Here is a 113,985-nt window from a genome sequence, read left to right as displayed (position 1 = left end):
CGCCGCCGCCGGCGGCCGGGCCAGCGCCTGAGGTCAGATCATGCTGGAACTACGCAAGGACATCTTCGCCGACGAGCGCGACGACAATCTCAAGGAGATCGGCAAGGGCACGCAGCGCCAGGACATGCTCGGCCACATCACGGGGACGTCGAGCTATTTCAACGACCATAAGCTCCAGGGCATGCTGCACTTGAAGGTCGTTCGCTCGACTCAGGCCCATGCTAAGCTGCGCCGCATCGATACCACGGACGCAGAACGCTCAGCCGGCGTGCGCCGGATCATTCGCGGCACTGACGTGCCGGTCAATCTCAACACGCTGCTGAGCCTGATCAATTTCGGCAAGGACGACGAGCCATCACTGGCCGTCGACAAGGTCCGCTACAAGGGCGAGCCGATCCTCGCCATCGTCGCCGACAGCGAGCGTGAGGCGTTCGAGGCCATTGCAAAAGTGCGGATCGACTATGAGCCGCTACCGACCGTGTTCGACGTCGAGGATGCCCTCAAGCCGGGCGCGCCCGTGGTCAACGAGACCTATCCGAAGAACGCCTTCATCTATCACGACGTCTACGATCACCAGCGCCTGCGGTTCGGCGATGCCGATGCGGCACTCGCGAACGCCGACCACGTCCTCGAACAGCGCTACCAGATGTCGCCGATCGAGCACGCGCCGACCGAGACCAATGGCGCGATTGCCGCGCCCGACACCAACGGCCGCTACGTCGTCTACACCTCGACCCAGGCGCTGTTCTTCTCGGTCGATACCTGCGCCAAGATTTTGGACGTGCCTTCCAACACCTTCCACTTCATCGGTGGCACGGTCGGCGGCGGCTTTGGCGGCAAGGTGGATACCCTGACCGAGCCGCTCGCGATCCTCGGCGCCATGCTGACCGGACGGCCCGTGCGCTACGTGTTCGGTCGCGAGGAGGAGATGCAGTACGGCCCGCCGCGCGGCGCCGAGCGCATCTACATCAAGGACGGCGTGATGCGCGACGGCCGCATCGTCGCCCGAAAGATCCGTGCCTATTTCGACAGCGGCGCCTATACGCGGCTCTCTAGCTACGCCGCGGTGAAATGCGCCGCGCATTTGCCGGGCCCCTATACCATCCCGAACGTTTATGGCGACGTCTACTGCGTCTTCACCAATCGCACGCCGGCGACCGCCATGCGCGGCTTCGGCGTCACCGCGATGGACTTTGCCATCGAATGCCAGATGGACAAGCTCGCAAACCTCGTCGGCATGGACCCAATGGAGTTCCGGATTCTGAACGCCTATCGCGACGGTGACATGAAGGCGCATCGGCGCGAGGCCAAGAACACGGCGCTGATCGAATGCGTTCAGGTCGCCGCCGAAAAGGCCAAATGGCCGATCCGCGACGAGTTCAGGCGCGCCTCCTCGCGCAAGGATGGTGGCGGCAGCCGCGCCGCGATTCCGCCGACGCCGACGGATGTGCGCGCGCGGCCGGCCGCGCCCGCCCAGCAGCGCACGACCTATGACCGCGCACCCGTGACCGCGACAAGAGAGCCGCCGCGCGAACCGCCACCGCCGACACCGCCGCCTCCTCCGCCCCGCCCGGCGGCACCATCGCACGGCGCCACCCGCTTCTCTTCCGTGTTCGGGACCAGGAGGCGCTAGATGACCAGACATCGCGGACGCGGCATGGCGTCGATCAACTATCCCATCGGCATGAACCTCGGCGGCGATCCCAGCCAGGCGCTGGTTCACTCCAATCCCAGCGGCAAGTTCACAGTGGCGCTGTCGTCGATCGATCTCGGCCAGGGCATGAAATCGGTGACGCGGCAGATTTGCGCTGAGACGCTGGGCGTGCCGGTCGAGGACGTCTACGTCGACACCGCGGATTCCGACACCGGCCCGCATTGCATGGGTTCGTTCGCCTCGCGCGGCACTCACCGCGTCGGTAACGCCGTGATGGCTGCAGCCCGCGAAGCCCGCGGCGTGATGATGGAGGCTGCGGCCGAGGAGCTGGAGGTCAACGCCGCCGACCTCGAGACAGACGGGCGCGGCAACATCCATGTCAAAGGCGCGCCGCATCGCTCGATCTCGACCAAGGATGTCGCGATCGCCGCGCAATTCAAGCAGGGCAAGACCATCTCCGGCCGGGGAATATTCCTGGTACCGCTGTCCGATGTCGACCCCGAAACCGGAGAGATGTCGCCGGCAACCTGCTATGCCCATGCCTGCCTGGTCGCCGAGGTCGAGGTCGACGACGAGACCGGTGAGGTCGCGATGGTCCGGATGGACTCCGCCTATGAGCTCGGCCGCGCGCTCAACCCGCGGCTGGTCGAGCAGCAGCTCGTAGGCGGCGCCTGGATGGGCGTCAGCCACGCGCTCTACGAGACGCCCGAGCCTTACTATCCCGACCCCGCTCACGGCCCGCGCGACTTCGTCGAATATCTGATGCCCGGCCCCGGCGATATCTGCCCGCACGATATCGCGGTGCTGGAACGCCCTGCTCCCGATGGTCCCTTCGGCGCCAAGGGTCCCGGCGAGATGTGCGCCAACCCGGTGCTGCCGGCCGTGGCGAATGCGATCTTCAACGCGGTCGGCGTGCGCATCGACGATCTCCCGATTACGCCCGAGAAAGTGCTGCGCGCGATCAAGGCCCAGGGCGGCGCACGGCCGCAGGCGCGACGCTAGAGGATTGGCCGTGGCGGTTCGCAGCAACATCGTCGGAATCGACAGCCCACAAGCGCTGGAGAAGGCGCTGCGCGCAGCCTATTACCTCGCCGACGAGGGACTGGCCACCGCCGCCTATCTCGGGCTCGCGCTCGGCAAGCCGCTGCTGCTGGAAGGAGCGCCCGGCGTCGGCAAGACGGAGGCTGCAAAGGCGATCGCTGCCGTGCTCGGCCGCCGGCTCATCCGCCTGCAATGCTATGAGGGCATCGACGCGTCGGCCGCACTCTATGAGTGGAACTACCCGCGCCAGATGCTCGCGATCCGCCAGGCCGGCGACGAGAGCATCGACATCTATGGCGAGACGTTCCTGATCGAGCGGCCGATGCTGGCCGCGCTGCGCGCACCCGATTCCACCGTTCTGCTGATTGACGAAATCGATCGCGCCGATCAGGAGTTCGAGGCCTTCCTGCTCGAATTCCTCTCCGACTTCCAGATCTCGATCCCCGAGCGCGGCACGGTACGCGCGGCGGAGCGACCCGTGGTCGTGCTGACATCGAACCGGACACGCGACCTGCACGAAGCGCTGCGCCGCCGCTGCGTCTATCACTGGATCGACTATCCCACCGCCGAGCGCGAAGCCCGCATCATCATGATGCGCGCCTCGAGCGTCGCCGAGGCCACGGCACGCGCGGTCGTCGCGACCGTCGAACGGCTGCGGCGCGAGCCGCTCAGCAAGGCACCGGGCATCGCTGAGGCCGTCGATTGGGCCGAGGCCGCGACGCTCCTTCACGAGGGCGGCGCGCGCTGGCCCGATGCGTTCAAGCGCTCGATCGGCGTGGCGCTGAAGGACGAAGAAGACCTGCATTTCATTTCGCCGCGGCTCGACGCCATGCTCGCGGAGGCGACCGCATGAGCACCGAGCCGCAGCTCCCGCGCGCCGCGCGCGTGTTCGTCGCCTTCGTCCCGCTGCTGCGCGCGAATGGCTTTGCCGTGGCGCCGGAGCAGACCACGACGTTCCTGGCGGCCATCGAGCTGCTCGGCCCTGATAGCATCGAGGATATCAGACAAGCTGCACTGGCGACGCTAGCTCCGCCGCCCGATCGTCGTGCCACCTTCGACCGGCTGTTCGATCTCCACTTCCGCGGCAGCGAGACGATTGCGCGCGATGACGAGGGCGAGGACGACGAGACGGTTCGCCTCCAGGAAGAGGGCCGCGGCGACGAGGAGCCCCTGCTCTCCGACGAGGCGAGCGAGTCCGGCCTCACCGCGACCCGAAGCGAGGCGCTGGTCGAGCGCCGCTTTGGGGTGAGTTCGACAACGGACGCGCTACGCCGCCTGGCGCGCGAGGCGTCGCGACGTCTGCCGCGACGGCGTGGCCACCGGCGCATGCGCGCCCGCCGCGGACCATTTGCCGACCTCCGCCGCACCTTGCGCGACACCGTCCGCAGCGACGGCGAGATCTTGCGGCTCGGTCACCTCAAGCGGCGGCAGCGGTCACGCAAGATATTGCTGCTGATCGACGTGTCCGGCTCCATGAAGACTCGCACTGAGGAGAACATGAAGCTCGCGCATGCGCTGGTGCAGGCGGCACCCAATGTCGAGGTCTTCACCTTCGGTACGCGGCTGACGCGGGTCACCCGCCCCTTACGACTGAAGCGTCGCGAGCAGGCATTGAACGCAGCCGCTCATCTCGTCAGCGACTGGGATGGTGGCACCCGCATTGGCGATGCGCTGCAAGCCTTCCTCGCCGTGCCACGGTTCGGCGGCTATGCGCGTGGCGCCGCTGTGGTGATCGTCTCCGATGGACTCGAGCGCGGTGAAGGCGACGCACTTCGCGACGCCGTCGCGAAACTATCGCGGCGGTCCTGGCGCTTGAGCTGGCTGACGCCGCTCGCCACAAGCCCGGCCTTCCGCCCGCAGACCGAAGCGCTCATTGCCATCGAGCGCTTCGTCGATGATCTCGTGGATGGCGGCTCGAGCGCGTCGATCGTCGCGCACATTCTGGCGTTGGGACGAAGGAGAGCGGCGTGACCAATATTGTCGACGGCCATCATCACATCTGGCGGCAGGCCGACCTGCCCTGGCTGATCGGTCCGATGCAGCCGCGAATCTTCGGCCCCTACGAGTCGATACGGCGCGATTATCCGATCCAGGAATATCTCGACGACATCGAGGGCACCAGCGTCACCCGCTCGGTCTATGTGCAGACCAACTGGGCCAACGACCGCTTCGAGGACGAGGCCGCCTGGGTGCAGCAGGCCGCCGACGAACACGGCTGGCCGCACGCGATCATCGCCTACGCCAATTTCGCGGTCGAGGACGTTCGTCCCCAGCTCGATCGTCTCAAGCGCTATCCGCTCGTGCGCGGCGTACGCATGCAACTGCATTGGCACGAGAACCCGCGCTACCGCTTTGCAGCCCGCCCCGATCTCTGCGCAGATCCAATAATCCGCCGCAACGTCGCGCATCTCGCCGACTATGGCTGGAGCTTCGACCTGCAGGTGTTCACGCCGCAGATGCCGGAGGCAGCGGAGCTGGCCGACGCTTGTCCAAAGGTGACTTTCATCCTCCAGCATGCCGGCATGCTGGAGGACCTCTCGGCGGCAGGCCGCGCCGCCTGGCGCGCCGGCATGGCGCGGCTTGCGGCCTGCCCGAACGTAGTCTCAAAGCTCTCCGGGCTCGGCACCTTCATCCATCGCAACGATCCCGCGCACATCGCTGCCGTTCTCGCCGACACCGTTGCGATTTTCGGTGCCGAGCGCTGCCTGTTCGGCTCCAATTTCCCGATCGAGAAATTGTGGACCAGCTATCGCGAGCTCGTCGACGCGTTTTGCGCGGCAGCCGCACCGCTGAGCACCGAACAACAGGACGCGATCTTTCGGGCGACCGCTACGCGCGTCTATCGGCTTTGACAGACAAGAAGCAATACAAGGAGGGACGCGAATGGCGCTGGAGATCAAGATCCTGGACTACGGCGATATCGAGCTGGAATCGAGCTTCCTGGTGCTCGGCCGCGACTGCGGCCGCACGCGCCGCGTTCTCACCCTGGGCTTCCTGATCCTCGGCGGCAAATATCCGGTCGTGGTCGATACCGGCTATCGCTCCAACCAGATCATGGAGACGCTGGGCATGCGCGGGCTGCAATACCACGAGAACATGATCGAGAATCAGCTTGCGCGCCATGGTGTGCGCATGGGCGACGTCCGCTTCGTCTGCCACACTCATCTGCACATCGACCATGCCGGCAAGGACGATCTATTTCCGATGAACACGACAGTCGTCCTCAACCGCAGGGAGCTCGAATATTCCGTTTCCGGCCTGATGCATCCCCAATATCCAGCGCCCGACATCAAGCACCTGATCGACCGCTTGCACACCAAGAGCGCGCTGCGCTTTCTGGATCTCGAGGTCACCGGCCCGATCGAGTTGATGCCCGGCGTCTATTGCGATGCCGCCAACGCCCATACCGAGGGATCGATGAACATCATCGTTCACACCGCCGACGGCATTGCCACCATCTGCGGCGACGTGATCTACGACTTCAACGACCAGATCGTCACGCCCTTCAACGAGATCCACGATTGGGAGCCGCGCACCACCGGCAACCACGGCACCAGCAAGCGCGCGGAAAAGGCGGCGATCAAGAAGCTGCTCAGCAATTCGCGCTATCTCCTTCCCGTGCACGATCGCCCCGCCAAGATCGAAGGCGGCAATGTCGTCGGGCGGCTGCACGACCAGGTCCCAGGCCCGATCGTGCAGTCCTTGCCCGAGCGCAACTGGTTCCCGGCCTGAGACCCTTTCTGCGCATGATCTTGCCGGAAGTCCGCGCCGTACTTTCCGGACCATGGTCCTGGAGGATCGACCGATGACCCACGTTACCTTGCGTTCCGACTTCGAGACCCTGATCGACCCGTACGCGCCGGTCGCGCAAGTCGGCACCGGCTTCGAGTTCACGGAAGGACCGATCTGGCATCCGGTCGATCACTACCTCCTGTTCTCGGATATGCCGGGCGACGTGCGGCGGCGCTGGGACGCGCGGCGCGGCGTCGTGGAGGTCAAGCGTCCCTCGAACAAATGCAACGGCATGACCTATGATGCCGAGCTCAACCTCATCGTCTGCGAGCACGCGACGTCGTCGCTGGTCCGCGAGCGGCCGGATGGGCGGCGAGAGGTGCTGGCTTCACACTTCCAGGGCCAGGAACTCAACAGCCCGAACGATGTCTGCGTACACTCTTCCGGCGCGATTTATTTCTCTGATCCCTGGTATGGTCGGATGCCGGTCTATGGCGTCGAGCGGCCACGCCAGCTCGGCTTTCAGGGCGTCTATCGCCTCGTACCCGGCGGCGAACCGAAGCTCGTCGTCGACCGCAACCTGTTCGACCAGCCGAACGGGCTGTGCTTCTCGCCCGACGAAAAGCTGCTCTATGTCAACGACACCGTGCAGGCGCTGATCCGCGTCTTTGACGTCGATAGTGACGGTTCACTGTCGAACGCGCGCGTGTTTGCGAGCGGCATCCGCTCCGAGCTCGAGCCAGGTCTGCCCGACGGCATGAAGTGCGATCAGCAGGGCAATGTCTGGGTCACCGCGCCCGGCGGCGTCTGGGTCTATTCGCCGCGCGGTGAGCTGCTCGGCAAGGTTCGGGTGCCAGAGCTCGTCGCTAACCTCGCCTGGGGCGGTCCGGACTTCCGCATGCTGTATCTGACTGCGACGCATTCGGTGTACGCGATCCCGACCAAGGTCGGCCCGCGGCATGAGCCCTATATGAGCGGCCGGCGAAGCGGCGGCGGCACGGCGCCAAGCTCCGCGCCAACCTCGCCCATCCTCGCCGAGGGCGAGATGCGGCTCGATCCGCAGCGATGCGCGATGATCATCCAGGACCTTCAGAACGACGTCATCATGGAGGGCGGCGCCTTCACCGAGTCGGGCGCCCCCGGTCATGCGCGGCAGCAGCACGTGGTTGACAACGTCCGCCGTCTTGCCGAGACCGCGCGCGCCCGCGGCGTCGCCATCATCCATGTCTGGTTCATCGTCGAACCCGGCGCGCCCGGCGTCACGCTGAATGCGCCGCTGTTCGAAGGCCTCGTCGACAGCAAGGCGATGGTACGCGGAAGCTGGGGTGCGGCGCCCGTGTCCGGCCTCGAGCCGCGACCGGGCGACTTCGTCGTCGAGAAAATGCGCATGAGCGCGTGGGAAGGCACGCGGCTGGAGACGATCCTGAAAGCCACCGGCCGCGACATGATAATCAATACCGGTGCCTGGACCAATATGTCGGTCGAGCACACCGCGCGCACCGGCGCCGACAAGGGCTACTTCATGATCGTGCCCGAGGATTGCTGCTCGACCATGAATGCGGATTGGCACAACGCCTCGATCAACTTCGCCATGCAAAATGTCGCGGTGGTGACCAGGGCGGAGGCGGTCATTAGGGCGCTGGGATGACGCGCAGTGCCGAAGCTCCTGCATCTGTCCTGCTCGCCCCGCCCCGACTCGGAATCGAGTGCCGCCGCGCTGGTCTTCATTGACGGCTTTCGTCAGACCCATCCCGATTGGGACATCGACTTCATGGATCTCTGGCGCGAGCGGATGCCTGAGTTCGCTGGTCCCATCCTCGAGGCCAAATACGCCCGCATGAACGGCCAGCGCTTCAGCGATCCTCAACGCGACGGTTTTACCGAGGCCGAGCGCATCGCGCTGCGCTTTTCACTCGCCGATCGCGTGCTGATCTCGACGCCGATGTGGAACTTCGGCATCCCCTACAAGCTGAAGCAGTTCATCGACATCATCGTCCAGCCCGGGCTTACCTTTCGGTTCGATCCGTCCCAGGGATACGTTCCGCTGCTGAGGGACCGGCCAACGCTCGTGATCCTCGCCAGCGGCAGCGATTTCTCCACCGGCATGAACCGCGGCCGCATCGACATGGCAACGCCCTACGTGCGGGAAATCCTGCGCTTCATTGGCATCAACGATGTCCGTTTCGTGCCGATCGGGCCGACCACGGGACCCCCACAACCGATTGAGGCCGCCCGTGAACGGGCGTTCAAGCGCCTCGGCGCCCTGGCTGCGCATTTCTGATGCCGTTGCGAACACGTCGCCGCTTCAATGCGGCGGCGGGATCAAGGCGCGCAGGATGCCCGGCTTCCAGGCCTGACGCGCGCTGTCGAAGGCCGCGAAATCATGGTCGAACTGCCAGTAGGCCCATGACCAGCCAAGCCTGTCGGCGTTTCTCGCCACGAAGGAGAGGTATCGCAAGCGACTGTCGGACGGCGCACGCTCGTACACCCCGAACTCCCCGAGATAAAGGGGGCGCCTCTCACTCTCCGCCCAGAGACTCATTTTCCTGAAATCGGCGGCGGCTTTTGCTTCGTCATCCCGAGTACCCCAAGCCAGCGGACCGATCTTCGAGAAAGTTGCAGACCATGGTGCACCCTGGTGCGTGAACCGTATGGGGGCGTAGTAGTGAAAAGTGACAATGAGCTTCCTGTCCTCGGCCGGCAGAGCCAGCTCGTCGACAGGAATATCATCCGTGTTGAGAACGGCGGCAATGACCGGCCGCTCGGGGTTGGTGCGGCGGATGATCGCGAGACACTCGTTGAGCAGTGAATTCCAGCTGGCGGACGTCATGAGCCCGCCAGGTTCATTCAGGACCTCGAAGACGAGCGAGGGATACTGCCCCGCATAGCGCTCGGATATCTGCCTCCAGAACGACTTCAGCTTCTCAGTGCATCCGGCAACGTCGCTTTGACAAACGTGGGTATCGTGTTCGTCGAGCACAGGAATGAGGCCCCTCGCAAGGACTTCCTCGATGACGGTGTCGAGCCGCCTCAGGACGATCTCATCCAGGACATTCTCCGGACCCATGAACTTGAAGCCGAAGAAGTTGATCCTGACGTGCGAAAATCCGGCCTTCTTGATTGCCGTCAAATTCTCCAGGCGGAAGGGCGCGTTCTGACCGCCCTCCCAGATTCCATCGTAGCCGAGAATATTGATGCCGCGCCCGAGTTTCGGCACGTCGCGGGAATTGGCCCGCTCGGCTCCGCGAACGTCGGAGAAGAGCGATGCGACGAATATCACCGTCGCTGCCAGCATGGCGCTCCCCGCCCACCGAGCGCGCATGACGGTCATCTTGCGTCCATTTGCAAGGACTGCAAATCGGCCTGTGGCACAGGCCTGCAGGTCGCGAACAAGAACGCCACCAGCAACACCGACGTGAACATGGTCGAGCGGAGGAATGTCGTCTCCGTGAAATTGGTCTGGAAGCTCAGGACGACAAATCCGATGATGAGAGCACAGTGCGAACGATCGATGGATCTGGTCGAGATCAGATGGAGAATCTTGCTCGAGAACAGAAGGACACTCGCTGCGAAAAGCACGTATCCCAGAAATCCGGTTTCCATCAGGATCGCGATGTAGCCGCTGTGATAATTGTCGAGTACCCAGCCGTGGTTTTGTTCGAAATAATCGTAGATCGACGGCACCGTCCAAAAACCGTTGATCCCGAAGCCGAGCAGCGGCGCATCGTCGAAATGGCTGATGGCGTAGTGCCAGATGAAGGTTCGTTCAGTGAAATCGATCGTCGCATCGCCGACATGGATGGCGTCATAGCCTGTCAGGTAAAAATAAAGAAACAGAGTTCCGGCCAGGAGACACATGACGAACGGCAGCACCGCATAGACCCTCATGCAGCCGACCGACCACATCGAGGTCACGAGCAACGCACAGGCTGCCAGGGCAACAGCGCCGGCACCGCGCGATTCCGACGCGAGGACGCAGGTCGAGGCCAGCAGGAACACGAAGAGGAACGTCGGCCAACCCTGCCCCTTCATCTTACGATAACAGCCAAAAAACATCAGATACGCGCCGACGAATCCGAGCGTCTGCTTCGATTCATAGACGCCCTGCCATTGACCGCTATGCATCCAGGTCTGGTCTATCCCGATATCGGGGACAGCAAGCGCACAGAAAGCCGATGCGGCGACCAATATCACCAGCCCAAGGGCCGTGGCCCTCACAATCTCGTCGATCTCGATGCGCGTGATGAGACAGAACGCGCCGAAGGTCGTCATGGCAAGCGCCGCGCTTTTCATGAACGCCGCCGCGCTCAGGCTCGACCAGAACACGGAGGCCACCGCGAACGTGTAGAATGCGAGCAGCGCGATCAGATCGAGATTGAACTGCAGACGCAGGCGCGGGCGCACGAATGCACTTGCGTAGATGAGGACGCCCCACATCAGAAGCGCCGCGGTCTGCTGCACAAAGGTGAGCTCCGGCGGCAGGAGCGCGGCGTTGAAGATGCCCATCGATGCAATCACGTTGATAGTAATCGAACAACTGATCGCGGCTCTGGCAATCTTCTCAACGCCAACGCTGCGCGTCTCCCAGAACGCGCTCTCGAGTGTCCCGGAATCCACCTCGGTCTGCAGGCTGGCCATGAACCGACCTTCCCTAGGCACGGTTAATAATTTGCTAGCACGGTCGAGCTCCGCCACTCCCAGCGCACAGGAGGCCGAACTTTAAGGATTTAATAACGATAAGAGACCCGGCGCGGCGCATTAATGCAAATCGTACCCCGCTGGTGTCTCGCCCGTAACGACCCTGCTATAAAGCGCGGATCGAGCTCGATCGAATTTTCACGAATTGTCTGGTTTTCTTGGTTGCGCATGAACAGATCCAGCAGCACGTTCGATATCGCCATCGAGCAGGCGTTCGATTTTCTGTGTCCGGAATACGCAGAGTTGTTTGACAACTCCGCCGCCACCGCGTTCCAGCATCCACAGTGGCTACACAGCCTCTATGCTAGGCTGGCATCTCATGCAGGGGCAACGCGTCTCATCGTCGTGGTCCGCCATCGCACGACGCGCGCCCTTGCGATGGTGCTGCCTCTGCTGCGGATCCGGCGTGGTCCGATACGGACCGTCGAATTCGCCGACCTCCGCGTCTCCGACTATCTGGCGCCGGTTTGCAGCCCGGGAGCATTTTCTCAACTGCTCGCGGACGAGAGCGCATGCGCGGAGCTTCGGAGCCTCCTCCGCCCTTTCGACCTGCTCCGCATGACCAAGCTTCCCGACGGACGGCTTCCGATCGAGAACCTCCTGGCTGCACCCCGCCGCGTCTCGATGGACACCAATGCCTACGCGACCGTTCTCATCGCGCCGTTCGAGCAATGGCGGGCCAGCGCGATGGATCGCTCCTATCAGAAGGAACTCGCGAAGAAATATCGACAGCTCCAGAAGAAGGGCGCCTTGAGCTTCTCGTGCTGCAACGATAGCGCCTCCATGCTCGACGCGCTGGAGGTCATGAAGAAATTTCGCGGGCCGCGGTTTCAGTCACAAGGCGACGGAGATCTGCTCCAGCGCCCTGAGTATTTCGACTTCTATTCCGAGGTGGCCCTCCGCGGCCTCGGCTCCTTTGTGCGGCTCTATGCCATGAAGATGGACGGCGAGGTGATCGCCGCCGTGCTCGGATTGTGCCACCGCGACACCTTCCACGTCATCATGAGCGCCTTCGACATTGCGGGCTACAAGAGCCAGTCGCTGGGCGCGCTGATGTTCGAGCAGGTGGCCAGGGATTGCATCGAGCGCGGGGACCAGATGCTCGACTTCACCATAGGTGACGAGCCGTACAAAAAACTGTTCGGCGGGCAGCCATCGCCGATGTGGGCGGTCACAAAGGCCGGCAGCACCGCAGGCGCCGTCGCGTTGTTCGCGCTGAAGCAGGCTCCTTGGCTCAAACTGGCCGCCAAGCGGATGTCGGAGTTCAGGCTTCTGCCGACTCGCACCTCGACCCCGACACGCTGACGAGCGCGGGACGCCAACGGCCGGGGCGCTCAGGCGCGAAGCGCGCTGCGGACATGCGCGAGCCAGCCTGGCCGCATTTGATCGACCCGATGGGTGATACTGCGGCGCAGGAAGTGCAGCCGCCGCCGCACATCCCAGCCGATATCGTCGCGCGAGGTCAAGGCTTGGCGGAATCGTGCCATCTTCAGTGACTGCTGGTCTGCCGCGACCTTGTCGCGATCGGAATAGAATTCCGAGATCTTGTCCCTGTTCATGCCGGGAGTCATCAGCCACCGCGGCACATATTCGGTACAAAGACGCTCGACGTCCACCAGCAGGCGCGCGACGCCGGTTCCGGCGGCGGGACAGTTGGTCTGGAACGCATCACCAATGAGCACGACACCGGGCTGAAGGTGGCCCTCGACGACCGAGAGGTCCATCACCCAGTTCTGTATCCGGTCAATCACGCGGAAGTCGCCGAGATAGGTCTGCAATCCCGGCAGCAGGCGCAGAACGGTCGCTTCCGTTTCGCGACGTAGATCGCGCATGATCGGATCGGCCGGGTCGCGGAACATGAAGAGATTCGCCCTCATACCCGCGCGCACGGGAAACAGGCTGAGGTAGTCGACGCCGTCCCCTGTGCGCTCGCCGTAACAGGTCAGCGCGTTGAAATCGAACGGCGCGCCATCGCGTCGGGCGATCGTAAAGCCGAACGAGACCGAATGGCCCGCAGCCAGCACGCGCCGCCTGATGCCGAGCTTGTGGCCGAGAACTCCTGCCATGCCCGTGGCCAGAACGATGAGGCGCGCAGTGACGCGCCGCCCGGAAGCGAGCTCGAGATGCTGGAGCTCGTCGCTACAGCTGATCGCAGTGACCTCGTCGACGATCAGGCTGGATGGATCAGGTAACTGGCTGCGCGCCATCGCGACGAGATCGGCATAGGCAAGCCCGTAAGCCTGGCCGACGCTGACATCGACCACCTTGCCTTCCCGGATATTGAGCACGCGGTCGTATGGACAGGCGGCGCTCTCGAGACCACGGATGAAGCCCAGCCTGCGGAACGCCTCCAGCTGTCGCCCGCCGATCTTTTCGACCCGGAATTCGTTCGGATAGACCGCACGCTTGTCGACCAGGGCAACGCGATGCCCTGCCCGCGCAAGAACGGCTGCCGCCAGCGACCCCGCAAGGCCACCGCCGACGATCGCGATGTCCGTCGCGATCGACGCGCTTGCCGCAGCGGCGATCGGCTCAGTCACGGTTGTATCGGTCGTCATGGTCCGGGCTCTCACGGTTAACGTGGCTTCATTTGCAACTTTCTCGCCTGATGTCGCATCGCTGGGCCAAACGCGATGATTTCCGGCGATCGAGGTTAATGACGGGAGGAAGATCTGGACCTGCGATGTCCCGGCACGGACCTTGCTCAGGAGGCTCTGCAGAGTTCACGCCTTGATAGATCCGCGGCCATTCCGGCGAGCCATTCCGCATTCGAACGGCTGACCGTGCTGTCCTCGGCGGTCGATCTGGCCCTTTGCCGCCCCCCCGGTCGAGCCGGGCCTTGCACTATCTGGAGACAATGGAGACGGCGATGTACCACAGTGAAGCAACCGACTTGGCCGCGACGTCGTGTATGGCGAACTCCTGGAAGCCGCTCATTAACACTCGCGGTTTTTCGGCATGCTAGGCTGGCGCCGGTATCGGCACGTATCTCTTCAGGGGAGAGTTGCCCCTTAACGTCCATGATCGAATCCATCATCCAACTCATGCGGCGCGACGTGACGCGCGGTGTCGTCGGGACCATCCTCCTCAAGGTTGGAAGCGGCGCGCTTGCGTTTGCGGTATTCTCGCTCGCGGCACGAACGATGTCGCCCGACGGTTTCGGTATCTTTGCGACCTGGCTTTCGGTTGCCCAGGTCGCATCGGTCGTGGGCCTGGTCGGCCAGGAATCGCTCCTGGTGCGCTTTCTGAACGAATATCAGGTCGGAAATCGACCCGATCTCACCAAGGGAGTGCTGCTGTCCAGCCTGAAGATTTCCTCCCTCGCGATGCTGATTGTGGTCGCCGCAATGTCGATTGCGGCGAGCTTGAAGGGCGACTGGTGGCTGCTGATCCTCGCCGTGTCCGCCTACACCGCCGTTAATGCGGGGGTGATGCTCGGCAGCCAGGTTGCGCGCTCGTTGGTCAGCATCCTCATGGGCGAGGGAAACAGAGAGTTCTTCTGGCGGGTCGGTGTCGTCTTGTTTCTGCTCGCAATCATGTTCGACCATCGGCGGCTCGACCCCGCCGAATTGTTCGCCGTGATGACGATCGCGATGTCGGTTGGCCTGGTCGCGCAGGTCGTTTCGATTGTGCGAGCTCTGCCGGATCTTCGCGGTACGGCGGCACGGTCCGAGCCGTCTCGCTGGAGATCGAGCGCGCTTCATTTCTGGATCGCATCCGTCCTGGAAGCCGCCAATCAGTATTTCGACGTCATTCTGGTGTACTGGATGCTGGATCCGGCGACAGCCGGCATCTATTTCGCCGCCTCGCGCCTTGCCAACATCTTCGCCATGCTGTCGGCGGCGCTATACAGTTTCGGCGCGCGCCGGCTTCCCTCGCTGTACTTCAGCAAGAACCATCAGGAATTCGAGCGGACGTTGCAGCTGATGGCGGAGGTGACCGCGCTTTGTGTGGTCAGCGGGCTGTTCCTGATCTGGATCGGCGGCCCCCATCTTCTCAACCTGTTCGGACCTCACTTCGCCGCGCAGCACTGGGTCCTTATCGTGCTCGCGATCGGAACGGCGTTTCAGGCAGCGGGCGGTCCATCCGCGGCGATCTTGCAGCTCACCGGCCATGAGCGCATCTATGTCCCCGTCGTTGCGGCGAACGTGGCGTTGCGGGTGGTCGGATTTCTCGTGCTGATTCCCTGGCTTGGCGTGCTTGGCGCGGCGATCTCGGCCACGGTGTCGTTGGCGCTAGCGACCATCGCGCTCAACGTCCTCTGTCGCCGGCGAACGGGGGTCGATCCTTCAATTCTCGTGCTCTTGCGCCTCGGCGGATCGAAACGCGGCACGTACGCAGTCCGCGGCGCTGACGCGGGCGATTAGGCTTCGGTTCGATCGCGACAGGCAGCGCACACGCCGGACGACGATCAACCAGCCAGGCCGAGCGCTGCACCCCGACGTTGAGCCGACGACGAGTCTGCTGGCACACGATTGACGACGATCCCGGTCGGCACGCCGCCAAAGCGAGAGAGCGCGGCCGTGACCCTGCGCATTGCGGCTGAATCGATTGCGTCTTCGCGGACGACCAGAATGACGAGATCAGCGTGAGCGGCCAGCGCCGCCGCCTCCGGCTGCAAGGCCAGAGAGGTGGCATGGATCACGATCAGATCGAACTCCGAACGAATATCGTCCGCGGGCGACGATTCAGGTCCGTTGCCGACGTTCAAAAGCGCATCGATGCTGCGAACGTCAGCGGTGGTTGCGCCATCCACCGGCGCCTTGGCGAGGCTGGCCCCGGCACCACCGAGATCCGGCTCGACCCGGATCAGGACGCTCAGCTTTCCCCTGTTCAGCGCCCACCGATTGAGCGAGCGCGCGACGGTGTTGCCGCCGGCCCGCTTCCCTACCGACATCACGAGAGCAACCCTACCCCGGCTTCCAGGCAATTGCTCCAGCCTGTCAATGAGCGGACGCAGATGAGGACCGAGATCGAGCTCACTCGTCGCGGACACCGGACCTTGCCAGATGTTTCTTGGGACATCGCTGGGCAAGAGTTCGGGAACGCGGGCCCACACCGGCGGACGCGACCACGCGCCGGGCTGGCGCGGAGCCGGATCGGGGGCGCGAACGTCCGGAACGGGTTTGTTCGATCTGCGTCCCGTTGCCGCGACGACCGCCGTCGATGTCAGCAGCGATCCGATCGCCAGCGCGGCGAGCAGCAAAGACAGCGGCGGAAGGGTCGAGCGAAGCGGCGGAATGGCGGGCGAGGCGACCTTGGTCTGAGAACTCTGCAACAGGCGCTGTTCATTCGTCGTCTTGGACCGCGAGAGGAATTGCTCGTAGATGTTTCTGTTGGCCTCGGCGTCGCGCTGTAGCTCCTGGAGCCGGACCAGAGCCTGACCGTCGACCAGGAGCTGCGATTCAGCCGCCTTCATCTGGCTTTCCAGAGCCTTCTGCTGATCGCGCTGAGCCTCATATTCCGACTTCGCGGTATCGATGCCTTTCGTCCGCTCGACCTCGATCTGTCTGTTCAAATCGTTTAGCTGGCTGTACGACATCACGAGATCGGGATGGCGATCGCCGAGCACCGCCCGCTTCTGCGCAATCTGATCATTGAGGGCCGACCGCTGGGCGCGCAACGCGCTCAGGAGGTCCTGCTTGACGGGACCCTCGACATTCGCCTTCGCGTCACGCTGCGCCTGCTCGTAACGGGCTTTGGCCTCCTCGGTCCGCGCGCGGGCAGCGGCGACCTGCTGCGACAGCTCGGTCACCCGCAATTGCTGGGTCGTTGCGTCCTTGCCGGCGTTGACGATACGGTGCTCGAGCTTGAATGTGGCGACGGCGTCCTCCGACGCCTTCAGCCGGTCGCTCAACGTCTTGAGCCGGCCACCGAGCCAGTCGGCAGCCTCGTCGGTCGCCTCGGTGCGGATGCGGCTCTGTCTGGCGACGAACGCCTCGGCAATGGCGTTGGCATAATAGGCAGCCCGCTCCGCCCGATTCGAGGTGAAGCGGATGGCGATGACATAGGTCAGCCCGCGACGGGAAATGTCGAGACGGTTGCGGAAACGCTCGAGCAGGCGCGCGGGGGCCGTGTAGCCGCCGGAAATGTCTTCGTCATCGCGAATCTTGAGCTGCTCGATCAGCGGCTCGAGAAAGCCGTCGGACTTCGCCACTTCGACCAGGCTTTGCAGCGCGGCGCTATCTTGCCCTATGCCCGGCAGAACGTCCTGCTCCGTGGTCACGCGTTGCTCGCGGGGATCGACGACGACCAGTGCGGTCGCTGCGAACCGCACCGGAATCATCAGGAGAACGACGGCGCCAAGCGCGAAGATCGCAAGAGCGAGCGTCAATATCCGCCGAGCGTTTTCGCGAAGGAAGGCGAGCACACCGGCGGCAGTGAACATACCGCCAAAGCGTGCAGCGGCTCCGGCGGCCTCATCGACGCCCGACGAATTTTGGCTCCAAGACGCGGCAACGCCGGTCGATCCGGAACTTGTCGGGTCTGCGCGGCGACCGAACGTCATGGACTCTACTCGGATTCAACTGGCGAACACTGTTCAGTGGCCTGCTCCACCGTAAATATCTATGGTTAATCCGCGGTTACCTGCCCCTCGCGCGACCATCACCAATTGGTTAACGCGGTCGCTCACTTCGTTTGCAAACCACCAGAATTCTCTGGCAAACGATGCCGTTCCGGCAGGCAGCGCATTAACTCCGTTTGTTGCTAGCCGGTGTCCGCGCGATGCTCGCATGGTAGGTACGGGATCAAGAAGGGTGAAAATTTCGTTTCTTCAGCGGGTCGGGATCCGTGCTCCATTACCAGCCAAACAAGGAGTTGGGCGAGACGACTGCGACAGCACTCATGCCGTCCGACGGCAGCGGGCCGAAGCTTCATGTCCTTCTCGTACAGACTCAGGCCGAAAACGCCGGCGCGCAGGAGATCTCCAGGCTGCTCGGTGCGGGCCTTACCGCCCGTGGCTACCGAGTCACCAATCTGTTCTTCTTCCGCCAGTCGGATTCGTTCGACGAGCCGCCCAATACGTTCTATTGCGCCTCGAGCCGGCCGGGCAATCCCCTGGCCCTGCTGCGGATGCTGTGGACGCTCGGCCGCCATATCCGGACCAGCCGACCCGACGCCGTTCTGACCTTTCAGCATTTTGGCAACGTGATCGGCGCCGGCGTGTCGCGCCTCGTCTGCCGCGCGCCTGTCATCGCCAATCAGGTTTCTTCCGCGCTCTCGATGAGCTGGCCCGTCCGCGCTGCCGACGTCGTGATGGGCAGTCTCGGCTTCTTCGACCGCATCACGCTCAATTCGAAGGACATGCAGCGCGAATATTCGCGCTACCCCGCGGCCTATCGGTCACGCATGGTGCATGTCCCGCACGGCTTTGACGACAAGGCCCTTACCCTGCCGAAGGAAGCTGCGCGACAAAAATTCAGTCTGCCGCCGGATCGCATCTTACTTGGCTGCGCGGCGAGGCTGCACCCGCACAAGCGGCTTGATGCGGCGATACGCCTGTTGCCGGATCGACCATCCTGGCACCTTGCACTGGCCGGACAGGGAGCCGACGAGGCCCGGCTGAGACAGTTGGCGGATGAATTGAACGTATCGGACCGGCTGCATCTGCTCGGCGAAATCGCCCCGCGTCAGATGGCGGATTTTCTCGCCTGTCTGGACGTGTTCGTGTTCCCGACACAGGCCGAAACCTTCGGCCTGGCTGCGGTCGAAGCCGCAAACGCCGGTGTCCCCTCCGTCGTCACCGATCTTCCCGTGTTACGTGAGGTGTTGTCCTTCGAGGGAAAACCTACCGCGCTGTTCGTCGATGCCTCCGATCATGCGAAGCTGTCGACGGCCGTCTCCAGGCTGCTGACGGACCAGCAACTGAGCGAGGAACTGCGACAAAACGCCAAAGGCCTGCGGCTGCGCTATTCGGTAGATGCCATGGTGGAGGAATACGCTCGGATTCTCGGCCAGGTCATCTGACCGGAATGTGTGGGAACAGATTGGCTCGACATGATCATCGAGTTTCGCTGTGAACGAGAGCATGCGCGGCGGTGGATGGACCGCGACGCGCTGTCGATCGACGGCCGAGATGTCCCGCTTCAAATCGCCTGGACCGCAACGACGGAGGCACGGCCCACAGGCCTCGACGCGCTGTTCGAACTCGAACGCATGGTGTTGCACAGAGGCCGGCACAGCGGCGCCGGCAAGCTGAAGATCATCCCGGAACGGATGCAGGCTCGCACCGGGACGGCCGACGTGATCGTCGATTTTACGGGCGCCGCGCGCGATCCCGATTGTTCCGCCCGGCTGTATCTGCGCCCTCTCTTCAACGGTGTCGCCGGCGAAAACGCCGCCCTCGCCGCCATTCTGGCCGGCGACCTGCCGGTGATCGAGATCGTCAACGAGCTCGACGGTGCAGTGCTCGATCGCGGTCACCCCTCCGGAGAGATTGCGGCCGGCTTGAGTGGCGCACTCGAAACCGTCATGGCGCGAACCCTGACCATGGTGGCGGCAATCCTGTCGGGACGGCCGCGCATCGTGCCGCAGCTGGCGCGCCCCGCCGGAGACGGCACCGGCCGGCAGCCGGCGGCATACGTTGCGCGCGGCCTCGCCGTGTCGATCGCCAAGGAGATCTATCGGCTCTGCTGCTATGCCCCGCATTGGCAAATCGGATGGCGCTTCAATGACGGTGCAGGCGTCTGGCAGACCGGAAATCTGTCCGGACCAGGCTGGAATGTCCTCTGCGATCCCGGCCATCGCTTCTACGCCGATCCGTTTCCCATCATATGGCAGGGACGGACATTCGTCTTCTTCGAAGATCTCGATCACCGGATTGGAAAGGGGATCATTTCCGCGATCGAGTTCAACGACGCAGGTCCGGTCGGCGAAGTCGTACCGGTGCTGGAGGAGCCCTGGCACCTCTCCTATCCGTTCCTGATCGAGAACGATGGTGCGCTGTGGATGATCCCGGAGAGCTCGGTTCACGGCGACGTCGCGCTGTACAAATGCGTTCGTTTTCCGGACAAATGGGAGCGTCACGCGACGCTGCTTTCCGGCCTCGAACTCGCCGATGTCACGATCACGCAGCACAACGGCCTGCACTATCTGTTTGGAGCCTGGCGCGACGGCGCGGGCGGCTATTCGGATGCGCTGGCGATCTATTACGCCGATCGCCTCTCGGGTCCGTGGTTGCCCCATGCTAGCAATCCGGTCCTGATCGATCGTGCGAGCACACGACCGGCGGGGAATTTCGTCACTATCGATGATAAATTGTGGCGGCCCGTCCAGAATTGTACGGACGGTTACGGTGCAGCGCTCGCACTAGCGGAAATCGTCGAATTGTCGCCGACGACATTCGGGCAGATCGTCCGCCATTCCCTCAAGCCCGGACCGGCATGGCCCGGACGGAAGTTGCACACCCTGAACCGCTGCGGCCGGCTCGAGGTGATCGACGGATCGCGCGTTCAACCGAAGACCCGCGCCTTCACGAGCAGATCTCCATCGGCCGTCTTGTCTCCGCGAGCCAATCCACACACCGCTTACTGAATCGCTTAGCAGACGGCATCGCTCAAGACGCCGCCCGTCATCTCGTGTGTCGAGCGCACCGGCTAGGGGCGGCGTTCTACTGAGAACGATCCGACGTCCAGCCCTTGTACTCGGCAACATTGTCCCTGGTCACGAGCTTCGAAGGCAACAGCTCGACGGTCGAGGCCGGCTTCTGGCCATTGAGAATGCCGACACCAACCTGCACGGCCCGACGCGCCATGAAGAACGGATCCTGCGAAGCCGACGCCTGGATCTGCGGCGACTGCGGATCTTTCAGCGCGGCCTCGATATCAGGTGCGCCGTCGACCGCCGTGATGACAATCCCGCTGCGGTTTTGCTGGCGCGCTGCAAGGTCGGTGCCGATCGCCTGCGGATCATTGATGGCGAAGATGGCGTCGATCTTGGGGAAGCGGGTCAGATAACCCTGCGCGACGGTGAGCCCGCCCTCTCGCGAGCCTTTGCCGTCCTGGTCGCTGGACAACACCTTGATACCCGGGTTCTTCGCGAACACGTTCTTGCAGCCGACGACACGGTCGATCACCGCGGAGACCTGCGGCCCGTTCTCGATGATGACGTCGCCCTTGCCCTTCAGTTTGTCGACGATGTACTGGCAGGAGATCTCGCCGGCCTGCACGTTGTTCGTGGTCACGGTGGCGTCGGCGCCTTCGGCCGCAGTGTCGACCGCGACGACGACGATGCCAGCGGCCTGCGCCTTCTTGATCGCCGGCCCGATCGCCTTGGGATCACCGGGGTTCAACAGAATCAGGTCGACGCCGGCGGCGATGAAATTGTCGATCTGAGTGACCTGCTTGCCGAGGTCGTATTCGAAGCCGACGGTCGTGATCTTCACGTTGGGATTGGTCTTCTTCGCCTCGAACTCGGCGCCCTTCGACAGCGCGACGAAGAACGGGTTGCCCATCGATCCCAGCGAGACGCCGATCGACTTGAGCTCCTTGGCAAAGGATGGCGCGGTGCTTAGGGCAAGCGTCACCGCGGCGCCGGCGAGCGTGATCGTCTTCAACATTGGCTTCCTCCCTGGTCTGTCTTCATCTCCGGCACGGCAGACCAGTTGCCGCAACGGAATCTCTCATCAAGCCATGCGCACTCCAGGTGCGCGCCAAACCCATCAAGTTCTCGCGGAGCCTTCACGTTCTGGCAGAGCCCTGCAGCCGGTAGCGGTCCAGCGCCACGGCGCCGATGATCACCAGGCCCTTGATCACATATTGCCAGATGTCGGAGACACCGATGAGGATGAGGCCGTTCGACAGCACGGCGATGATCAGCGCGCCGACCAACGTACCCCAGATCGAGCCGATGCCGCCGACGAATGAGGTGCCGCCAAGGATCACGGCGGTAATTGCGTCGAGCTCGTAAGACTGGCCGAGTTGGAGGCCATTGGCCGCATAGAGCCGCGCCGCCTGCATGGCGCCCCCGAGCCCGGCGAAAAGGCCGGAGACGCCGTAGACGAAGATCAGCACGGCCCAGACCTTGATGCCGGCAAGCCGCGCCGCGCTTTCATTGCCGCCTACCGCATAGATGTGCACGCCGAGCACGGTCCGTCGCAGCACCAGCCACGAGGCGAGGATGACGAGCAAGGCGATCACCGAGAGCCAGGGGATCGAGGCGACGCCGGGGACGAGCGTCAGCGAGCCGTTGCCGATGAAGGCATAAGGAATGGACGGATTGAAGACGGTGGTGTCGGCCCCGAGTAATCGGGCCAGGCCGCGTACGGCGGTGAGAGAGCCGAGCGTGACGATGAAAGGCGGCAGGCGAAGCAGCGCAATCAACACGCCATTGACGACGCCAAAGCCAAGGCCCGTGAGCAGCGCGGCTGGCAGCCACAGCATGCCAAGCGGCAGCTTGGAGAGCGTCAATCCGGCCATCGCGGAGGCCGCCAGGATCGAGCCGACCGACAGGTCGATGCCGCCCGTGAGGATGACAAAAGTCATTCCCGCAGCGAGCACGGTATTCACTGCGGCCTGCTGCAATACGATGCCGAGATTCTGTCCGGTGAAGAAGCGGCCCTCGGACAACAGGTGGAAGCCGATGCAGAGAATCAGCAGGACTGGCAGCATGCCGAGCGCGCTGATCAGCATCCTTATGCGCTGACGCTTCGTCTCCTGCGCAGCCGCAAGGCCGGCAGCGGCAGCCGCTTCCGCTTTCGGCGAGCTGTCATGCATCGAGTTGCTCCGTCCCTGTCGCGAGCGCCATGATGTCTTCCTGATTGAGGGGAGCCGCAGCTTCGCGCCTGATCTCACCGGCGATGTGTCCGGCGCGCATCACGATGACGCGGTCGCAGATGCCGATGATCTCGGGCAAATCGGATGAGATGACGAGGATCGCGGTGCCGGCCTTGGCCAGATTGTCGACGATCGAATAGATCTCGGACTTGGCACCGACGTCGACGCCACGCGTCGGCTCGTCGAGGATCAGAACCTTCGGCGCAATAGCGAGAAGCCGCGACAGCAGCACCTTCTGTTGGTTACCGCCGGACAGGCCGCCGGCGGGGACGGCGACATTGGCGGCACGGATGCTGAGCCCCGCGAAGGCCCGCTCGGCGCGCTCGCGCGCCTTGTCGCGATCCAGAAACCAGCCGAGCTTCGCATCGCGCGCGAGCACGGCGAGATTGATGTTGTCCAGGCATGACATGTCGAGAAACAGGCCGAGCGCCTTCCTGTCTTCCGTAAGATAGGCGATGCCAGCCTCAAGGGCCTCGCCCGGCGTGCGGATCTCGATCGGATGTCCCTCCAGCTCGATACGGCCGGAGGACTTGCGTGCCGCGCCGACGATGAGATGCGCGAGCTCGGTGCGACCGGCGCCGATCAGGCCCGCGAGCCCGACGACCTCACCTGCGTGCACGGTCAGCGAGCATCCCTTGACGCGCTGGCCGTCCGCCATGTCGATCGCTCGGAGTACCGGATGTCCCCGCCCCGCCTCCGGATCGTGATCCTTCTTGTAGAACGAGGAGACGTCACGCCCGACCATCAACCGGACGATGGTGTCGGCGCGGATCTCAGGCTTGTCGAGCGAGCCGACCAGCCGGCCGTCGCGGAGCACGGTGACGCGATCGCCGAGTGCGTAAACCTCGTCCATGCGATGCGAGATGTAGATGATGGCAAGCCCCTCGGCGCGAAGCTGGCGGATCAGCGCGAACAGCCGCGCGCTCTCGCCGGCTGACAACGCGGTGGTCGGCTCGTCCATGATCAGGATCTTCGATCTGGCATGCAGCGCACGCGCGACCTCGACCAGTTGCCGCTGGCCCATGGAGAGATGCGCCACCAGCGTCGAGGGCAGGAAGTCCGCGCCCAGTCGTTTCAGGATCGGGCCGACGCCCTCGCGCATGGCGCCGCGCGCCAGCAATCCTGATCGCGATAGCTCCCGTCCCAAATAGATATTCTCGGCAACACTGAGATTGGGAGCGAGCGACAGCTCCTGATAGATGATCGAGATGCCCGCCGCGCGGCCGCCGAGCGGGCCTTCGATCCGCACCGGGCTGCCCTCGATGCGGATCTCGCCGCCGGGATCGGGCCTGTAGGCGCCGGACAGGATCTTCATCAGCGTCGACTTTCCGGCGCCGTTCTCTCCCATCAGGGCGTGAATTTCGCCGGCATAGACGGTGAGATCGACGGCCCGCAGCGCCTTGATGCCAAAGAAGGATTTCGAGACCCCGCGCATCTCGAGGATCGGATCGTTCATCGTGCCTCCCGGCGCACAATGCGTTTCCCACCCGCGTGTCTATCGGTTTGTCAGCGCGGTTCGCGCATTAAACAAAACGTCGCAGCACAGGGCAATACCGAACAGACGTGAATGCAACATCGAAGCGATGCTAGTGGCGCGGCCGATACAGTTCGCGCCATGCGGGAGGCCGCTCTGCATAAGCAGCGACCAGTTCAGCGTCGGGCTCGAACGTCTCGATGCGCTCTGGCCGCGTGCAGACGGCGGCGATTGCCTCACCGGTGACAGCAAGTCGCCCCAATCTCGCCGCACCGAACGCGGCGCCGGTCTCACCTCCGGCAAAGCGATGGAGCGGAACATTCAGCACGTTTGCCAGCACCGAGAGCCAGAACCGGGACCGTGAACCACCGCCAATGGCATCGGCTTCCGCAATCGCAATGCCGGCATCCGCGAGCGCGTCGCGACAATCGGCAAGCGCGAAGGCAACGCCTTCGAGCACCGCCTGCACGATCGTCCCGCGCTCGGTGCCGTGGCTCAGACCATCCAGCATGCCGCGCACGGCGGGATCGTCGTGCGGCGTCCGCTCGCCTGCGAGATAAGGCAGGAAGCTCACCGGCGATGGCGCCTGGGGGCGCACTCCGAGCGGCGCCAGCAACTCTGCCTCGCTGACGCCGAACAGGCGCGCGGTCCAGGCGAGGCAAGAGGCGGCCGAGAGGATCGCGCCGGCCTGAATCCACATGCCGGGAATGGCGTGGCAGAATGTATGCACCGCGCGGTCCGGATTGGCGGCGATGCTGCTGGTCGGAGCCATGAGAGCACCGGAGGTTCCCAGCGATATGAACGCGCTTCCCGGCCGGATCGCGCCGATGCCGACGGCGCCGGCCGGATTGTCGCCGGCTCCGCCCGCGATCACCGGCTGCCGGCTCATGCCCCAGCGCCGCGCGAGCTCGCCGCGCAGGCGCGTTGCGGGCGCGCATCCCTCGACCAGGCGTGGCATGTGATCGCGCGTCAGGCCGGTCGCTGACAGTGCTGCGTCCGACCAGTCCCGGCGCGCGGCGTCGAGCCACAGCGATCCCGACGCATCCGAAACGTCTTCGATGGCCTCGCCGCTCAGCACCAGGCGCAAATAGGCCTTCGGAAGCAGAACGAGCCTGGTCGCCGCAAAGATGTCAGGCTCGTGCGCCGCGACCCAGAGCAGCTTCGGCGCGGTGAATCCCGGCATCGCCTTGTTGCCCGTCGTCGCACGCAAGGCGGGCCAGCGCTGCTCCAGGATACGGCACTGAGCGCCCGAGCGCCCGTCGTTCCAGAGGATGCAGGGCCGCAAGGGCCTCAAGCTCGCATCGAGCAGCGTGGCACCATGCATCTGGCCGGACAGCCCAATGCCTTCGACCGCCGCCAGCGCGTCGGCATGCGATGCCTTCAGAGCATCCAGCGTGGCAAAGGTCGCATCGATCCACTGCGCGGGATCTTGCTCGTAATAGCCGGATTGCGGCGAGACGGTCGCGAGCGGCCGGCTCTCGCTTGCAATCACGTGCTGCGCAGCGTCGACGAGAACCGTCTTGACCGCCGAGGTGCCGAGATCGATGCCGAGATACATGAATGCGTCCCGCTCACTTCGCCGCGTCGATCCAGATTCCCGGCTCCGAATGCTCGCGGATGTAGCTGACGAGGAAGTCGGAAAACACCCGGATCTTGGCCGGCAGCCTGACGCGGTTTTGATAGGCGATGTTCATGGTGAGCAGTGGCAGCTCCCAGCCCGTCAAGACGGGCACCAGCCGGCCGGCCGCGATATCGCCCTGCACGATGTAAAGCGGCTGGATCAGGATTCCGAGTCCCGCACGCGCTGCGCCACAGATGATCTGGCCGTCATTGCTGTCGAGCGTCGGCGCGATTCGGACCGTCTGCGTCGTGCTGCCCTGGCTCAACCGGAGCGAATAGGGATCATTGGCGAGATTGTAGATCAGCATGTTGTGACGGGTGAGATCGGTTGGATGCTCGGGCCGGCCCTGCTTCTCCAGGTAGGATGGAGCGGCCGCGAGCACACGATGCATCTGGCCGATGCGGCGGACGATGATGTTGGAATCCGGCTCATGCTCCCGCGTGCGTATCGCGACGTCAATGCCGGCTTCGATGAAGTCGGGGTAGCGGTTTGCGCTGATGATCTGCACGCTGAGATTGGGATAGAGCGCGCGGAAGGCAGGCAGCATCGGAGCGAGGTAGATCATCGCGAAGGACAGCGAGCTCGTCACGCGCAGCATGCCCTTCGGCGACAGCGCGCGGTCCGAGACCGCGTCCTCGGCCTCGGCGAGCTCGTTCAACAGCGTGCTGCAACGCTGCAAGAGTTCCTGCCCCGCTTCGGTCAGCCATTGCCGGCGCGTGTTGCGCTCGATCAGCCGGACCGCAAGCCGCTCCTCCAGCGCACTGAGATGACGGCTCGCGGCCGCGTTCGACATCCGCAGGTTTTCGGCAGCTTTGGAAAGACTGCCGAGTTCAGCGGTTTTGGAGAAGACCTCGAGTTGGAGCAGCCGGTCCATTTTTGCAGAAAGAGGAAAAGAGACTTACAAATTTTGACCTTTATTTCCGATTCCTGCAAGGCAAAATGGCGCCAACAAAGCACAATCGCAGGCGAGGAAATCAGGAAATGTCGGGCCCGATCAGGCACATCGTGATGTGGCGGCTGCGCGGGGAGACGCCTGCGGAGCGCTCCGCCGCCCGGATCAAGGTCAAGTCCCTGTTCGAGGGCCTGCGCGGCCGGATCGACGGCCTCACTCACATCGAGGTCGGTCTCGACGTCAGCGATGTCGACTACGCCTGCGACGTCGTTCTGTTCTCCGAATTCACCGACCAGGCTGCGCTTGCCGCCTATGCCAGCCACCCCGAACATTTGCGCGTCCGCGAGGCGCTGGGCGACTTGCGGATCGGGCGCTTCCAGGTCGATTATCCCATTAAAGAGACCGGCGCATGATCGGGTCGTTCACCTTTGAAAACCTGCCCTGCCGCGTCGTGTTTGGCAGCGGAACGCTTGCTTCAGCCAAAGCCGAGGTCGAACGGCTCGGCGGCAAGCGCGCACTGGTGCTGACGACGCCGCAGCAGGAGGCGCAAAGCAAGAGTCTCGGTGCAGCGCTCGGATCAGTCTATGCCGGCCTGTTTTCCGGCGCCACTATGCACACGCCAGTCGAGGTCACCGAGCGGGCACTGGCGGCGATGAAGGCGTGCGAGGCCGACTGCGTCGTCTCGCTCGGCGGCGGATCAACCACCGGCCTTGGCAAGGCGCTGGCCTTGCGCACCGGCGTCAACCAGCTCTGCATTCCCACCACCTATGCCGGCTCGGAGATGACGCCGATCGTCGGCCAGACCGAGAACGGCCTGAAGACCACGGTCCGTGACGCCGCCGTGCTGCCGGAGACGGTGATCTACGACGTCGAGCTGACCCTGACGCTGCCGGCGAGCCTGGCTGCGACCTCAGGCATCAATGCGATCGCACATGCGGCGGAAGCGCTCTATGCGCGCGACGCCAATCCCGTGACATCGCTGATGGCGGAAGAAGGCATCCGCGCGCTGGCCCGCGCCCTCCCCGCCATCGCCGCGAGGAGCGACGACCGCGAGGCCCGGACCGAAGCGCTCTATGGCGCCTGGCTGTGCGGCGTCTGCCTCGGCACCGTCGGCATGGCGCTGCATCACAAACTTTGCCACACGCTCGGCGGCACCTTCGATCTGCCGCATGCCGAAACGCACACGATCGTGCTGCCGCATGCGCTGGCCTACAACGCACCGGCGGTGCCGGATGCGATGGCGCGCATCTCGCGCGCGATCGGCGCGGCCGATGCGTCGCAGGGGCTGTACGACCTTGCGAAGCGACTGGGTGCAAAGCTCGCGCTGCGCGACATCGGCATGCCCGAGAGCGGCATCGGCAAGGCGGCCGATCTCGCTGTCACCAATCCCTACTGGAATCCGCGGCCCCTCGAACGGGCCGCCATCCGCGACCTGATCGCGCGCGCCTGGGCCGGCGAGCGGCCGGCCGCCATCAAAGCGGTGACGTGACGCGATGCGGCGCACGCTGATCCAATCCGCCATCGTCATCAGCATGGATGACGCGATCGGCGATCTCAATACCGGCGACGTGCTGGTCGAGGGCAGCCGCATCGCCAGCGTGCGTCCGTCGATCGATATCGGCAGCGGCGAGGCAGAGATCATTGACGGCACCGGGCGGATCATCATTCCCGGTCTGATCAACGCGCATATGCACACTTGGCAGACGGCGCTCCGCGGTTATGCAGCGAACTGGACGCTGCTCGAATATTTCCGCCGCATGCATGCCGGGCTCGCCACCGTATTCCGGCCGGACGACATCTACATCGCCACCTTGATTGGCGCGCTGAACCAGATCAATTGCGGCACGACGACACTCGTCGACTGGTGCCACAACAATCCGACGCCTGACCATACCGACGCCGCGGTCAGCGGCCTGATCGAGAGTGGCATTCGCGCGGCCTTCTTCCATGGCTCGCCAAAGCCTGAGCCGAAGCCCGGCGAGCCGCATTTCTCTGAGATCGCGCATCCGCGCCGCGAAGTCGAGCGGCTGTTGGCAGGTCCCCTCGCCGACCGCGACGGGCTCGTCACGCTCGGGCTCGCCATTCTCGGCCCGCATTACTCAACGCTCGACGTTGCCATGCACGACTTCCGCTTGGCGCGGGAGCTCAAGCTGATCGCCTCCATGCATCAGGGCGGCGGTCCCGCCAAAACGCCCGGTGGCTGGGAGAAGCTGATCGAGGCCGGCCTCGTCGGCGCCGGCATCAACGTCGTCCATGGCAACGATTTGCCCGACGATCTCCTGGACCGGATGGTCGATCTTGGCGTGTCGTTCTCGGTAACGCCGGAGAACGAGATGATCCAGGGTCACGGCTTTCCGGTTACCGGACGGTTGCTGAAGCGCGGCGTGCGGCCGACGATCGGCATTGATCTCGAATCCGTGCTGGCCGGCGATCTCTTCTCCGCCGCTCGCGTCGCGCTCTCGATGCAGCGGGCGCTTGACAATGCGGAGACGCGCAAGGCCAGCGGCACCATCCCGGCGACGACCACGATCCCCGTGCGCGAGGCGCTGCGCTGGATCACCACGGAAGGCGCCCGCATGCTCGGCCGCGAGAACCAGATCGGTTCGCTGGCGCCGGGAAAGCTCGCCGACCTCGTCATCATCAACGCCTCCGATCTCAACCTCTTCCCGGTGCACGATGCGGTCGCAACCGTCGTGATGCAGACGAGCCTCGTCAACATCGAGGCGGTCATGATCGGCGGCGCCTGGAAGAAGCGAAATGGCCGGCTACTGATCGAAGGGCTAGAGAGCAAAAAAGAGCTGCTGGCGCAATCCGGCCGGCGGCTGGTGCAGGACATCGAACAACAGGGACGCGCCGCCTGAAGGCGCCAGTGGACAAGAACAATGACTGACGCTTCAAGGAATGTCGCTTTCATCGGGATCGGCAAGATGGGCCTGCCGATGTCGGTGCTCGTCACCAAGGCCGGTTACGCGGTCAGCGCGTTCGATCAGAGCGCGGCGCGAATCACCGAGGCACGCGCGCAAGGCATTGCGATTGCCGCTACGTCGGCCGAGGCCGTGAGCGGCAAGACGGCAGTGGTCACGTCCCTGCCCGACGACGCCGCCTTGCGCGGCGCGCTGCTCGATCCTGCCGGCCTCATGGCCGCGATGACGCCCGGAGCTGTTCTCATCGAGACCAGCACTGTGAGTGTGGAGGCCTCTACTGAGATTGCAGCCGCCGCGCAGGCGCACGGCATTGCCTATCTTCGCTCGCCGGTCTCCGGCAATGCCAGCATCGTCCACACCGGCGCACTGACCTGCTTCGTCTCGGGTCCAAAGGACGCCTTCGAAAGCGCAAAGCCGCTGTTCGCCGCCTTCACCCGTGCCCAGACCTATCTCGGGCCCGCCGAGGAAGCGCGCTATGCAAAACTCTCGGTCAATCTGATGATCGCGGTTTCGGCCGCGATGATGGCGGAGAGCCTGGCGCTGGCACGCAAGGGCGGCATTGCCTGGCAGGACATCTTGAAGGTGCTCGACGACAGTGCCGTGGCTTCGCCGATGGTGAAGTACAAGACAGCGCCGCTGCGCAACCGCGATTTCGAGTCCACTTTCTCCTGCAAGCAGATGGCCAAGGACCTCGACCTCATCCTCGGCGCCGGCCACGCCGTCGGCGTTCCGCTACAGCTAGCGGCGCAAGTGCGCGAGACCTATGGTTCGCTGGTCGCGCAGGGCGAGGGCGAGGCCGACTTCATTGCGACCGTCAAGCATCTCGAACGGCTGGCCGGCCTCGGCGAGCCGAAGCTGTGATCAACGGAGGCACACATGCGTAACTTCAACGAGAACACGATCACAGACGCGGTGCTGGAGCGGATCGCGCGCGCGACTGATCCGCGCATCAAGCAAATCAGCGAAGCGCTGGTCCGTCATCTTCATGCCTTCGTCCGCGAGGTGCGGCCGACCCAGAAGGAATGGGAATACGGCATCGACTTCCTGACCCGCACCGGGCACATGTGCGACGACAAGCGCCAGGAATTCATTCTGCTATCGGACACGCTCGGCGTCTCCATGCTGGTCGATGCCACCAATCACCCGGTGCCCGAAGGCGCGACCGAGACCACGGTGCTCGGCCCGTTTTTCGTCCAGGCTGCGCCGGAGAAGGATAGTGGCGCCGATATCTCGGGTCCGATGGAAGGCGATCCGATGCTGGTCACCGGCTCGGTCTCGAGCGTCGACGGAAAGCCGCTTGCGGGCGCCGTGGTCGACGTCTGGCATTCCGACGACGACGGTTATTACGACGTGCAGCAGCTCGACGCCATCGGCGATCTCGCGATGCGCGCGCGCTTTCACACCGATGCCAATGGCCGCTTCCATTTTTGGTCGATCAAGCCGGCGGCCTATCCGATCCCGCATGACGGCCCGGTCGGCGAGATGCTGGAAGCCCAGGGCCGCCACCCCTGGCGCCCCGCCCATGTGCATTTCATGATCTCAGCGCCGGGTTTCGAGCAGCTCGTGACGCACGTATTCGTCGCGGGCGACCAGTATCTCGACAGTGATGTGGTGTTCGGCGTCAAGGACAGCCTGATCCGCGAATTCGTCCGGCATCCCGCCGGCCGTGCGCCGGATGGTCGCATGGTGCAGCGCGAGTATTTTCACCTCAATTACGATTTCGGCCTGAAGCAGGTCGCGAGCAACGCAAAGGCCGCTTAAGCTGAAGCGGCAGCGGACCAACAAGAGTCCGGCAACAGGGGGCGGACGGAGAGCTGAGGATGGGACCGCGGGTCAGCACGAGCATATTGGCCGATCGCCTTACCGGCATGATCGGCCCGCGCGCGAGCGTTGCGCGCGGCGTGCTCGACCAGCACGGGCAGAGCGAGTCGCATTACCGCAACTTGCCGCCCGACATCGTCGTCTTCCCTGAAAGCACGCAGGAGGTCGCCGAGATCGTGAAACTCTGCGCGAGCGCGGGCATGCCGATCGTCCCGTTCGGCGCCGGCACTTCGCTCGAAGGCAATGCGGCCGCGGTCGCCGGCGGCGTCTGCTTCGACTTCGCGCGCATGAACAAGGTGCTTGCCGTCCACGACAGCGACATGGATGTCGTGGTGCAGCCCGGCATCACGCGAAAGCAGCTCAATGCGGAGCTACGGACGACCGGCCTGTTCTTCCCGATCGATCCCGGCGCGGACGCCTCGATCGGCGGCATGACGTCGACGCGCGCCTCAGGCACCATGGCGGTGCGCTACGGCACCATGAAAGACAACGTCATGGCGCTGGAGGTGGTGCTCGCGGACGGGCGGGTGATTCGGACGGCTAGGCGCGCGCGCAAATCGGCGGCCGGTTATGATTTGACGCGCATGTTCGTCGGCGCGGAGGGCACGCTTGGTGTCATCACGGAGATCACGCTGAAGGTCCATCCCGTGCCGCAGGCGATCTCGGCCGCAGTGTGCAGCTTCGATAGCCTGCACAATGCCGTCGATACCGCGATCTCCGTGATCCAGTCGGCGATCCCCGTTGCGCGCATCGAGTTGCTCGACGACGTCATGATGCACGGCATCAATGCCTATGCAAAGCTCGGCTATCGCGAGGCCCCGACCTTGTTCTTCGAATTCCATGGCTCCGCGGCTTCCGTCGCCGAGCAGGCCGAGGCCGCGCAGGCGATCGCCGCCGACCATGGCGGCCATGGCTTTGCCTGGGCCAAGGCGCCGGAAGACCGCAGCCGGCTCTGGCACGCTCGGGACAACACGCTCTATGCCGGCCTCGGCTTGCGGCCCGGTGCGCGGGCGGTGATCACCGATGTCTGCGTGCCGATCTCGCGGCTGGCGGAATGCTTGACCGAGACGCGGCGGGATGCGGACGCGCACGGCTTCACGGCACCGATTGTCGGCCATGTCGGAGACGGCAATTTCCACATGCTGATCCTGATCGACCCGGCAAAGCCCGACGAAGCCGAAGGCGCCAAGGCGCTTCAGGCGCGCATGGTCGCCCGGGCCATCGCCATGGACGGCACCTGCACTGGCGAGCACGGCATCGGGCTCGGCAAGATCGACTATCTCACCGACGAGCTCGGCGAGGCCGTCGACGTGATGCGGTCGATCAAGTCCGCGCTCGACCCTGATGGACTGATGAACCCCGGCAAGATCTTTGCGAGCGGAGCCATGGTATGAGCGACGCGCTTCCGATCGAGGTCACCTCGCCCACGCCGCTGCTCGAGCTGCGCGGCATCAGCAAGGAATTTCCCGGCGTCAAGGCGCTCGATGACGTTTCCTTCGCCATCTACCCCGGCGAGGTGCATATGCTGCTGGGCGAGAACGGCGCCGGCAAGTCGAGCCTGATGAAGGTGCTGTGCGGCGCCTACCGCGCAGACTCCGGCGAGTTTTACCACAAAGGCGAGAAGGTTGCAGTCAACTCGACTGCCGATGCGCAAAAGCTCGGCATTGCCGTGATCTTCCAGGAATTCTCCCTGGTCCCCTATCTCGACATCGCTCAGAACATCTTCCTCGGCCGCGAGCCGAAGGGCCGCATTCCCGGTACCATCGACCGCCGCCAGATCCTGGTTGACGCCAGGCGCGTGCTCGGCACCATCGGTTTCGACATCGATCCCTCCACCACCGTCGACAAGCTCGGCGTAGCGCAGCAGCAGATGGTCGAGATCGCGAAAGCAATCAGCCAGAACGCCCGCATCCTTGTGATGGACGAGCCGACCGCGGCGCTGTCGGACCGCGAGACCGAGCTGCTGTTCGCGCTGATTGCGCGGCTGAAGGCCGACGGGGTCTCGATCGTCTACATCTCCCACCGCATGGCCGAAGTGTTCGCACTCGGCGATCGCATCACCGTGCTGCGCGACGGCCGCCGCATCGACGGTGTCCGTCCCGCCGACGTCACGCCGGACCAGCTCGTCCGGATGATGGTCGGCCGCAATGTCGACATGACCTATCCGCGCCATTTTGCCGCCAAGCCCGGCGAGGTGCTGCTGGAGGTCAAGGGCCTGACCGCGCCGACCGGCATCTCCGACATCAACATCGAGGTGCGCCGGGGCGAGATCGTCGGCCTTTGCGGCCTGGTCGGCTCGGGCCGCAGCGAGGTTGCGCGCGCCATCTTCGGCGCCGATCCCGTAACGTCGGGCGAGATCGTCTTCGACGGCAAGACCATTTCCGGCGAGCCCGACCTCGCGACCCGTCGCGGCATCGCGCTGATCCCGGAGAGCCGCAAGAGCGAAGGCTTGGCCTTGCTGCGATCAGTGAGCGACAATCTGGTGGTGTCGGCGCTGCGAAAATTGTTTCCCAGCGGCCTGTTCGACCAGCGGCGTGCGCAGCGCACCTCCGACGGCCTGATCCGGCAATTGAGGATCGCGACACCGAGTGCGCGGCAGACCGTTGGCCTGCTCTCGGGCGGCAACCAGCAGAAGGTCGTGATCGGCAAATGGCTAGCGGCCGGCTCGAAGCTATTCATCTTTGACGAGCCGACGCGCGGCATCGATATCGGCGCCAAGTCGGAGATATTTGCCCTGATCGACCGCCTCGTGGCGGAGGGCGCGGCCGCCCTGATGATCTCGTCCGAACAGGTCGAGATCTGCCATGTCTGCGACCGCGCCTATGTGATGCGCGAGGGGCGTATCGCCGGTCATCTGACACGCAACGAACTGACCGAGGAGAACATCGTGCGACTGGGGATGCATCATGCGTGAAGCCGCGATCGTCTCAGAGCCCAATCCGCTGCAACGCATTCCCGGCGTCGCCATGGTGCTGGTGCTGCTGATCGCGCTGTTCAGCGTGATCGCGCCCGGCTTCCTGTCGGTCGCCAACCTCTCCAACGTGCTGGTGCAATCGACCATTCTCACCATGCTCGCGCTGCCGATGACGCTGATCATCATGACCGAGGGGCTGGACCTGTCGATGGGCGCGGTGCTGACGCTGACCTCGCTCTGCGTCGCGATCGTATCGCTCGCCACGAAATCGATGTTGCTGGGCTTAGGTGCCGGCCTGCTGGTCGGCACCGCCTTCGGTATCGCCAACGGCTGGCTGGTCGCCATCCTCGGCATTCCGCCCTTCGTCGCGACGCTCGGCACGCTCGGCATGGCGCAGGGCCTGTCGCTGATCGTCAGTGACGGCCAGAGCGTGGTCGGCATTCCCCACAGCGTGCGCGACATCTACTCGGCGACGCTTTTGGGCATCCCCGTGCCAATCGTGATGGCGCTCGTGACCTACGCGGCGTTTCACGGCCTGCTCTATCATACCCGCTTCGGCACCTACATCTTCGCCCTCGGTGGCAACCGCGAGGCGCTGCGCTATGCGGGTCTCTCGCCGAACCGGCTCTTGATCGCGGTCTATGCGATCGGCGGCGCCATGGCTGGCATCGCCGGCCTCTTGATGACCGCGCGGATGAATTCCGGCCACCCCACCGCCGGCCTCGGGCTTGAATTCGATGCCATCGCGGCCGTTGCCGTCGGGGGCACCTCGTTTGAGCGCGGCAATGGCTGGCTGCTCGGCACCTTGCTCGGCGTTCTTTCCGTCGGCGTGTTGCGCAACGGGCTGAACCTGATCTCGTTGCCGTCCTCGGTGCAGGTGGCAAGCGTCGGCGTGCTCGTCATCGTCGCCCTGTTCCTCGATGGCCTCAGGAGCCGCGCATGACCGACATCACCAAGGACGCCATCGCGCCGCCCCGCTCGTTCCTGTCGCAGGATGCGATCCAGCTGTTCTATCGCCTGCTCGCGGCGCTGCTGATCTGCGCCGTGCTCGCCGTGCTGAGCGATTCCTTCCTGAGCCTCGGCAACATCCTCAACGTGCTGAGGCAGGCGAGCCTGACCTTCTTTATCGCCTCCGGCCTGACTCTGGTGGTGCTGACCGCCGGCCTTGATCTCTCCGTCGGCGCCAATGTCGCACTGTCTGCCTGCATCGCCGGGACCGTGATCCACAAGACCGGCTCGCCGGCGCTTGGCATCCTCACCGGGCTTGCCTGCGGCGGCATCGTTGGCCTCCTCAACGGCATCATGGTCACCGCGCTGCGCATCCCCTCCTTCATCGCCACCTACGGCATGCTCTGGGTGCTGAACGGCCTCACCTATTGGTACATGGCGGGCGAGACCCTTCACGGCTTCCCCGCAGGCTTCCGCCAGATCGGCAGCGGCTACCTGTTCGGCCTGCCGATCCCGGTCTATCTGCTGCTGGTGTTCCTCGGGATCGGAACGCTGTTCGCGCAGCGCACGATCTGGGGCCAGGAGATCTATGCGATCGGCGCCAATCCGGTCGCCGCCCGCCTCTCCGGCATCCCGGTCGCGCGCCGCCTGCTGCTGGTCTACACCGTCTCCGGCACCATGGCGGGACTTGCCTCGATTATCTTCCTGTCGCGGCTGAACTCGGCCGAGGCCGACATTGGCGAGAGCCTGACCTTGCCCGCGATCGCGGCCGTGCTGATCGGCGGCACCTCGCTGTTCGGCGGCGTCGGCACGGTGTTCGGCACGTTCATCGGCGCACTGATCCTGACGCTGGTGCTGAACGGCATGAACCTGCTCTCGGTCAGCGCCAACTGGCAGCCGCTCGTGACCGGCATCATCGTCATTCTCGCGGTCTGGCTCGACATGAAGACCCGCCGCCGCACGCAATGAGCTTTTGAGGTTCAAACAAGCAAAATGAGGGATGGAGGCAATATGAAACAGAAACTGGGCTATCTGGCGCTACCGCTGCTGATGGCGGCCGCGTTCAGCACGCAAGCACGCGCCGACGGCGAGACCATCGCCATCTTCACCAAGAACCAGACCAATCCGTTCTTCCAGACGGTTCGGGTCGGTGCCGACAATATGGCGAAGACGCTGAACGCGAAGACGCTTCAGTACATCCCGACCAAGCCGGATTCGATCCCCGAGCAGCTCAGCCAGATCGAGGACGTCGTGGTGAAGAAGCCGAGCGCGATCGTCTTCACGCCGGTCGATTACAAGGCGATGGTGCCCGGTGTCGAGAAGATCAACGAGGCAAAGATCCCCGTCGTCAACATCACCGATCGTTCCGCGGGCGGCAAGTTCCTCTCCTTCGTCGGCGCCGACGATTACAGCCTCGGGCTCGAGACTGCGCGCTTCCTGCTCAAGACGCTCGGCGGCAAGGGCAATATCGTCATCATCGAAGGCGTCAAGGGCTCACTGACCAATGTCGACCGGGTCCGCGGCTTCAACGACGCGCTGAAGGAAAGCCCGGGGGCCAAGCTGCTGGCCTCGCAGCCGGGCAATTACCAGCGGCTCCAGGCGCTCCAGGTGATGGAGAATCTGATGCAGTCGAATTCACAGATCGACGGCGTGCTCGCCGCCAACGATGCCATGGCGGTCGGCGCGATCGAGGCGCTGGACGGCGCCAACCGCAAGGCTCAGGTGATCGGCATCAACGGCACCAAGGAGGCGATCGATGCGATCAAATCCGGCAAGCTCCTGGCAAGTGGGGATTACAACGGATTTGCCCAAGGCTGCCTCGGCACCATGATGGCGATCCGGTCGTTGCGCAATCAGCCGGTCATCAGCGAGATCGTGCTAAAGCCTACGGTGATCACCAAGGACAATTACCAGCCGTTCGACGTGCCGCTGGAGCAGCGGACCTGCCCGACCTTCGAGGAGGCGGGCAAGCTCAGCGCGAAGTAGACCAACCGCTCACGACAGGCCCGGACGGCCGCGTCCTCGCGGCCGTCCCAAGAAACGGATCTCCCCATGCTGTTCGCCATTCACGCCCTCGACCGCGCCGGCGCGCTGCCGACCCGGCTCGCCAATTACGACGCCCACAAGGCTTTCCTCAGCGACACCTCGCGCTTCGGCGTCAAGATCGTGATGTCGGGACCGCTCGTCTCCGACGACGGCGCGACCATGATCGGCAGCCTGTTCCTGATCGAGGCGGCAGGTCGCACCGAGGTCGAGGCCTTCAACCGCGCCGATCCTTTTGCCGCCGCCGGCATCTGGGAGAAGGTGACGATTACGGGCTTCCTGCGCCGCCAGGGTTGAGGCGTTAAGGCGCGTCTTCGAGGTGACAGGCCACCCACTGCTCGGCGCCCGTCGCGCGCAGCGTCGGCTCCTCGGTCCGGCAGCGGTCGAAGACGAAGGGACAGCGGGTGTGGAAACGGCATCCACGCGGCGGATTGATCGGGCTCGGCACGTCGCCCTTGAGGATGATGGGATTGCGCCGGGCGCCCGGCTCGGGCAACGGCACCGCCGAAAGCAGCGCCTTGGTATAGGGGTGCTTTGGCGCGGCAAATATCTCGCGGCGCGGCGCCACCTCGATGATCTTGCCGAGATACATCACTGCAACGCGGTGGGTCATGTGCTCGACGATCGCGAGATCGTGGCTGATGAACAAGAGCGCAAGGCCGAACTCGTGCTGGAGATCCTGAAGCAGATTGACGATCTGCGCCTTGACCGAGACGTCGAGCGCCGAGACTGCCTCGTCGCAGACGATCAACTCGGGCTCGGCCGCGAGCGCCCGCGCGATACCGATGCGCTGGCGCTGGCCGCCGGAGAACTCGTGGGGCCTGCGATTCAGCGCCTCGCGCGGCAGGCGGACCGTGTCCATCAGCGCGGTGACGCGCAGTTCGAGGTCTTCCGCGGATTTGGCGAGGCCGAAATTGCGGATCGGTTCGGCCAGGATGTCGCGCACGCGCATGCGCGGATTGAGACTCGAGAACGGATCCTGGAATACCACCTGCACGCGGCGGCGCATCTGACGCATCGTGCTCGGCGCGGCATCGTCGATCCTCTGGCCGTCGAGGATCACCTGCCCCGCGGTGATGTCGAACAGCCGCAGGATGGCGCGACCGACCGTCGACTTGCCGCAGCCGGACTCGCCGACCAGCGACAGCGTCTCGCCGCGCGCGATCTCGAACGACACGCCGTCCACCGCATAGACCCGTTCGGACTTGCGGCCGAACAAGCCGGTCTTGACCGGAAAATGCTTCTTGAGGTCGTTGACCTGGAGCAGCGGAGCACTCATGCCGCGACGGCTCCCTTGGCCGCATAGTGGCAGGCGGCGATATGACGGGGATCCTTCTCTTCGAGCCCCGGCGCATATTGCCGGCAGAGGTCGGTCGCAAGCGCACAGCGTCCGGCAAAGACGCAGCCGGTGATCCGCTTGCGCAGATCAGGCACCTGGCCGGGAATCTCGGCCAGTCGTCTCGCAGTGCCGGTCAGCGAGGAGCCGAGGCGCGGCACCGCGCCGAGCAGGCCTTGCGTATAGGGATGGCGCGGCGAACGGAACAGTTCGGCTACCGGTGCCTCCTCGACCTTGCAGCCGGCATACATAACCATGACGCGTTCGGCGATTTCGGCGACGACGCCGAGATCGTGCGTGATCAGGATGATGGCTGCGCCGACCCGGCGCTTCAGATCCAGCATCAGTTTCAGGATCTGTGCCTGGATGGTCACGTCTAGGGCGGTCGTGGGCTCATCCGCGATGAGAAGCTTCGGATTGCAGGCGAGCGCGATGGCGATCATGACGCGCTGGCGCATGCCGCCGGAGAGCTGGTGCGGATATTCGCGCACGCGGCGCTTCGGCTCGGGAATGCCGACCAGCGTCAGCATCTCGATGGCGTGCGTCTCGGCGGCCTGCTTGTCCAGGCCCTGATGGATCATCAAGGTCTCCCGGATCTGGCGGCCGACCGTGAGGACCGGGTTCAGGCTTGTCATCGGCTCCTGGAAGATCATCGAGATGTCGTTGCCGCGGATGGCGCGCATCTCGCGATCGGACAGTTGCAGCAGGTCCCTCCCCGCAAAGCGGATGGCGCCTGCGATCCGGCCCGGCGGTTCCGGGATCAGCCGCATCACCGACATCGACGTCACCGACTTGCCGCAGCCGGACTCGCCGACGATGGCAAGCGTCTCGCCCTCGTTGACGTGGAAGGACACGCCGTCCACCGCGCGGTTGATGCCGCTGGGGGTACGGAAATGGGTCTGGAGGTTCTCGACTTCGAGCAGTGGCATCGCGATCAGCCCCTCTTCAAAGGCTCTTGGCCATGCGCGGATCGAGCGCGTCGCGAAGACCGTCGCCAAGCAGGTTCACGGCGAGCACGGTCACGGACAGGAATGCAGCCGGAAAGAACACGATGTAGGGCTTGACCTGCCACAGCGCGCGGCCCTCGGCCATGATGTTGCCCCAGGACGGAATAGTCGGCGGCGTCCCTGCGCCGATGAAGGACAGGATCGCCTCCGTGATCATGGCGCTGGCGCAGATATAGGTCGCCTGCACCAGCATCGGCGCCACCGTGTTGGGCAGGATATGGCGCAAGATGATCATCGGCGTGCGCGTGCCGCAGGCGACGGCTGCGTCCACATAAGGCTGCTCGCGCAACGACAGCACCACGCTGCGGACGAGGCGCGAAACACGCGGGATTTCGGCGATGGTGATAGCCAGGATGACGTTGCCGACGCTGCCGCGGGTCAGCGCCATCAGCGCGATCGCGAGCAGGATCGGCGGGATCGACATCAGGCCGTCCATGAAGCGCATTAGGATGCCGTCGGCCCAGCGGATGAAGCCGGAAACCATGCCGATGGCAAGGCCGGCCGCGGATGCGAAGATCGCAACTGAAAGCCCGACCGTGAGCGAGACCCGCGCGCCAAACAGCACGCGCGAATAGATGTCGCGGCCGAGCACGTCGGTGCCGAACCAGAAATCGGCCGACGGCGCCCGCGTGCGCTTGGCCGGCGCGAGCGCGGTCGGGTCGACTGTTCCGAGATATGGCGCAAAGATCGCGATCAGGACCAGGGTCAGCAGCAGCGCGCCGCCGATCGCGACTGTCGGATGGCCGCGCAAGAACCCGATGAAACCGAGCCGGATCCTGACCGGTCGCAGGATCTCGGGTAGTTGTGGCGCGACGACGAAGCCAGCGGGAAGCGATTGCGGATTGACGGTGGTATCGGTCAATAGCGGATCCTCGGGTCAACGAGCGTGTAGATGACGTCGATCATCAGATTGACGAGGACGTAGACGAAGCTGAACAGCAGCACGATACCCTGGATGACGGGATAGTCGCGGCGCAAGATCGCGTCGATCGTGAGGCGGCCGAGACCGGGGATCGCGAACACACTCTCCGTGACCACCGCGCCGCCGATCAGGAGTGCGATGCCGATTCCGATCACGGTCACGATCGGAACCGCCGCGTTCTTCAGCGCGTGAACGAACAGGATGCCCCCCTGCCCGAGGCCCTTGGCGCGGGCGGTGCGAATATAATCCTGCTGCAAGACTTCGAGCATGGTGGCGCGGGTGATGCGCGCGATCAGCGCAATGTAGACGCAGCCGAGCGCGATCGCCGGCAGGATCAGGTTCTCGAGCCACGGCCAGAAGCCTTGCGCGAGCGGCGTATACCCCTGCACCGGCAGCCATTCCAACTCGAGCGCGAAGACGTAGGCGAGCATGTAGCCGACCACGAAGACGGGCAGCGAGAAGCCGAACACGGCAAAGCCCATGATCACGCGGTCGATCAGGCTGCCAGCCTTCCACGCCGCCACCACGCCGAGCGGCACCGCGACCACGATTGTGAGCAGCAGGGTGACCATCATCAGTGACAGCGTCGGTCCGAGGCGCTGGCCGATCAGCGCCGACACGGGCAGATTGGTGAAGATCGAGGTGCCGAGATCGCCGTGCAGGATACGCCAGACCCAGCTTCCGAACTGGACCAGGAAGGGCCGATCGAGGCCGAGGCTCTGGCGGATGCGCTCGACATCCTCCGGGCTCGCCTGATCGCCCGCGATCACCACGGCGGGATCACCGGGCGCGATGTAGAGCAGGCTGAACACGAACAGCGCGACGATCGCCATCACCGGAAGTGTTGCGACGATGCGACGGAGGATGTACGAGAGCATCTGGCCTCAACGCAGGATCATGCGGACTTCGACACGCCCCAGAAGAACGGCAGCGGCCCCTTGGTGATGCCGGAGACGTTCTTGCGCCACGCCGTGTAGCTCAGGAAGAATCCTGTCGGCGCATAGACGACGTCCTCGAGCGCCGCCTTGTTGAGGCGGGCGACCGCAGCCTTCTCCTCATCGATGTTCTTGGCGTCGAACCAGGCCGTGACCTCCTTTTCGGTGCCGGGGCTGCTCGGCCAGCCGAACCAGGCCTTGTCGCCATTGGCGCGAATGGCGGTGTAGGGGGCCGGATTGATGCAATCCGCACCCGCATGCCAGGTGTGGAACATGTTCCAGCCGCCCTGGCCGGGCGGCGTCTTCTGCGCACGGCGCGAGCCGACCGTGCCCCAATCGGTGGCAACGAAGTCGACATTCATGCCGAGCTTCTTCAGGAGGTCCGCCGTGACGTCTCCTTGCGCCTTCGTGATCGGCTGATCCTGCGCGACCAGGCAGGTCACCGGCTGGCCGGAATAGCCGCTCTCGGCGAGCAGCTTCTTGGCCGCATCGAAATCACGCTTGCCTTTCAGGATCTCGCCACCTGCTTCGCTGTAGAGCGGCGTATTCGGCGTGAAGAAGCCGGGGAGCGGCTTCCAGAGCGCAGTGTCGTCGCCGACGATCGCGCGCATATAATCTTCCTGGCTCAGCGCCATCAGCACGGCACGGCGCGCCCGCACATCGTTGAAGGGCGCAAAGAGGTGATTCATGCGGAACGAGCCGATATTGCCAAGGGGATCGCCGATGTCGACGCTGATATTCTTGTTTTTCTTCAGGACCGGAACGAGGTCGGCGATCGGGCTCTCCCACCAGTCGACCTCGCCGTTCTGCAACGCGGCGGCCGCGGTGGCCGGATCCGGCATCACCACCCACTCCACGCGATCGACCAGGATCTGCTTGCCGCCGGCAAGCCAGGATGCCTTCTCCTGCCGCGGCACGTAGTCGGCGAACTTCTCGAACACCGCTTTCGCGCCGGGCACCCACTCGCCCTTGGCGAACTTCATCGGACCGGAGCCGACGTAATCCGTGATCTGCTTGAACGGATCGGTCTGCGCGATGCGCTCCGGCATGATGAAGGAGCAAGGCGAATTGTTCTTTGCCAGCGCGTAAAGCATCTTCGGATAGGGCTGCTTCAGCACCCATTTGAAGGTGCGGTCGTCAACGGCGGTGAGTTCCTGCTGGAGCGCCTTGATCATGAGGCCCATCGGATCGCGGGCCGCCCAGCGGGAAAGGCTCGCGACGACGTCCTTGCTCAGCACCGGCTCGCCGTCGTGGAACTTGAGGCCAGGCCTTAAGCGAAACGTCCAGGTCGTACCGTCGTCCGTCACTTCCTCGGACTCGACCATTTGCCGCTGCGGCTGAAGCGAGGAATCGATGCCGTAGAGCGTGTCCCAGACCATCGCTGCAGCGTTGCGCACGACATATTGAGTGCCCCAGATCGGATCGAAATTGGCGAGGTTTGCCTGCGGCACGAAGCGCAGGGTGCGCGCCGCACCTTGCGACAGGGCGGGGGCCGAAAGGCCGCCCGTCAATGCCAGACCGCCCGCACCAGCCAGTCCCTTCAATACGGTCCTGCGATCCATGAAGTCCTCCCAGTATTGCCGTGATGCCGGCCATCATTGGCCACGGGCAGGTGAAACCAGAGCCCATTGGCGTGCAAATGGTATGCCACTAACCCCACCTTCGCCAGCGGGATTTGGATCGGACTTCGCGCGTCCTGGCAGGCGCCGCCGCGATCAGCACGGCGTATCGTGCGCCGCCCGCGTATCGCTGATCTGCTGATCCCTGCCGTATCGAGCCGCCCTTGCGCCTTAATTCAGGCTGCCAGCGAGGACCGCAAGCGCCGCCAGCCGATGACAATGCCGGTGATGGAGAACACCAGCCCGAGGGCACAGAGCCCGACGGTCACGACGTCGCGCAGCCGCGGATGCGAGAGCAGGACCGGGAAGTCGAGCGTGTGCAGTGCGCCGTAAAGCCAGCGGTAGGCGCGCCGCGACGGATCCAATCTTTGCAGCACGGCGCCGTCGGCGCCATCGACGTCGAACCAGTTCTCGCCGCACAACGAGCGGTAGACCGGTGCACCCGGCATCATGGATCGGGCGGGGTAGCCGTCGTTGTCAGGAAGGACGGATGGTGGAGCGCAGCCGTCTGCAAAGCGCCCGGTCAGCCCCTGAATCTCGTGCACGTCAAGGAATCCCCGCGGTCCATCGCGCGGCGCATCCCCTGTCCTGATCAACGTCTGACGGCCGAGCGCCACCCGATCGCGCCGATAGACATTGCCGTTGAAGGCGAACCATTCGACCTCGCGAGCCAAGGCAGATATTGGCCACCGATCGAGCGATGAAGCATCCCGCCAATCCGGCGCTGCGTTCACCAGGCCGGCCTCAGTGGTGGTCAACTGCCCGCGCGAGAACAGTCGGCCGTGATCCATCGAGAGCCAGCCGCTGAAGATCCAGGTCAGCACGAAGACTGTCGCTGCCAAGCCGATCAAGTGATGCAAGGCGTGCCAGCCACGGTAAGGCGACGAGATCTGCCTCTTGCCAATCCTGATCCGCACAATCCCGAGCACCGTACCAAGTACAGCCGCGATCAGAGCCAGCAGCGATAGCGACCACACCAGCCGATCCCATAGCGCCCAGTCGCTTCTCAGAACGGTCGGATAGATCCAGTGCAGCACACTGCCGACAAGATTCCAGCCTCGCTCGCGCCGCGTCGTATCCAGGACGATCTCACCGGTGAGCGACGAGACGTAGACTTCCGTCCCGGCGGCATCGCCGAGGGCCACGCGCAACAAGGGTCGATGGCGATCGAATCCGTTCGGTACGCTCCACTGATCGACATCCGCACGGCCGACAATCCTCGCATGCGAGGCATCGATCTCGCGCGGGCGCGCATGAGCCTGCGCAATAGCCAGTGCGAGATCGGCGGATTTCACCGACGCGTCGTTCCCGTCGGCCGCGCGGATTGCGCGCTGACGCGATGGACCCGAGACGATGTAAACCGCGCCGTCGCTTCGCTGGATCAGCCGAACGCGCGTGGCATCCGCGATCCCGCTCGCGGCAGCGGCGCCGGCAACCGGTATTCTCGTCTCTTCGCGATCCAGCGGCACGAGTCCGGCAAATCGCTCCGCCTCCGTCAACGACGGGAACGGAACGAAGTGCATCACGATCCCGGTCGCGAACCACATCGCGAACAGCAGGCAGAAGGCGATCCCGAGCCAGCGGTGCAGCAGGACGATCGCACTCATCATCCGTCTAACACCTCACCATTTGAACGCCGCGGAGATTTCGTAGGTCCGCGGCGCGCCGAGCAGGATTTGGTCGGGGTAGAACGGATCGCCCCAGATCGCATACCGCTTGTCGGTTATATTGCGCACACGGAAGGTCAGGCGAGCCTGGTCGACCGCATTGAACACCGTCTTGGGAATGTCGACGAAGGCATAGACGTCGGCCACAGTGTAGGCCTTCATCGTCACCACGTTGGCATCGGTGTTGTAACGGTCGCCGACGTGACGGCCGGTGATGCCGAGCTCCACCGGCCAGGGCGTGAAGAAGCGATACGAAGCGCCGGCGTTGGCCACGATGCGCGGCACGTTCGGCGGCGTGTTGCCGGAGAATGAGCCGCCGGCAAAATTGTAGTCGGCATAGCGCGCATCGACAAAGGCGATGTTGCCCCAGAGACGCAGGGGCTCGATCGGGCGCACGGACGCCGCGAGTTCCACGCCCTTCGACTCCTGCCGTCCGGCGATATTCAACTGCATGCCGCCGGCCGCGGCGTAGACGTTCTTGCGCACAATGTCGTAGGCGGAAAAAGACCACTCCGCCCTGTTGTCCCAGAACAGATGCTTGACGCCGGTCTCATAAGTGCGCGCGGTCGTCAGTTCGAGCGGCTGGGTCGGCCCGAGCAGAAAGATGTTGTTGGCGGAGATATCAGCGCCGGTGGCGTACTGGCTGAAGAAGGTCAGGCCGGGCACGGCCTCCCAGGTGTAGCCGATGCGACCGGTGACCGGCGCCCAGTCTTTCGTGAACGGAAAGCCAGCCTTCTCCAGGCCGTTCTTATCGGTCGAGTTGCGGTCGAGCCCGATATGCTCGACGCGCAGGCCGCCGACCAGTGCGAAGGTACGTGTCAGCTTCAGCCGGTCCTCGAACGACAGCGCCTCATTGTCGATGCGCGCGGTTTGCTGCTGGATCGTGAGCGGGCCGTAAAAGCCGCGGTCGGGATTGACCAGCGAAACGGAATCGCCTGGGAAGTTTGCCGCACCCGGCCTGACGAAGTCGAGATAGCTTGACGACAACGTCGTGACCAGCCGGTTGTCGAAGCCTGCAATGTTCGTGTCCCAGATCAGGTCGGTGATGTTGCCCACCAGCCGCTGGCTGTGCGCGACATAGAAGCGTTCACGATCGACCATGTTCGTCGTGGAATTGAACGCCTCGATCTCGTTGTTGAACCAGGTCCGTTCTGCACCGTAGCCATATGCCTGGCTCTTCAGCGTCAGGTCCGGCGCGAGCTTCAGCTCGAAGCCACCGCGCAGCCACACCTCCTGGGCGGCGTTGCGATTGTCGAGGACGTTGTAATTGGTGTTGAAGGTGCGGTCGTCAATGGTGACGGCGCCGAGATTGCTTCCGTTGTAGTTGGAGACGTAATTGCCGGAGACGATCCCCGTCGTCGCGTGCGAGCCGCTGAAGGCGATCGGCACCAGCGGCGCGCCCCAATAGGCTTTGGAGCGGTCCTCCCTGTATTCGATTGCGCCCCAGATCTTGAGACTGTCCGAGATGCGGTAATTGAGCTGGCCGGACGTGCCGAACGTCTTGACGTTGGTGTCGTCGGCAAAGCCGTTGAGGGTGGAACGGCTGATGTCGACGCGATAGTCCAGGCCCTGCACGTTGGTGCTGCCACCCGAGCCATAGTGGACGCGGAACGAGTTCAGGGAATCCCAAGAGAAATCAGCCTCGTTCCGGACCGGTCCTGTATGCGGCTGCTTGGTGACGAAGTTGATGGCGCCGCCGGCAGCGCCCTCGCCTGAAATCAGCGAGGCCGGACCTTTCAGGAATTCAACGGCCTCCAGATTGGCGGTGTCTACGATCCGCGAGGTCATGTTCTGCGGACCGATCTTGATGCCGTTGTAGAGCGTGTTGATCTGGCTGTTGGTGAAGCCGCGCATGGAGAAGGCTGAAGGTTCAGCCGGATTGTCGCCGGAGGTGACGCCGACCGCGCCCTGCGCCACTTCGGAGACAGTGCGATAGCTCTGCTCGCGCATCGTCTCGGCCGAGATGACTTCGGCGGTCGCCGGCGTTTCACGCACGGTGAGGCCGAGCCGCGAGGCGCTTTCAGCCACAGCATTGCTGTTGAGCGGCGTTGGTGCCGCGGCGGCCGGCACGACAGGCTTGGGCGCTGCGGATGCAGTCGCTGGCCTGCGCGCCGTTGCACGGCGTGTGCCCTGCGCCTCCCGGCCCGCCGGCTTGGCCTGCTTGCGGGATTGGGCGGGCGACACCTCGACCGGCGGCAGCGACTCGCGGACCTGCTGCGCCCGGGCGGCAGATACATCGACGGCGGCCAGTGACGTAAGCGCCGCGGAGGCAAGCAGGAAGCGGTGCGGTCGTACAAAAAGGAGACAAGACACGGTTTTCGAAACCTCGGTATGACGTCAGTGGCACGTCACAGCGAACGAGGTCTCACCTTTGGCCTGTCAGCCCTTCGATGAAGCCGAATGTCTGTACTCCCCGACCGACATCTTCGCGTGTGACCACGGCTGACGGCAGGTCTCCTGGCTCGCGGGTCGTGACCGCTTCGTCGCCTTCCCGGGACCGAGGACCCAGTGGCTTCTGACGAAGGATTCACCGCTTACAGTTGCGGGGGCAGCCGCGGCATTGGGGACGAATTCCCCGCACCGCATTCCCTTTTCATCCCCTCTCGGGGAAACCGTCGCCAGCATCTAGGATTACGATCAAGACGGAGTCAATGTGCAAGCTGCGGCGTTATTGCCACAGCAACCAACTTCCTTGGAGACGAGCATGGAAGGCGAGACCTTCCTCTGGCTGATACGGCATGCGCCGGTCGATGGCGTCACAGGGACGATCCATGCCGCCGATGCCCCGGCCGATCTTCGCGATCGCGCGCAGCTAGAGGCACTGCGGCAGTCTCTGCCGAGAGGCGCGGCGAGCCATGCGAGCCCAGCGCGGCGCACGATCGAGACCGCGCATGCGCTGGGACTCGCGCCCGAGCTGATCCCCGAATTCGGGGAACAGGATTTCGGCGCATGGACCGGCCGTCGGCATGACGAGATCGGCGCGGCCGGGGACGAGGCCTATGCGCAATTCTGGAGCGATCCGGCGCGCGGACGTCCGCCGGGCGGCGAGAGCTTTGCGGATCAGGTCGCGCGCGTCCGGCTTGGGCTCTCGCGGATCGGCGCGGGCTCCGCAACGCTCGTCGTGCATTCCGGCACGATCCGCGCCGCGCTGTGCATCGCGCTGGATCTGACGCCGCACGCCGCCTTGCGCTTCGTGATCGATCCGCTGTCGCTCACCCGGATCGACCGGCTCGCCACTGGGTGGCGCGTCGTCTCCGTCAATCAGCGGATGGCCTGAGCCCGATCAGGCCGGGCGATCCGGCACATTGGCTTGCGCAAAAGTCGCCATCCCGTTGTGGAGCGCGCAAGCCGACCGCACCAGCGGCAACGCGATCGCAGCGCCGGAGCCCTCACCGAGCCGGAGATCGAGGCTGATCAGCGGCTGCACGTTCAGCGCACGCAGCACCAGCCGATGCCCCTGCTCCGCCGATTGATGCGACGGCAGCAGGAACGGCCGGCACGATGGGTTGATCTGCACCGCCACCAGCGCCGCGACCGACACGATGAATCCGTCGATCAATACGGGAAGGCGGCGTTGCGCCGCCGCGATGATAGCGCCGCAGATCGCCGCGATCTCGAGACCGCCGACGGCACACAAGATGTGTTCGGGCGAAGCCCCCGCAATACCGTGGCGCGCAATCGCGGCATCGATCACCCGCGCCTTGTGCGCGCGGCCGGCCGCGTCGATTCCGGTGCCGCTGCCCGCGATTTCCTCGGCGCTGATGCCGAGCAGACTCGCCGCAATGGCCGCCGAGACCGTGGTGTTGCCAATGCCCATCTCGCCGAAGATCACCAGATCAGGCCGGCCGACTTCCGCGCGCGCAACCGCGCGCTGGCCGGCCGCGAAGGCGAATGCCAGTTCCGCCGGCTCAAGTGCAGCTTCCTCGCTGAAATCGCGCGTGCCGCTCCGCGGCTTGTCGGTGACGACGCCCGCCATCTGTTCCTGCGCCAGCGTGCCGGCGTCGACCACCTCCAGGCTGGAGCCAAGCTCACGCGCCAGCACTGAGATCGCGGCGCCACCGGACGCAAAATTCGCCATCATTGCGATGGTCACAGCTTGAGGATAGGCCGACACACCCTGCGCAACGATGCCGTGATCGCCGGCGAAGACGATGATCGGCACGCGCGCGGCGCGAGGAGATTCCGTCGCTTGCAGGCCCGCAAGCTCGATCGCCAGTTGCTCAAGCCGGCCGAGCGCGCCGGTCGGTTTTGTCAACTGCGTCTGCCGCGCGATCGCTGCCTCGCGGTGCATCGCGGAGATTTCGGGACACTCTTGGTAGACCCATTCGGGGAGCATGCAGCCTCGCTTAACGCGTGCGCTTGAGAATGTAGCTGTCCATGATCCAGCCATGCCGCTCGCGCGCTTCCTGCCGAAGTGCGACGATGCGCGGGCCGACTTCGGCCAACGCGCCGGACATGACGATCTGGTTGGGCATGCCGAGATAGGCACCCCACCAGATCTGCAGACTTTCCGGAGCGAGCGACTCGAACGCCGTGCCGCCGTCGAGCATCACCGCGATGGTATCGACTCCTTGTGGCCAGCCGCCTTCGCGCAAGCGCCGCCCCGTCGTGACCAGGAATGGCTCACCGATGTCGTTGAGCGGCAGCGCATGCGCGGCGCACAGCGCCTGGATCGAAGTAATGCCGGGCACGACCTCGATCGTCGGTAACGGATCGAGCCGCCGCGCAATGCGGAGCGAGGAATCGTACAGCGAAGGATCGCCCCAGATCAGCAGCGCGACCTTGCCCTCGCCGTCGAGATGATTTGCGATGGTTTGCGACCAGGTTGCCGCCACCGCATCGTGCCAATCGTCCACGCCCTTTTGGTAGTCCGCCTCAGTCGTGTCCCGCACTGGCAAGTCGAACTCGGCGATGCGCGTGCTCGCGCTGGTGAGCACGTCCGCGCAGATCGTCCGCCTGAGATCCGCCAGATCGGATTTCGCCGGCCCCTTGCGCGGGATCAGGACGATGTCGGCAGCGTTGATGGCACGGGCCGCGGCGCGCGTGAGCTGCCCGGGATCGCCGCAACCGATGCCTATCAGGGAAAGCGTGAGCATCGCGAGCGCGAAGGGCGGCCGCACCGGCCGCCCTTCGCTTGTCTCTCAAGCGCCGTTATGCAGGCGCGGCGTGACGAGGCCGGGCGCAGTGACACCGCGCAGCGACTTCGCCAGCGCCAGCACCGCGAGATCGGCGAGCGGTTCGATCACGATGACCAGCGCATAGGATGCCGCAAACGCCGCGATGTTGGCGAGGTTGGTCGCGCCGAAGCCGGAGCCATAGAGCGCCCAGAACGCCACCCAGGCGACGATGCCGGACTGATAGGCGGTCGAGAGCGCCAGCGCCTGACGGTATTGCAGATCGACGTAAGCCGTGTTGCGCGGAATGATCCGCGTGGCCAACGCCTGAATCGCGAACAGCGGCACCAGGAGCGTGGTGATGTTCATGCCGTATTGCGGCAGGTCGGTCGGCACGAAGAAGACGCCCTGGAGCAGCAGGCCGAACGCAAGGCCGAAGGCGGCGGGCGCAGCACCGAACAGCAGGAACAGCGTCGAGCCGAGGATGAAGTGCACCTCGGAGACGCCGACGGGGAAGTGCGGCAGCACCTGGAAGAAGCTGAAGACGAGGCCGGTGGTGGCGAGCGTGCGCGTCGCGAACGAGCCGATGCCCTGCTCGCGCACGGTGTCGACCGCGAGCTTCAAGGCAACGCCGCCTGCGGCGATGCCGGTTGCGTAACTCAACACGAGCTTGGCGCCCGTCACGATTCCGGGTTCGATATGCATGGCTCAGATCCTTCCTGCCGTCACACCCGACGGCCTTGGCCTCAAAACGTGCAGGGCCGGTCTCCTGGCTCGCGGTTCACTGGGGTTCTCCGGCCTTCCCGAGCCTTGCGGCCCAGTGGCTGATCGGAGCCCCTCACCGCTTACAGTCGCGGGGGCGGCTGGGGATTTGGGCGCCGCAACTGGGTCCGCCCGCCCCCATTCCCGATTATGCTCCGGCGCTTTGCGCCGCGTCGAGCACCATGCCTCTCCTGTGTGCCCCTTTCGCGAGCCGGGCGTCAAGGGGCGAACGGCGGCCGCGGCCATCATGACAGATCGTCTCCTGCCAGCGCCCCGAACAGGATGACGGCGGCGGTGGAAGCGGCGCCGCCGCGCGCAAGCTGCTCGGCAAGCTCGACAATGGTGGTGCGGACCAGCCGCTCGTCGGAACGGCCAAGAGATTCCGCAAACAGCGCCGGCGTATTTGCGGCCAGGCCATGCTCGATCAATTTTGCGGCAAGGGCCGGAAAGGTGCGCCGGCCCATATAAACCACGGTGGTTGCCTCCGGATCTGCCAGCGCCACCCAATTCAGGTTTTGCGGCAGTTCGCCGGTGACGTCAGCCCCGGTCACGAACTGCACCCGCCGCGAGGTGTGGCGCCGGGTCAGGGGGATGCCGGCTTGCGCGGCGGCGACGCAGGCGGATGTGACGCCGGGAATGATCTCGTAGCCGATGCCGGCCTCGCGCAGCGTCTCGAGCTCCTCCTCGAGCCGGCCGAAAATGCCGGCGTCGCCAGACTTCAGCCGCACCACGCGCGCGCCAGTTGCGGCGTAGTCAACCAAAAGGCGGTTGACGTGGTGCTGCTTGGTGGAGGGCCGCCCTGCCCGTTTGCCCACCGCGACGAGATTGGCGCCGGGACGGGCGAGATCGAGGATCGCGCCGGAGGCAAGATCATCATAGAGCACGACGTCGGCCTCGCGCAGCCGTGCAGTCCCCTTCACCGTGAGGAGTTCTGGGTCGCCGGGGCCGGCGGAGACGAAACTGACAAAACCGCTCACCGGTCCTCCGCAATCAGATGGAAGAACGTGCCGGTGGCTTGGCCCCGCCGCGAGCCGGTCTCGGCAATGACCGCGCCGGTTGCATCGTGGACCACGGCCAGCGGCGTGTCGGGCTGGGCGATGATCGTCGAATAATGGAACTCGTGGCCGCGCAGGCGTGCGCCTGCCCGGTGCCCCGGCATCGGCGTGTCCAGTTCGGCGAGACGATAGCCCAGATGCATGCGGCGCTTGGCAAAGCTGGTCTCCAGGCCGAGCAGCCCCGCCATCTCATGGCGCACGCCATCGGCATCGGTCAAAGCAGTTCCTAGCACCATATAGCCTCCGCATTCGCCGTGGACCGGCCGTGTCTCGGCGAAGGACCGCACGCCGCTGCGAAAGCGTGCGTTGGCCGCGATCTTGCCGGCATGAAGCTCGGGATAGCCGCCGGGCAGCCAGCAGACATCGGCGCTCGCGTCGGGCGATTCGTCGGCCAGCGGCGAGAACGGCACGATCTCGGCGCCGGCCGCGCGCCAGGCCTCCAGCATGTGCGGATAGACGAAGGAGAACGCCGCATCGCGGGCGAGCGCAATGCGCTGCCCGGGCGGCGTGACGTTCAAATCATTGCTCGCTGCCTGCGGCGACCAATTGGCGGCCGCCCGCAGCACCGCATCGAGATCGACATGCTCGGCAACGAAGCGCGCGGCCTCGTCGATCAGCTTGCCGATCCCGGTCTGCTCCTCGGCCTGCACCAGGCCGAGATGCCGCTTTGGCAGGCTAATCTCGGCATGGCGTGGCAATACGCCGAACACGGCGATGCCGGCGTCTCTCAGCGCGCGACGCACGAGATCTTCGTGGCGTGGGCTGGCGACACGATTGAGCACGACGCCGGCAAGGCGCACGCCAGGGCGGTAGTCGCGAAGGCCCGCGGCAATCGCTGCCGCGGTCTGCGCTTGGCCAGAGGGATCGATCACCAGCAGCACGGGCCAGCCCAGCATCTCGGCGATGTCTGCGGTGGCGCCGGTGCCGGAGACGCCGCGCGCGGCGACGCCGTCGAACAGGCCCATCGAGCCCTCCGCGAGCACGACGTCGGCATCCGCGCCGCGGCTGACGAGATGCGCGATCGCCCCGCGATCCATTGCCCAGCTATCGATATTGACGGAGGCCCGTCCCGTCGCCGCAGCGTGAAAGGCGGGATCGATATAGTCGGGCCCGCTCTTGAAGCACTGCACGTTCAAGCCGCGATTGCGCCAAGCGCGGGCGAGCGCCAGCGTCAGCGTGGTCTTGCCGACGCCTGAGGCCGGTGCGGAGATGACGAGACCTGCCGCCATCAGGGCGCCTCCGGGAAGCGGGGCTCGGCGCCAACCGGCCGATAGCGGCGATCATAGTCGGCGGCATAGAGGCGGCTCTCGTCAAAATCCGTGGCATTCAGCGTCCTGCCGACCAGGACCAGCCCGGTGCGCTCCATCTCGCTGCCTACAGCCGCATCGAGCGTTGCCAGTGTGGCGCGCACGATGCGCTGGTCCGGCCAGCTCGCGCGCCAGACGATCGCGACCGGGCAGTCTGCGCCGTAATGCGGCGTCAGCTCGGCGATGAGCTTGTCGAGCAGGTGGATCGACAGGTGGATCGCGAGCACCGCGCCGGTCGCGGCGAATGCGGCAAGCTTCTCGCCCTCGGGCATGGCGCTGGCCCGGCCCGGCGTGCGCGTCAGCACCACGGTCTGGGCAAGGCCCGGTAGCGTCAGCTCGGCCTCCAGCGCAGCGGCAGCAGCCGAGAAGGACGGCACGCCCGGCGTGACCGAATAGGGGATGCCGAGCGCGCGCAGGCGGCGGAGCTGCTCGCCCATCGCCGACCAGATCGAGAGATCGCCGGAATGCAGACGGGCGACGTCTTTGCCGCCCGCATGCGCGGCGGCGATCTCGGCGATGATCTCGTCGAGCGACAGCGGCGCGGTGTTGACGATCCGCGCGCCCGGCGGGCAATGCGCCAGCACACCCTCCGGCACAAGCGAGCCGGCATAGAGACACAGCGGAGAGGCGGCGATCAGGTCGCGGCCGCGCAACGTCAGCAAATCGGGCGCGCCCGGGCCGGCCCCGATGAAATGCACGGTCATAAGCCGTCTCCTTCCGCAATCGCGGCGGTCGCGGTGCGATCCTGCGAGACAACGCGTGTCGCAATCAGCCGCGCGCGAGGGCCGGCCACTGCGAGCGCCGCGGCTTCGGCAACCGATCCCGTGCCGAACTTTTCCGCGATGAACTCCGATTGCGTCGGCGTGTCGATGCCCGCGAGCATGTGCACCGGAACCGCCTTGATCGGCACGCCGCATTCACGCGCGAGCTGCTTCAGCGCTTCGGCCTCGGCCTTGTCGCTGACGGTCGCCACTGCCGCAAGGCCTTCGGGACCGCCGGCCGCCAGCAGCGCCTCGCGCAGTGAAGCCAGCGTCACGTCGTTCTTGAATCCGAGCCCGGCAACTTTCATCGGACCACACTCCATTGCACCACCGGCCGCGCCGCTTCCCAGGAGCGGTAGCGACCGAGTGGACTTGCATGCGCGATCTCGACGCGCATCAGCTCGCCGCCGTGGCGCTGATGCAGCTCGCCGAGCAGCGCCTCTGTCTCCAGCGTCACCGCATGCGCGACGAGCCGCGCCCCAGGCGCCAGCCGCGACCAGATGGCGTCAAACATCGCGCCATCGAGGCCGCCGCCGACGAAGACAGCGTCCGGCGCGTCCAGCGCTGTCACAGCATCGGGTGCTTCGCCCGCGATGACCTTGATCCGATGCTCCAGTCCGAACGCGGCCGCGTTGCTGCGGATGTTGGCAGCCCGATCATCACGCGCCTCAATGGCCACCGCCGTTCCGCCGCACAGCGCCCACTCGATCGAGATCGAGCCCGAACCGGCGCCGATGTCCCACAGCGTCCTGCCGGGACACGGCGCCAGCGCCGAGAGCGCAAAGGCGCGCATCGGCCGCTTGGTGATCTGGCCGTCGTGAGCGAAGAGATCGTCCGGCAGGCCCGAACCGCGAGACAGCCCCTGCCCTCCCTTCGTCTCCAGCGCAACCGCAGTGAGATTTCCGGACGAAGCGCGCGTAAAGCTCTCAGCGCGATACTCTCTGACGCTTTCATTCGGCCCGCCAAGCGCGGCGAGAGTCCAGAATGCGGAAGGGCCCCAGCCGCGCTCGGTCAGCCAGTTCGCGAGATCGCCGGCCGCTTTGCCATTACGCACGAGACAGATGATCCGCGCCCCGCGCGCCAGATGCTGCACGAGACGTTCGAATGGCGCAGCGTGAAGTCCAAGACAGATCACGGATTCCAGACGCCAGCCGAGCCGCGCAGCGACGAGCGAGAACGTCGACGGCGCGGAGTGCGCAATCCACTCGCCAGCCTGCAGCTTGTCGGCAAGACTTGCGCCGGCGCCATGCCAGAACGGATCGCCTGAGGCGAGCACCACCGTCGGCCGGCCGCGGCAGCTCAGCACGATATCTGCATCGAACGGCACCGGCCACGGACGGCCGCGGCTGCCAACTTGCGCAAGCGCGAGATGGCGCTCGCCGCCGAAGACGGTTTCTGCCTTGGCAAGCGCCTTTCGGCTTGCTTCGGACAGCCCGGCAAGGCCATCTTCGCCGATACCGATGATGGTCAGCCAGGGATCAGCCATGATGCGCGCCCTCGTTCTGGGCGGAACAGCCGATGCGAGCCTGCTGGCTGCGGCGATCGCGCGCGCGGGCATCAAGGCCGTCTATTCCTATGGCGGTCGCACCCGCGCGCCTGCCGATCAGCCGCTGCCGACCCGCATCGGCGGCTTCGGCGGCGTGGGCAGGCTTGCCGAATACCTTCGTCATGAAGGCATCACGCATGTGGTCGACGCGACCCACCCATTCGCGGCGGAGATGAGCCGCAATGCGGTCGAAGCCTGCGCGGAGACGGGCACGCCATTGATTGCGCTGGAGCGAGCGCCCTGGACCAAAGCGCCTGGCGACAACTGGATCGAGGTCGTCGACGTCAACGCCGCCGTCGCAACGCTGCCCGAAAGGCCGGCCAAAGTGTTCCTCGCCATCGGCCGCCAACACATCGCGCCATTTGCGATGACGCCGCAGCATCGCTACACGCTGCGTTTCGTCGATCCCCCCGAAACAACCCTGCCCTTTCCGGCCCACGTGATCGTGTCGCGCGGGCCGTTCACGCTTCATAGCGAGCTGGAGATGATGCGGGAGCGCGGGATCACTTGGATCGTTGCCCGTAATTCCGGCGGAGACGGTGCGCGCGCCAAGATCGATGCGGCCCGCATGCTCGGCCTGCCCGTGATCATGATCTCGCGACCAAACCTGCCCGAGCGGTTGCGGGTGGAGAGCGTTTCCGAGGTCATGCAGTGGCTCGGTCATCGGACCTGCCTCGGCGCATAGACCCAGCGGCCGACGCGGCGGGTCTGCGAATTGCCCACGATCACCAGCGTGCGCATGTCGGCCATCTCGGGTGTCGCTTCGTTCAGAGCGACGGTCTCGATCTTTTCATCGGGCGCGCTGATCGAGCGGGCAAAGATCATCAGGCGCTCGCCGCAACCGGACTCCTTCAGCACCGCAAGCGCGCGGCCAAATCCCTCCGCGCGGCTCGCCGAACGCGGATTGTACATCGCAATGACAAAATCGGCCTCCGCCGCAAGCCGCAGGCGCTTCTCGATCACCGCCCAGGGCTTCAGATTGTCGGAGAGATTGATCGCACAGAAATCATGGCCGAGCGGCGCGCCGGCGCGGGCAGCCGCCGCCAGCATGGCGGTGATGCCGGGCAGCACGCGAATAGGCAGCTCCCGCCATTGCGGTGCCTGCTCGAGCGCCTCGAACACGGCAGAGGCCATCGCGAACACACCGGGATCACCGGAGGAGACGACGACCACCTGGCCGCCTTCCGAGGCAAGCCGCAAGGCTTCGCTTGCGCGCTGCAGCTCTTCGCGATTGTCCGACGGGTGCAGTGCAAGCCCCGGTCGCGGCGGGACGCGGGCGACATAAGGCGCATAGCCGAGAATGTCGGTCGCGGCCGCGAGCGCGGCGGAGACTTCCGGCGTCACCAGCGCGTCGCTGCCAGGGCCGAGCCCTGCGATAGTCAGCGTGCCCGTCATTCGGCGGCGTCCAGGTGCCGGCCCTTGCCGTGCACCAGCACGATCGCGAAATAGGGACAATCGGCGGCATCGACCTCGGCGAGCCGCGCGATGCGCTCGCCGGGCATGGTGCCGCGCTCGACCAGCCAGGCATCGTCCAGCCGTCCGGCGGATGCAAGCGCGCGGCGCACCTTTGCAAGATTGCGGCCGGTCTTCATGATGATGAGTGCATCGGAATTGCGCATGCGCCGCTCGAGTTCGTCTTCGCCAAGCGTCCCCATCAGCACCGTCGTCACATCGTCGCCGAGCGCAATCGGCTGTCCCACGCCGTTCCAGCAGCCGACCATGCCGGGAATGCCCGCGATCACCTCGATCTCGACGCGGCCTTGCAGGCGCGTATGCAGATGCATGAAAGAGCCGTAGAAGTAGGGATCACCCTCGCAGAGCACGACGACGTCGACCGCGCGCGAAAGCCGCGCCAGGCGCTCGGCCCATTCGTCATAGAAGCCGGCGAGCAGATGGACATAGCCGGGGCTGTCGAAGGCGATCTCGGTCGTAACGGGATATTCCATAGGGTATTCGGTGATGTCGGCAGCAAGCATGCCCTCGACGATGCGGCGCGCCTGACCCGGCCTTCCCTTCTTGCGGAAATAGGCGACGTGCCTGGCACCGCGCACCATGCGGTCGGCGCGCACGCTCATCAAATCGGGATCGCCGGGGCCGAGACCGCAGCAGATGATGCGTCCCATGACTATTCGCTCCCGCTCGCCAGCGCGTTCACGGCGGCAACCGTGATCGCGGAACCGCCGAGGCGGCCTTCGACCGTCAGCGCAGGTGCCGGCGGATCGGCCATCAGCGCGGCCTTGGATTCGGCGGCACCGACGAAGCCGACCGGACAGCCGATGATCGCCGCGGGCCGCGGGCAGTCGCGGTCCTCCAGCATGTTGAGGAGATGAAACAACGCAGTCGGCGCATTGCCGATCGCGATGATCGCGCCGCCCAGATGTGGCCTCCACAGCTCCAGCGCCGCAGCCGAGCGCGTGTTGCGCATGGACTGCGCCAGCGCCGGCACGGTGGCATCACCGAGTGTGCAGATGATCGGGTTGGCCGCAGGAAGTCTTGCGCGCGTGATTCCTTCCGAGACCATGCGCGCGTCGCACAGGATCGACGCGCCATTCTGCAAGGCCGCGCGCGCAGCGGCCACCATGCCGGGCGTGAAGCGGATATGCGCCTCAAGGCCGACCATGCCGGCGGCGTGGATCATCCGCACCACGACCTGCTCCTCGTCCGGCGAGAAGCGCGCAAGATCAGCCTCGGCGCGGATGGTCGCAAAGGACTGCCGGTAGATCGCCGCGCCGTCGGTCTCGTAACTGTGCGGCATCAGTGCCCTCCCACCAGAATGGAGGGATCGCTGACGATGTCATCGCGGTTCAGGCCGCGCAGAGCGGGCTCATCGCGGGCCGATCCACCGCGCACGAGATCGAATCCGGCACCGGTCGCAACCAGCGTCACCGCGGTGGCGCCGGAATGCGCACAGCCCTTGGCGCAGCCAGAGACATGAAGCCGCGTATCGGGTGCAATGCGCGGCGCGAGCGCGGCGGCGAGCGCGCGGGTGTCGGCATGCGCCTCGCGGCAGCGTGGGGCGCCGCTGCAGGCGATGACGCGCAGCGCGGGATCGTAGGGTTCGGTGATGAGACCCGCCCCGTTCGGCATCGCACGCTTGCCCTCGCTCAAGACCATCCGCCATGGCGTCATGCGCAGAGCATGTCCGCAACCGGCGAATTCATGCAGCGTCGTATGCAGCATCTGCCCGAATGCGACCCCGACCATGGCGCCCTGCGGATAATGTCCGGGCTGCAGCGCAGCCATCACGGAGGCAGGTTCGGTCTCGCCGCGCAAGGTCCCCGGCAATGCCGCACCGGAAGCGATGTGGGCCGCCATGCGCCCTCGCCCGCTGCGGACCCCGCCGGAGGTAATGAACCAGTCTGCGAGCGCGAGCGCCGTGCTCACGACGTCTCCGCGTCCGACGGAACGACCGAAGCTCGCACCATCGGCGCGCACGAGAAGCCGGCCCGCACGATCGCGCTCGATGCGCACGTCGGCGGAGTCGCCGGCGAGCACGCGCGAGGTCCCGTCATCGATGGCGAAGCCGAATTTTGTGGGCAATTTGAGCGCGCTGTCGGCAAGCGCCTCTTCGAGCTCGGCGGCGAGCGCCTGCGTGTCGTCGCCCTCGTTCCAGAACGGCGTCACCAGGATGTTGCGCCGGGATTCGATATCGGCATCGGGATCGAGCAGCGCCAGTCGCGCAAGGCCGTCGAGCAGCGGACCGTGGCCTTCGTCCCTGACACCTCTGATCTGGAGGTTGGCGCGGCTCGTCACGTCGAGGAGACCATTGCCGAAGCGTTCGGCCAGATCAGCAAGGCCGGAAGCCTGTGCCGCTTCAAGGCGACCGCCGAACGGGCGCACGCGGACCACGAGCCCGTCGCCCGATTGCATCGGCCGCAGCGCGCCGGGACACCAGCCCTTGACCGCGGAAGCGCTCATGAGGCCTCCTTCAACGCAGCGGCGATCGAATTGCGGCGCGTCCGCCAGAGCGAGGCGTCATGCAATCGCGTGAAGCACGTCTCCATTGCTGCGACCGCCGCCGGATTTTCGCGCGCCATGAAAGCGCGGACGTCGGCGTTGCCAAGCGTCGCGTCATAATAGAGATCGAACAGATGCGGCGGCACGGCGCCGGCAAGATGCGCGAAGGCGGCCATGTGCTCGAGCGTCGCGGCGATCTCGGCCGCGCCGCGAAAACCGTGGCGCATCATGCCGTCGATCCAGGCGGGATTGGCCGCGCGCGCACGGACGACCCGGGAGATTTCCTCGGCCAGCGAGCGCGCGTGCGGTTGCTCGGGACGCGTCGTGTCAATGTGATAGAGCGATGGTCCTGCCGCGCCGAGATGTGCCGCAGCTGCGGCGACCCCCGCTTCATGCGCAGCATAGTCCGCGGCGAGCAGAAGATCGGTCTCTGGCAGATCCTGGACATGGACGAAGGCATCGGCGGACGCAAGCCGCGCCTCGATGCCGGCGCGATCAGGCTTGATCGCGCCATCCGCCGAGAACGCCCAGGACGATGCCGACAGCCACGCTTCCCCGGCGGCATCACGCGTCTCGGGCGTGAAGGTATCAGGGATCGCTGACAAGCCGACGCCGTATTGTCCGGGCCGCGGCGCAAAGACGCGTGGCGCACGGTGGCGATAGGGATTCTCCTCACCCTCTTCGTCGCGGTTTGCGAGCGCCTCGGACGCAGCCTCGAACAATTGCGCCAGACCCGAAAAGACGTCGCGGAACAGGCCCGATACGCGCAGCGTCACGTCGATGCGGGGGCGGCCGAGCTCGGCCGGCGCGATGATGTCGTAGCCGGTGACGCGCCCGGAGGCGTGGTCCCAGTGCGGCGCAAGACCGGCCAGATGCAGCGCCATCGCGAACTCCTCGCCTGCGGTGCGCATCGTCGCCGAGCCCCAGAGATCGACCACGAGCCCCTTCGGCCAGTCGCCATGATCCTGCAAGTGACGGCGCAGCAGCTCTTCCGCGAGCTTGATGCCTTGCGCATGCGCCGACGGCGTCGGCACCGCGCGTGGATCGACGGCGAAGAGATTGCGCCCGGTCGGCAGCACGTCCTGGCGCCCGCGATAGGGCGAGCCCGATGGCCCCGGCGCAATGCGCTGCCCCGCAAGCGCGGCGCGCAGGGCGTCCCGCTCCGCGTCGCCGCAGGCGCCGCGGCCGAACACGTGCAGGCCGTCACCGAACTGGCTTTCCTTGATGTCGCAGACGAAACGATCGATCCGTGGAATCGCTTCGGCTGGTGCGGCCGATGCATCGAGGCCAAGATCGTCTTCGAGGCCCGCGGCACGGGCTTCGTCGCGGATCGCCGCGATCAACCGCTGGCGGCGGGCGGGGTCAAGACCATCGGCAGTGGAATATTCGTCCAGAAGCCGTTCGAGCCGGCGCAAGCCCTCCGGGACGACGGATGCGGCAAGGGGCGGCGGCAGATGGCCGATCGTGACGGCGCCGATGCGCCGCTTGGCCTGCGCGGCCTCGCCAGGATCATTGACGATGAAGGGATAGATGACCGGCAGATCGCCGATCAGGGCTTCCGGCCAACAGCTCGATGACAGCGCCAAGGATTTGCCGGGCAGCCATTCCAGCGTGCCGTGCGCGCCCATATGCACGACGGCGTCACAGCCCTGCTCTCGAAGCCACAGATAGAACGCAACATAGGCATGGCGCGGCGTGCGGGCGAGATCGTGATAGTCGACATCGCGCGTGGTTGCATCGCCACGCTCGGGCTGAACCGCGATGATCGACTGGCCGCACCGAATCGCGGCGAAGTGGAGCGCACCGTCGCGACAGCTCGGATCATCCTCCGGCGCACCCCAAGCTTGTGCGAGATCATCCTGCAATGCTTGCGGCAGACGCGAGAGCGCCGTGCGGTACTCAGCGACGCTCCAGGTCAGCTGCTGCCTCAGCAGCGTTTCGCCGAGCGCATGAACTGGCGCGGCATCGAAGCCCGTCTCCGCGAGGTCGGACAGCAAGACCTCGACGGACGCCAGCGCATCGAGGCCAACCGCATGCGCGATCTGGTGTGGACGGCCCGGGTAGTTCGAAAGCACGATCGCCAGACGCTTCTTGGCGGCCGGCGTCTCGGCGAGCCGCCGCCAGGCCGCAACCCGTGCGGCGACGGCCTTCACCCGCTCCTCGTCAGCGCGATGCGCAAGATGGGAGAACTGCAGATCGGGATCGCGCTCCGCAGCGGATTTGAAGCTCACCACGCCCGCGAACAAGCGGCCATCGACCTCGGGCAGCACCACATGCATCGCGAGGTCGCCCGGCGAGAGGCCGCGCAGCGAGGTAGCCCAATCCTCGCGCCGTGCCGTCGAGAGCGCAACCTGGAACACCGGACACGGGGCTACGTCAAACGGCGTCGTGCCATCGTCGCCTACGGCCGAGAACGCCGTCGCATTGACGATCGCCGTAGGAGGATCTCGCGCGAGATGCGCGCGCAGCCAATCGGCGACGGCCGCGGCTTTCAGCGAGGTGACGAAGACACCATAGGCACCAAAACCCTTCTCGCGCAGCGCGGCGATCAAGGCATCGACCGGCCCGGTGTCCGCAGCGGTGAGATAGGAGCGATAGAACGTCACCAGCGCGTGCGGCTTCCCCTCGCCGCCCGTCGGCGCAGCAATGACGCCGCGCGCGGGATCATAAAATCCCGTCTCGGGCACATTCATTTCGCCGACGACTGGCCCGGCATAGAGGCCCGAGGCCAGCGCGAGCTGCGCGATCGCGGCTTGGGCCGCGACCGGGCCGCCGGTGTCACAGAGCACCTTGAGCCGGCGCAGGGTCGAGACCGGCAAGGTCGAATACGCGTCGAGCCGCGTATCGTCACGGCCGTCGGCCGGCAGCACGGCCAGCACGATGTTGCGGTCCTTAGCAAGTTGCTGGAGCGTCGCGAGACCATACGGCCAATAGGATTCACCGCCGATCAGACGTACCAGAATGCCACGCGCATGGGAGAGCGTGCGCTCGATATAGGTGTCGACCGAGAGCGGATGACGCAGTTCCGCAAGATTTGCGAGCCGCAGCGACGGCAGGCTGGTACGGCCGCGCCGCCAGCCGGCCGCAAACGCGGCAAGATCGGAATCCGAATATGAGAGCACCACGAGATCGGCCGGGTCCTGGCCGATGTCCCTTGGCGTCGCGGTCTCCTCAAGACCGCGGCTCTCGCGGAAAACGACGTGCATCAGGTTGCTAGCCCTGACCTGATCGCGGCCTCGTCAATATCGCCGTGCTCGCCAATCACGACGAGTTTCGATTGCCTGACACCTGCGCCCCAGGGCTTGTCGAACTGGTGGCGCACACGCTCGCCGACCGCCTGCAGCAAGAGGCGCATCGGCTTGCCCGCGATTGCGATATAGCCTTTGACGCGCAGCACGTTCTGCTCGCGCGCTAGGCGCTGAACGGAGGCGACCAGCGCATCGATATCGGCAACTTCCGGCAGGTCGATCACGACGGAGGCAAAATCGTCATGCTCATGCTCCTCCTCGCCGTCGTGATGCGAGGGACGCGCGGCAAGATCGCTCTCGGCGGCGGCGCCGAGACCGAGGATGACGCGCGCATCGATCGCGCCGTCGGTGATGGGAAGCATCGGCACGCGGCGCGGCATCTCGGCGGTGATCGCCGCCTTGGCGGCTTCTATCCCTGAGCTGCCGGCAAGATCGGCCTTGGTCAGCAGCACGATGTCGGCGCAGGCGATCTGGTCCTCGAACACTTCCGACAGCGGCGTCTCGTGGTCGAGATTGTCGTCCGCCGCGCGCTGCGCTTCGACTGCAATCGGGTCCGGCGCGAAGCGGCCAGCAGCGACAGCCTCTGCATCGGCCAGCGCAATCACGCCATCGACAGTGATGCGCGAGCGGATCTCCGGCCAGTCAAAGGCCTTCAGCAGCGGTTTTGGCAACGCCAGGCCCGAGGTCTCGATCAGGATGTGATCGGGCTTCACGGGGCGTGCCAGCAATTGCTCCATGGCCGGAATGAAATCGTCAGCGACGGTGCAGCAGATGCAGCCATTGGCGAGCTCGATGATGTTCTCCTCCGGGCAATTGGCAGCAGCGCACGACTTCAAAATCTCGCCGTCGACGCCCTCGCTGCCGAACTCGTTGACGAGCACGGCGAGCTTCTTGCCGCCGGCATTGGCGAGCAGATGCTGGATCAGCGTCGTCTTGCCGGAGCCGAGAAAACCGGTGATCACAGTGACCGGGACTTTTGCGAGCGAATTCATTCGGCGGCCTCCGGCACGACGGCAAGGGGGGGAATGCGGGCAAGCGACTGCTTGCGGAAGATTTCGGGACGGCTGCGCCAGGGCACGAGGCCGTCGGGCGCGGCCGCATACGCCGCAGCGCCCGCGACCACGTCGCGCGCATTCGTCTCCGACAGGCGGCCATAGACATAGGACCAGCGACCCGGCGCACTCAGCGCGACCGAGCAGCCCTGGCTACAGGCAGAGAGGCATTCGACCGGAACCACATTGACGCCGTCGGGCACGCCGGCGTCCAGGATCGCGCCATGCAACCGCTTGCCCGGCGTGACGTCGCCTTCGCCAAGCGTCTCGCCGGCACGGCAGGTAATGCAGACGTGAAGTGTGACCGTCATCGCCTCTTCCAGAATAACAGCGGGAGGCGAAGAGGCGCACGGACCATTGTGAGAGGCCCGTTTCCCCGTCGCGGAACACCCCGTCCGCCGGTCCAAAATCGTCCGCGCTGGCAGGTCTCCCGGCTTGCGGAGCAGGGCTTTTGCCCTTCGATCCCCGCCTTCCCGATCCCGTTAGGGGTCAGTGGCTTCGGGCATCTCTCCGGTCACGGTCGCGGGGGCGGCTGCATTTTGGACCCAAATCTTGCCAATTCGGACCCTATCGCATTCCCTCTTCGCCTGTCATAGGACAGGAACCAGCGCAGACCCACCATTTGCCGGTGGCCGCCACTTGTCAAGCCGAAGGACCGGATACGATGACGCCTGAACCGGATATCCAAACGGGCGAGGAAACCGACGCCCGCCACGCCGCGAAAATGGCAAAGAAGAAGGCCGCCCGCGACGAGATCATGGCGACCAAGAGCGGCGAAAAAGGCCTCGTTATCGTCCACACCGGCGCCGGCAAAGGCAAGTCGTCCTCGGCCTTCGGCATGATCGTCCGCTGCGTCGCCCATGGCTTGCCCTGCGCGGTGGTGCAGTTCATCAAGGGCGCCTGGGACACCGGCGAGCGCCGCCTGCTCACTGGCCATTTCGGCGACCTCTGCCAATTCCACGCCATGGGCGAAGGTTTCACCTGGGAGACGCAGGACCGCGCCCGCGACATCGCCGCCGCGCGCGCCGGCTGGGACAAGGCCAAGGAGCTGATTCGCGATCCTGCCTTGCGCATGGTCGTGCTCGACGAGATCAACATCGCGCTGCGCTATGACTATCTCGACATCGCCGAGGTGGTCGAATTCCTGACGACGCAAAAGCCGCCGATGACGCATGTCGTGCTCACCGGGCGCAACGCAAAGGACGAATTGATCGAGATCGCCGATCTCGTTACCGAGATGACGCTGGTCAAGCATCCCTTCCGGTCCGGCATCAAGGCGCAAGCCGGCGTCGAGTTCTGATACGATCTCGCCATGGCGCGCGCGCTGATGATCCAGGGGGCCGGCTCGGACGTGGGCAAGTCGCTCATCGTCGCGGGCCTTGCGCGCGCCTTCATGCGGCGCGGCCTGCGCGTGCTCCCTTTTAAGCCGCAGAACATGTCGAACAATGCCGCCGTCACCGTCGACGGCGGCGAGATCGGCCGCGCCCAGGCGCTTCAGGCGCTCGCCGCTCGCGTCGAGCCGCACACCGACATGAACCCGGTGCTGCTCAAGCCGGAGACCGATGTCGGCGCGCAGGTCATCGTCCATGGCAAGCGCATCGCAACGGTGCGTGCGCGCGATTATGCGGCGATGAAGCCCTCGCTGATGGGCGCCGTGCTGGAGAGTTTCGCGCGCTTGAAGACGCGCGCCGATCTGGTGCTGGTCGAAGGCGCGGGCAGCCCGGCCGAGGTGAATTTGCGAAAGGCCGACATCGCCAATATGGGCTTTGCGCGCAAGGCCAACGTGCCGGTCGTGCTGGTCGGCGACATCGACCGCGGCGGCGTCATCGCCCAGCTTGTCGGCATCAGGACGGTCATCGACCCTGACGATGCCGCGATGATCCAGGGCTTCGTCATCAACAAGTTCCGCGGCGACCCCACGCTGTTCGATGACGGCTACCGGCTGATCGAAGCGAAAACCGCATGGCGCGGCTTTGGCGTGCTGCCCTGGTTCGCGCGCGCCGGCGAGCTGCCGGCCGAGGACGCGCTGGGCCTGCGCGACGCGCGCAAGCCGGGCCAATGCAAGATCGCCTGCCTCGCCCTGTCGCGGATCGCCAATTTCGACGATCTCGATCCGCTCAAGCTCGAACCCGGCGTCGATCTCGTCATGGTGCGTCCGGGCGAAGCAATCCCCGGCGATGTGAGGCTGGTCATCATCCCCGGTTCAAAATCCACTCGTGGCGATCTCGCCTTCCTGCGAGCACAGGGCTGGGACATTGATCTCGTGGCGCATCACCGCCGGGGCGGCCATGTGCTCGGGCTCTGCGGCGGCTATCAGATGCTCGGACACAGCGTTGCCGACCCTGACGGCATCGAGGGACCTGCGGGCGACACGCCGGGTCTCGGGCTGCTCGACGTGACAACGGTGATGAGGCCGCAGAAGACGCTGACACGCGTCTCCGCCTTGCACGCCGCCACCGACCAGGCGATCGAGGCCTACGAGATCCACATCGGCCACACCGACGGGCCCGATCGCGCGCGGCCATTTGCGAAACTGAACGGCAAGCCGGAAGGCGCGATCTCGCGCGATGGCCGCGTCCAGGGCAGCTATCTGCACGGCCTGTTCACGTCGGATGATTTCCGCAAGGCATATCTGGCAAAGCTCGATATTCCCGCGGGTAACGAGCCCTATCATGCCAGGATCGAGAGCGCGCTCGATGCCCTCGCCGATCACATCGAAAGGCATCTCGACGTCGAAGGCCTGCTCGCGTTAGCCCGCTAGCACCTCGGCAAGGCGCGTCCATTCGGATTCGCTGCCGGGAAGCCCGAGGCGCAGCCATGCCGGCTCTCGCGCGAAAACGCGCGACCAGATCTGGGCGCGCGCGAGCTTTTCCTGCGCGGCCAGCGCGTTAGGTGTCTGGTAAAGACGAAACAACGGCGTGCCGCCGATAAGCGTCCAGCCTTGCGACTGCGCCATGGCGTCGAGCCGAACACAGTCGCGTGCGAGCCGCGCTGAGGTAGCCTCAGCCCAGGCATCGTCGCGCAAGGCGCGGCAACCGATCGCGATCGCCGCTCCCGAGACCGGCCATGGACCCGACATCGACGCAAGCTTGCCGATATCCGCCGCATTGCCAATTGCGAAGCCAAGCCGAAGGCCGGCAAGGCCATAAAACTTTCCGAACGAGCGCAGGATCAACAGCCGCGGCCGATCGACTTCCGAAGCAAGCGACAGCTGCGGGACGGCGTCGGCAAAGCTCTCGTCGATCACGAGATGGCCGACGCGCGGCAGCAGTGCCAGCAAGTCCTTGGGCGAATGGCGGCGGCCATCGGGATTGTTGGGATTGACGACGATCGCGAGGTCTGCGCCGGCCAACGCGTCAAATTCGCCGACCTCCAGGACATCCCAGCCCGCGGCCGACAGGACCCCGGCATATTCATTGTAGGTCGGCGCGAGGATGCGCGCGCGGCCAGGCGCCGCGAGCTGCGGCAGCAGTTGAATGGCGGCCTGTGCACCGCCCATCGCAACAACAGGTGCGCTCGTGCGATAGGCGTGCTGCGCGGCTTGATGCAAGGCATCGATTTCGGCGCGCGACGGCAACGCGCTCCAGGCGCGCGCGCTCACCTCGCCTACCGGATAAGGCAGCCGGTTGATCCCTGTCGAGAGGTCGATCCAATCCTCTGCGCGTCCGCCAAAACGCTGCTGTGCCAGATCGAGATTTCCACCGTGCTCGCGCATGCCCCGTTCTTTCACGCGAAGGCCAGGACCGCAAGCACCGCGGCGAGAAGCAGCATGGACCTGCGATAGACCGTCAATCCATGATTGATGTCCGCAGCGAGCGGATCGCGCGCGCCCTCGTTGAGCCAGGGCTCGTTCGTGACGCTACCGTGATAGATGCGTGGGCCGCTGAGCCGCACACCGAGCGCGCCAGCCATGGCCGCTTCCGGCCAGCCAGCGTTAGGCGAGCGGTGGCGGCGGGCATCGCGGGTCATGCACGACAGCGCCTCCGATCGCCGCGACGCCAGCAGCACGAAGAGGAAGCCGGTCACGCGCGCCGGAACGAAATTGGCGACATCGTCGATGCGCGCTGCGGCCCAGCCGAACGCTTCGTGCCGCTCGCTGCGATGTCCGATCATGGAGTCGAGTGTGTTGATCGCCTTGTAGCCGAAGATGCCGGGCAGGCCGAACAGCGCGCCCCAGAACACCGGCGCCACGACGGCGTCGGAGGCGTTCTCGGCGAGGCTCTCGATTGCCGCGCGCGCGATACCGGCCTCATCGAGCGCCGCGGGATCGCGGCCGACGATCCGCGAGACCGCGTCGCGCGCGGCGGCGATGTCGCCGGCCTGCAAGGGCGTCGCGACAGCCGCGACATGGTCATGCAGCGAGCGCAGCGCGACCAGGGGCCAGGCCAGGACGCCGACCAGCGCGATCTGAATCCAGCCCCAGGGAAGCACGGACTGAAGCATCCAGCCGAGCGCGATTGAGACCGCGATCACCGCGAGCGCTCCGGCAACGCCGGCGGCGCGGCGAAACGCCGGCGGGTCAGACGCGCGATTCCAGGCGGTGTCGATAGTCGCGATCAGGCGGCCGAGCCAGGTCACGGGATGGCCGATCCGCGCGAACAGCCACGACGGCCAGCCCAGCAGGGCATCCGCCGCCATCGCCACCACCATCCCCGCCGCAAAGCCCACACGCGCCTCCTGTTCCGCCCCTGTTGCGCAAAGCGAAGGCAGAGCGCAAGCCCCTACAGGCCCGATTTCGGCTTTGTCTTTGGCCGTGTTTGGTGATTAGTCAGGGCTGATAGGAGACCTTCATGGCCGTCATCTTGATCACGGGCGGAGCGCGATCGGGCAAGAGCACGCGTGCGGAAGCGCGAGCGAAGGCCTTTCCCGGGCAGCCCGTCTATGTCGCGACGGCCGAGGCGCTCGATGCCGAAATGGAGGCGCGCATCGCCACGCATCGCGCGCGGCGCGAAACCGACTGGATCGAGCGCGAGGTGCCGCTTGATCTCGTGCAGGTGCTGGTCGCAACCGATGGCGGCGGCGCAAGGCTGGTGGATTGCCTGACGCTGTGGCTCTCGAATCTGATGCATGCGGAACGCGACTGGGAGAGCGAGGTGAAAGATCTTGCCGGCGCCCTGCCCCGGCTGAAAAGCCCAGTTGTTCTCGTCACTAACGAGGTCGGTCTCGGCATCGTTCCTGACAACGCCCTGGCACGCAGCTTTCGCGACGCCGCCGGCCTCATGAATCAGACTATCGCGGCGGCTGCCGACGAGGTCGAGTTCGTCGTCGCCGGCCTGCCGATGAAATTGAAATGATGCCGCGCGCCGAATTTCTGCGAGACGTCATCGCCGATCTCAGGATGGCGGCATCGTTCGTCACGATTCTGCCGGTGGCATCGTCGAAGCCCGCAGGCGACGGCGCCATCGCGCGTGCAACCTGGGCGCTGCCCGTCGCGGGACTGCTGGTCGGACTTGCCGGCGCGCTGGTCTATAAGATGTGCAGCCGGTTCGGACTGACGCCGAACCTTGCCGCCCTGCTCGCGCTGGCCGCTACCGCCCTCATCACCGGCGCGCTACACGAGGATGGGCTTGCCGACACCGTCGATGGCCTCGGCGGCGGCCGAACGCGCGAGCGCAAGCTCGAGATCATGCGCGACAGCCGGATTGGGACCTATGGCGTCTGCGCGCTGATCCTGTCGTTCGGCCTGCGCTGGAGTGCGCTCGCGGCGATCGCCAATCCATGGACGGTCACGCTGGCGCTGTGCGCGGCGCACATCGCAGCCCGCGCAGGCGTGCCGGCCTTCATGTCGCTTGTCCCGCTGGCGCGGCCGGATGGGCTTTCGGCGAGCGCGGGGCCGCCGCCGGGCCGCAGTGTCGCCATCGCCTTCGCACTTGGGACGCTCGCTCTCGTCCTCGCGCTCGGGCCGGGCAAGGCGCTGGTCGCCCTGATCCTGCTGTCGCTCGCCGGGTTCATGCTGGCGCGGCTCGCCATCCGCCAGATCGGCGGGCAGACCGGCGACATCCTCGGCGCGTTCGAGCAGACAGGCGAGATCATGATCCTGCTGGTTGCCGCGGCCTTCCAGGTCGGACGCTGACCCATGGTCGAGTTCGATGACGCCTTCCGCCGACAATTACGCGAGCTGTTCGTATGGCGCCGGGACGTGCGGCGTTTTCGCGGCGATCCGTTACCACGCGGCGCGGTGGAGCGCCTGATCGAGACCGCCTGTCTCTCGCCATCGGTCGGTCTCAGCCAGCCCTGGCGCTTCGTCACGGTCGACGACGCCGCACGGCGCCAAGCCGTGATCGACGACTTCAAATCGTGCAATGCCGATGCGTTGAACGCCTATACCGGCGAGCGCGCGACCCGCTATGCCACGCTGAAACTGTCGGGTCTCGAACAGGCTCCTGGCCACCTCGCCGTGTTTGCCGACAAGGCCAGCGACATCGGTCACGGCCTCGGCCGTGCCACCATGCCGGAGACGACGGAATATTCGGTCGTCGCGGCGATCACCGCGATGTGGCTCGCCGCGCGCGCGGAAGGCATCGGGCTCGGCTGGATCTCGATCCTGAATCCTGCGCGCATTCACGCCATTCTCGACGTGCCGGAATCATGGAAGTTCATCGCCTATCTCTGCATCGGCTATCCGGAAGTCCAATGCGACCGGCCCGAACTGGAGCAGGCGAAATGGGAGCACCGGCGCAGTGCGGACGAGTTCACGCTGAGGCGCTAGCGGAGACCAGCGTATCGAAACGCCCTCGATGCCTGAAGGTGAAGACCAGGCCCGAAATCGCGACTCTTCGCGGCGTGTGAAATTCGCGGCAGAGCGAATCGAACTTTTCCCGATTCATCAATCTGAGCCTACCTCAGTATGGTCTCGCCATACCCGCGCACAATGGCGACAACCAAGTGCTCAGTGCTAACTATGAACGCGGAGTGAAAAGCAACGGAACCGGCCGCGCGAGCCGGCAGTTGCAGGACAAGTCCGGCCGTGTAGCGTCCGCCGGCTTTTCTCCTAGCGAACGGTGCGATGCCGCTCCAGTACTTGGTGTCTACTGTCACAGTTGGCTGCAGAGAGTACGTCATGAGAAACATCGCCGATGTCCTCGGGCGGTTTTGGCAAGCGAGCCAGCCCGCATCCGATACTCAGGTTGAGGCTATGGCCGAAAACCGAGATCAATCCAGCATGGCCGATTTTGTCCGCATCCTGCAGGCCTACGATCAAGACCAGTGGGGCGACCGCGCCCGCCCGGTTCTTCAGCAGGTCGCCCGGCCGGCAATGTGCCGCCGGCCGGCCAACACGCCACACAAGGGATCAACTTCCTTGGTGTGGGACCTGTGAACATTGCGCTGTCATGAACCGGACGTTTTAACGACGAGCTTTATGTTTAGCAGGTTGACGCCCTTGAATGGGTTCGGCGCGCTTTCGATTGTGCCCGTACCCGTGGCGTTCGCATAGGCACCTGTGCCCGATAGGATCGTGTATTCGCCCGTTGATTTGCCGTCTTTGGCCGAACCGGTGTAGCGCGCCGTAATCGAGCCTTCCTCGAACGTGTAAGTGCTGTAGCCGAAGAACGGGCCCGACCCTTTGAGCAAGTCCGAAGTATTGACGAACTCTTTCACTCCGATACGGCCGTCGTTGAAAACGGCGACTCCAAAGAATTTGCCTGACACAACCGTCTGTCCTTCGACGTTTGCGGCCTCGATGACCTTGAGATCGATCGGCTTTGTAACCAGCTTGAACTCAAGCACCCGCTCGCCCGCTACAGCGGTTGACGCCGCGACGATCAATGCTACGCCAGAAAGGAAAAAGCTGAGAGACTTCCGCATAGGCTCCTCCTGCGCTTGTTGGAATCAAGTCGAGAAGTGTCGGCGAGCCACACATCACGCCGCCGCTTTTCGCAGCGGCACGAAAGAGAGCCCTCGGCGACGCCCCGGCAGCGGCTGAAGCTCTCTGGTCCTAAGCGCGAAGTCGGGACGCAAGTATGAGTCCTGAGCGATCGGAAGAAAGTTCAGTCTCCGTTACGGTATAATAGTATCCCTAGCCTCCGCACGTCTGCGTCCGCCGGCTTCGTCCCGCTCGCGGCCAAAACGCTCGACCAGGAAGTCGATGAACAGACGCACCTTGACCGACAAATGCCGCGTCGGCGGATACACCGCATAAAGCGCGAGCGGCGGCGCGAAATAGTCGTTCAGCACCGTCCGCAGCTCGCCCTTCTTCAACGCATCCGCGGCGATGAACTCGGGCAGCAGCGCCAGCCCCCTGCCGTTGATCGCGACGTCGCGCAGCACCTCGGCGTTGTTGACGCAGAGCGACCAGGCCGGCTGGATCCAGTGATCGCCATCAGTGCCGGTCAGCTTCCACTGATTGCCGGTGAGTAGGAAGCCGTAGGTCAGCGCGGCGTGCTCGCGCAGATCCTGCGGATGATTTGGGGTGCCGTGACGCGCCAGATAATCCGGCGAAGCGCAGATCATGCGCGCCACCGGCATGATCTTGCGCGCGATCAGGCTGGAGGATTCCAGCTCCGCGATCCGCAACGTCACGTCAAATCCGTCCTGGACCGGATCGAGCAAATCGTCGCTGAGCACGATCTGGAACTGCAACTCGGGATAGCGTGCCATGAAATCGGCGAGCACCGGCCCCAGCCGCATCGTGCCGAACGACATCGGCGCGTTGACGCGCAACAGGCCCCGCGGCGCCGACTGGGCCTGCGTCACCGCCTGGTCCGCAGCCTCGATCTCCAAGAGGATCACCACCGCACGCTCGAAATAGCGCTGGCCGTTCTCGGTCGGGCTCGCGTGCCGCGTGGTGCGGTTCAGGAGTTGGACGCCGAGACTCTCCTCGAGGTCCGCGATGTATTTGCTGATCGCCGAGCGCGACAGCCGCAGCTGGCGGCCGGCTTCCGCAAAGCTGCCGCTTTCGACCACTTTTACGAAAGCCCGGAGGCTGGCCACCTTGTCCAATCGGGCGCGCCTATTGTTTCCAATTCATAGACATAGCCGTCATATTTGCATGGATTGTCTCCAATCCAAAGCGGAACGATATTTCCAACCAGAGCACGATGCTCCCCGAATTTTGGAGGACGACAATGTCTGGACTGCACCATGTCACCGCGATCGCGGGCGATCCCATGAGGAACTTCGGCTTTTACACCCGGGACCTCGGCCTGCGCTTCGTCAAGAAGACGGTCAATTTCGACGACCCTGCCACCTATCACTTTTATTACGGCGACGAGACCGGCCGCCCCGGCACCATCCTGACCTTCTTCCCGTGGGCGGGCGTTTCGGCCGGCCGCCGCGGTGTCGGCGAAACCCATCAGACCGCCTTCCGCGTGCCGCAGCGCTCGCTCGCCTACTGGACGCAGCGCTTCATCGAGAAGGGCATTGCTCACGAGGCGCTGGAGAAGCGCTTCGGTGAGTCCGTGCTGCCGTTCAGCAACCCCGACGGGATGGCGCTCGCGCTGGTCGGCATTCCCGGCGCCGAGAACGAGCCGGGCTGGAGCAATGGCGACGTGCCGGCCGAGCATGCGATCCGCGGCTTGCACGGCGTGACCCTGCTGCTCGACAGCGCAGTGAAGACGGCGGCCGTCCTCACCGACGTGTTCGGCTTCAAGGAGACCGCGCGCGAAGGCTCGGTGATCCGCTTCAAGGCAGCGGGCGATGCCGAAGGCAGCGTCGTCGACATCTACGAAGCCCAGGGCTTCTTGCGGGGACATCAGGGCGGCGGCTCGGTGCATCACATTGCCTTCCGCGCGGCCGACGACGCCGAGCAGGGCCAGATGGCGCAAAAGCTCGTGAGCAATCACGGCCTGCACCCGACCGAGCAGAGGGATCGCAACTACTTCCGCTCGATCTACTTCCGCGAACCCGGCGGCGTGCTGTTCGAGATCGCGACCGACATCCCCGGCTTCGCCGTCGACGAACCCGTCGCGACCCTGGGCCGCGACCTGAAGCTGCCCGGCTTCCTCGAAGCGCACCGCAAGCAGATCGAGGAAGTGTTGCCGAACCTTGAAGAGAGTGTGTCATGACCGAGAGTTCATTCATCCATCGTTTCGAGCCCGCGGCCAACGCGGGCTCGGCCCCACTCCTGCTGCTGCACGGCACCGGCGGTGACGAGAACGACCTGCTCGGCCTCGGCCGAATGATATCGCCCGGCGCCGCCCTGCTCTCGCCGCGCGGCCGCGTGCTCGAGCACGGCAAGCCGCGCTTCTTCCGCCGCCTGGCCGAAGGCGTGTTCGACGAGGACGATTTGCGCCGGCGCGCACACGAACTCGCCGACTTCGTCACGGAGGCGCGACAACGTTACGGCCTCGCCGCGCCGGTCGCGGTCGGCTTCTCTAACGGTGCCAACATCGCTGCCGCGCTGTTGCTGCTGGAGCCGGACGTGCTTGCAGGCGCGATCCTGTTGCGCGCCATGGTACCGCTGTCGGATCCGCCAAAAACCGATCTTGCAGGCAAGCCAGTCCTGCTGTTGTCCGGGCAAGGCGACCCGATCGTGCCGGCTGGCAATTCAGCCCACCTCACGGCTCTGCTCTCGCAAGCAGGCGCGAGCGTCACCCACAGGGTCCTGCCGGCAGGGCACCCATTGTCGCAAGCCGACGTCACGCTGGCCCGCGACTGGATCGGCAATGTCGACGCCAGGGCAGCATGATCAAAGCAGCGGCGCATCGCTTTCGAACGGTGCGCCGCCGCTTCAATCGAACCAGCCGCGCCGCTTGAACCAGATCAGCGGAAGCACGCCGCTGGCAATCACCGCAAGCCAGGCCAACGGATAGCCGAAGGTCCAGTCCAGCTCTGGTATGTGCTTGAAGTTCATGCCCCAGATGCCGACCAGGATGGTCGGCGGCACGCCGACAACGGAGACGATCGTCAGGATCTTGAACAGCTCGTTCTGCTGGATGTTGACGAAGCCGAGCACCGCATCGAGCAGCAGCTGGATCTTGTCGGACAGTCGTGTCTCGTAGTCGCTGAGTGAAACGACGTCCTTCGACACCGCCTCGAGACGTTTCTTCGACGCGGCCCTGATCCATTCACTGCCGACATCGCCGGCAAACGAGGCAACGCGGCCGACCCCGAGCAGGACATCGCGCGCCTTGGCCAGCCGGTCGGCCAGCTCGCCGATATTCTCCAGCGCCTCGCGCATCCTGCGGCTGGAGCGCACCGGACGTTGGGTGCGAACCAGCCCGCCCCTAAAGACGCCCCGCGAGAGCCGGTCCACCTTGGCGCCGAGATGCTCCAGGACATCGGCGCCACGGTCAACCATGGCCTCGAGCAGGCTGGTGAACACGCACATGCCGTTCTCCAGGCTGTCGTCGGAGCCGATGCGCTTGCCGACGTCGTCGAAGATCGGCAGCTCCGCAAAGCGCACCGTCACCAGAACATGCGGGCCAATGACGAACCCCACCGGCGTGATCTCGGCCTCCTTGTTTTCGCTGGGCCGGAGCGCGGGCGAGCTGAGATAGAGCGCCCCGTGGTCGAGGATCAGGCGGCTCGACGCCTCGATCTCGCTGAGGGACTCTTCCGAGGGAATGCGGATCCCGAGCAGTCGTTCGACGAACTGCTTTTCCTCGTCACTCGCGTTCAAGAGATCGGCCCAGATGATCTCCGAGGGCATTTCCGCACCGATGCCGTGCCAGTCGTCCGACGGCCACCTGTAAAGCTTAAGCAAGAACCGAACTCCGTGGCCGCGTCGTCATGCCGGATGGTCCATCCGGCCTTCATCCGTGCGGCTAACGCATGAGGGTTCCAAACGTTCAATGCCCTTGCGGCGCAGCTCCCTCGTCGCGGGCCTCACTCTGGACAGTTCGGCTTCCCGGTTACTCCCTCACTTTGCCACACACGCTTTGGTAGTTGCGAAAAAGGTTATTCTTCCAAATGAATCGACTCACGCGCCAACCACTATCCACAGCAGCCTAGCGATGGGTGACCTTACGTCCGCTTCCTGGCCACAACCGGACATAAGGCTTTGCCCGAAAGCGGAGTCGGCGTCGGCGCGGCCCCTCTATTTAGCGCTTGCAGAGCATCGGAATTGCGCGACGGCTGACGGAGGCGAAGGATCGCGTCGGCCGCGGCAATCACTCACCTAAGGGGCCCGCCTGTCTGCTTCGAGTCATCCGCGCCGTTTAGCCGCTTGGCCGGCTGAATCCGGTCCGTCTTCATGAGCCGACGCTAGCGAACCAGCCCGGCGACGCTATGGAGCAGGATCAGACACCTCGACCGCTCCCTCATGTCAAATCCCTTGGCACCTGCAACTAAATGCGTAGACTGGCCTCGATCGATCCAGGAGGGAAACTTGGCGATCGAGCGGCCAAACCGACGGTTGACCACGATCCTCGCGGCCGATGCAGTCGGCTATAGTCGGCTGGTGGCAACTGACGAGGAAGGTACGCTCGATCGCCTCCGAGTCATCCGCAAGAGCTTGATCGATCCTGTTATCGCGGCCCATCGCGGACGCATCGTCAAGACCACCGGAGATGGCTTGCTGGCCGAGTTCGCCTCGGTGGTGGATGCAGTTCGCTCGGCGGTCGATGTGCAACGGGCTATGGTCGAGAGCAACGCCGGCTTAGCACCGGATAGGCGTATCGAGTTCCGCATTGGCATCAACCTTGGCGACGTGGTCGTGGAGGACGATGGCGACCTCATGGGCGATGGGGTCAATGTGGCGGCGCGATTGGAGCAGATTGCCGAGCCTGGTGGTATCTGCCTGTCTAGTGCGGCCTATCACCAAGTACGTGGCAAAATGGACATCGCCGCACAAGATCGCGGCCAGCAGCAACTGAAGAACATCGCCGAGCCGGTGCAGGTCTATTCGCTTTCACCGATGCGCGCCGCAGCAACGGCGCCGCACACGGCCATCGCACCGCGGCTCTCCATCGTGGTCCTGCCCTTCGTCAACCTCGATGGCAACAGCGAGCAGGACTACTTCGTCGACGGTATCACTGAAAGTCTCACAACCGACCTGTCGCGCATTCCTGGAGCCTTCGTCATAGCTCGCAACACCGCCTTCACCTTCAAAAGCAAGCCAGTCGACGTCCGCGTAATCGGCCGCGAGCTTGGTGTGCGCTACGTGATGGAAGGCAGCGTGCAGGGCGGCGGCGACCGCGTACGCGTCAACGCGCAGCTCATCGACACCGAAACCGGCGCGCACCTTTGGGCCGAACGCTTCGACAAGCCGCGCGCCGATATCTTCGACATGCAAGATGAGATCACCACGCGCCTCGCCCGGACCGTGGGCATCCAGCTCGTTGCCGCGGAAGGCCGCCGGGCCGAGCGCGAACGGCCGAACAACATGGATGCCGTAGACTTGGCGATGCGCGGCTGGGCAATCCTCAACCAACCCTTGTCGCTGCGCCGCGACCGCGCGGCGTGCGACCTGTTCGACGCGGCGCTCAGGTTGGACCCTCGCAATGTCGAGGCGTTGGTCGGTCTCGCCTTCTATCATGGCAACGAACTTCGCACCTTTGCCTCGACCAATCGCGAGGAACAGCTACGTATCGCCCATACCGCGATCACTCAGGCATTGACGCTTGCTCCGGGCAACGCGCTGGCCCATTTCGTACACGCCAATGTCCTGCATGTCTCGGGCGCGACGGAGCGGTCGCTGCGCGAGCTTGAGTTCGCAATCGCGCTGGATCGCAATCTGGCCTGGGCCCATGCCGACGCAGGCTTCATGAAGGTGCTACTCGGACGCGCGGAAGAGGCAGAAGCCGATCTCATGAACGCAATCCGGCTGAGCCCCCGCGATCCCGGACTGGATCGCTGGCTTGCCCTGCTTGGGATCGCCGACCTCTTCCTCGGCCGGCTCGATTCAGCCCTAGACCGGCTGCGCAGATCAGTCGAAATAAATCCTAATGTTGCCATGCCGCATTTTTTCCTGGCCGCGGCCTCAGCGCTCAGCGGTCGCGCTACGGAGGCGCGGGAGGCGCGGAATGCCGGGCTTCGGTTGGACCCGAACTTTACCGTCGCTAGATTTCGCAACGAGCGGCGCAGTGAAAACCCGACCTTCCTGGCCCAGCGCGAGCGCATTTACGAGGGCCTAAGCTTGGCAGGTGTGCCGGAAGGATAGGCTCGCAGCGAGACGGTCCTGTCTGCATCGGGTCAAAAGCGTTGTTCTGGCTGCCCGCTAGTCACTTCCGGTCTGCACCGATAGGCGGACGATTTTGGAGGGTGTCGCCATCCACGATGAGGCAGCCGGGGCGAGCGAAGAGCCGCCGTGCTCCTAAACGCAAGATGCGAGACAGAAGCTCTGCGCCAATGTCTCAGTTGGGTCACAAAGGCGGCACCAGCGGACGGGCCCGGGTGTCCGCGTTACGATCGAAAGCAGCGATCCAATTCATCAATGCAAGGCTGATCGGGTGTCTGCCGGTGAGGTCCAAGGCGCCAGCAAGCCGGGCGGCGGCTTGCGCTTGTTGGAGGCCTGCTCATAGGCGTAGGCCAGACGCAGCAGCTTGTGCTCGCTCCAGGCACGGCCTGCGAAGGTGACGCCGAGCGGATAGTCTGGCGTGTCCTTGCCGTCGATCGTTCCCGAGATGAAGCCTCCGGGCACCATGACGCTGGGATAGCCTGCCCTCGCGGCGATCGCGGCGCCGGTGGCGCCTGCGAACAGCACCGCATCGAGCTTGTGCTCGTTCATGTAGGCATCCATGCCGCGCGTCTTGGCCGAGAGCAGATCCATGGCGCGCGCGGATTTGTACTCGCGCTCGCTGAGATCGCCCCTGGTCATGTCGGCGGCGAGGAAATGATCTTGGCCGAAACGCAGCGCCCTCTCCGCGTTCGCTTCGTTGAAGGCCACGATGTCGGCGATGCTCTTGATGTCCGTGTTTGTGGCCCATGTGTTCAAATAGAGATTGAGGTCGTGCTTCAGCTCATAGAGGAAGACGACCGGCGGCCTTGCGACAGTACCTTTTTGCTCGCTCAACGGATTGCGGTTGAGCACGGCCATGGTGGTGCCCGGTCCGCCGATCCAGCCGAGCGTCGGCATATTGGCGCGCACGATGACGGCGCCAAGATCCTCCAGCACCTTGATCGTCTCGGTCATGACCTTGATCCTGTCGGGCAGCAGCTTGCCGTAGAAGCAATCGTTCAGCGGGTCGGCCGGGTCGCTCGGCACGCCAATGCGCGCACCGTTCATCGTATCCCGCGCGAGGCCCGCAGTATAATCGGCAGGCCGCCGCTGCTTTTGCGTGGCCGGGTCGAGCGGGTCCTTGGCCGCCAGCACGTTCAGCAGCATCGCCGCGTCGCGCACGGTGCGCGTCATCGGCCCTGCAGTGTCCTGGCTGTGCGCGATCGGCACGATACCGGCACGGCTGATCAGCCCGACGGTCGGCTTGACGGTGACGAGGCCGTTCAGGCTGGCGGGGAACAGCAGCGAGCCCGAGGTCTCGGTGCCGATCGAAGCTGCGCACAGGCCTGCCGCCACCGCCACCGCCGAACCCGCGCTCGAGCCTCCGGGAGTCAGGATCGGGATGCCATGCTCGCCCATCAGCGCCGGCCCATAAGGATTCTTCACTTGACCACCCAGCGACGAGTAGCCGCCGGGCATGTCGACCGCGAGCATGTTGGAGAACTCGGTCAGGTTCGCCTTGCCGAGGATCACTGCGCCCGCGTCCCGCAGCAGCTTGACGATCGTGGCATCGTCCCGGGCGCGCGCGCCTTCCAGCGCCAGCGAGCCCGCCGTCGTCGGCTGTTTGTCTCCGGTCGCGATGTTGTCCTTCACCAGGATCGGGATGCCCGCCAGCGGCCGCCTGGCCGACGGTCTGCTGGTGTCGAGCTTGCCCGCGATCGCGAGCGCGTCGGGATTGAGCGCGCGCACGGCGTTGAGCGCGGGTCCGCCGCGATCGTAGGCCTCGATGCGCGCGAGGTAGGCTTTGGTCAGCGCCGTCGCGGTGACCTGCCCACTGGCCAGCGCCTGAGCGATATTGCTCAGTGGCGCATCGTCGAGCTTCAGAGGGGTCGTCGCCTCGCCGCTAGGGGCAGCCGCGACCATGCCAGCGTCGCGGCAGGATGGCTTCTTCACGGCGTGCCTCGCCTGACGGTGCGTCCCGAACCATGAGGCCGCGATGATGATATATTGCCAGTGTTTTGCCCGACGGGTCAACGTCCGAGCGCATCGCGCAGACCACCGAACCGCGCAACGCGTAAACCATTGAAATGACTATCCACGCCTACTGTGCATGGGGTTGTTTTTCAGGTTTTTGTTTTGGACACGCCAAACGATTGACCTCTTCCCGATGGGAAGAGGTCAAATTGGAAGCGACAGGCTCGACTTGAGCCGGCCCTTACTCCCAATACCAGGTCGAGAAATCATTCTCGTATTGCGGGACGTCCTTCCAGACGCCCTTCAGCTTCTTGTTGGTGATGGTGATCAGCTGCGGCTGGTACAGGTAGGCGGAGACGGCGTCGGTGGCCAGCATGCGCTGGGCGTCACCGAGAAGTTTTGCGCGAGCCGCCTCATCCGGCGTGGACACGATCTGCTTGTAGAGCGCGTTGAAGGCTTCGTTGTTGTAGCCGAGATAGTAGTCCGGCTCGGTAATCTTGACGAGGTCGAACGGCTCGACATGGCTGACGATGGTGAGCTCGAAATTGTGCGGACCATTGCCGGCGAACACCTGCGACAGCCATTGCGCCCATTCGACGTTCTCGATTTTGGCGACGATGCCGACCTTGGCGAGCTGGGCCGCGACGATCTCGCCGCCCTGCCGCGCATAGGACGGCGGCGGCAGCTTCAGCGAAAGCTCCAGCGGCGTGGTGACGCCGGCCTCGGCGAGCAGCTTCTTGGCCTTCTCGGGATCGTAGGGATTGATGCCGGTGGTGTCGACATAGCCGAGCGCGCCCGGCACGTAGAAGCTGCCGATCGGCGTGCCGAAACCGTCGACGGCGCCGTCGATCATCGCTTTGCGGTCGATCGCGGCGAGGATGGCGCGGCGGACGCGGACGTCGTCCAGCGGTTTCTTGCGGTGGTTGATCGCGACGATGGTCTTGGCCCTGGAGCCGCCGACCAGCACCGTGAACCGTGGATCGGCCTTGAACTGAGCGATGCTGCGCTGGGCCGACACGCGCGGGAACGCATCGACGTCGCCCGAGAGCAGCGCGGCGATCTGCGCCGCCGGATCCGAGATGAAGCGGATCGTCACCTTGGACAGCTTGATCGCCGCGGCGTTGCGATAGTCGGCCCATTTGCTCAGGGTGATCGAGGAGCCCTTGGCCCAGGCCCCTAACTGGTAAGGCCCGGTGCCGACCGGCTGTGTGATGTTGGTGGCAGCGCTCTTCGGCTCGACGATCGAGCCGCTGGCCTGCCCGAGCAGGAACGGCAGGTTCGGCTCGGAATTCTTCAGGGTGATCACGATCGTGTCGGCGTCGGGCGCCGCAACGGACTCGAAGCTCTGGAACAGGCTCTTGTCCTTGTTGGTGCTGGTCGGCACGGCGTTACGCTCGAACGAAAACTTCACCGCGGCGGAATCGAACGGCTCGCCGTTGTGGAATTTGACGCCCTTGCGCAGCTTGAACGTATAGGTCTTCAGGTCCGGCGAGGCGCTCCAGCTTTCGGCCAGCAGCGGCGAGACGGAGCCGTCCTCGTTGATCTTGGTCAGCGTCTCATAGATGTTGTAGAGCGTGACCTCGGCGATCGCGGCGGCGGCGGCGTTGGTGGGATCGAGACCCGGCGGCTCCAGCGCCATCGCCATGACGACGCTGTCCTTCTTGCTCTGCGCCAGCACCGGCAACGGCGCTGCGGCAAGCACGGCGGCGAATGCAACGATCGATAATTTCCTGAACATGCGCAACTCCCCGGCCATCTCTGTTCTTCAAGCCTACGCCAATCCTGCTCTGGAGACTAACCTTCCAGGGTCGGCCGGGGCAACGCCATCACCGCCTCCGTCTTGTGGCAGGCGGCAAGGTGCCCCTCGCCTACCTTGCGTAACTCAGGCAGGATCGCGCGGCAATGCTGGTCAGCGAGGGCACAGCGCGCGGCGTAGGGGCATCCGGTCGCCGCCGCCGATTGCGAGGCGGCCGCCTGGGCCCCGCGCCGCCGCCGGCCGCCGCCGGCGCGTGCCCGCGGCACGGCATCCAAGAGCGCGCGCGTATAGGGATGGGCGCAGTGCTCGAACAGGTCCTGCGGCCGGCCCTGTTCGACGATCCGGCCGAGATACATCACCGCAACCTCGTCGCAGAGATAGTCGACGACGGCGAGATCGTGGCTGATCAGGATGTAGCTGAGACCGAACTGCTCCTGGAGGTCCTGCATCAGGTTCAACACTTGCGCTTGCACGGAGACGTCGAGCGCGGAGACCGGCTCGTCGGCGACGATCAGCTTCGGCTGGGTGATCAGCGCACGCGCAATGGCGATGCGCTGGCGCTGCCCGCCGGAGAATTCGTGCGGATATTTGTCCATGTCGGCGTCGCGCAAGCCGACCTGGCGCAGCACTGCGGCGACGCGTTCGCGGAATTTGGTGCGATCCGCCTCCTCCAGCACGGTGAGGGGCTCGGCGACGATGCGGGCGATGGTTTGGCGCGGATCCAGCGAGCCGTAAGGGTCCTGGAACACCATCTGGAAATCACGCCTGGCACGGCGCAGTTCATCGGCAGAGATGCGGTTGAGATCGCAGCCGAGCAGCGCGACCTGCCCTGACGTCGGCCGCTCCAGCGCCATCACCAGCCGCGCGAAGGTCGACTTGCCGGAACCGGATTCGCCGACGACGCCGAGGCTCTTGCCCGCGGCGACCTGCACGCTCACGCCGTTCAGCGCGCGCACCTGCCCCGGCGGGCGAAACAGGCTTTCGCGCGGCAGCGTATAGCGCTGCTCGAGATCCTTCACCTCGAGAAGCAATCCGGCGGCGGTCATGCGATCAGCGCTCCGACGCGTTCGGCCATCGATACGTCGGTCCTGATGCAACGCACGCCATGGCCAGGTCCGACGTCCACCATCGGCGGCAACGCGGCACGACACTGATCGATCACCAGGGGACAGCGATCAGAGAAGGTGCAGCCGGACGGCAAATCGGCGAGCTCCGGCACTGTGCCCAAGATCGTCTTCAGCCGCGTCCCCTTGCGCGCACCGAGCTTCGGCCGGGCGCGGAACAGGCCCTGCGTATAGGGATGCCCCATGCGCCGGAACACCTCGTCGGTCGGTCCGCTCTCGACGACGGTGCCGCCGTACATCACCATCATGCGCTGCACGTTCTCGGCGATGACACCGAGATCGTGCGAGATCAGGATCATCGACATGCCGCGCTCCTCGACGAGATCAGCGATGAGGTCGAGGATCTGGCCCTGGATGGTGACGTCGAGCGCGGTGGTCGGCTCGTCCGCGATCAAGAGGTCCGGCTCGCAGGCGAGCGCCATCGCAATGGTGACACGCTGGCGCTGGCCGCCGGAAAACTGGTGCGGATAGGCGTCGACGCGCCTGATAGCATCGGGCAGCCCGACCCGGTCGAGCAAGGCGATGGTCTCGCGCCGCGCCTGTGACGCCGAATATTTCTTGTGACGCCGCAGCGGCTCGGCGACCTGGTGGCCGATCGTGTGCATCGGATTGAGCGCGGTCATCGGCTCCTGGAAGATCATGCTGATGCGGTTGCCGCGCAGGCGACAATAATCCGCATCCGAAAGCCCGACGAGCTCGTTGCCATCCAGCTTGATGCTGCCGCCGACCACCGCGCTGTCTGGCAGCAGCCCCATCAGCGATAACGCCGTGACCGACTTGCCGCAGCCGGATTCGCCGACGAGCCCGAGCGTCTCGCCGCGCTTAAGGGCAAAGCTGACGCCACGCACGGCCTGCGCCGGCCCGCGGCTGGTGTTGAGGCGCGCGCCGAGATTAGCGACCTCGATCAATGGCATGGTTGCGGAATCAGCCATTATTACCGCTCCCGCGCCAGTCTGGGATCGAGCAGGTCGCGCAATCCGTCACCAAGCAGATTGAGGCCGAGCACCGCGATCGCGATCGCAGCGCCGGGATAGACCGCGAGCATCGGCGACTGGAACAGCAGCGTCTGCGCATCGTTCAACATGCGGCCCCATGACGGCTGCGGCGGCTGCGTGCCGAGGCCGAGATAGGACAGTGCGGCTTCGGCGAGAATGGCAAGCGCGAACTGGATGGTGACCTGCACGATCAGGATCGACAGGATGTTGGGCAGCACGTGCTCGATCGTGATGCGGAAGCGCCCCTTGCCTGCCGCGCGCGCGGCCAGCACGAATTCGCGCGCCCAGATCGCGTTGGCCGAACCGCGCGTCAGCCGCGTCAGCGTCGGGATCTGGAAGATACCGATCGCGACGATCGAGGTCACCATGCCCGGTCCCAACACGGCGGCGAGCATGATCGCCGAGAGCACGGCCGGAAAGGCGAAGCTGAAATCGGCAAAGCGCATGATGATCTCTTCGGTCCAGCCGCGCCTGGCCGAGGCGATCAAGCCAAGGCAGACGCCGAAGCTGAGACCGATGCTCACCGCGATGATGCCGACCATGATGGTCGAACGCGCGCCAGCGAGCAGCAGCGAGACGATGTCTCGGCCGAAGGAATCGGTGCCGAGCCAGTGCGATGCCGACGGCGGCCGGAGTTTCGAGGCGATGTCGATCTCATAGGGCGACCACGGCGTCCACACCAGCGACAACAGCGCTGAGGCGAGCACCAGCAGGCTCAGCGCGCCGCCAAGCACGAAACTGCGATGGCGCAGCGCGCGGCGCCAGAACGTCCGAGCCGGCAGCGGCCGCGTCGCAATCGGCGCGTCGATGGTGAGGGGCTCGCTCACAGGTCGTGGACCTTGATGCGGGGATCGATGAAGGCATAGAGCACATCGACCACGAAATTGACGATGACGACCATGGCCGCGAGCAGCATCACGCAGTTGCGCACCACGATCAGGTCGCGGTTGGCGATCGACTGGAAGATCAGGCGGCCGAGGCCCGGCAGGTAGAACACGTTCTCGATCACGATGGTGCCGGCGAGCAGATTGGCGAATTGCAACCCCATCACGGTCATCACGGGGATCATGGCGTTACGCAGCACATGGCGCCACAGCACCTCGCGCTTGCCGAGGCCCTTCGCACGGGCTGTGCGGACGAAGTCCTCACGCAGCACCTCGAGCACGGCCGAGCGGGTGACCCGCGCGAGAATCGCGGCCTGCACCACCGCGAGCGAGATCGCCGGCAGCAGCAGCGACTTGATGCCCGACCAGAGGCCATCGTCCCAGCCGCCAAAGCCGCCCGCCGAGAGCCATTGCAGCCGCACCGAGAACAACAGGACCAAGAGGATCGCGAACCAGAAATTCGGCAGCGCGATGCCCACCTGCGTCAGTGACATCACGCCGACGTCGCCAAGCTTGTTGTGGTTGGCGGCGGTGTAGATGCCGGCGGAGAGCGCCAGCGTCACCGTGATCGTCATGGCCATGATCGCGAGCGGAATGGTCAGCACCAGCCGCTCCGCGATCAGGCTCGCGACCGGCGTGCCGTAGACATAGGAGTTGCCGAGATCTCCGACGAGGAGGCCCTTGATCCATTGCAGGTAGCGAACCGCCAGCGGCTGGTCGAGCCCGAGCTTGACGGTGAGCGCGCGGACTGCGTCCGGCGAGGCGTCGGCCCCCATCAGCATCTGCGCGGCGTTGCCGGGAAGCGCGTCGAGCACCAGGAAGATGATCAGCGATGCGCCGACCAGGGTCGCCAGCAAGGTCAACAGACGTCGGAGGACAAAGACGCTCATGCGCGCTCGGCTTCAGGGCTAGCAGGCACGATCAACATGTCCGGGTGCCGGAGGCAAGCCCTTTGCCGCATGCCCGTCGCCTCAGGCCGGCCAGCGGGACAGAAGGTCACTTGAAGCCTCGAACAGCGCGCTCACGCGCAGCAATTCGGCCTCGCCGCGGAAGCGGCCGACGAGCTGCAGCCCGATCGGCAGGCCGTCACGGCCGAAGCCGCAGGGCAGGCTGACGGCGGGATGCCCGGTCATGTTGAATAGCATGGTCCAGGGGAACCAATGCGGCCGGACGCTGTCGAACTGCTTGCCGTCGATCTCGATGGTGCCGAACAAATCCTGCTCGATCGGCAGCGCCGTGCGCGTGAGTGTCGGCATCGCCAGCAGGTGCCCGTGCGCAAGCAACGATTGCACCCGGCGGAACAGCGCGGTGCGCGCGAACATCGCGTCCTGGTATTCGACGCCGCTGACCTCGCTTGCGAGCGCGAGCTGCTTGCGAAAGGCCTCGCTCAGCTCGTCCCCGTGCTCTGCGGCGAGCTTTGCAAAGCGCGTGCGCCAGACCGTGTGGTTGATCGCGCGCCAGATTGGCTCTATGTCGAAGCCGTCGCCGGAGAACTCTTCAAGCTCGGCACCGAGCTCCGCCAGCCGATCAAGGCTCGCCTTGAAGCTGGCCGCGACGTCTAGCGACACTGGACGTCCGGGCGGCGAAGCACAGAACAGGATCTTCTGCCCGCGCAGATCGCCGTGCGGAGCGGCGGTGCCGATGAAATCAGGCACGGGGACGCCGATCGACCAGGGATCGCAAGGATCCTCGCCGGCCATCGCCTGCATCATCAGCGCGGTGTCGGCCACGGTGCGGGTGGTCGGCGTGACATAGGTTTGGTTGCCGAACACATCGAGCGCCTGGCTGTGCGGGACGACGCCGTTGCTCTGCTTCAGCCCAACCACGCCGTTGCAGGCGGCCGGAATCCGCGTCGAGCCGCCACCGTCCGTCGCGATTGCAAGCGGCGCGATGCCGCTCGCAACGGCAACCGCCGCGCCGCCGCTGGAGCCGCCGGAGGAACGGCGCGCATCCCACGCATTGCGGGTGCGGCCGAACAAGGGCGAGTCCGTCAGGCACTTGCTGCCGAATTCCGGCGTCGTGGTCTTGCCGATCAGGATCGCGCCTTCGCTGCGCAGCCGCGCCACCGCGACGGCATCCTCGTTCGGCACATTGTCCTTGTAGGGAACGGCGCCGAAGGTGGTCTTCACACCCTTGGTGTTGACGATATCCTTGACGGTGACGGGGATGCCGTGCAGCAGGCCGAGGGGCTCGCCGGTCATCATCTTGCGCTCGGCTTCGCGCGCCGCTGCGATCGCCTGGTCGCCGCATAAGGTGATGAAGCAGTTCAATTCGACCTGGAGCGCCTCGGCGCGCGCAAGCACGGCGCGGACGATCTCGACCGGCGAGATCCGCTTCCCGGCAAAGAGGCCGCGCAGTTCAGTGGCAGACAAAAAACAGGGATCATTGCTCATATCGAAGCCCCGCGTCATGGACGCTCGGACCTTGCCAGCTCGGGTCTATCCTGTCCATTTCCGCGGGCGCATAACCATTGTCCACCGAATCGCGGCAACCGCAGGGGTGGCAATCGCTACAAGCTCCAACTCACCTCGTGGCTCCAGGGCGGATCGGCGCCCGGACGGGTGCAAGTGAGGCCGGCGCAATTGGCGGCGAAGGATAGCGCGCGGCGGAGCTCGTCGGCACTGATGTCCTTCAAGGTTTGCCGGGCAATGCGACCCTGCTTGTGCAGAGCGAACAGCAGCGCCGCCTGAAAGCTGTCGCCGGCCCCGATCGTGTCGGCCACCTCGACCTTGGGCGCGGCGACCTCGATCCGTCCTGCGCCCGGGTGCCAGGCGACCGCGCCGTCGTTGCCGCGGGTGATGACGACAAGGCTCGTACCCTGCCCCAGCAACGCGCTCGCGCGTTGTTGATATGGCTCGTCCCCGAAGAGATAGGCGAAATCGACGTCGGACATCTTGATGAGATCGGCGCTGGCAGCGAAGCCGGCCATGCGCGCGAGATAGGCCGGCTTGTCCTTGACCAGATTGGGGCGGCAGTTCGGATCGAAGGAGATGGTTGCTGACGCCCGCGCGTCCGCGACCAATGCCGTCGTCTCCGCTGCGCCCTGATCATTGACCAGCGTGGTCGAACCGACATGGAGGGCGTCCACCGCATCGAACGGAATCGTACCTCGCCGGTAGGTCCAGTTCCGCGTCGCGGTCTCGGCATCGTAGAAGGCGTAATGCGACTCGCCGGCGACGATGCGGACGAAAGCCAGCGTGGTCTGGTGATCACTGCGGGTAGCGAGATCGAGGCCGACGTTGGAGACGGTGGCATGATCTGCGATCATGCGGCCGAATAAGTCGGTCGAGATGCCTCCGACGAAACTTGTCGGCGCCCCCAGCCGCGCCATGCCGATGGCCACGTTGAGGCAGGCGCCGCCGACCGCGGGCATTACCGCTTCACGTCCCTCAGTGCTTCGCGTCGGCACGAAATCGATCAGCGCATCGCCACAGGCAATCAGCATCCGTTTCAACCCCTCGCGATGTCGCTCATCGCCGCGCGGCTGCCGCGGTCGACGTTGCGTAGCAGCTTGTAGACCTCGCGCTTGCGGGCGTGAAACGCCGCCATATCGGGAGCGGTCGGCTCGCTCTTGCGTCCCAACGCCGACATTTTTGCCATGGTCTCGCCGATCGAGGCATAGGCGCCGCCGGCCACTGCGCCGAGCATCGCGGCACCCAGCAGCACCGGCTCCTTGGTCTGCGGCAGCGCGACCGTGAGGCCGGTCGTATCGGCCATGATCTGGCGCACCAGCGGGCTACGGCTGGCCCCACCGCCCATGATCATGATGCTGGAGCGAACGCCATGCGCGGCAAAGGCCTCGATCACCTCGGCGAGCCCATAGGCGAGCCCGCAGAGGCCGGCGACGAATAGCCGCTCCATCGAAGCGATGTCGGTGTCGAGATCGAGACCGGCGATCACCGCGCGCGTGTCAGGATCAGCGTAGGGCGAACGGTTGCCGATGAATTCGGGAAGCACATGCACGTCACGCGCGAGCAGCGCGGCGCGGCTGGCATCGCCTGCGCGCGCGATGATGCGGCGCTCGAGGAAGTCGATGAGGTCGAGGCGCTCGTTACGCGCCGCCGCGCTCGCCTCGCCAAAACCCGGATGCGACTTGAGGAGGTGATCGATCGCGGCGCCCGCGGCCGACTGGCCACCCTCGTTGAGCCATAAGTCCGGCACCATGCCGGAGTAGTAAGGTCCCCATACGCCGGGCACGAAACAGGGTTCCTTCGTGGTCGCCATGATGCAGGCCGATGTCCCCATGATGTAGGCGAGGCGATCGCATGCGTCTGCTGCTCCGCCCGAGCCGTCGCGGCCGCCGATCGCACCGATGCCGCCCGCATGCGCGTCGATCAGCGACGCCCCGACCGGCGTGCCCGGCGACAGGCCCAGTTCGGCCGCCGCGGCGGGCGTGAGACCGGCACCGAGCCGCGTGCCGGGGGCGACCATCTCGGTGCCAATGCGCGCGCATGTCTCGCTGACGAAGTCCGACAGGCCAATGCGCTTGAAGAATGGCGCGCTCCAGCCGCCATCATGTGCGAGGTAGTTCCACTTGCAGGTGACGGTGCAAGTCGAGCGCTGGAGCGAGCCGGTCGCGCGCCAGGCCAGATAATCAGCCAGATCGAAGAAGTAACCAGCGGCGTCGAAACTCGCCCGAAGATGCCGCTTCAGCCAAAGCAGCTTCGGCATCTGCATCTCGGGCGAGATCGAGCCGCCGACATAGCGCAGCACGGCATCCTCGGTCTCGTTGATCAGCCTCGCCTCGGCGGTGGCGCGGTGGTCCATCCAGACGATGACGTTGCGCTGCTTATCCCCGGAGCCACTGACCGTGAGTGGCTCGCCTTGCCTATCGAGGACGACTAGGGAACAGGTGGCATCGAAACCGATGCCACGGACGCTATCGGGCGTGATGCCAGCTTCCGTCATCGCCGCGCGTACCGATGTCGCGCAGGCGTCCCAGATGTCCTGGGACGACTGCTCAACGATATCGCCGGCCTCGTGCCAGGTCCGGATCGGATGTCGCGCCAGAGCGAGCAGCGTGCCCGCTTCGTCAAACACCCCTGCCCGCGTGCTTGTGGTCCCTACATCGACGCCGATATACGCTCGCGGCATTGTCGCTCCCGGTCGCTTCGTCAGCTTTGACGCAAGCCTACCAGCAAGTGTAGCCGCCATCCACCAGCACGATGCTGCCGGTCATCAGGCTTGCGGCCTCGGACGAGAGGAACAGCACGACGGAGGCGATCTCCTCGACCTGCCCCATCCGCGCCATCGGGGTTCCGCCGATCCAGGCGTCGTACATTTTCGGATTGCTCTTCACGAAGGCGTTCAGCGGCGTTTCGATATAGGTCGGCGCCACCGCGTTGACGCGGATGCCGCGTGCGCCCCATTCGGCGGCGAGCGACTTGGTGAGATGGTGCACACCGGCCTTGGAGGCGTTGTAGAAGCACTGCTCCTGCGGCTTGTTGACGATGAAGCCAGACATCGAGCCGACATTGACGATGGCACCGCTTCTAGCCTTCAACATGTGCTTGCCGAACTCGCGGCAGCACCAGAAGGTGCCGTTGAGGTTGACGTCGATGACGTTGAGCCAGTGCTCGTCGGTGACGGTCTCGGCCGGCGTCTCGCTGCGCGCGATGCCGGCATTGTTGACGAGGATGTCGACCTTGCCGTGGCGGGCGACGAGGTCGTTTGCGACCTCCGCGACGCGCTTGGTATCGGTGACGTCCATGATCGCGGTCTCGATGTCGTAGCCCTTGGCCTTCAGGGTGGCTTTGGCGCTGTCGGCGACCTTGCTGTCGCGATCACCGATCACGACCCTGGCGCCGGCCTCAGCCAGCGCTTCGGCGCAAGCAAGGCCAATGCCCTGCCCGCCGCCGGTGATGAACGCGCTCTTGCCGTTCAGCTTGAATTTGTCCAGGTACATGATCGTCTTCCCGTTTTCTTGCCGTTTCTTGTTAGCTTCGAAGCGCCTTGCCGCCATCGTCGAAGCGGTGGATGCGCGCGGGGTCCGGCACCAGCGACACGCGATCACCGGCGTGCAGGCTCAATTCGCCGATGTAGCGCGCCGTCAGCATGCCGAGCGAACCGGCGTCGACGTAGAGAAAGGTATCGCTGCCGAGATGCTCGGCGACTGCGATCGTTCCTTGCCAGCCGCCGGCGCCGTCGCGCTCGATCTTGAGGTGCTCGGGACGCACGCCAATGGTCGCCGCGCCTTGCTGCTTGGCGAGCTCGCCGGTTACGAAATTCATCTTGGGCGAGCCGATGAAGCCGGCGACAAAGAGATTGGCCGGCCGCTCATAGAGCTCCAGCGGTGAGCCATATTGCTCGATCTTGCCGCCGTTGAGCACGACAATCTTGTCGGCCATGGTCATGGCCTCGACCTGATCGTGGGTGACGTAGATCGCGGTGGTGCCGAGCTGCTTCTGGAGCCGCGTCACCTCGATGCGCATCTGCACACGCAGCGCTGCATCGAGGTTCGAGAGCGGCTCGTCGAACAGGAACGCCTTGGGCTCGCGGACGATGGCGCGGCCAATCGCGACGCGCTGGCGCTGGCCGCCGGAGAGCTCGCGCGGCTTGCGGTCGAGATAGGGCGTGAGATTCAGCGTCGCGGCTGCGGCCTCGACCTTGCGGTTGATCTCCTCCTTCGGCAGCCCCGCCATCTTCAGGCCGAAGCCGATATTGCCGCGCACGCTCATATGCGGATAGAGCGCATAGGACTGGAACACCATTGAGAGCCCGCGCTTGGCGGGCGGCGTGTCGACCACGTTCTTGCCGTCGATCAGGATCTTGCCGCCGGAGACGTCCTCGAGCCCGGCAATTAGCCGCAAGAGCGTGGTCTTGCCGCAGCCGGAGGGACCGACGAACACCACGAAGGAGCCGTCGGCGATGTCCAGATCGGCGCCCTTGATGATGTGCACGGGGCCGAAGGATTTCTGCACGCCCTGAAGTGTGATCTGACCCATGATCCGGCAGCCCCTCTACTTCACCGCGCCGAAGGTGAGCCCGCGCACGAGCTGCTTCTGGCTGAACCAACCGAGGACGAGAATGGGCGCGATCGCCAGCGTGGAGGCCGCCGACAGCTTTGCCCAGAACAGCCCTTCCGGGCTCGAATAGGACGCGATGAACGTGGTGAGCGGCGCGGCGTTCGAGGTCGACAGGTTGAGCGTCCAGAACGCCTCGTTCCAGGCGAGGATCAGGTTGAGCAGCAGCGTCGATGCGAGCCCCGGGATCGCCATCGGCGTCAGCACGTAGACGAGTTCGCGGCCGATGGTGGCGCCGTCCATGCGCGCGGCCTCGAGGATATCGCGCGGGATCTCCTTGAAATAGGTGAACAGCATCCAGATGACGATCGGCAGATTGCCGAGGCAGAGGATGAAGACGAGGCCGATGCGGGAATCGAGCAGGCCGAAGGATTTGTAGATCAGGTAGATCGGCACCAGCACGCCGACCGGCGGCATCATCTTGGTCGAGAGCATCCAGAGCAGGATGTCCTTGGTGCGCTTGGTCGGCGAGAATGCCATCGACCAAGCCGCCGGGATGGCGATCAAAAGCGCAATCAGCGTCGAGCCGCCGGCGATGATGACCGAGTTCATGGCGTGGTGGAAATAGTCGCTGCGCTCCTGCACGGTCGCGTAGTTTTCCGTGGTCCAGTGGAAGAACAGGAAGGACGGCGGGATGGCGAAGGCCTCGAGCTCGGTCTTGAAGCTCGCCAGCACCATCCACAGAATCGGGAAGAAGATCAGAAATCCGAACAGCCAGGCCGCTGCGGTCGATATCGCCACTCGCCGCGTCGTCGCCATCCGTGCCATGTCAGGCCTCCAAATTGCGGCCGACGATGCGGACCAGGAAGAAAGCGACGATGTTGGCGATCGCCACGGCAACGAGGCCGCCCGCGGAGGCGCTGCCGACGTCGAACTGGATCAGCGCCTGCGAATAGATCAGGAAGGCGATATTGGTGGTCTGAAGACCGGGACCCCCGCCAGTGGTGACGAAGATCTCGGCGAACACGGTCAGCAGGAAGATGGTCTCGATCAGGATCACTACCGTGATGGGGCGCGCGAGGTGCGGCAGGGTGATGTAGATGAAGGTCGAGACGGCGCTGGCGCCATCCATCTCGGCAGCTTCCTTCTGCTCCTCGTCGAGCGATTGCAGTGCGGTGAGCAGGATCAGCGTCGCGAACGGCAGCCATTGCCAGGTCACGATCAGGATCACCGCAAACAGCGGCATATCGTTGAACCAGTCGATCGGCGTCAGGCCGAACAGCGAAGCAAGCCAGGCAAACAGTCCCGATACCGGGTGCATCAGCAGATTCTTCCAGACCAGCGCGCTCACCGTGGGCATCACAAAGAACGGCGCGATCACCATCAGCCGGACGAAATTGCGGCCGATCACGGGCTGGTCCATCAGCAGCGCCAGAGGAATGCCGAGCAGGATCGTGAGTGCCAGCACGGAGCCGACCAGCACCAAGGTGTTCTGGAGCGAGGCAAGGAAGGCGGGATCGGTCAGGAAGTAGCGAAAATTTTCCAGGCCGACGAACGATTCCGAGCCGGGATCGAGCAGACTGTAATGCAGCGTCGCGAAATAGATCGTCAGCGCGAGCGGGACGATCATCCAGATGAACAGCAGCCCAACCGCTGGCGTCAGGAGCGAGCGCGCAAGAAATTGCGTCTGCCGGGTTGCCATCCCTGACTTCTCCTTTCGGGGAAGAAAGGCGGCCATCCATCCGGGGATGGGCGGATGGCCGCCAGTTTGAGCTCAGGAGGGAGAGCTCGGGTTCACTTGATGTAGCCGGCGCGCTTCATCTCGCGCTCGGTCGCGGATTGCGCGGCGGTTAGCGCGGCGTCGACCGTCATTGATCCCGAAAGCGCGGCCGAGAACTGCTGGCCCACCTGCGTGCCGATGCCCTGGAATTCGGGGATCGCGGCGTATTGCACGCCGACGTATGGCACTGGTTTCACCGTCGGCTTGTTCGGATCGGCCGCGTCGATCGAGGCCAGCGTCAACTTGGCGAAGGGGGCGACTTTCAGATAATCCTCGTTCTGGTAGAGCGAGGTCCGCGTGCCCGGCGGCACGTTGGCCCAGCCCTCCTTCGACGCGACGAGCTTGGTGTAGTCCTTGCTCGTGGCCCAGGCGATGAACTTCTCGGCCGCTTCCGTCTTCTTGGAGCCGGCGGGGATCGCGAGATTCCAGGCCCATAACCAGTTGGCGTTCTTGCCGAGCCCGGTGTTGGGCGCGAGCGCGAAGCCGACCTTGTCGGCGACCTTGGACTCCTTCGGATTGGTGACGAAAGATGCCGCGACCGTGGCGTCGATCCACATCGCGCACTTGCCGGCGTTGAACAGCGCCAGGTTCTCGTTGAAGCCGTTGGAGCTCGCGCCGGGAGGACCGGCCTCCTTCATGAGATTGACGTAGGTCGTCAGCGTCGCCTTCCATTCCGGCGTGTTGAACTGCGGCTGCCACTTCTCGTCGAACCAGCGCGCGCCATAGGAATTAGCCATGGCCGAGAGGAACGCCATGTTCTCGCCCCAGCCGGCCTTGCCGCGCAGGCAGATGCCGTAGACGCCGGCGCTCTTGTCGGTGAGCTTCTTGGCGGCATCAATCACGAAATCCCAGCTCGGCTTTTCCGGCATCTTCAGGCCGGCCTTCTCGACCAGATCGGTGCGATACATCACCATCGAGCTCTCACCGTAGAACGGCGCGGCGTAAAGCTTGCCGTCGGAGGAGACCGCATCCTTGATCTTCGGCAGCAGGTCGGCGACGTCGTAATCGGCGCCGAGATTGGCCAACGGCACCAGCCAGCCCTTCTTGGCCCAGATCGGCACCTCATAGGTGCCGATGGTCAGCACGTCGAACTGACCGCCCTTGGTGGCGATGTCGGTGGTGACGCGCTGGCGCAGTACGTTCTCCTCTAGCGTCACCCATTTCACGGTGATGTCAGGGTTCTTCTTGGTGAACTCACCCGTCAGCCCCTGCATGCGGATCATGTCGCCATTGTTGACGGTGGCGATGGTCAGGGTCGTTTCGGCCATCGCGGGGATGGCCAGCAGCAGGCAAGACGCGCCGCAGACGGCGCCGAGGACGTGTTTCACGGAGACCTCCCTAGAGTCGCGCTTTTGAGTACATGCCCACGCGTTGGGCATATGTTCAGCGCAAGCAGGCGCAGTTGTCAAGCAGGGCGTGCGGCCCTTCCCGCAACTTATGAGTGCTGCGATGCGGGAGCACCCACGCTGTCATGCCCCGCGAAAGCGGGGCATCCAGTACTCGGTGCGGTTGGTTGGCCCAAGCGGGGCCGCGGCGTGCTGGATCGTCCGCCTTCGCGGACAATGACAGCGGTGTGGTTGAGAGACTTCCCGCCTCGTGCGCACGCCGAAAGCGCAAACGCCCTACCGCTCCAAGATCGCCCTTGCCGTCGCCTCGTCCGTGATCAGGCCGTTGATCAATCGCCCGTTCATCGCGGCCGCGATCGCCGGCACCTTGGCGGCGCCGATCGCGGCGCCGATCGTCGTGGTCTTGGCCGGGACTTCCGGCGGGATGCTGGTCAGGCGCTTGTTGGTGCCGGATTTGAGCAGGCGACCGTTGGAATCATAGGCCCAGCCGGTGATCTCGCCGATGGCACCTAACCGCATCATCTCGAACAATTCATCGCGGGTGACGAAGCCATCGACATGGACCTGCGCCTTCTGGTCCATCTGGCCGATGCCGACGAGGCGAAGGTCCGCCTTGGCCGCGACCGCCTTCACCTTGGCGATCGGCTCGATGCGGACCATCTTGTTGCGCTCGTCCTCGGACGACATCAGGAACGGCAACGGCATCGGATAATGCCGCGCGCCGGTGCGGTCGGCGAGCCGGCCGACGGTGTCGTAGAAGCTCGCCGAGCCGTCGGCGGAGATGTTGCCGACCAGCGAGACGATCTGATGATTGGGCCGGTCAATCGGCGTAACGCGCTCGACCGCGGCGCGCACCGCCCGTCCGGTGCCGAGTGCGACGATGACCGGCGTCTCCGAGCGCAGCGTGGAATCGAGCAGGTTGGCGCAACGCTCGGCGATGCCCGCGGTAGCCTGCGGCGCCGCAGGGTCGGCCGGCACCACCTCGCAATGAACCAGATCAAAGCGCTGCTTCAGGCGCGCCGCCAGTTCCATGCAGGCGGCGATGGGATGCTCGAGCCGAAACGTGATCAGCCGCTCGGCGAGGCAGAGCGAGACCAGCCGCTGCGCCGAGGCACGCGAGACCTGGAGCATCTTTGCGATCTCGTCCTGGGTATGACCGGCAATGAAATAGAGCCAGCCGGCGCGCGCGGCGTCGTCGAGCCTCGATTTCTCATTCTCGGCGGCCATGGCAGGCGTCAGACGTCCTTCCAGAAATCGCTCATGCGCTCGAAGACCCGATCGGCCCCGGCGCCCGACAATATAGCCTGCCCGTCCCGGGTGCTGTAATGGCCTCCGCCAACAAATCCCCAGACAGTCATGCCCGCCGCCTTGCCCGCCTGCACGCCGCTGACGCTGTCCTCTATCACCAATGTGCGCGCGGGCGGTATGCGCATCTTCTCGGCCGCGTGGAGGAAAAGGTCGGGCGCCGGTTTGCCGCGCTTGACCATCTGCGCCGTGTAGATGCGATCGTCGAACAGCGGCTTGAGGCCGGTGACGTCGAGCGAGAGCGATACGCGGTCGATATCGCTCGACGAGGCCACGCAGAACGGCACCGTCAGGTCCGACAGCACCGCCCCAACCCCGGGGATCGGTTCGAGCGAGGCGGCAAACGTCTCGAGCACGCGCGACTTCAATCGCGGCAGGAAGCCGTGCGGCACGGTTTGCCCGAGATCGTGATAATGCTGCTCGATCGCCTTGGTGCTCCGCCCGAGAAAGAGTTCGAGCGCCTGCGCCTCACTGAGCGCGAAGCCGGATTCGGCCAGCACTTCGGACAGGCAGCGGCAGCTCAACAGCTCGCTGTCGACGAGCACGCCGTCGCAGTCGAAGATGATCAGATCGGGTTTCAGCCGGCCCTGGTGCATCCAGCCATTCGATCATATACCCAACTGACGAGCAATAGCTCAGCTGGGGCAAGCCCTCGCGGCGCGGTCTGCGCCTCAATGCGCCACCTGCCGGTCGATCGCCGGCAACGCTTGATGTTGCCGAGGATACGCAGCCGCCGCGGCGGAACAGCGTCGGCAAGTAGGATTGCGCCAATTGCGCCACCCAGATCATGGTATCACCAGAGCGCTTTGGCTCACTGCCCGAACGCGGTAAGGTTCGCGACCGCACACGACCCAATGAGTTTGCCATGCCTGAGATCATCAATCTTGGTGCGCTGCAGCTAATCTTTCTGCGGAGCAAGGACGACACCGACGGCAGCCTCGATCTGTTCGAAATGACCCTCCAACCGAACGCGCGCATGCCGATCCCTCACTATCACGATCGCTGGGACGAAACGATCTATGGACTCAGCGGCATCTCGACCTGGCGGATCGACGGAACGGAGGTCGACGTGGCGCCGGGCGAGACCGCGTTCATCAAGCGCGGCGTCGTGCACAGCTTCACCAACCGTTCACCCCGGCCGGCGACCTGCCTGTGCACACTCACCCCCGGCGTGCTGGGCCCGCAATACTTCAAGGAAATGGCGGCCCTGCTCACCGCCGGTACACCCGATCCGGCAAAGATGAAGGAGACGATGCTGCGCTACGGATTGGTACCGGTGCTGCAGTCCTGACCGACCGCGAGAATTGGTGGGCATGGGCGCTTTGGCGCCATTTGCCCACTCTACGTTCTTCGCCGCGAGCTTACCGCCGCTGATTGTACACGTCGATGCACACCGCCCCGAGCAGCACCAGGCCCTTGATGACCTGCTGGTAGTCGATACCGATGCCGAGGATCGACATGCCGTTGTTCATCACACCCATGATCATGGCGCCGACCACGGCACCGCCGACGCGGCCCACCCCGCCATAGGCTGAGGCGCCGCCGATGAAGCAGGCGGCAATGACGTCGAGCTCGAAGCCGAGGCCGGCCTTCGGGGTCGCGGTGTTGAGGCGCGCGGCGAAGACGAGGCCGGCGAGCGCGGCGAGCACGCCCATGTTGACGAAGGTGAGGAAGGTCAGCCGCTCGGTCTTGATGCCCGACAGGCTCGCCGCCTTGGCGTTGCCGCCGACGGCATAGATCTGCCGGCCGATCACGGTGCGCCGGGTCACGAAGCCGTAGAGCGCGATCAACGCCGTCATGATGACCAGCACATTCGGCAGGCCGCGATGCGAGGCGATCAGATAGGTGAAATAGAGCACGGCGCAGGCCAAGAGAACGCTCTTGCCCAGGAAGAACGCATAAGGTTCGACCTCAATGCCATGCAATTGCTCGCGCGACCGTCCCTTGGCGCTGGCATAGACCAGGCCGAGCGCGAGCACCGCACCGATCAGCATGGAGGTCGGATGCAGCGTGCCGGCCTCCGGAAGCAGTTCAGGAATGAACCCCGACGACAATTTCTGGAAGGTCGCCGGGAACGGTCCAAGCGACTGGCCCTGCAAGACCGCGAGCGCGAGGCCCTTGAACACCAGCATGCCCGCCAAGGTGACGATGAAGGACGGGATCTTGAAATAGGCCACCCAATAGCCCTGCGCCGCGCCGATGGCGGCGCCAATCAGGAGGCAGGCAATGAAGGCGAGCGTGTAGTCGATCTTGTAGGTCACCATGAGCACGGCGGCCACCGCGCCGATGAAGCCCGCGACCGAGCCGACCGAAAGGTCGATATGGCCGGTGACGATCACCAGCAGCATGCCCAGCGCCATGATGACGATGTAGCTGTTCTGGAGCACCAGATTGGTCAGGTTGAGCGGCTGGAGCAGCGTGCCGCCAGTGACGACCTGGAAGAACAGCATGATCGCGACCAGCGAGATCAGCATGCCGTAGCTGCGCAAGTTGTTCTTGATGAAGCTGCCGTGCCGGCGCTCCTCGGGCAGCGACACCGTCTTGTCGGTCATGGCTGCGATCCTCCAATCTCCGCGGCCGCACGAGCGCCGCTCCCGTTGCTTCTCTTATTGCGCATGATGGCGCGCATGATCTTTTCCTGCGTCGCCTCGGATCCCTGGAATTCCCCGACAAAGGCGCCGTCGTTCATGACGCAGATGCGATCGCAGATGCCGAGCAGCTCGGGCATTTCCGAGGAGATCACGACGACGCCGCGACCGGCTTCCGCCAGTTCGTTGATGATACAGTAAATCTCGTACTTGGCACCGACGTCGATGCCCCGCGTCGGTTCGTCCAGGATCAGCACCTTCGGATCGGTCATCAGCCATTTCGACAGCACCACTTTCTGCTGATTGCCGCCGGAGAGCTGGCCTGTCTCCTGGTAGACGTCGGAGCAGCGGATCCGCATCCGGCTGCGGTAGTCGCTGGCGACCTTGAGCTCGGCGATGTCGTCGATCACACGGCCGGGCGCGACCTGGTCGAGGCTCGCCAGCGTGATGTTCTTGCGAACGTCGTCGGCGAGGATGAGGCCGAGCTGCTTGCGATCCTCGGTGACATAGGCAAGGCCGGCATCGATCGCGGCCGCGACGCTCGGCAGCGTCATCTCCCTGCCCTCGAGCCGGAGGCTGCCGCTGATGGTGGTGCCCCAGGAGCGGCCGAACAGGCTCATGGCGAATTCAGTGCGGCCGGCTCCCATCAGGCCGGCGATGCCCACGACCTCGCCTCGCTTGACACTGAAATTGACGTTCTTGATCACCTTCCGCTCGGGATGGACGGGATGATAGACCGACCAGTTCTCGACGGTGAGCACGGGTTCGCCGATCTTCGCGCTGCGCTCCGGAAAGCGATGGGCAAGATCGCGGTTGACCATGCTGCGGATGATGCGATCCTCCTGGATCGCCTCGGCATGGCAATCGATGCTGTCGACCGTGCGGCCGTCGCGCAGCACAGTGATGTGGTCGGCGACCCTTGCGACCTCGTTCAGCTTGTGCGAGATCAGGATCGAGCCGATACCCTGCTCGCGAAATGTCATCAGCCGTTCGAGCAGCGCGGCGCTGTCGGCCTCATTGAGGCTCGCGGTCGGCTCGTCCAGGATCAGCATCCGCACCCGTTTGGACAGCGCCTTCGCGATCTCGACCAGCTGCTGCTTGCCAACGCCGAGATCGGTGATCAGCGTATCCGGCGATTCCTTCAAGCCAACCTGCGCAAGCAGTTCCCGCGTGCGCCGGTAGACCTCGTCGCGATCGATCACCCCCAACTTCGACGGCGGATGCGACAGGAAGATGTTCTCGGCGATCGACATCAGCGGAATCAGCGCCAGCTCCTGATGGATGATGATGATGCCAAGCGCCTCGGAATCGTTGATGTCGCGGAAGCGCCGCTCCTCGCCCTCGAAGACGATGGTGCCCTCGTAGCTGCCGTGCGGATAGACCCCGCTCAGCACTTTCATCAGCGTCGACTTGCCGGCGCCGTTCTCGCCCACGAGCGCGTGGATCTGCCCGGCGTGAACCGAGAAATTGACGTCGCGCAGCGCCTGAACACCGGCAAAGCTCTTGCTGACGTTGCGCATCTCCAGCATGGCGGTCATCGGATAGTGTCCTTGGAAAGTTCACCGTCGTTCCGGGGCGCCCAAAGGGCGAACCCGGAACCTCGAGATTCCGGGTACGATGCTTCGCATCGCCCCGGAATGACTGAGCAAGACAAGCCTACTGGAACTGCGACTTCTTGTAGTAGCCGCTGTCGACCAGCACCTTCTCCCAATTGTCCTTGTAGACCACGACCGGCTTAAGCAGATAGGACGGCACCGTCTTGACGCCGTTCTCGTAGGTCTTGGTGTCATTGACGGTGACCTGCTTGCCGGCGAGCGCCGCGTCGACCATGTCGGCCGTCACCTTGGCGAGGTCGCGGGTGTCCTTGAAGATGGTCGAATACTGGTCGCCGCGCAGCATCGCCTTGATCGAGGGCACCTCGGCGTCCTGGCCGGAGATGATGGGCATCGGCTGGTCCGCGCTGCCGTACCCGACGCCCTTCAGCGAGGAGATGATGCCGATCGAGATGCCATCATAGGGCGACAGCACGGCATTGATCTTCTTGTTGCCGTAATAGGCGCTGAGCAGATTGTCCATGCGGGCCTGCGCGGTGGCGCCATCCCAGCGCAGCGTCGCCACCTTGTCCATGCCCATCTGGCCGGAGACGACGACGAGCTTGCCGCTATCGATATAGGGCTTCAGAACGCTCATGGCGCCGTTGTAGAAGAAGTAGGCGTTGTTATCGTCGGGCGAGCCGCCGAACAGCTCGATGTTGAAGGGTCCCTTGCCTTCCTTGAGGCCGAGCCCCTGCTCGATCGACTGCGCCTGGAGCACGCCCACCTGGAAATTGTCGAAGGTCGCGTAGTAGTCGACATCCGGCGTGCCGCGGATCAGGCGGTCATAGGCGATCACGGTGATGCCCTTGGCTTTGGCCTGCTTGAGCACGTCGGACAGCGTGGTGCCGTCGATCGCGGCGATCACCAGCGCCTTCGCGCCCTTGGTCACCATGTTCTCGACCTGCGAGAGCTGGTTCGGAATGTCATCCTCGGCATATTGCAGGTCGGTGCTGTAGCCGCGCTCCTTCAGCACCTTGACCATGTTGTTGCCGTCGTCGATCCAACGCGCCGAGGATTTGGTCGGCATGGCGATGCCGACTGTCGCCTTCTGAGCAAAGGCGGCGACGCCTGTGGCCATCGTGGCAGCGCCGGCCAGCGCGAGCGCGAGGAATGTCGTCTTCAGTTTCAGCATGTTTCACTCCCTTTGGGTGTCAGACTGTTCTTTCGTTTCGAGGACAGATGTCGGTTGCTTTGGGTCTCCTATGCGAGCTTGACGTCGGGCTCCGCGCGACCGCGCGCGGACGCCTTCAGCAGAAAGGTGTGGCCTGCTTGCGGATCGGCAGCACGCGTCGCCGTGTCCATGTCCTGCCAGGCGGAGGTGACGAGGAGACGCGACAGATCGGGGCCGACGAAAGCCGGGCAACTCGCCTGCCTTGCCGGCACGCTGAGTGAGCGCAGGCGCTCGCCCTGCGGAGAGTAAACATCGATGCGGCCCGCGCCCCAGCAGGCGTTCCAGATCTGCCCGTCGGCGTCGCACACCGAGCCGTCGAGGCCGCCGATGCCGGTGTGGCGCAGCAGCACCTCCGGCTCGCCGCGCGGCAGGCCGGTCCCGGGATTGAGCGGCACGGCGTAGAGCACGGCCCGCGCGCTGTCGGCGAAATAGCCAATAGCGCCGTCCGGCGAGAAGCAGATCGAGTTGGGAATGCTGATGCGGGGGAACAGCAGCGAGATCTTGCCGCGATGAAACGCGTAGATCGCGCCCGCCTCCGGCTCCGCCTTGCGGCCCATGGTGCCGATCCAGAACGTGCCGGACTGATGCACCCGCGCGTCATTGGAGCGCGTCGTCGGATTGTGGGCTTCGAGCGGGCAGAGCAGCGTCATCGTGCCGTGAGCGAGCTCGCGGACGTAGAGGCCGTCTTCCGCGATGATCAACTGACGCTCGGCGTCGATCCTGCCGAGCGCACTCGCCATCCGGCCGAGCGCATGGACGCGGACGCCACCTCCGCCGAGCTGCGCCTCAAACAGCAGCCCTTCGCGGATGTCGAACCACCAGGCCGTGTCGGTGGTCGCGTCATAGGTTGGCCCCTCGCCGAGATGGCAAGGGTGATCCGAGAGCACAGACGTCGGCACCTCTTCCATCATGGCGTCCTCACCGAAAAGCGATAGAGCGTGTGATGGCGATAGACCTCGCCAGGTGAGAGCCGCGGGCTCGGGAAATCCGGCCGGTTCGGCGCGTCAGGCCAGATGTGCGGCTCCAGGCACATCGCGTCCGACTGCCGGACGAGCTTGCCACCCTTCCCGGAGATCGTGCCATCGAGATAATTGCCGGAATAGACCTGCAGGCCGGGCTGATCGGTGAACAACTCCATGATGCGCCCCGAGTCCGGCGCCTCCAGCCGGGCCGCGAAAGCAAGCTTGCCGTCACGCGCGAGACAGTACGTGTGATCGTAGCCTCTGCCGTTGCGCAATTGCTGATTGCTCTCGCGGATGCGCTCGCCGACCGGCCGTGCTTCGCGGAAGTCGAACGGCGTGCCGGCAACGCGACGCGGCGGCTCCGGCAGCGGAATGGCGGTGGGATCAATCGCAAGAAAATGCTCGGCGGCGACCGTCAGCTCATGATCAAGGACGGGCGTACCCGACGTCGCACCCTCCAGATTGAAGAAGCTATGGTTGGTGAGGTTGACGATCGTCGGCCGATCCGTGCGGGCCTCCATGCTCAGCGATAGCTCGGTCGGACCGGTGATGCGATAGGTCAGACGCACATCGAGCCGGCCCGGATAATTTTCTTCGCCATGCGGGCTGACATAGGTGAGCGTCACCGCGGGCTCGGCGCTCTCGTTGATCTCCGCGATCTCCCAGAGCTTGCGGTCGAAGCCATCGACGCCACCGTGCAGCGCATTAGGGCAGTTGTTGACGGCGAGCTGCACAGTCTCGCCGTCAAGCGGGAACTGCCCGTTGGCGATGCGGTTGGCGTAGCGGCCGACCGTGGCGCCGAGGAACTTTCGTTCGGCGAGATAACCGGCGAAGGCATCGTGGCCGAGCACGACATCGTCATAGCCGCCCTTAGCGTCCGGCGCGATCAACGCCTGGATCACCGCGCCGTGGGTGATGATGCGCGCTTCGAAGCCGCCCTCCCCGCGCAGCACGACGCGTTCGACCGCGCGACCATCCGGCAGTGCTCCGAAAACGTCTCTTGTGATTCGCGAGCCAGCCATTGTCAGTCCACAAATGGTTCGACGATCGACCGCTTGCCGAGCAGGAAGGCATCGGCGACGAGACGCAATGGCGCCAGGTCGACATCGCTCGCGCCGGTCGCAGCGAGATTGACGAAGCGCCGGTACAGCTCCCGATATTCCTCATCGGGCGCCTCGGCAATGGTCTTGCCGTCGATCGCCATCCGCCTGCCGCCACCGGACAGCGTCAACCGGCCCTGATCGGTTTCCACGAGGATATCCCAGCTCTGCGGCCCGGTCTGGCGGAAGTCGAATTCGGCACTGACGGCCAGGCCGTCGATATCGGTCAGCGTCAGGTTCGCCGCGATCGGTGCCTGGCAGTTGGCCGGAAAGGCCAACTCGGCCGCGGTGACGAACACGGGTTGCGGGAGGATTTTGGTCAGGATCGACAGCGCATTGATGCCGGGATCGAACACGCCGAGGCCGCCCGGCTCCCAGATCCAGCCCTGCCCGGGATGCCAGACGCGGACGTCTTCCTTCCAGCTGATGTGCACGGAGGCGATGCGGCGCTCGGCGAGCCATTGCCGCGCCGGCTCGACGGCCGGCGCGTAGCGCGAATGCCAGGTTGCAAACAACGTCCGCTTCGCCTCCGCTGCCATCGCGATCAGCGGATCGAGCTCGGCGACGCCGGTGCCGGGCGGCTTCTCCAGCATGACATGCTTGCCGGCGGCGAGCGCCGCGGCCGCCTGGGCGCGGCGCACCTGCGGCGGCGTGCAGAGCGACACTGCGTCGATCGGCGGCCCCTTCTCCAGCAATTCCTCGATGGTGGCGAAATGCGGCAGCCCCGGTAGCGAGGCGTTGCGGCTGGCGACAGCCGCGAGCGTCGCATCCGGTGTCGCGGCGATTGCATCGAGGTGCTGGTCGCGCGCGATCTTGCCGAAGCCAACAATGGCGATGCGAAGTTCGGTCACGCTTGCTCTCCAGTATTCGCAGATGGCAGCGGATCCGCCGGCGCGGCCTCGATCACAGTGTGTTCGTGCCGGCTCATGCCGTTGTGAATGACGTAGACCATCGCCTCCGAGGCGCCGTCAGCATCGCCTGCCGCAATGGCATCGACGATCTTTTGATGCCAGAGCAGCACGGTGTCGCGGTCCTCCGGCGCGACCGGGGCGCTCAGCAGGAACGAGGCGCGCAGCGCTGCCTCGATGACATGCCCGATCGAGCGCATGAACAGATTGCCGGAGGCGCGCGCCACCCCAACATGGAGCGCGAGGTCGGCATCGGCAAAGCCGACGGAGTCCGACGCTTCAAGCCGCATGCGATCCATGCAGCGACGGAGCTCAGCGACGTCGTCTTCGGACCGGTGCATAGCTGCGAGAACGGCGGCGCGCGGCTCGACGGCGAGACGGATCTCGGCGAGGTCGTTGAGGAAGCGCTTGTCGATGCCGGCGTCCAGATGCCAGGCCAGCACGTCGGCGTCGAACATGTTCCAGGCGCCGCGCTCGCGCACGACGGTGCCGACGCGCGCCTTGGTGGTGAGCAGCCCCTTGGCTACCAGCGTCTTGACGCTCTCGCGCAGGACCGGCCGCGACACGCCGAACATCGCGATCATCTCGGCGTCACCGGGCAGCCGCGTCCCCTCCGCATAGCGGCCAGCGATGATATCGACGCCGATCGAGCGGGCCACCTCCGCATGATTGGAGTGGGCCCGCCGCGTCGGGATGACGACGATGCGCGAGGTCATGAGGTTGCTCCTGCACTCTTCCTCACCGGCCGTCGTGCCAGCGCGACCAGTCCCTGCTGCAAGGCGATGAAGGCGAACAGCAGAATGCCGGTCGCGATCTTGGTCCACCAGCTCGACAGCGTGCCGTCGAAATTGATGTAGGTCTGAATCAAGCCCTGGATCAGCACGCCGAGGAAGGTGCCGATCACCGATCCCTGGCCGCCCGTGAGCAGCGTGCCGCCGATCACGACGGCCGCGATGGTATCCAGCTCGACGCCGACCGCGGAGAGCGAATAGCCGGCGCTGGTGTAGAAGGAGAAGACAATGCCGGCGATGCCAGCGAGCAGGCTCGACAGCATGTAGATCTTCACCGTCATCTTGCCGACCGCAACGCCCATCAGGCTCGCGGTGGCCCGGCTGCCGCCGAGCGCATAGACATTGGCGCCGAACCGGGTGAGATGCAGCAGCAGGGCGCCGCCGATCACGATCACCAGCATGATGATCGCGATGGCCGTCAGCCGTCCGCCGCCGGGCATCCGCAGCGCGAAGTCCGACACGGTCGAGTAGACCGGCGCTGTGATCGGCACCGATTCCGTCGAGAGCAGGAAGCTCGCACCGCGCGCGAGGAACATGCCGGCGAGCGTGACGATGAAGGGCGGCAGGTCGAAGACATGGATCACGGCACCCATTGCAGCCCCGAACCCTGCCGAAAGCAGGAGGATGGCGGTGAAAGCGACCAGCGGCGGCACGCCCCAGCGCTCGATAGCCAGCGCCACGAACACGGTCGTGAAACCGATCACCGAGCCGACCGAAAGATCGATGCCGCCGGAGATGATGACGAAGGTCATGCCGGTCGCGACGATGCCGAGAAAGGCGTTGTCGGTGAGGAGATTGCCGACCACGCGGGTTGAGGCAATGTTGGGGAATTGCATCGCGCAGAGCGCAAAGCCGGCGACCAGCACGATGGCGGTGATGAGGACGGGCGGCAGGCCTTTCATGCTTTGGACCTCCGCAGTCGCGCGGCTGTCCCGGCAATGCCGGCGAATTTCGGCGATTGCAGCAAGAGCACCGCGAGCACCACCACCGCCTTGACCAGCAAATTGAACTCCGGCGGATAGCCGGACAATAAGATGCCGGTGTTCATGGTTTGGATGATCAGCGCACCCAACACGGCCAGTACCAGGCTGAAGCGGCCGCCGAACAGCGAGGTGCCGCCGATCACGACCGCGAGGATGGCGTCGAGCTCGAGCCAGAGGCCGGCATTGTTGGCATCCGCACCCATGATATCAGCGGCTGCAATCACGCCGGCGAGCGCGGCACAGACGCCGCACCAGACATAGACCGACAATATCATGGCGCGCGTGCCGACGCCGGCGAGCTCGCTCGCCCGCGCATTGCCACCGGTCGCCTCGATCAGCAGCCCCAGCGCCGAGCCGCGCACCACCGCGCCGGTGAGGATCAGCATGCCCAAGGCGATCGCGACCGGCACCGGCAGGCCGAGCACAGCGCCATTGCCGAGCCACACCAAATCGGGCGAGGAGAAAGTTACGATGCGCCCCTCGGTAATCAGCTGGGCGATGCCGCGGCCCGCCACCATCAGGATCAGCGTCGCCACGATCGGCTGCATGCCGAGCACGGCGACGAGGAAGCCGTTCCAGAGGCCGCAGACGAGTCCGGCACCAAGCGCAGCCCCCAGCACGATGGGCAGACCATGGCTGTCGGCGAGGCTCGCCGCAATCGCGCCCGAGATCGCCATGACCGCGCCAACCGACAAATCGATGCCGCGCGTGGCGATCACCAGCACCATACCGAGCGAGAGCAGCGCCACCGGCGTGCCGCGGTTGAGCACGTCGATCAGGCTGCCGAACAGCCGGCCGTCCTGAAGACGCAGGTCGAAGAATTGCGGCGACACCACGCGATCGACCGCCAGGATAACAATCAACGCGAGGATCTGGGCAAGGCCGCGGCGCGGCAACAGCGCTGTCATGCCCGCCCCTCATGCGCGATCGCGGCGCCATCGGCGGCGATGGCCGCGAGAATGTTGCCGACGTCGATCGCCTCGCCCGCGAGCTCCTCGACATGGGCGCGGTCGCGCAGCACCACGACGCGGTCGGAATAGGTCACGATCTCATCGAGCTCAGAGGAGATCACGAGCAGTGCCAGCCCGTCGTCGCAGAGTTCACGGATCAGGCGGATGATCTCGGCATGCGCGCCGACATCGATGCCGCGGGTCGGCTCGTCCAGCACCAGCAGGCGCGGCGAGGTCGCAAGCCAGCGCGCCAGCAGCACTTTCTGCTGATTGCCGCCGGAGAGCAGGCCGACCGGGCGTTCGGCATCTGCCGGGCGGATGTCGAGCATCTTGACGTAACGACGTGCGATCTCGTCCTGCTCGCGGCGCGACAGCGGCCGATGCAGCCCGCGCTTGGCCTGGAGCGCGAGCACGATGTTCTCGCGCACGCTGAGCTCGGCGACGATACCGTCGGTCTTGCGCTCCTCCGGGCAATAGCCAAAGCCGTGGCGGACACCGTCGCGCGGCGACTGGAGCCGCACCGGTGCGCCCTCCACCTTCGCCTGGCCGCGATCGGCGCGTTCGGCACCGAACACCAGCCGCGCCGTCTCGGTCCGGCCCGAGCCGAGCAGGCCGGCGAGACCAACGACCTCACCATGGCGCAGCTCGAGATTGAACGGCGCGACGTAGCCGGCTTTGCCGTAATTCTCGAAGCTCGCGCAGATCTCGCGCGCTCTGTGCTCAGTGGCAGACGCCCGCGCGCTGGTGGTCTCGGCCAGCTCGCGGCCGAGCATCATCCGGATCAATTCCAGCCGCGGCAGCGAAGCGGTTTCGCGCTCGCCGACCAGGCGACCGTTGCGCAAGACGGTGACGCGGTCAGAAATCTCGTAGACCTGGTCCAGGAAGTGGCTGACAAAGACGATACCGATGCCACGTTTGGCGAGCTGGCGCATGATGCCGAAAAGGATGTCGACCTCGTGGCGGTCCAGGCTCGCGGTCGGCTCGTCCAGGATCAGCACGCGCGCGGAGAGATCGACGGCCCGCGCGATCGCGGTGACGTGTTGCACGGCGACAGAATAGCTGCCGAGCGGCGCGGCGACATCGATGTCGAGGCCAAAGTCCGCCAGCAAGGCGTTGGCGCGGCGACGCATCTCGCCCTCGCGGACAATGCCGAAACGCATCGGCTGGCGGTCGAGAAACAGATTTTGCGCCACCGAGAGGTTCGGCAGCAGGTTGACTTCCTGGTAGACGGTGGCGATGCCGGCCTGAAGCGCCGCCTTGGCCGAGCGCGGCGCGACCTCTTCACCGCCGAGCCTGACGATGCCGGTATCGCGCGGGAACACGCCGGTCACCGCCTTGATCAGCGTGGATTTGCCGGCGCCGTTCTCGCCGAGCAGCGCATGGATCTCGCCGGCGCGAAGCGTGAAGTCGACCTCCTGCAACGCTCGCACAGCACCGAAGCTTTTGCTGATCCCGCGCACCTCCACAAGGGCCGGAGCAGGATCGGGGCTGTTTTCCATGACAACGTCACTCCCGGCAATGCCCGCTAACAATGCGGTCACCCAGCCTATTCGTTCGCGCAGCAGATTCGAAGGGCGCGGTCGGACCGCAAGACGCGGTCCGACCGGCATCCGCCTCAGTAACCGAGGCCCTTCTTGCTGTCGTAGATCTTCTGCGGATCGTCGGCGGCGGTATAGAGCTTGGATTCGGTCTGGATCCACTTCGGCGGAACCGTGCCCTTGTCCTTGAACGCCGCAATCGCATCGAGCGCGGGGCCGGCCATGTTCGGCGTCAGCTCGACAGTCGCATTGGCCTCGCCGGCGGCCATCGCCTTGAAGATGTCGGGGACCGCATCGATGGAGACGGTGAGGATCTCCTTGCCGGGCTTGAGCCCGGCTTCCTTCATCGCCTGGATCGCGCCGACCATCATGTCATCATTATGCGCGTAGACCGCGCAGATCGACTTGCCGCCGCCTTCGGCCTTGATGAAGCTCTCCATCACCTCCTTGCCCTTGGCGCGGGTGAAGTCGCCGGTCTGGCTGCGCACCACCTTCAGGTTCGCATGCTTGGCGATGGCGGTGTCGAAACCCTTCTTGCGGTTGGCGGCGACGCTCGCGCCGACCGTGCCCTGCAATTCGACGATGTTGCAGGCTTTCGTCCCCACAGTCTTGGCCAGCCAGTCGCCGGCCACCTCGCCTTCGTGCACGCTGTCGGAGGTGACAGCGGTGAGATAAAGATCCTTGCCCGAGGGATCGATGTCACGGTCGAGCAGCACGACCGGGATCTTGGCCTCCTTGGCTTCCTTCAACACCGAATCCCAGCCCGTCGAGACGACAGGCGCAAGGAAGATCGCATCGACATTCTGCGCGATGAAGGAGCGGATCGCCTTGATCTGGTTCTCCTGCTTCTGCTGCGCGTCGGCGATCTTGAGATTGACCTTTCGCTTGGCGGCTTCCTGCTTGGAGACCGAGGTCTCGGCCGCGCGCCAGCCGGATTCCGACCCGATCTGCGAGAAGCCGATGGTGAGCTCGGCGGCATTCGCCGGCAGGGCGAGCAGCAACGCGGTCGTGGCGCTGGCCGCAAAGAGGGCTTTGAGGGTCATCAGGCGTGTCTCCTAAGATGTTTATTTGGGGGCGCCGATTGGTAGCATGGCACCCGCAGGCCAGCCTTCGAGCCGGCGACAGGCACTATTTCACGGAAACCCAGCGCCGTATAGTCATATTATTTTACTATTGAGGTGAAAGGAGGAGGGATGCGGGCTTCGCGCAGACGACACGCTCAGCGGGATTTTGTTCCGGCGATACAACGGGAAGATGAAGGAAATTATACGGCTCGGCTGCCGCCGCCGGGCTGGTGCGGACCATCCACGCCTGACCCAGCGGGACAAAGGACGTGGATGCCCGGGACAAGCCCGGGCATGACGACCTTCTGCAAATTCGCTTATGCGAAATTGAAAACGCAGGGACGCTAAATCAGCTTCCGCTGCGCCAGGTTCTTCATCAGCGCACCGATTCCAAACGTCCACGGCTCGCACTCGTCGCTGGTGCGCATGCGGTTGACGAGCTTGCCGAGCTGGGGCGCGGCGATCGTGACGATGTCATCGCGCTTGTGGGTGAAGCCCTGTCCCGGCGCATCCCGGTCCTCGACGGGAGCGAACATCGTGCCGAGGAACAGCACGAAACCATCTGGATATTGATGCACCTTGCCGATGGTCTGTTCGACGAGATCTGTCGGATCGCGGCTGATCTTGCTGATCGAGGAATGGCCGTTGAGGACGAAACCGTCCTGTCCCTTGACGTTCAGACTTATGTCCAGCTTGCGCGCATCGTCGAGCGAGAACGTATCGTCGAACAGGCGCAGCAGCGGGCCGATCGCGCAGGAGGCGTTGTTGTCCTTGGCCTTCGACAATAGCAGCGCCGAGCGGCCCTCGAAGTCACGCAGGTTCACGTCGTTACCGAGCGCGCCGCCGACGATTTTGCCGCGGCTCGAGACGAACAGCACAAGCTCCGGCTCGGGGTTGTTCCAGGTCGATTTCGGATGCAGGCCCGCATCCATGCCGGTGCCGACCGACGACAATGTCGGCGCCTTGGTGAAGACCTCGGCATCAGGACCGATGCCGACCTCGAGATACTGGCTCCAGGCGTTCTGGTCGATCAGCACCTGCTTCAGATGCATCGCCTGGTCGGAGCCGGGCTTGAGCTTCGAAAGATCATCGCCGATCAGGCGCGTCACTTCTTTGCGGATCGCTTCGGCCGAAGCCGGATTGCCCTTGGCGCGCTCCTCGATCACGCGCTCCAGCATCGAGATCGCAAAGGTGACGCCGGCGGCTTTCAGAGTCTGGAGGTCGACGGGGGCAAGCAGCCACGGTTTTTGAGGATCGCGCTGGTCCGGCGGCGTATTGGTGACGATCGCCTCGAGATCGCCGATCCTCTCACCCTTGGCCGCCCTAAGCGCGTTGGCTGGATCGTCCGCTTCGCAAAGCGTACTGATGGTGGGAAACTCTGCGGTAACATCGAAGACGCCGTCATCACGTATAGCGACGACGGCGGGGCCATTCACCTGCGGGAGCCAGACGCGGCCGGCCAGCGTTCCCCGCGTACCGTCCTCGGGGAGAAGGTCTTTAACCGTCAATGTCGTCATGGCCGCGTCCTCGCTGTTTTCGGATCGGCCGCGTTGAACGCTGGCCGGTCACATTAGCGAAGACCAATAAACGTCTGGCGCGGGATGTCCAGAGAGGCGGCACGCGCTGTCACTTGAACCAATGCACCAGTGCAATGCTGATGCCAAGCAACAGCATCAGCGACAGCGTCACGGCTGCTGTCACCCTGCCCCCGACATTCGCCAACACGCGCACGTCGACGCCGAGGCCGAGGGCCGCCATGGAGACCACGGTGAGAAAGGCGGTGATCTTCGTCACCGGTCCGACCACCGTGGCCGGCACGATCTCCAGGGAGCGCAGGGTCGCCAGCGCGAGGAAGCCGAGGATGAACCACGGCACAAGCCGAAAGAAGCCGACATTGGTCTTCTTGGCATCGCTATGCCAGCGCGAGGCAACCAGCGAGAGGCCGACGACGACCGGCCCAAGCATCAATACGCGCATCAATTTCACGAGCGTGCCGATTTGCGTGGAGACGAGTCCGGCCGGCACCGTCGCCGCCAGCACCTGCGGGACCGCATAAACGGTCAGGCCGGCGAGAATGCCATATTGAGTGGCCGATAATTGCAGAAGCGGAATCAACAGCGGCAGGCCCAGCACCATCATCACGCCCAGGATGGCAGTGAAGGAGATGGAGGATGCGATCTCGTCGTTGTTGGCACCGATGATCGGCGCCACAGCCGCAATCGCCGAATTGCCGCAGATCGAGTTGCCGCAGGCGATCAGGATCGACAGCCGTGTCGACAGTCCGAGCATGCGGCTGAGCCCGAAGGAGACGCAGAGCGCGATCACGACGACGGCCGCGATTGACGCGAGCAGCGCGATGCCCGAGGCGGCAATGGCGGCGAAACTGATGGAGGCCCCCAACAGCATGACCGCGACTTCGAGGAGCTGTTTGGCGCTGAAGGCGATGCCGGCCTGCCAACGCGGCGCGGGCTTCCAGAAGCTGCGCAAGGCCATCCCGAGCAGGATCGCCATCACCAGCGCCTCGACATAAGGATGCTCGAAGACGCCGAGTTCCGCCCGCTCGAGCAGGGCCGAGACACCGGCGACTAGAACGCAGAGGAGAATGCCGGGAATCAGTGCCGCAATACGGCTCGCGGCGGTGGCCGGTTTGGCATCGGCCGGGCTGGATGCTTGATTCTGCGACACAAATCTCTCCCAGAGGAGAAAGATTTATACGCAGCGCGCTTCCGTTGGGGAATAAGCTTTCGACATATCAGGCCCGAGGGAAGTTCTATCCTCAGCCCGGAATATTCTATCCTCAGCCCGAAATAATCGACCCTAGAAGATCAGGCTCTTGGCCAGCGAAGCGACGCGGCTGAAGCCGTCATAGATGCCGGGCTCGAAGAAGGCAGCGCGGGCAAGCACGATACCCGCAACCAGCGACCAGAACAGACCGGTGCCGGCCCGCAGCAGGAGCTTTGACGTACGCGACCGCGGCTGGGTGTCCGTCGCGGACACCAATTGCTCGCCGAAGGGTTCAAATCCGGTACGTTCCATGGCTCTGGCCAACCCATCAAATTCTGATGGGAATGTCGTCTTTTCGGCCCCAAACGGCAATGGAAGCGATTGGCGTTTTTGCCCTCCGGAGGAAAAACTCCTTCCGTTCGATAACCCCGGCACAATAGTTTTCTTCTTCGGCCTATTGAGACACTGGCGGTCCGGCCTACAGGGCCAGATACCTGCGCCGGATCGCCTCATTGGCCTTCAGCTCGTCGATTCCGGCGGCATAGACGATCTGGCCCTTGTCGATGATCGTGGCGTGGCTCGCCAGCCCCAGGCAGAAATGCATGTTCTGCTCGGCGATCAGCACCGTCGATCCGAGCGAACGGAGCTGCCGCAACAATTCACCGATCCGCTGCACGATGATCGGCGCGAGGCCCTCGCTCGGCTCGTCGAGCAGCAGGAGCGCGGGATTGCCCATCAGCGTGCGCGCGATCGCGAGCATCTGCTGCTCGCCGCCCGAGAGACGTCCGGCGATGCGATTGCGCAGCGGCTCCAGAAGCGGAAAGACCTCGTAGATGCGTTTGATCGGCCACTCGTCCTGGCCCTGCGGTCCCTTCTTCCTCCCGATGACGAGATTGTCCTCGACCGTGTGCTCCGGAAAGATCTGGCGGTCCTCCGGCACGAAGCCGAGGCCGGCGCGCGCGATGGTGTGCGGCTTCAGGCCCGAGATCACCGCGCCGCGCAGGTTGACCCTGCCCCTCCGCGGCGGCGCCAGCCCCATGATCGCCTTCATAGTCGTCGATTTGCCGGCGCCATTGCGGCCCAAGAGCGCCATGGTCTCGCCTTGCCGCACCGACAGGTTGACGCCGAACAGGATCTGGCTGGTGCCGTAATAGACGTCGAGATCGGCGACTTCGATGACGGCTGCGTTCATGCCGCAGCTCCCGCATGCTCGGTGCCCAGATAGGCCTCGATCACCGCGCTGTTGCTCCGGATCTCGTCGGGCGTGCCGGTGGCCAGGATGCGGCCGTAGCAAAGCACGACGATTTTTGGCGCGATCTTGAACACGATGTCCATGTCGTGCTCGATGAAGACGACCGTAATTTTCTGCGTCTCCCAGAGCTCACGCACCTTGTCGATCATGCGCCAGCGCTCCTCCGGGCCCATCCCGGCGGTTGGCTCGTCCAGCAGCAGCACCTTTGGATCGAGCACCAGCGCGAGCGCGATGTCGAGCAGCTTCTGATCGCCGTGCGAGAGCGTCGCGGCGGTGCGATGGCGTTTGCCGGCGAGGCCCAGCAGCTCCATCACATGCTCAGCACGGTCGCGCATCTCCGGCAGCGGAAAGCGCTTGTGCAGCACCGCCGA

The 113,985-nt window shown here is 65.0% G+C and carries 104 protein-coding genes and 3 riboswitches (2 of these 107 running past the window's edge); of the genes, 36 read left to right on the top strand and 68 right to left on the bottom strand.

Annotation, left to right across the window (positions count from 1 at the left end):
- The 9 genes from IVB01_RS09095 to IVB01_RS09055 all read left to right on the top strand — a co-directional run.
- Positions 1 to 31, top strand: partial view of a (2Fe-2S)-binding protein gene (locus tag IVB01_RS09095; RefSeq protein WP_247278139.1) — the 3' portion only. The gene continues 446 nt to the left of window position 1, outside the view; only the last 31 of its 477 coding nucleotides appear in the window; its start codon lies off the left edge, out of view; its stop codon occupies positions 29 to 31.
- 9 nt (positions 32 to 40) lie between these two features.
- Positions 41 to 1,633, top strand: a complete 1,593-nt coding sequence (locus IVB01_RS09090; RefSeq protein WP_247278140.1) for a molybdopterin cofactor-binding domain-containing protein — start codon at positions 41 to 43, stop codon at positions 1,631 to 1,633.
- A complete protein-coding gene (locus IVB01_RS09085) occupies positions 1,634 to 2,656 on the top strand; it encodes a molybdopterin cofactor-binding domain-containing protein (protein WP_091887626.1) in 1,023 nt (340 codons plus the stop codon).
- A 10-nt stretch (positions 2,657 to 2,666) separates the two neighbouring features.
- Positions 2,667 to 3,548, top strand: a complete 882-nt coding sequence (locus tag IVB01_RS09080; RefSeq protein WP_247278141.1) for a MoxR family ATPase — start codon at positions 2,667 to 2,669, stop codon at positions 3,546 to 3,548.
- Positions 3,545 to 4,666 carry a VWA domain-containing protein gene (locus tag IVB01_RS09075; protein WP_247278142.1) on the top strand — a complete coding sequence of 374 codons (1,122 nt, stop codon included), beginning with the start codon at positions 3,545 to 3,547 and terminating at the stop codon, positions 4,664 to 4,666. Before IVB01_RS09080 ends, IVB01_RS09075 begins: the two co-directional genes overlap by 4 nt.
- Complete coding sequence (locus tag IVB01_RS09070; RefSeq protein WP_247278143.1) at positions 4,663 to 5,547, top strand: amidohydrolase family protein; 885 nt, start codon at positions 4,663 to 4,665, stop codon at positions 5,545 to 5,547. The genes IVB01_RS09075 and IVB01_RS09070 overlap by 4 nt, the downstream gene beginning before the upstream one ends.
- A 31-nt stretch (positions 5,548 to 5,578) precedes the next feature.
- Positions 5,579 to 6,427 (top strand): MBL fold metallo-hydrolase, encoded by an 849-nt coding sequence (locus IVB01_RS09065; RefSeq protein WP_247278144.1) that lies wholly within the window; start codon positions 5,579 to 5,581, stop codon positions 6,425 to 6,427.
- A gap of 73 nt (positions 6,428 to 6,500) precedes the next feature.
- Positions 6,501 to 8,075 carry an isochorismatase family protein gene (locus IVB01_RS09060; RefSeq protein ID WP_247494417.1) on the top strand — a complete coding sequence of 525 codons (1,575 nt, stop codon included), beginning with the start codon at positions 6,501 to 6,503 and terminating at the stop codon, positions 8,073 to 8,075.
- A gap of 6 nt (positions 8,076 to 8,081) precedes the next feature.
- Entirely contained in the window at positions 8,082 to 8,708 is a 627-nt protein-coding gene (locus IVB01_RS09055; protein ID WP_247278146.1) for an NAD(P)H-dependent oxidoreductase, read from the top strand.
- Between the two features lie 24 nt (positions 8,709 to 8,732).
- Here the strand turns inward: IVB01_RS09055 and IVB01_RS09050 are convergent, their stop codons facing one another.
- Entirely contained in the window at positions 8,733 to 9,758 is a 1,026-nt protein-coding gene (locus IVB01_RS09050) for a cellulase family glycosylhydrolase (protein ID WP_247278147.1), read from the bottom strand.
- The gene (locus IVB01_RS09045; RefSeq protein ID WP_247278270.1) at positions 9,755 to 11,065 is read right to left on the bottom strand and encodes an O-antigen ligase family protein; all 1,311 of its coding nucleotides are present in this window, start codon (positions 11,063 to 11,065) and stop codon (positions 9,755 to 9,757) included. The genes IVB01_RS09050 and IVB01_RS09045 overlap by 4 nt, the downstream gene beginning before the upstream one ends.
- Positions 11,066 to 11,293: 228 nt before the next feature.
- On the opposite strand from IVB01_RS09045, the gene IVB01_RS09040 reads away from it, so the two are divergent.
- On the top strand, positions 11,294 to 12,430 hold the full coding sequence (locus IVB01_RS09040) for a GNAT family N-acetyltransferase (protein ID WP_346015463.1): 1,137 nt from the start codon (positions 11,294 to 11,296) through the stop codon (positions 12,428 to 12,430).
- 29 nt (positions 12,431 to 12,459) lie between these two features.
- Here the strand turns inward: IVB01_RS09040 and IVB01_RS09035 are convergent, their stop codons facing one another.
- Positions 12,460 to 13,683 carry an NAD(P)/FAD-dependent oxidoreductase gene (locus tag IVB01_RS09035; RefSeq protein WP_247415339.1) on the bottom strand — a complete coding sequence of 408 codons (1,224 nt, stop codon included), beginning with the start codon at positions 13,681 to 13,683 and terminating at the stop codon, positions 12,460 to 12,462.
- Between the two features lie 462 nt (positions 13,684 to 14,145).
- On the opposite strand from IVB01_RS09035, the gene IVB01_RS09030 reads away from it, so the two are divergent.
- Positions 14,146 to 15,492, top strand: a complete 1,347-nt coding sequence (locus IVB01_RS09030; RefSeq protein ID WP_247278150.1) for a polysaccharide biosynthesis C-terminal domain-containing protein — start codon at positions 14,146 to 14,148, stop codon at positions 15,490 to 15,492.
- Between the two features lie 44 nt (positions 15,493 to 15,536).
- Here the strand turns inward: IVB01_RS09030 and IVB01_RS09025 are convergent, their stop codons facing one another.
- Complete coding sequence (locus tag IVB01_RS09025) at positions 15,537 to 17,633, bottom strand: GumC family protein (protein WP_247494416.1); 2,097 nt, start codon at positions 17,631 to 17,633, stop codon at positions 15,537 to 15,539.
- A 284-nt stretch (positions 17,634 to 17,917) separates the two neighbouring features.
- On the opposite strand from IVB01_RS09025, the gene IVB01_RS09020 reads away from it, so the two are divergent.
- Both IVB01_RS09020 and IVB01_RS09015 read left to right on the top strand, forming a co-directional pair.
- Complete coding sequence (locus tag IVB01_RS09020) at positions 17,918 to 19,093, top strand: glycosyltransferase family 4 protein (RefSeq protein WP_247494415.1); 1,176 nt, start codon at positions 17,918 to 17,920, stop codon at positions 19,091 to 19,093.
- A 30-nt stretch (positions 19,094 to 19,123) separates the two neighbouring features.
- Positions 19,124 to 20,659 carry a hypothetical protein gene (locus IVB01_RS09015; RefSeq protein WP_247278153.1) on the top strand — a complete coding sequence of 512 codons (1,536 nt, stop codon included), beginning with the start codon at positions 19,124 to 19,126 and terminating at the stop codon, positions 20,657 to 20,659.
- 76 nt (positions 20,660 to 20,735) lie between these two features.
- Here IVB01_RS09015 and IVB01_RS09010 read toward each other — a convergent pair whose 3' ends face one another.
- The 5 genes from IVB01_RS09010 to IVB01_RS08990 all read right to left on the bottom strand — a co-directional run bounded on the left by IVB01_RS09010 (position 20,736) and on the right by IVB01_RS08990 (position 26,868).
- Positions 20,736 to 21,683, bottom strand: a complete 948-nt coding sequence (locus IVB01_RS09010; protein WP_247278154.1) for an ABC transporter substrate-binding protein — start codon at positions 21,681 to 21,683, stop codon at positions 20,736 to 20,738.
- Between the two features lie 121 nt (positions 21,684 to 21,804).
- Complete coding sequence (locus IVB01_RS09005; protein ID WP_247278155.1) at positions 21,805 to 22,839, bottom strand: ribose ABC transporter permease; 1,035 nt, start codon at positions 22,837 to 22,839, stop codon at positions 21,805 to 21,807.
- On the bottom strand, positions 22,832 to 24,355 hold the full coding sequence (locus tag IVB01_RS09000; protein WP_247278156.1) for a sugar ABC transporter ATP-binding protein: 1,524 nt from the start codon (positions 24,353 to 24,355) through the stop codon (positions 22,832 to 22,834). Before IVB01_RS09000 ends, IVB01_RS09005 begins: the two co-directional genes overlap by 8 nt.
- A gap of 130 nt (positions 24,356 to 24,485) precedes the next feature.
- A complete protein-coding gene (xylB, locus tag IVB01_RS08995; protein WP_247278157.1) occupies positions 24,486 to 25,931 on the bottom strand; it encodes a xylulokinase in 1,446 nt (481 codons plus the stop codon).
- 13 nt (positions 25,932 to 25,944) lie between these two features.
- Positions 25,945 to 26,868, bottom strand: a complete 924-nt coding sequence (locus IVB01_RS08990) for a LysR family transcriptional regulator (RefSeq protein ID WP_247278158.1) — start codon at positions 26,866 to 26,868, stop codon at positions 25,945 to 25,947.
- Positions 26,869 to 26,975: 107 nt separating this feature from the next.
- Here IVB01_RS08990 and IVB01_RS08985 point away from each other — a divergent pair, with 107 nt between their 5' ends.
- The 11 genes from IVB01_RS08985 to IVB01_RS08935 all read left to right on the top strand — a co-directional run bounded on the left by IVB01_RS08985 (position 26,976) and on the right by IVB01_RS08935 (position 37,833).
- Positions 26,976 to 27,299: a Dabb family protein gene (locus IVB01_RS08985; protein ID WP_247278159.1), complete on the top strand. Its 324-nt coding sequence runs from the start codon at positions 26,976 to 26,978 to the stop codon at positions 27,297 to 27,299.
- Complete coding sequence (locus IVB01_RS08980; RefSeq protein ID WP_247278160.1) at positions 27,296 to 28,375, top strand: maleylacetate reductase; 1,080 nt, start codon at positions 27,296 to 27,298, stop codon at positions 28,373 to 28,375. The genes IVB01_RS08985 and IVB01_RS08980 overlap by 4 nt, the downstream gene beginning before the upstream one ends.
- A gap of 4 nt (positions 28,376 to 28,379) precedes the next feature.
- Positions 28,380 to 29,747 (top strand): amidohydrolase family protein, encoded by a 1,368-nt coding sequence (locus tag IVB01_RS08975; protein WP_247494414.1) that lies wholly within the window; start codon positions 28,380 to 28,382, stop codon positions 29,745 to 29,747.
- A gap of 21 nt (positions 29,748 to 29,768) precedes the next feature.
- Positions 29,769 to 30,671, top strand: a complete 903-nt coding sequence (locus IVB01_RS08970; RefSeq protein ID WP_247278162.1) for an NAD(P)-dependent oxidoreductase — start codon at positions 29,769 to 29,771, stop codon at positions 30,669 to 30,671.
- 15 nt (positions 30,672 to 30,686) lie between these two features.
- Entirely contained in the window at positions 30,687 to 31,571 is an 885-nt protein-coding gene (locus IVB01_RS08965) for an intradiol ring-cleavage dioxygenase (RefSeq protein ID WP_247494413.1), read from the top strand.
- A 59-nt stretch (positions 31,572 to 31,630) separates the two neighbouring features.
- Entirely contained in the window at positions 31,631 to 33,025 is a 1,395-nt protein-coding gene (locus IVB01_RS08960) for an FAD-linked oxidase C-terminal domain-containing protein (RefSeq protein ID WP_247278164.1), read from the top strand.
- Positions 33,022 to 34,545, top strand: a complete 1,524-nt coding sequence (locus tag IVB01_RS08955) for a sugar ABC transporter ATP-binding protein (protein ID WP_247278165.1) — start codon at positions 33,022 to 33,024, stop codon at positions 34,543 to 34,545. The genes IVB01_RS08960 and IVB01_RS08955 overlap by 4 nt, the downstream gene beginning before the upstream one ends.
- Entirely contained in the window at positions 34,538 to 35,488 is a 951-nt protein-coding gene (locus IVB01_RS08950) for an ABC transporter permease (protein WP_247278166.1), read from the top strand. The genes IVB01_RS08955 and IVB01_RS08950 overlap by 8 nt, the downstream gene beginning before the upstream one ends.
- Complete coding sequence (locus IVB01_RS08945) at positions 35,485 to 36,462, top strand: ABC transporter permease (RefSeq protein WP_247278167.1); 978 nt, start codon at positions 35,485 to 35,487, stop codon at positions 36,460 to 36,462. Before IVB01_RS08950 ends, IVB01_RS08945 begins: the two co-directional genes overlap by 4 nt.
- A gap of 42 nt (positions 36,463 to 36,504) precedes the next feature.
- Complete coding sequence (locus IVB01_RS08940) at positions 36,505 to 37,479, top strand: sugar ABC transporter substrate-binding protein (RefSeq protein ID WP_247278168.1); 975 nt, start codon at positions 36,505 to 36,507, stop codon at positions 37,477 to 37,479.
- A gap of 66 nt (positions 37,480 to 37,545) precedes the next feature.
- A complete protein-coding gene (locus tag IVB01_RS08935; RefSeq protein ID WP_247278169.1) occupies positions 37,546 to 37,833 on the top strand; it encodes a YciI family protein in 288 nt (95 codons plus the stop codon).
- Positions 37,834 to 37,837: 4 nt separating this feature from the next.
- Here IVB01_RS08935 and IVB01_RS08930 read toward each other — a convergent pair whose 3' ends face one another.
- The 7 genes from IVB01_RS08930 to IVB01_RS08900 form a co-directional block, all read right to left on the bottom strand.
- Positions 37,838 to 38,815 carry an oligopeptide/dipeptide ABC transporter ATP-binding protein gene (locus tag IVB01_RS08930; protein WP_247278170.1) on the bottom strand — a complete coding sequence of 326 codons (978 nt, stop codon included), beginning with the start codon at positions 38,813 to 38,815 and terminating at the stop codon, positions 37,838 to 37,840.
- Positions 38,812 to 39,801 (bottom strand): ABC transporter ATP-binding protein, encoded by a 990-nt coding sequence (locus tag IVB01_RS08925; protein WP_247278171.1) that lies wholly within the window; start codon positions 39,799 to 39,801, stop codon positions 38,812 to 38,814. Before IVB01_RS08925 ends, IVB01_RS08930 begins: the two co-directional genes overlap by 4 nt.
- Before the next feature lie 16 nt (positions 39,802 to 39,817).
- The gene (locus tag IVB01_RS08920; RefSeq protein ID WP_247415351.1) at positions 39,818 to 40,741 is read right to left on the bottom strand and encodes an ABC transporter permease; all 924 of its coding nucleotides are present in this window, start codon (positions 40,739 to 40,741) and stop codon (positions 39,818 to 39,820) included.
- Entirely contained in the window at positions 40,738 to 41,679 is a 942-nt protein-coding gene (locus IVB01_RS08915) for an ABC transporter permease (protein WP_247278173.1), read from the bottom strand. Before IVB01_RS08915 ends, IVB01_RS08920 begins: the two co-directional genes overlap by 4 nt.
- 17 nt (positions 41,680 to 41,696) lie before the next feature.
- Positions 41,697 to 43,298, bottom strand: coding sequence for an ABC transporter substrate-binding protein (locus IVB01_RS08910; RefSeq protein WP_247278174.1), 1,602 nt, complete (start codon positions 43,296 to 43,298; stop codon positions 41,697 to 41,699).
- Positions 43,299 to 43,531: 233 nt separating this feature from the next.
- Complete coding sequence (locus tag IVB01_RS08905) at positions 43,532 to 44,965, bottom strand: PepSY domain-containing protein (protein ID WP_247278175.1); 1,434 nt, start codon at positions 44,963 to 44,965, stop codon at positions 43,532 to 43,534.
- Positions 44,966 to 44,977: 12 nt separating this feature from the next.
- Positions 44,978 to 47,335: a TonB-dependent receptor gene (locus IVB01_RS08900; protein WP_247278176.1), complete on the bottom strand. Its 2,358-nt coding sequence runs from the start codon at positions 47,333 to 47,335 to the stop codon at positions 44,978 to 44,980.
- A gap of 116 nt (positions 47,336 to 47,451) precedes the next feature.
- Positions 47,452 to 47,654, bottom strand: a riboswitch (cobalamin riboswitch).
- Positions 47,655 to 47,726: 72 nt separating this feature from the next.
- Here IVB01_RS08900 and IVB01_RS08895 point away from each other — a divergent pair.
- Positions 47,727 to 48,299, top strand: a complete 573-nt coding sequence (locus IVB01_RS08895) for a histidine phosphatase family protein (RefSeq protein ID WP_247278177.1) — start codon at positions 47,727 to 47,729, stop codon at positions 48,297 to 48,299.
- A 6-nt stretch (positions 48,300 to 48,305) separates the two neighbouring features.
- On the opposite strand, the gene cobT is transcribed toward IVB01_RS08895, so the two are convergent.
- The 8 genes from cobT to cbiE form a co-directional block, all read right to left on the bottom strand.
- Positions 48,306 to 49,358, bottom strand: coding sequence for a nicotinate-nucleotide--dimethylbenzimidazole phosphoribosyltransferase (gene cobT, locus IVB01_RS08890; RefSeq protein WP_247278178.1), 1,053 nt, complete (start codon positions 49,356 to 49,358; stop codon positions 48,306 to 48,308).
- A gap of 10 nt (positions 49,359 to 49,368) precedes the next feature.
- Entirely contained in the window at positions 49,369 to 50,118 is a 750-nt protein-coding gene (gene cobF, locus IVB01_RS08885) for a precorrin-6A synthase (deacetylating) (RefSeq protein ID WP_247278179.1), read from the bottom strand.
- 45 nt (positions 50,119 to 50,163) lie between these two features.
- Positions 50,164 to 50,841: an energy-coupling factor ABC transporter permease gene (locus IVB01_RS08880; RefSeq protein WP_247278180.1), complete on the bottom strand. Its 678-nt coding sequence runs from the start codon at positions 50,839 to 50,841 to the stop codon at positions 50,164 to 50,166.
- Positions 50,842 to 50,877: 36 nt separating this feature from the next.
- Positions 50,878 to 51,098, bottom strand: a riboswitch (cobalamin riboswitch).
- 45 nt (positions 51,099 to 51,143) lie between these two features.
- A complete protein-coding gene (cobA, locus tag IVB01_RS08875) occupies positions 51,144 to 51,875 on the bottom strand; it encodes a uroporphyrinogen-III C-methyltransferase (RefSeq protein ID WP_247278181.1) in 732 nt (243 codons plus the stop codon).
- Positions 51,872 to 53,182: a cobyrinate a,c-diamide synthase gene (locus IVB01_RS08870; protein WP_247278182.1), complete on the bottom strand. Its 1,311-nt coding sequence runs from the start codon at positions 53,180 to 53,182 to the stop codon at positions 51,872 to 51,874. Before IVB01_RS08870 ends, cobA begins: the two co-directional genes overlap by 4 nt.
- Positions 53,182 to 53,964 carry a precorrin-4 C(11)-methyltransferase gene (cobM, locus tag IVB01_RS08865; protein ID WP_247278183.1) on the bottom strand — a complete coding sequence of 261 codons (783 nt, stop codon included), beginning with the start codon at positions 53,962 to 53,964 and terminating at the stop codon, positions 53,182 to 53,184. Before cobM ends, IVB01_RS08870 begins: the two co-directional genes overlap by 1 nt.
- Positions 53,961 to 54,329 (bottom strand): cobalamin biosynthesis protein, encoded by a 369-nt coding sequence (locus tag IVB01_RS08860; protein WP_247278184.1) that lies wholly within the window; start codon positions 54,327 to 54,329, stop codon positions 53,961 to 53,963. Before IVB01_RS08860 ends, cobM begins: the two co-directional genes overlap by 4 nt.
- Positions 54,326 to 55,507 carry a precorrin-6y C5,15-methyltransferase (decarboxylating) subunit CbiE gene (gene cbiE / locus IVB01_RS08855; RefSeq protein ID WP_247278185.1) on the bottom strand — a complete coding sequence of 394 codons (1,182 nt, stop codon included), beginning with the start codon at positions 55,505 to 55,507 and terminating at the stop codon, positions 54,326 to 54,328. The genes IVB01_RS08860 and cbiE overlap by 4 nt, the downstream gene beginning before the upstream one ends.
- On the opposite strand from cbiE, the gene IVB01_RS08850 reads away from it, so the two are divergent.
- Positions 55,506 to 56,252: a cobalt-precorrin-6A reductase gene (locus tag IVB01_RS08850; protein WP_247415359.1), complete on the top strand. Its 747-nt coding sequence runs from the start codon at positions 55,506 to 55,508 to the stop codon at positions 56,250 to 56,252. The two genes, cbiE and IVB01_RS08850, sit on opposite strands and share 2 nt — an antisense overlap.
- Here IVB01_RS08850 and cobJ read toward each other — a convergent pair.
- Genes cobJ through IVB01_RS08815 form a run of 7 tightly spaced genes read right to left on the bottom strand, consistent with a single transcriptional unit; the run spans position 56,228 to position 64,135 of the window.
- Entirely contained in the window at positions 56,228 to 56,962 is a 735-nt protein-coding gene (gene cobJ / locus IVB01_RS08845; protein ID WP_247278187.1) for a precorrin-3B C(17)-methyltransferase, read from the bottom strand. The genes IVB01_RS08850 and cobJ overlap by 25 nt on opposite strands.
- Positions 56,959 to 57,690, bottom strand: coding sequence for a precorrin-2 C(20)-methyltransferase (locus IVB01_RS08840; RefSeq protein WP_247278188.1), 732 nt, complete (start codon positions 57,688 to 57,690; stop codon positions 56,959 to 56,961). The genes cobJ and IVB01_RS08840 overlap by 4 nt, the downstream gene beginning before the upstream one ends.
- A gap of 2 nt (positions 57,691 to 57,692) precedes the next feature.
- On the bottom strand, positions 57,693 to 58,322 hold the full coding sequence (locus IVB01_RS08835; RefSeq protein ID WP_247278189.1) for a precorrin-8X methylmutase: 630 nt from the start codon (positions 58,320 to 58,322) through the stop codon (positions 57,693 to 57,695).
- Complete coding sequence (gene cobG, locus IVB01_RS08830; RefSeq protein ID WP_247278190.1) at positions 58,322 to 59,485, bottom strand: precorrin-3B synthase; 1,164 nt, start codon at positions 59,483 to 59,485, stop codon at positions 58,322 to 58,324. The genes IVB01_RS08835 and cobG overlap by 1 nt, the downstream gene beginning before the upstream one ends.
- Positions 59,482 to 62,730, bottom strand: a complete 3,249-nt coding sequence (gene cobN / locus IVB01_RS08825) for a cobaltochelatase subunit CobN (RefSeq protein WP_247278191.1) — start codon at positions 62,728 to 62,730, stop codon at positions 59,482 to 59,484. The genes cobG and cobN overlap by 4 nt, the downstream gene beginning before the upstream one ends.
- Positions 62,730 to 63,764 (bottom strand): cobalamin biosynthesis protein CobW, encoded by a 1,035-nt coding sequence (gene cobW / locus IVB01_RS08820; RefSeq protein ID WP_247278192.1) that lies wholly within the window; start codon positions 63,762 to 63,764, stop codon positions 62,730 to 62,732. Before cobW ends, cobN begins: the two co-directional genes overlap by 1 nt.
- On the bottom strand, positions 63,761 to 64,135 hold the full coding sequence (locus tag IVB01_RS08815) for a DUF1636 domain-containing protein (protein ID WP_247278193.1): 375 nt from the start codon (positions 64,133 to 64,135) through the stop codon (positions 63,761 to 63,763). Before IVB01_RS08815 ends, cobW begins: the two co-directional genes overlap by 4 nt.
- Positions 64,136 to 64,226: 91 nt before the next feature.
- Positions 64,227 to 64,448: riboswitch (cobalamin riboswitch) on the bottom strand.
- 40 nt (positions 64,449 to 64,488) lie between these two features.
- On the opposite strand from IVB01_RS08815, the gene cobO reads away from it, so the two are divergent.
- Together cobO and IVB01_RS08805 are read left to right on the top strand one after the other, a co-directional pair.
- Positions 64,489 to 65,124 (top strand): cob(I)yrinic acid a,c-diamide adenosyltransferase, encoded by a 636-nt coding sequence (gene cobO, locus IVB01_RS08810; RefSeq protein WP_247278194.1) that lies wholly within the window; start codon positions 64,489 to 64,491, stop codon positions 65,122 to 65,124.
- A gap of 12 nt (positions 65,125 to 65,136) precedes the next feature.
- Positions 65,137 to 66,585 (top strand): cobyric acid synthase, encoded by a 1,449-nt coding sequence (locus IVB01_RS08805; protein WP_247278195.1) that lies wholly within the window; start codon positions 65,137 to 65,139, stop codon positions 66,583 to 66,585.
- Here the strand turns inward: IVB01_RS08805 and cobD are convergent.
- Positions 66,574 to 67,539 (bottom strand): threonine-phosphate decarboxylase CobD, encoded by a 966-nt coding sequence (gene cobD, locus IVB01_RS08800; protein ID WP_247278196.1) that lies wholly within the window; start codon positions 67,537 to 67,539, stop codon positions 66,574 to 66,576. The genes IVB01_RS08805 and cobD overlap by 12 nt on opposite strands.
- A gap of 11 nt (positions 67,540 to 67,550) precedes the next feature.
- Entirely contained in the window at positions 67,551 to 68,492 is a 942-nt protein-coding gene (gene cbiB / locus IVB01_RS08795; protein ID WP_247278197.1) for an adenosylcobinamide-phosphate synthase CbiB, read from the bottom strand.
- A 122-nt stretch (positions 68,493 to 68,614) separates the two neighbouring features.
- Between cbiB and cobU the strand changes: the two genes are divergently transcribed.
- From cobU to IVB01_RS08775, 4 genes are all read left to right on the top strand, one after another.
- On the top strand, positions 68,615 to 69,118 hold the full coding sequence (cobU, locus tag IVB01_RS08790; protein ID WP_247278198.1) for a bifunctional adenosylcobinamide kinase/adenosylcobinamide-phosphate guanylyltransferase: 504 nt from the start codon (positions 68,615 to 68,617) through the stop codon (positions 69,116 to 69,118).
- Positions 69,115 to 69,897: an adenosylcobinamide-GDP ribazoletransferase gene (gene cobS / locus IVB01_RS08785; protein ID WP_247278199.1), complete on the top strand. Its 783-nt coding sequence runs from the start codon at positions 69,115 to 69,117 to the stop codon at positions 69,895 to 69,897. The genes cobU and cobS overlap by 4 nt, the downstream gene beginning before the upstream one ends.
- Before the next feature lie 3 nt (positions 69,898 to 69,900).
- Positions 69,901 to 70,533 carry a 5,6-dimethylbenzimidazole synthase gene (bluB, locus tag IVB01_RS08780; RefSeq protein ID WP_247278200.1) on the top strand — a complete coding sequence of 211 codons (633 nt, stop codon included), beginning with the start codon at positions 69,901 to 69,903 and terminating at the stop codon, positions 70,531 to 70,533.
- 351 nt (positions 70,534 to 70,884) lie between these two features.
- Positions 70,885 to 71,142, top strand: a complete 258-nt coding sequence (locus IVB01_RS08775) for a hypothetical protein (RefSeq protein ID WP_247278201.1) — start codon at positions 70,885 to 70,887, stop codon at positions 71,140 to 71,142.
- Positions 71,143 to 71,153: 11 nt separating this feature from the next.
- On the opposite strand, the gene IVB01_RS08770 is transcribed toward IVB01_RS08775, so the two are convergent.
- Together IVB01_RS08770 and IVB01_RS08765 are read right to left on the bottom strand one after the other, a co-directional pair.
- Positions 71,154 to 71,630, bottom strand: a complete 477-nt coding sequence (locus tag IVB01_RS08770) for a hypothetical protein (RefSeq protein ID WP_247278202.1) — start codon at positions 71,628 to 71,630, stop codon at positions 71,154 to 71,156.
- Positions 71,631 to 71,822: 192 nt separating this feature from the next.
- Positions 71,823 to 72,764: a LysR family transcriptional regulator gene (locus IVB01_RS08765; RefSeq protein WP_247278203.1), complete on the bottom strand. Its 942-nt coding sequence runs from the start codon at positions 72,762 to 72,764 to the stop codon at positions 71,823 to 71,825.
- Positions 72,765 to 72,889: 125 nt separating this feature from the next.
- On the opposite strand from IVB01_RS08765, the gene IVB01_RS08760 reads away from it, so the two are divergent.
- Both IVB01_RS08760 and IVB01_RS08755 read left to right on the top strand, forming a co-directional pair.
- Positions 72,890 to 73,828 (top strand): ring-cleaving dioxygenase, encoded by a 939-nt coding sequence (locus tag IVB01_RS08760; protein ID WP_247278204.1) that lies wholly within the window; start codon positions 72,890 to 72,892, stop codon positions 73,826 to 73,828.
- The gene (locus tag IVB01_RS08755) at positions 73,825 to 74,451 is read left to right on the top strand and encodes an alpha/beta hydrolase (protein ID WP_247278205.1); all 627 of its coding nucleotides are present in this window, start codon (positions 73,825 to 73,827) and stop codon (positions 74,449 to 74,451) included. Before IVB01_RS08760 ends, IVB01_RS08755 begins: the two co-directional genes overlap by 4 nt.
- 42 nt (positions 74,452 to 74,493) lie before the next feature.
- Here the strand turns inward: IVB01_RS08755 and IVB01_RS08750 are convergent, their stop codons facing one another.
- Complete coding sequence (locus IVB01_RS08750) at positions 74,494 to 75,468, bottom strand: magnesium transporter CorA family protein (protein WP_247278206.1); 975 nt, start codon at positions 75,466 to 75,468, stop codon at positions 74,494 to 74,496.
- A gap of 624 nt (positions 75,469 to 76,092) precedes the next feature.
- Here IVB01_RS08750 and IVB01_RS08745 point away from each other — a divergent pair.
- Positions 76,093 to 77,865, top strand: coding sequence for an adenylate/guanylate cyclase domain-containing protein (locus tag IVB01_RS08745; RefSeq protein WP_247278207.1), 1,773 nt, complete (start codon positions 76,093 to 76,095; stop codon positions 77,863 to 77,865).
- Between the two features lie 270 nt (positions 77,866 to 78,135).
- Here the strand turns inward: IVB01_RS08745 and IVB01_RS08740 are convergent, their stop codons facing one another.
- The 16 genes from IVB01_RS08740 to IVB01_RS08665 all read right to left on the bottom strand — a co-directional run bounded on the left by IVB01_RS08740 (position 78,136) and on the right by IVB01_RS08665 (position 96,584).
- Positions 78,136 to 79,785, bottom strand: coding sequence for an amidase family protein (locus tag IVB01_RS08740; protein WP_249809004.1), 1,650 nt, complete (start codon positions 79,783 to 79,785; stop codon positions 78,136 to 78,138).
- A 292-nt stretch (positions 79,786 to 80,077) separates the two neighbouring features.
- Positions 80,078 to 81,574 (bottom strand): ABC transporter substrate-binding protein, encoded by a 1,497-nt coding sequence (locus IVB01_RS08735; RefSeq protein ID WP_247278209.1) that lies wholly within the window; start codon positions 81,572 to 81,574, stop codon positions 80,078 to 80,080.
- Between the two features lie 56 nt (positions 81,575 to 81,630).
- The gene (locus IVB01_RS08730) at positions 81,631 to 82,638 is read right to left on the bottom strand and encodes an oligopeptide/dipeptide ABC transporter ATP-binding protein (RefSeq protein ID WP_247278210.1); all 1,008 of its coding nucleotides are present in this window, start codon (positions 82,636 to 82,638) and stop codon (positions 81,631 to 81,633) included.
- The gene (locus tag IVB01_RS08725) at positions 82,635 to 83,648 is read right to left on the bottom strand and encodes an ABC transporter ATP-binding protein (protein ID WP_247278211.1); all 1,014 of its coding nucleotides are present in this window, start codon (positions 83,646 to 83,648) and stop codon (positions 82,635 to 82,637) included. Before IVB01_RS08725 ends, IVB01_RS08730 begins: the two co-directional genes overlap by 4 nt.
- A gap of 2 nt (positions 83,649 to 83,650) precedes the next feature.
- The gene (locus tag IVB01_RS08720) at positions 83,651 to 84,538 is read right to left on the bottom strand and encodes an ABC transporter permease (RefSeq protein WP_247278212.1); all 888 of its coding nucleotides are present in this window, start codon (positions 84,536 to 84,538) and stop codon (positions 83,651 to 83,653) included.
- Positions 84,535 to 85,485 (bottom strand): ABC transporter permease, encoded by a 951-nt coding sequence (locus IVB01_RS08715; protein ID WP_247278213.1) that lies wholly within the window; start codon positions 85,483 to 85,485, stop codon positions 84,535 to 84,537. The genes IVB01_RS08720 and IVB01_RS08715 overlap by 4 nt, the downstream gene beginning before the upstream one ends.
- Before the next feature lie 81 nt (positions 85,486 to 85,566).
- Positions 85,567 to 86,988 (bottom strand): amidase, encoded by a 1,422-nt coding sequence (locus tag IVB01_RS08710; protein WP_247494473.1) that lies wholly within the window; start codon positions 86,986 to 86,988, stop codon positions 85,567 to 85,569.
- A 116-nt stretch (positions 86,989 to 87,104) separates the two neighbouring features.
- Positions 87,105 to 88,040 carry a carbohydrate kinase gene (locus tag IVB01_RS08705; RefSeq protein WP_247278214.1) on the bottom strand — a complete coding sequence of 312 codons (936 nt, stop codon included), beginning with the start codon at positions 88,038 to 88,040 and terminating at the stop codon, positions 87,105 to 87,107.
- 5 nt (positions 88,041 to 88,045) lie between these two features.
- Positions 88,046 to 89,689 (bottom strand): FGGY-family carbohydrate kinase, encoded by a 1,644-nt coding sequence (locus IVB01_RS08700; protein WP_247415377.1) that lies wholly within the window; start codon positions 89,687 to 89,689, stop codon positions 88,046 to 88,048.
- A 37-nt stretch (positions 89,690 to 89,726) separates the two neighbouring features.
- Positions 89,727 to 90,500 carry an SDR family oxidoreductase gene (locus IVB01_RS08695; RefSeq protein ID WP_247278215.1) on the bottom strand — a complete coding sequence of 258 codons (774 nt, stop codon included), beginning with the start codon at positions 90,498 to 90,500 and terminating at the stop codon, positions 89,727 to 89,729.
- A 31-nt stretch (positions 90,501 to 90,531) separates the two neighbouring features.
- Positions 90,532 to 91,539, bottom strand: a complete 1,008-nt coding sequence (locus IVB01_RS08690; RefSeq protein ID WP_247278216.1) for an ABC transporter ATP-binding protein — start codon at positions 91,537 to 91,539, stop codon at positions 90,532 to 90,534.
- 15 nt (positions 91,540 to 91,554) lie between these two features.
- Complete coding sequence (locus IVB01_RS08685; RefSeq protein WP_247278217.1) at positions 91,555 to 92,385, bottom strand: carbohydrate ABC transporter permease; 831 nt, start codon at positions 92,383 to 92,385, stop codon at positions 91,555 to 91,557.
- Between the two features lies 1 nt (position 92,386).
- Positions 92,387 to 93,259, bottom strand: a complete 873-nt coding sequence (locus IVB01_RS08680) for a sugar ABC transporter permease (RefSeq protein ID WP_247278218.1) — start codon at positions 93,257 to 93,259, stop codon at positions 92,387 to 92,389.
- A 92-nt stretch (positions 93,260 to 93,351) separates the two neighbouring features.
- Positions 93,352 to 94,605, bottom strand: a complete 1,254-nt coding sequence (locus IVB01_RS08675) for a sugar ABC transporter substrate-binding protein (protein WP_247278272.1) — start codon at positions 94,603 to 94,605, stop codon at positions 93,352 to 93,354.
- A gap of 354 nt (positions 94,606 to 94,959) precedes the next feature.
- Entirely contained in the window at positions 94,960 to 95,910 is a 951-nt protein-coding gene (locus IVB01_RS08670) for a sugar-binding domain-containing protein (RefSeq protein WP_247278219.1), read from the bottom strand.
- 8 nt (positions 95,911 to 95,918) lie between these two features.
- On the bottom strand, positions 95,919 to 96,584 hold the full coding sequence (locus IVB01_RS08665) for an HAD family hydrolase (protein WP_247278220.1): 666 nt from the start codon (positions 96,582 to 96,584) through the stop codon (positions 95,919 to 95,921).
- 269 nt (positions 96,585 to 96,853) lie between these two features.
- Between IVB01_RS08665 and IVB01_RS08660 the strand changes: the two genes are divergently transcribed.
- A complete protein-coding gene (locus tag IVB01_RS08660; protein ID WP_247278221.1) occupies positions 96,854 to 97,279 on the top strand; it encodes a cupin domain-containing protein in 426 nt (141 codons plus the stop codon).
- A 70-nt stretch (positions 97,280 to 97,349) separates the two neighbouring features.
- On the opposite strand, the gene mmsB is transcribed toward IVB01_RS08660, so the two are convergent.
- The 16 genes from mmsB to IVB01_RS08580 form a co-directional block, all read right to left on the bottom strand.
- Positions 97,350 to 98,540, bottom strand: a complete 1,191-nt coding sequence (mmsB, locus tag IVB01_RS08655; protein ID WP_247278222.1) for a multiple monosaccharide ABC transporter permease — start codon at positions 98,538 to 98,540, stop codon at positions 97,350 to 97,352.
- Complete coding sequence (gene mmsA, locus IVB01_RS08650; protein ID WP_247278223.1) at positions 98,537 to 100,114, bottom strand: multiple monosaccharide ABC transporter ATP-binding protein; 1,578 nt, start codon at positions 100,112 to 100,114, stop codon at positions 98,537 to 98,539. Before mmsA ends, mmsB begins: the two co-directional genes overlap by 4 nt.
- Before the next feature lie 118 nt (positions 100,115 to 100,232).
- Complete coding sequence (gene chvE, locus IVB01_RS08645; protein ID WP_247278224.1) at positions 100,233 to 101,303, bottom strand: multiple monosaccharide ABC transporter substrate-binding protein; 1,071 nt, start codon at positions 101,301 to 101,303, stop codon at positions 100,233 to 100,235.
- A 68-nt stretch (positions 101,304 to 101,371) separates the two neighbouring features.
- A complete protein-coding gene (locus tag IVB01_RS08640) occupies positions 101,372 to 102,250 on the bottom strand; it encodes an SMP-30/gluconolactonase/LRE family protein (protein ID WP_247278273.1) in 879 nt (292 codons plus the stop codon).
- Entirely contained in the window at positions 102,250 to 103,326 is a 1,077-nt protein-coding gene (locus tag IVB01_RS08635; RefSeq protein ID WP_247278225.1) for an aldose epimerase family protein, read from the bottom strand. The genes IVB01_RS08640 and IVB01_RS08635 overlap by 1 nt, the downstream gene beginning before the upstream one ends.
- A 2-nt stretch (positions 103,327 to 103,328) precedes the next feature.
- Complete coding sequence (locus tag IVB01_RS08630; protein WP_247278226.1) at positions 103,329 to 104,255, bottom strand: Gfo/Idh/MocA family oxidoreductase; 927 nt, start codon at positions 104,253 to 104,255, stop codon at positions 103,329 to 103,331.
- A complete protein-coding gene (locus IVB01_RS08625) occupies positions 104,252 to 105,028 on the bottom strand; it encodes a FadR/GntR family transcriptional regulator (protein WP_247278227.1) in 777 nt (258 codons plus the stop codon). The genes IVB01_RS08630 and IVB01_RS08625 overlap by 4 nt, the downstream gene beginning before the upstream one ends.
- On the bottom strand, positions 105,025 to 106,005 hold the full coding sequence (yjfF, locus tag IVB01_RS08620) for a galactofuranose ABC transporter, permease protein YjfF (protein ID WP_247278228.1): 981 nt from the start codon (positions 106,003 to 106,005) through the stop codon (positions 105,025 to 105,027). The genes IVB01_RS08625 and yjfF overlap by 4 nt, the downstream gene beginning before the upstream one ends.
- Entirely contained in the window at positions 106,002 to 106,994 is a 993-nt protein-coding gene (locus tag IVB01_RS08615; protein ID WP_247278229.1) for an ABC transporter permease, read from the bottom strand. Before IVB01_RS08615 ends, yjfF begins: the two co-directional genes overlap by 4 nt.
- Positions 106,991 to 108,535, bottom strand: coding sequence for a sugar ABC transporter ATP-binding protein (locus IVB01_RS08610; RefSeq protein ID WP_247278230.1), 1,545 nt, complete (start codon positions 108,533 to 108,535; stop codon positions 106,991 to 106,993). Before IVB01_RS08610 ends, IVB01_RS08615 begins: the two co-directional genes overlap by 4 nt.
- Positions 108,536 to 108,651: 116 nt before the next feature.
- On the bottom strand, positions 108,652 to 109,617 hold the full coding sequence (ytfQ, locus tag IVB01_RS08605; RefSeq protein ID WP_247278231.1) for a galactofuranose ABC transporter, galactofuranose-binding protein YtfQ: 966 nt from the start codon (positions 109,615 to 109,617) through the stop codon (positions 108,652 to 108,654).
- 365 nt (positions 109,618 to 109,982) lie between these two features.
- A complete protein-coding gene (locus IVB01_RS08600; protein ID WP_247278232.1) occupies positions 109,983 to 111,155 on the bottom strand; it encodes a fumarylacetoacetate hydrolase family protein in 1,173 nt (390 codons plus the stop codon).
- Between the two features lie 109 nt (positions 111,156 to 111,264).
- Positions 111,265 to 112,323 (bottom strand): putative sulfate exporter family transporter, encoded by a 1,059-nt coding sequence (locus IVB01_RS08595; protein WP_247278233.1) that lies wholly within the window; start codon positions 112,321 to 112,323, stop codon positions 111,265 to 111,267.
- 132 nt (positions 112,324 to 112,455) lie between these two features.
- Positions 112,456 to 112,674, bottom strand: a complete 219-nt coding sequence (locus IVB01_RS08590; RefSeq protein ID WP_091892324.1) for a hypothetical protein — start codon at positions 112,672 to 112,674, stop codon at positions 112,456 to 112,458.
- Positions 112,675 to 112,840: 166 nt separating this feature from the next.
- Positions 112,841 to 113,554 carry an ABC transporter ATP-binding protein gene (locus IVB01_RS08585; RefSeq protein ID WP_247278234.1) on the bottom strand — a complete coding sequence of 238 codons (714 nt, stop codon included), beginning with the start codon at positions 113,552 to 113,554 and terminating at the stop codon, positions 112,841 to 112,843.
- On the bottom strand, positions 113,551 to 113,985 hold the 3' portion of the coding sequence (locus tag IVB01_RS08580; protein ID WP_247278235.1) for an ABC transporter ATP-binding protein. Its footprint extends 321 nt past the window's final position; only the last 435 of its 756 coding nucleotides appear in the window; its start codon lies off the right edge, out of view — the gene reads right to left on this strand; the stop codon is at positions 113,551 to 113,553. The genes IVB01_RS08585 and IVB01_RS08580 overlap by 4 nt, the downstream gene beginning before the upstream one ends.

Source organism: Bradyrhizobium sp. 164 (genome assembly GCF_023073715.1).
GTDB lineage: Bacteria > Pseudomonadota > Alphaproteobacteria > Rhizobiales > Xanthobacteraceae > Bradyrhizobium.
This window is presented reverse-complemented; position numbering and strand designations above follow the sequence as displayed.

What these genes read in the sequence shown, in the direction of transcription:
- IVB01_RS09090 (WP_247278140.1), top strand. Translation starts at nt 41, where the DNA reads ATGCTGGAACTACGCAAGGACATCTTCGCCGACGAGCGCGACGACAAT.
- IVB01_RS09085 (WP_091887626.1), top strand. Translation starts at nt 1,634, where the DNA reads ATGACCAGACATCGCGGACGCGGCATGGCGTCGATCAACTATCCCATC.
- IVB01_RS09075 (WP_247278142.1), top strand. Translation starts at nt 3,545, where the DNA reads ATGAGCACCGAGCCGCAGCTCCCGCGCGCCGCGCGCGTGTTCGTCGCC.
- IVB01_RS09065 (WP_247278144.1), top strand. Translation starts at nt 5,579, where the DNA reads ATGGCGCTGGAGATCAAGATCCTGGACTACGGCGATATCGAGCTGGAA.
- IVB01_RS09060 (WP_247494417.1), top strand. Translation starts at nt 6,501, where the DNA reads ATGACCCACGTTACCTTGCGTTCCGACTTCGAGACCCTGATCGACCCG.
- IVB01_RS09050 (WP_247278147.1), bottom strand. Translation starts at nt 9,758, where the DNA reads ATGACCGTCATGCGCGCTCGGTGGGCGGGGAGCGCCATGCTGGCAGCG.
- IVB01_RS09045 (WP_247278270.1), bottom strand. Translation starts at nt 11,065, where the DNA reads ATGGCCAGCCTGCAGACCGAGGTGGATTCCGGGACACTCGAGAGCGCG.
- IVB01_RS09040 (WP_346015463.1), top strand. Translation starts at nt 11,294, where the DNA reads ATGAACAGATCCAGCAGCACGTTCGATATCGCCATCGAGCAGGCGTTC.
- IVB01_RS09035 (WP_247415339.1), bottom strand. Translation starts at nt 13,683, where the DNA reads ATGACGACCGATACAACCGTGACTGAGCCGATCGCCGCTGCGGCAAGC.
- IVB01_RS09030 (WP_247278150.1), top strand. Translation starts at nt 14,146, where the DNA reads ATGATCGAATCCATCATCCAACTCATGCGGCGCGACGTGACGCGCGGT.
- IVB01_RS09025 (WP_247494416.1), bottom strand. Translation starts at nt 17,633, where the DNA reads ATGACGTTCGGTCGCCGCGCAGACCCGACAAGTTCCGGATCGACCGGC.
- IVB01_RS09015 (WP_247278153.1), top strand. Translation starts at nt 19,124, where the DNA reads ATGATCATCGAGTTTCGCTGTGAACGAGAGCATGCGCGGCGGTGGATG.
- IVB01_RS09010 (WP_247278154.1), bottom strand. Translation starts at nt 21,683, where the DNA reads ATGTTGAAGACGATCACGCTCGCCGGCGCCGCGGTGACGCTTGCCCTA.
- IVB01_RS09005 (WP_247278155.1), bottom strand. Translation starts at nt 22,839, where the DNA reads ATGCATGACAGCTCGCCGAAAGCGGAAGCGGCTGCCGCTGCCGGCCTT.
- IVB01_RS09000 (WP_247278156.1), bottom strand. Translation starts at nt 24,355, where the DNA reads ATGAACGATCCGATCCTCGAGATGCGCGGGGTCTCGAAATCCTTCTTT.
- xylB (WP_247278157.1), bottom strand. Translation starts at nt 25,931, where the DNA reads ATGTATCTCGGCATCGATCTCGGCACCTCGGCGGTCAAGACGGTTCTC.
- IVB01_RS08990 (WP_247278158.1), bottom strand. Translation starts at nt 26,868, where the DNA reads ATGGACCGGCTGCTCCAACTCGAGGTCTTCTCCAAAACCGCTGAACTC.
- IVB01_RS08985 (WP_247278159.1), top strand. Translation starts at nt 26,976, where the DNA reads ATGTCGGGCCCGATCAGGCACATCGTGATGTGGCGGCTGCGCGGGGAG.
- IVB01_RS08980 (WP_247278160.1), top strand. Translation starts at nt 27,296, where the DNA reads ATGATCGGGTCGTTCACCTTTGAAAACCTGCCCTGCCGCGTCGTGTTT.
- IVB01_RS08975 (WP_247494414.1), top strand. Translation starts at nt 28,380, where the DNA reads ATGCGGCGCACGCTGATCCAATCCGCCATCGTCATCAGCATGGATGAC.
- IVB01_RS08970 (WP_247278162.1), top strand. Translation starts at nt 29,769, where the DNA reads ATGACTGACGCTTCAAGGAATGTCGCTTTCATCGGGATCGGCAAGATG.
- IVB01_RS08965 (WP_247494413.1), top strand. Translation starts at nt 30,687, where the DNA reads ATGCGTAACTTCAACGAGAACACGATCACAGACGCGGTGCTGGAGCGG.
- IVB01_RS08960 (WP_247278164.1), top strand. Translation starts at nt 31,631, where the DNA reads ATGGGACCGCGGGTCAGCACGAGCATATTGGCCGATCGCCTTACCGGC.
- IVB01_RS08955 (WP_247278165.1), top strand. Translation starts at nt 33,022, where the DNA reads ATGAGCGACGCGCTTCCGATCGAGGTCACCTCGCCCACGCCGCTGCTC.
- IVB01_RS08950 (WP_247278166.1), top strand. Translation starts at nt 34,538, where the DNA reads ATGCGTGAAGCCGCGATCGTCTCAGAGCCCAATCCGCTGCAACGCATT.
- IVB01_RS08945 (WP_247278167.1), top strand. Translation starts at nt 35,485, where the DNA reads ATGACCGACATCACCAAGGACGCCATCGCGCCGCCCCGCTCGTTCCTG.
- IVB01_RS08940 (WP_247278168.1), top strand. Translation starts at nt 36,505, where the DNA reads ATGAAACAGAAACTGGGCTATCTGGCGCTACCGCTGCTGATGGCGGCC.
- IVB01_RS08935 (WP_247278169.1), top strand. Translation starts at nt 37,546, where the DNA reads ATGCTGTTCGCCATTCACGCCCTCGACCGCGCCGGCGCGCTGCCGACC.
- IVB01_RS08930 (WP_247278170.1), bottom strand. Translation starts at nt 38,815, where the DNA reads ATGAGTGCTCCGCTGCTCCAGGTCAACGACCTCAAGAAGCATTTTCCG.
- IVB01_RS08925 (WP_247278171.1), bottom strand. Translation starts at nt 39,801, where the DNA reads ATGCCACTGCTCGAAGTCGAGAACCTCCAGACCCATTTCCGTACCCCC.
- IVB01_RS08915 (WP_247278173.1), bottom strand. Translation starts at nt 41,679, where the DNA reads ATGCTCTCGTACATCCTCCGTCGCATCGTCGCAACACTTCCGGTGATG.
- IVB01_RS08910 (WP_247278174.1), bottom strand. Translation starts at nt 43,298, where the DNA reads ATGGATCGCAGGACCGTATTGAAGGGACTGGCTGGTGCGGGCGGTCTG.
- IVB01_RS08905 (WP_247278175.1), bottom strand. Translation starts at nt 44,965, where the DNA reads ATGATGAGTGCGATCGTCCTGCTGCACCGCTGGCTCGGGATCGCCTTC.
- IVB01_RS08895 (WP_247278177.1), top strand. Translation starts at nt 47,727, where the DNA reads ATGGAAGGCGAGACCTTCCTCTGGCTGATACGGCATGCGCCGGTCGAT.
- cobT (WP_247278178.1), bottom strand. Translation starts at nt 49,358, where the DNA reads ATGCTCCCCGAATGGGTCTACCAAGAGTGTCCCGAAATCTCCGCGATG.
- cobF (WP_247278179.1), bottom strand. Translation starts at nt 50,118, where the DNA reads ATGCTCACGCTTTCCCTGATAGGCATCGGTTGCGGCGATCCCGGGCAG.
- IVB01_RS08880 (WP_247278180.1), bottom strand. Translation starts at nt 50,841, where the DNA reads ATGCATATCGAACCCGGAATCGTGACGGGCGCCAAGCTCGTGTTGAGT.
- IVB01_RS08870 (WP_247278182.1), bottom strand. Translation starts at nt 53,182, where the DNA reads ATGGCGGCAGGTCTCGTCATCTCCGCACCGGCCTCAGGCGTCGGCAAG.
- cobM (WP_247278183.1), bottom strand. Translation starts at nt 53,964, where the DNA reads ATGACCGTGCATTTCATCGGGGCCGGCCCGGGCGCGCCCGATTTGCTG.
- IVB01_RS08860 (WP_247278184.1), bottom strand. Translation starts at nt 54,329, where the DNA reads ATGAAAGTTGCCGGGCTCGGATTCAAGAACGACGTGACGCTGGCTTCA.
- IVB01_RS08850 (WP_247415359.1), top strand. Translation starts at nt 55,506, where the DNA reads ATGATGCGCGCCCTCGTTCTGGGCGGAACAGCCGATGCGAGCCTGCTG.
- cbiE (WP_247278185.1), bottom strand. Translation starts at nt 55,507, where the DNA reads ATGGCTGATCCCTGGCTGACCATCATCGGTATCGGCGAAGATGGCCTT.
- cobJ (WP_247278187.1), bottom strand. Translation starts at nt 56,962, where the DNA reads ATGACGGGCACGCTGACTATCGCAGGGCTCGGCCCTGGCAGCGACGCG.
- IVB01_RS08840 (WP_247278188.1), bottom strand. Translation starts at nt 57,690, where the DNA reads ATGGGACGCATCATCTGCTGCGGTCTCGGCCCCGGCGATCCCGATTTG.
- IVB01_RS08835 (WP_247278189.1), bottom strand. Translation starts at nt 58,322, where the DNA reads ATGCCGCACAGTTACGAGACCGACGGCGCGGCGATCTACCGGCAGTCC.
- cobG (WP_247278190.1), bottom strand. Translation starts at nt 59,485, where the DNA reads ATGAGCGCTTCCGCGGTCAAGGGCTGGTGTCCCGGCGCGCTGCGGCCG.
- cobN (WP_247278191.1), bottom strand. Translation starts at nt 62,730, where the DNA reads ATGCACGTCGTTTTCCGCGAGAGCCGCGGTCTTGAGGAGACCGCGACG.
- cobW (WP_247278192.1), bottom strand. Translation starts at nt 63,764, where the DNA reads ATGAATTCGCTCGCAAAAGTCCCGGTCACTGTGATCACCGGTTTTCTC.
- IVB01_RS08815 (WP_247278193.1), bottom strand. Translation starts at nt 64,135, where the DNA reads ATGACGGTCACACTTCACGTCTGCATTACCTGCCGTGCCGGCGAGACG.
- cobO (WP_247278194.1), top strand. Translation starts at nt 64,489, where the DNA reads ATGACGCCTGAACCGGATATCCAAACGGGCGAGGAAACCGACGCCCGC.
- IVB01_RS08805 (WP_247278195.1), top strand. Translation starts at nt 65,137, where the DNA reads ATGGCGCGCGCGCTGATGATCCAGGGGGCCGGCTCGGACGTGGGCAAG.
- cobD (WP_247278196.1), bottom strand. Translation starts at nt 67,539, where the DNA reads ATGCGCGAGCACGGTGGAAATCTCGATCTGGCACAGCAGCGTTTTGGC.
- cobU (WP_247278198.1), top strand. Translation starts at nt 68,615, where the DNA reads ATGGCCGTCATCTTGATCACGGGCGGAGCGCGATCGGGCAAGAGCACG.
- cobS (WP_247278199.1), top strand. Translation starts at nt 69,115, where the DNA reads ATGATGCCGCGCGCCGAATTTCTGCGAGACGTCATCGCCGATCTCAGG.
- bluB (WP_247278200.1), top strand. Translation starts at nt 69,901, where the DNA reads ATGGTCGAGTTCGATGACGCCTTCCGCCGACAATTACGCGAGCTGTTC.
- IVB01_RS08775 (WP_247278201.1), top strand. Translation starts at nt 70,885, where the DNA reads ATGAGAAACATCGCCGATGTCCTCGGGCGGTTTTGGCAAGCGAGCCAG.
- IVB01_RS08770 (WP_247278202.1), bottom strand. Translation starts at nt 71,630, where the DNA reads ATGCGGAAGTCTCTCAGCTTTTTCCTTTCTGGCGTAGCATTGATCGTC.
- IVB01_RS08760 (WP_247278204.1), top strand. Translation starts at nt 72,890, where the DNA reads ATGTCTGGACTGCACCATGTCACCGCGATCGCGGGCGATCCCATGAGG.
- IVB01_RS08755 (WP_247278205.1), top strand. Translation starts at nt 73,825, where the DNA reads ATGACCGAGAGTTCATTCATCCATCGTTTCGAGCCCGCGGCCAACGCG.
- IVB01_RS08740 (WP_249809004.1), bottom strand. Translation starts at nt 79,785, where the DNA reads ATGGTCGCGGCTGCCCCTAGCGGCGAGGCGACGACCCCTCTGAAGCTC.
- IVB01_RS08735 (WP_247278209.1), bottom strand. Translation starts at nt 81,574, where the DNA reads ATGTTCAGGAAATTATCGATCGTTGCATTCGCCGCCGTGCTTGCCGCA.
- IVB01_RS08730 (WP_247278210.1), bottom strand. Translation starts at nt 82,638, where the DNA reads ATGACCGCCGCCGGATTGCTTCTCGAGGTGAAGGATCTCGAGCAGCGC.
- IVB01_RS08725 (WP_247278211.1), bottom strand. Translation starts at nt 83,648, where the DNA reads ATGGCTGATTCCGCAACCATGCCATTGATCGAGGTCGCTAATCTCGGC.
- IVB01_RS08715 (WP_247278213.1), bottom strand. Translation starts at nt 85,485, where the DNA reads ATGAGCGTCTTTGTCCTCCGACGTCTGTTGACCTTGCTGGCGACCCTG.
- IVB01_RS08710 (WP_247494473.1), bottom strand. Translation starts at nt 86,988, where the DNA reads ATGAGCAATGATCCCTGTTTTTTGTCTGCCACTGAACTGCGCGGCCTC.
- IVB01_RS08705 (WP_247278214.1), bottom strand. Translation starts at nt 88,040, where the DNA reads ATGCTGATTGCCTGTGGCGATGCGCTGATCGATTTCGTGCCGACGCGA.
- IVB01_RS08700 (WP_247415377.1), bottom strand. Translation starts at nt 89,689, where the DNA reads ATGCCGCGAGCGTATATCGGCGTCGATGTAGGGACCACAAGCACGCGG.
- IVB01_RS08695 (WP_247278215.1), bottom strand. Translation starts at nt 90,500, where the DNA reads ATGTACCTGGACAAATTCAAGCTGAACGGCAAGAGCGCGTTCATCACC.
- IVB01_RS08690 (WP_247278216.1), bottom strand. Translation starts at nt 91,539, where the DNA reads ATGGGTCAGATCACACTTCAGGGCGTGCAGAAATCCTTCGGCCCCGTG.
- IVB01_RS08685 (WP_247278217.1), bottom strand. Translation starts at nt 92,385, where the DNA reads ATGGCACGGATGGCGACGACGCGGCGAGTGGCGATATCGACCGCAGCG.
- IVB01_RS08680 (WP_247278218.1), bottom strand. Translation starts at nt 93,259, where the DNA reads ATGGCAACCCGGCAGACGCAATTTCTTGCGCGCTCGCTCCTGACGCCA.
- IVB01_RS08675 (WP_247278272.1), bottom strand. Translation starts at nt 94,605, where the DNA reads ATGGCCGAAACGACCCTGACCATCGCCACCGTCAACAATGGCGACATG.
- IVB01_RS08670 (WP_247278219.1), bottom strand. Translation starts at nt 95,910, where the DNA reads ATGGCCGCCGAGAATGAGAAATCGAGGCTCGACGACGCCGCGCGCGCC.
- IVB01_RS08665 (WP_247278220.1), bottom strand. Translation starts at nt 96,584, where the DNA reads ATGCACCAGGGCCGGCTGAAACCCGATCTGATCATCTTCGACTGCGAC.
- IVB01_RS08660 (WP_247278221.1), top strand. Translation starts at nt 96,854, where the DNA reads ATGCCTGAGATCATCAATCTTGGTGCGCTGCAGCTAATCTTTCTGCGG.
- mmsB (WP_247278222.1), bottom strand. Translation starts at nt 98,540, where the DNA reads ATGACCGACAAGACGGTGTCGCTGCCCGAGGAGCGCCGGCACGGCAGC.
- mmsA (WP_247278223.1), bottom strand. Translation starts at nt 100,114, where the DNA reads ATGACCGCCATGCTGGAGATGCGCAACGTCAGCAAGAGCTTTGCCGGT.
- chvE (WP_247278224.1), bottom strand. Translation starts at nt 101,303, where the DNA reads ATGCTGAAACTGAAGACGACATTCCTCGCGCTCGCGCTGGCCGGCGCT.
- IVB01_RS08640 (WP_247278273.1), bottom strand. Translation starts at nt 102,250, where the DNA reads ATGGAAGAGGTGCCGACGTCTGTGCTCTCGGATCACCCTTGCCATCTC.
- IVB01_RS08635 (WP_247278225.1), bottom strand. Translation starts at nt 103,326, where the DNA reads ATGGCTGGCTCGCGAATCACAAGAGACGTTTTCGGAGCACTGCCGGAT.
- IVB01_RS08625 (WP_247278227.1), bottom strand. Translation starts at nt 105,028, where the DNA reads ATGACCTCGCGCATCGTCGTCATCCCGACGCGGCGGGCCCACTCCAAT.
- yjfF (WP_247278228.1), bottom strand. Translation starts at nt 106,005, where the DNA reads ATGAAAGGCCTGCCGCCCGTCCTCATCACCGCCATCGTGCTGGTCGCC.
- IVB01_RS08615 (WP_247278229.1), bottom strand. Translation starts at nt 106,994, where the DNA reads ATGACAGCGCTGTTGCCGCGCCGCGGCCTTGCCCAGATCCTCGCGTTG.
- IVB01_RS08610 (WP_247278230.1), bottom strand. Translation starts at nt 108,535, where the DNA reads ATGGAAAACAGCCCCGATCCTGCTCCGGCCCTTGTGGAGGTGCGCGGG.
- ytfQ (WP_247278231.1), bottom strand. Translation starts at nt 109,617, where the DNA reads ATGACCCTCAAAGCCCTCTTTGCGGCCAGCGCCACGACCGCGTTGCTG.
- IVB01_RS08600 (WP_247278232.1), bottom strand. Translation starts at nt 111,155, where the DNA reads ATGACGACATTGACGGTTAAAGACCTTCTCCCCGAGGACGGTACGCGG.
- IVB01_RS08590 (WP_091892324.1), bottom strand. Translation starts at nt 112,674, where the DNA reads ATGGAACGTACCGGATTTGAACCCTTCGGCGAGCAATTGGTGTCCGCG.
- IVB01_RS08585 (WP_247278234.1), bottom strand. Translation starts at nt 113,554, where the DNA reads ATGAACGCAGCCGTCATCGAAGTCGCCGATCTCGACGTCTATTACGGC.